The organism is Enterobacter sp. SA197, assembly GCF_054131575.1.
In genome coordinates, this window is record NZ_CP096393.1 from 4431686 (window position 1) to 4544597 (window position 112912).

At 52.5% G+C, this 112912-nt stretch carries 121 protein-coding genes, 3 tRNA genes and 4 rRNA genes (2 of these 128 cut by a window edge); 41 read left to right on the top strand and 87 right to left on the bottom strand.

Annotated elements, in window-relative coordinates:
* The 5 genes from rpoN to npr all read left to right on the top strand — a co-directional run.
* Positions 1–1152: the 3' portion of an RNA polymerase factor sigma-54 gene (gene rpoN, locus M1D91_RS20730; protein WP_437431707.1), read on the top strand. Its footprint begins 282 nt before the window's first position; only the last 1152 of its 1434 coding nucleotides appear in the window; the start codon falls outside the window, past its left edge; it ends in the stop codon at positions 1150–1152.
* Between the two features lie 22 nt (positions 1153–1174).
* Positions 1175–1462 (top strand): ribosome hibernation promoting factor, encoded by a 288-nt coding sequence (hpf, locus tag M1D91_RS20735; protein WP_437431706.1) that lies wholly within the window; start codon positions 1175–1177, stop codon positions 1460–1462.
* 81 nt (positions 1463–1543) lie between these two features.
* The gene (gene ptsN, locus M1D91_RS20740; protein ID WP_437431705.1) at positions 1544–2035 is read left to right on the top strand and encodes a PTS IIA-like nitrogen regulatory protein PtsN; all 492 of its coding nucleotides are present in this window, start codon (positions 1544–1546) and stop codon (positions 2033–2035) included.
* Positions 2036–2080: 45 nt separating this feature from the next.
* Complete coding sequence (rapZ, locus tag M1D91_RS20745; protein ID WP_437431704.1) at positions 2081–2935, top strand: RNase adapter RapZ; 855 nt, start codon at positions 2081–2083, stop codon at positions 2933–2935.
* Positions 2932–3204, top strand: coding sequence for a PTS phosphocarrier protein NPr (npr, locus tag M1D91_RS20750; protein WP_437431703.1), 273 nt, complete (start codon positions 2932–2934; stop codon positions 3202–3204). The genes rapZ and npr overlap by 4 nt, the downstream gene beginning before the upstream one ends.
* A gap of 25 nt (positions 3205–3229) precedes the next feature.
* Here npr and mtgA read toward each other — a convergent pair whose 3' ends face one another.
* The 4 genes from mtgA to M1D91_RS20770 all read right to left on the bottom strand — a co-directional run bounded on the left by mtgA (position 3230) and on the right by M1D91_RS20770 (position 8221).
* The gene (mtgA, locus tag M1D91_RS20755; RefSeq protein WP_437431702.1) at positions 3230–3958 is read right to left on the bottom strand and encodes a monofunctional biosynthetic peptidoglycan transglycosylase; all 729 of its coding nucleotides are present in this window, start codon (positions 3956–3958) and stop codon (positions 3230–3232) included.
* Positions 3955–4608, bottom strand: a complete 654-nt coding sequence (elbB, locus tag M1D91_RS20760) for an isoprenoid biosynthesis glyoxalase ElbB (RefSeq protein ID WP_437431701.1) — start codon at positions 4606–4608, stop codon at positions 3955–3957. Before elbB ends, mtgA begins: the two co-directional genes overlap by 4 nt.
* Before the next feature lie 229 nt (positions 4609–4837).
* A complete protein-coding gene (gene arcB, locus M1D91_RS20765; protein WP_437431700.1) occupies positions 4838–7171 on the bottom strand; it encodes an aerobic respiration two-component sensor histidine kinase ArcB in 2334 nt (777 codons plus the stop codon).
* A gap of 96 nt (positions 7172–7267) precedes the next feature.
* Positions 7268–8221 (bottom strand): TIGR01212 family radical SAM protein, encoded by a 954-nt coding sequence (locus tag M1D91_RS20770; RefSeq protein WP_437431699.1) that lies wholly within the window; start codon positions 8219–8221, stop codon positions 7268–7270.
* Positions 8222–8891: 670 nt separating this feature from the next.
* Here M1D91_RS20770 and gltB point away from each other — a divergent pair.
* Positions 8892–13352 (top strand): glutamate synthase large subunit, encoded by a 4461-nt coding sequence (gene gltB, locus M1D91_RS20775; protein WP_437431698.1) that lies wholly within the window; start codon positions 8892–8894, stop codon positions 13350–13352.
* Between the two features lie 9 nt (positions 13353–13361).
* The gene (locus tag M1D91_RS20780) at positions 13362–14780 is read left to right on the top strand and encodes a glutamate synthase small subunit (RefSeq protein ID WP_437431697.1); all 1419 of its coding nucleotides are present in this window, start codon (positions 13362–13364) and stop codon (positions 14778–14780) included.
* A gap of 98 nt (positions 14781–14878) precedes the next feature.
* Here M1D91_RS20780 and M1D91_RS20785 read toward each other — a convergent pair whose 3' ends face one another.
* From M1D91_RS20785 to M1D91_RS20805, 5 genes are read right to left on the bottom strand one after another with little or no spacing between them, the layout of a single operon-like run.
* Positions 14879–16945 (bottom strand): FAD-binding protein, encoded by a 2067-nt coding sequence (locus tag M1D91_RS20785; protein WP_437431696.1) that lies wholly within the window; start codon positions 16943–16945, stop codon positions 14879–14881.
* Positions 16946–16956: 11 nt separating this feature from the next.
* Positions 16957–18180: an MFS transporter gene (locus M1D91_RS20790; protein WP_437431695.1), complete on the bottom strand. Its 1224-nt coding sequence runs from the start codon at positions 18178–18180 to the stop codon at positions 16957–16959.
* A 57-nt stretch (positions 18181–18237) separates the two neighbouring features.
* Positions 18238–19071: a sugar phosphate isomerase/epimerase family protein gene (locus M1D91_RS20795; RefSeq protein WP_437431694.1), complete on the bottom strand. Its 834-nt coding sequence runs from the start codon at positions 19069–19071 to the stop codon at positions 18238–18240.
* A gap of 9 nt (positions 19072–19080) precedes the next feature.
* A complete protein-coding gene (locus tag M1D91_RS20800) occupies positions 19081–20232 on the bottom strand; it encodes a Gfo/Idh/MocA family protein (protein WP_437431693.1) in 1152 nt (383 codons plus the stop codon).
* Positions 20233–20247: 15 nt separating this feature from the next.
* Positions 20248–21036 (bottom strand): 3-ketoacyl-ACP reductase, encoded by a 789-nt coding sequence (locus M1D91_RS20805; RefSeq protein WP_437431692.1) that lies wholly within the window; start codon positions 21034–21036, stop codon positions 20248–20250.
* A gap of 165 nt (positions 21037–21201) precedes the next feature.
* Between M1D91_RS20805 and M1D91_RS20810 the strand changes: the two genes are divergently transcribed.
* A complete protein-coding gene (locus M1D91_RS20810; RefSeq protein WP_437431691.1) occupies positions 21202–21852 on the top strand; it encodes a TetR/AcrR family transcriptional regulator in 651 nt (216 codons plus the stop codon).
* Between the two features lie 32 nt (positions 21853–21884).
* On the opposite strand, the gene sspB is transcribed toward M1D91_RS20810, so the two are convergent.
* From sspB to zapE, 5 genes are all read right to left on the bottom strand, one after another.
* Positions 21885–22391 (bottom strand): ClpXP protease specificity-enhancing factor, encoded by a 507-nt coding sequence (gene sspB / locus M1D91_RS20815; protein WP_437431690.1) that lies wholly within the window; start codon positions 22389–22391, stop codon positions 21885–21887.
* A gap of 3 nt (positions 22392–22394) precedes the next feature.
* Positions 22395–23033 (bottom strand): stringent starvation protein SspA, encoded by a 639-nt coding sequence (gene sspA, locus M1D91_RS20820; protein WP_437431689.1) that lies wholly within the window; start codon positions 23031–23033, stop codon positions 22395–22397.
* Positions 23034–23345: 312 nt separating this feature from the next.
* Complete coding sequence (gene rpsI, locus M1D91_RS20825) at positions 23346–23738, bottom strand: 30S ribosomal protein S9 (RefSeq protein WP_003860436.1); 393 nt, start codon at positions 23736–23738, stop codon at positions 23346–23348.
* A 15-nt stretch (positions 23739–23753) separates the two neighbouring features.
* A complete protein-coding gene (rplM, locus tag M1D91_RS20830) occupies positions 23754–24182 on the bottom strand; it encodes a 50S ribosomal protein L13 (RefSeq protein ID WP_002437467.1) in 429 nt (142 codons plus the stop codon).
* A gap of 287 nt (positions 24183–24469) precedes the next feature.
* Complete coding sequence (zapE, locus tag M1D91_RS20835; RefSeq protein ID WP_437431688.1) at positions 24470–25594, bottom strand: cell division protein ZapE; 1125 nt, start codon at positions 25592–25594, stop codon at positions 24470–24472.
* 189 nt (positions 25595–25783) lie between these two features.
* On the opposite strand from zapE, the gene zapG reads away from it, so the two are divergent.
* The 3 genes from zapG (at position 25784) to degS (ending at position 28881) form a co-directional block, all read left to right on the top strand.
* Positions 25784–26182, top strand: a complete 399-nt coding sequence (gene zapG / locus M1D91_RS20840; RefSeq protein WP_437431687.1) for a Z-ring associated protein ZapG — start codon at positions 25784–25786, stop codon at positions 26180–26182.
* 172 nt (positions 26183–26354) lie between these two features.
* A complete protein-coding gene (degQ, locus tag M1D91_RS20845) occupies positions 26355–27722 on the top strand; it encodes a serine endoprotease DegQ (protein ID WP_437431686.1) in 1368 nt (455 codons plus the stop codon).
* A gap of 91 nt (positions 27723–27813) precedes the next feature.
* Entirely contained in the window at positions 27814–28881 is a 1068-nt protein-coding gene (gene degS, locus M1D91_RS20850) for an outer membrane-stress sensor serine endopeptidase DegS (protein WP_437431685.1), read from the top strand.
* A gap of 83 nt (positions 28882–28964) precedes the next feature.
* Here the strand turns inward: degS and mdh are convergent, their stop codons facing one another.
* The gene (gene mdh, locus M1D91_RS20855) at positions 28965–29903 is read right to left on the bottom strand and encodes a malate dehydrogenase (protein ID WP_437431798.1); all 939 of its coding nucleotides are present in this window, start codon (positions 29901–29903) and stop codon (positions 28965–28967) included.
* Positions 29904–30315: 412 nt separating this feature from the next.
* Between mdh and argR the strand changes: the two genes are divergently transcribed.
* The 3 genes from argR (at position 30316) to yhcN (M1D91_RS20870) (ending at position 31784) form a co-directional block, all read left to right on the top strand.
* Positions 30316–30786: a transcriptional regulator ArgR gene (gene argR / locus M1D91_RS20860; protein ID WP_437431684.1), complete on the top strand. Its 471-nt coding sequence runs from the start codon at positions 30316–30318 to the stop codon at positions 30784–30786.
* Positions 30787–31143: 357 nt separating this feature from the next.
* Complete coding sequence (gene yhcN, locus M1D91_RS20865) at positions 31144–31407, top strand: peroxide/acid stress response protein YhcN (RefSeq protein WP_437431683.1); 264 nt, start codon at positions 31144–31146, stop codon at positions 31405–31407.
* A gap of 113 nt (positions 31408–31520) precedes the next feature.
* Entirely contained in the window at positions 31521–31784 is a 264-nt protein-coding gene (yhcN, locus tag M1D91_RS20870; RefSeq protein WP_437431682.1) for a peroxide/acid stress response protein YhcN, read from the top strand.
* A 63-nt stretch (positions 31785–31847) separates the two neighbouring features.
* Here the strand turns inward: yhcN (M1D91_RS20870) and M1D91_RS20875 are convergent, their stop codons facing one another.
* From M1D91_RS20875 to aaeX, 5 genes are all read right to left on the bottom strand, one after another.
* The gene (locus tag M1D91_RS20875) at positions 31848–32114 is read right to left on the bottom strand and encodes a barstar family protein (RefSeq protein ID WP_437431681.1); all 267 of its coding nucleotides are present in this window, start codon (positions 32112–32114) and stop codon (positions 31848–31850) included.
* Between the two features lie 44 nt (positions 32115–32158).
* Entirely contained in the window at positions 32159–33613 is a 1455-nt protein-coding gene (locus tag M1D91_RS20880) for an NAD-dependent succinate-semialdehyde dehydrogenase (RefSeq protein ID WP_437431680.1), read from the bottom strand.
* An 83-nt stretch (positions 33614–33696) separates the two neighbouring features.
* On the bottom strand, positions 33697–35664 hold the full coding sequence (aaeB, locus tag M1D91_RS20885) for a p-hydroxybenzoic acid efflux pump subunit AaeB (protein WP_437431679.1): 1968 nt from the start codon (positions 35662–35664) through the stop codon (positions 33697–33699).
* A gap of 5 nt (positions 35665–35669) precedes the next feature.
* Positions 35670–36602 (bottom strand): p-hydroxybenzoic acid efflux pump subunit AaeA, encoded by a 933-nt coding sequence (aaeA, locus tag M1D91_RS20890; RefSeq protein WP_437431678.1) that lies wholly within the window; start codon positions 36600–36602, stop codon positions 35670–35672.
* 7 nt (positions 36603–36609) lie between these two features.
* Positions 36610–36813 carry a p-hydroxybenzoic acid efflux pump operon protein AaeX gene (aaeX, locus tag M1D91_RS20895; RefSeq protein WP_437431677.1) on the bottom strand — a complete coding sequence of 68 codons (204 nt, stop codon included), beginning with the start codon at positions 36811–36813 and terminating at the stop codon, positions 36610–36612.
* 177 nt (positions 36814–36990) lie between these two features.
* Between aaeX and aaeR the strand changes: the two genes are divergently transcribed.
* On the top strand, positions 36991–37914 hold the full coding sequence (gene aaeR, locus M1D91_RS20900; RefSeq protein WP_437431676.1) for an HTH-type transcriptional activator AaeR: 924 nt from the start codon (positions 36991–36993) through the stop codon (positions 37912–37914).
* Positions 37915–38383: 469 nt separating this feature from the next.
* On the opposite strand, the gene tldD is transcribed toward aaeR, so the two are convergent.
* The 8 genes from tldD to csrD form a co-directional block, all read right to left on the bottom strand.
* Complete coding sequence (gene tldD, locus M1D91_RS20905) at positions 38384–39829, bottom strand: metalloprotease TldD (RefSeq protein ID WP_437431675.1); 1446 nt, start codon at positions 39827–39829, stop codon at positions 38384–38386.
* Between the two features lie 82 nt (positions 39830–39911).
* Positions 39912–43721 (bottom strand): AsmA2 domain-containing protein YhdP, encoded by a 3810-nt coding sequence (gene yhdP / locus M1D91_RS20910; protein WP_437431674.1) that lies wholly within the window; start codon positions 43719–43721, stop codon positions 39912–39914.
* Between the two features lie 44 nt (positions 43722–43765).
* Complete coding sequence (gene rng / locus M1D91_RS20915; RefSeq protein WP_437431673.1) at positions 43766–45235, bottom strand: ribonuclease G; 1470 nt, start codon at positions 45233–45235, stop codon at positions 43766–43768.
* Positions 45225–45818, bottom strand: coding sequence for a Maf family protein (locus M1D91_RS20920; RefSeq protein ID WP_437431672.1), 594 nt, complete (start codon positions 45816–45818; stop codon positions 45225–45227). The genes rng and M1D91_RS20920 overlap by 11 nt, the downstream gene beginning before the upstream one ends.
* A gap of 8 nt (positions 45819–45826) precedes the next feature.
* On the bottom strand, positions 45827–46315 hold the full coding sequence (mreD, locus tag M1D91_RS20925; RefSeq protein WP_437431671.1) for a rod shape-determining protein MreD: 489 nt from the start codon (positions 46313–46315) through the stop codon (positions 45827–45829).
* The gene (gene mreC, locus M1D91_RS20930) at positions 46315–47313 is read right to left on the bottom strand and encodes a rod shape-determining protein MreC (protein ID WP_437431670.1); all 999 of its coding nucleotides are present in this window, start codon (positions 47311–47313) and stop codon (positions 46315–46317) included. The genes mreD and mreC overlap by 1 nt, the downstream gene beginning before the upstream one ends.
* A 63-nt stretch (positions 47314–47376) precedes the next feature.
* On the bottom strand, positions 47377–48420 hold the full coding sequence (gene mreB / locus M1D91_RS20935) for a rod shape-determining protein MreB (protein WP_000913396.1): 1044 nt from the start codon (positions 48418–48420) through the stop codon (positions 47377–47379).
* 306 nt (positions 48421–48726) lie between these two features.
* The gene (gene csrD / locus M1D91_RS20940; RefSeq protein ID WP_437431669.1) at positions 48727–50667 is read right to left on the bottom strand and encodes an RNase E specificity factor CsrD; all 1941 of its coding nucleotides are present in this window, start codon (positions 50665–50667) and stop codon (positions 48727–48729) included.
* Between the two features lie 290 nt (positions 50668–50957).
* On the opposite strand from csrD, the gene msrP reads away from it, so the two are divergent.
* From msrP to M1D91_RS21020, 16 genes are all read left to right on the top strand, one after another.
* Positions 50958–51959 carry a protein-methionine-sulfoxide reductase catalytic subunit MsrP gene (msrP, locus tag M1D91_RS20945; protein WP_437431797.1) on the top strand — a complete coding sequence of 334 codons (1002 nt, stop codon included), beginning with the start codon at positions 50958–50960 and terminating at the stop codon, positions 51957–51959.
* Positions 51960–52559 (top strand): protein-methionine-sulfoxide reductase heme-binding subunit MsrQ, encoded by a 600-nt coding sequence (gene msrQ, locus M1D91_RS20950; RefSeq protein WP_437431668.1) that lies wholly within the window; start codon positions 51960–51962, stop codon positions 52557–52559. It begins immediately after the preceding gene.
* Between the two features lie 550 nt (positions 52560–53109).
* The gene (gene accB, locus M1D91_RS20955; protein ID WP_437431667.1) at positions 53110–53583 is read left to right on the top strand and encodes an acetyl-CoA carboxylase biotin carboxyl carrier protein; all 474 of its coding nucleotides are present in this window, start codon (positions 53110–53112) and stop codon (positions 53581–53583) included.
* Positions 53584–53593: 10 nt separating this feature from the next.
* Positions 53594–54943 (top strand): acetyl-CoA carboxylase biotin carboxylase subunit, encoded by a 1350-nt coding sequence (accC, locus tag M1D91_RS20960; protein ID WP_457975827.1) that lies wholly within the window; start codon positions 53594–53596, stop codon positions 54941–54943.
* Between the two features lie 109 nt (positions 54944–55052).
* A complete protein-coding gene (locus M1D91_RS20965; RefSeq protein WP_437434438.1) occupies positions 55053–55295 on the top strand; it encodes a YhdT family protein in 243 nt (80 codons plus the stop codon).
* Positions 55285–56733, top strand: a complete 1449-nt coding sequence (gene panF, locus M1D91_RS20970) for a sodium/pantothenate symporter (RefSeq protein ID WP_437434439.1) — start codon at positions 55285–55287, stop codon at positions 56731–56733. Before M1D91_RS20965 ends, panF begins: the two co-directional genes overlap by 11 nt.
* A 13-nt stretch (positions 56734–56746) precedes the next feature.
* A complete protein-coding gene (gene prmA / locus M1D91_RS20975) occupies positions 56747–57628 on the top strand; it encodes a 50S ribosomal protein L11 methyltransferase (RefSeq protein WP_437434440.1) in 882 nt (293 codons plus the stop codon).
* A gap of 356 nt (positions 57629–57984) precedes the next feature.
* Positions 57985–58950: a tRNA dihydrouridine synthase DusB gene (gene dusB, locus M1D91_RS20980; RefSeq protein WP_437434441.1), complete on the top strand. Its 966-nt coding sequence runs from the start codon at positions 57985–57987 to the stop codon at positions 58948–58950.
* 25 nt (positions 58951–58975) lie between these two features.
* A complete protein-coding gene (gene fis, locus M1D91_RS20985; protein WP_000462905.1) occupies positions 58976–59272 on the top strand; it encodes a DNA-binding transcriptional regulator Fis in 297 nt (98 codons plus the stop codon).
* A gap of 159 nt (positions 59273–59431) precedes the next feature.
* Positions 59432–59596 (top strand): DUF2556 family protein, encoded by a 165-nt coding sequence (locus tag M1D91_RS20990; protein ID WP_437434442.1) that lies wholly within the window; start codon positions 59432–59434, stop codon positions 59594–59596.
* A gap of 143 nt (positions 59597–59739) precedes the next feature.
* On the top strand, positions 59740–61818 hold the full coding sequence (locus M1D91_RS20995; RefSeq protein WP_437434443.1) for a putative bifunctional diguanylate cyclase/phosphodiesterase: 2079 nt from the start codon (positions 59740–59742) through the stop codon (positions 61816–61818).
* A gap of 358 nt (positions 61819–62176) precedes the next feature.
* On the top strand, positions 62177–62398 hold the full coding sequence (locus M1D91_RS21000; RefSeq protein WP_437434448.1) for a lipoprotein: 222 nt from the start codon (positions 62177–62179) through the stop codon (positions 62396–62398).
* A gap of 480 nt (positions 62399–62878) precedes the next feature.
* Positions 62879–63904 (top strand): amino acid ABC transporter substrate-binding protein, encoded by a 1026-nt coding sequence (locus tag M1D91_RS21005; RefSeq protein WP_437434444.1) that lies wholly within the window; start codon positions 62879–62881, stop codon positions 63902–63904.
* 72 nt (positions 63905–63976) lie between these two features.
* Positions 63977–65158, top strand: a complete 1182-nt coding sequence (locus M1D91_RS21010) for an amino acid ABC transporter permease (RefSeq protein ID WP_437434445.1) — start codon at positions 63977–63979, stop codon at positions 65156–65158.
* A gap of 9 nt (positions 65159–65167) precedes the next feature.
* Positions 65168–66271, top strand: a complete 1104-nt coding sequence (locus M1D91_RS21015) for an amino acid ABC transporter permease (protein ID WP_437434446.1) — start codon at positions 65168–65170, stop codon at positions 66269–66271.
* Between the two features lie 7 nt (positions 66272–66278).
* Complete coding sequence (locus M1D91_RS21020; RefSeq protein WP_437434447.1) at positions 66279–67037, top strand: amino acid ABC transporter ATP-binding protein; 759 nt, start codon at positions 66279–66281, stop codon at positions 67035–67037.
* A gap of 172 nt (positions 67038–67209) precedes the next feature.
* On the opposite strand, the gene rrf (M1D91_RS21025) is transcribed toward M1D91_RS21020, so the two are convergent.
* From rrf (M1D91_RS21025) to M1D91_RS21055, 7 genes are all read right to left on the bottom strand, one after another.
* Positions 67210–67325: ribosomal RNA gene (rrf, locus tag M1D91_RS21025) — 5S ribosomal RNA — on the bottom strand.
* Between the two features lie 39 nt (positions 67326–67364).
* Positions 67365–67440: transfer RNA gene (locus M1D91_RS21030), tRNA-Thr, on the bottom strand.
* A 14-nt stretch (positions 67441–67454) separates the two neighbouring features.
* Positions 67455–67570: ribosomal RNA gene (gene rrf / locus M1D91_RS21035) — 5S ribosomal RNA — on the bottom strand.
* A 196-nt stretch (positions 67571–67766) separates the two neighbouring features.
* Positions 67767–70671 (bottom strand): 23S ribosomal RNA (locus tag M1D91_RS21040).
* A 207-nt stretch (positions 70672–70878) separates the two neighbouring features.
* A tRNA-Ala gene (locus M1D91_RS21045) sits at positions 70879–70954 on the bottom strand.
* 104 nt (positions 70955–71058) lie between these two features.
* Positions 71059–71135, bottom strand: a tRNA-Ile gene (locus M1D91_RS21050).
* 71 nt (positions 71136–71206) lie between these two features.
* Positions 71207–72746, bottom strand: a 16S ribosomal RNA gene (locus M1D91_RS21055).
* Together the 16S, 23S and 5S rRNA genes with 3 tRNA genes alongside form the textbook arrangement of a ribosomal RNA operon.
* Before the next feature lie 475 nt (positions 72747–73221).
* Between M1D91_RS21055 and M1D91_RS21060 the strand changes: the two genes are divergently transcribed.
* Positions 73222–73770 (top strand): gamma carbonic anhydrase family protein, encoded by a 549-nt coding sequence (locus M1D91_RS21060; RefSeq protein ID WP_437434280.1) that lies wholly within the window; start codon positions 73222–73224, stop codon positions 73768–73770.
* On the opposite strand, the gene M1D91_RS21065 is transcribed toward M1D91_RS21060, so the two are convergent.
* Genes M1D91_RS21065 through dprA form a run of 6 tightly spaced genes read right to left on the bottom strand, consistent with a single transcriptional unit; the run spans position 73752 to position 77540 of the window.
* Complete coding sequence (locus M1D91_RS21065; RefSeq protein ID WP_437434281.1) at positions 73752–74009, bottom strand: DUF1488 family protein; 258 nt, start codon at positions 74007–74009, stop codon at positions 73752–73754. The two genes, M1D91_RS21060 and M1D91_RS21065, sit on opposite strands and share 19 nt — an antisense overlap.
* Complete coding sequence (gene aroE / locus M1D91_RS21070) at positions 74006–74824, bottom strand: shikimate dehydrogenase (RefSeq protein WP_437434282.1); 819 nt, start codon at positions 74822–74824, stop codon at positions 74006–74008. Before aroE ends, M1D91_RS21065 begins: the two co-directional genes overlap by 4 nt.
* Positions 74825–74828: 4 nt before the next feature.
* Positions 74829–75401 (bottom strand): L-threonylcarbamoyladenylate synthase type 1 TsaC, encoded by a 573-nt coding sequence (gene tsaC / locus M1D91_RS21075; RefSeq protein WP_437434283.1) that lies wholly within the window; start codon positions 75399–75401, stop codon positions 74829–74831.
* Positions 75402–75404: 3 nt separating this feature from the next.
* A complete protein-coding gene (locus M1D91_RS21080; protein ID WP_437434284.1) occupies positions 75405–75947 on the bottom strand; it encodes a DNA topoisomerase family protein in 543 nt (180 codons plus the stop codon).
* Between the two features lie 23 nt (positions 75948–75970).
* Positions 75971–76444: a DUF494 family protein Smg gene (gene smg, locus M1D91_RS21085; protein WP_437434285.1), complete on the bottom strand. Its 474-nt coding sequence runs from the start codon at positions 76442–76444 to the stop codon at positions 75971–75973.
* Positions 76416–77540 carry a DNA-protecting protein DprA gene (gene dprA, locus M1D91_RS21090; RefSeq protein WP_437434286.1) on the bottom strand — a complete coding sequence of 375 codons (1125 nt, stop codon included), beginning with the start codon at positions 77538–77540 and terminating at the stop codon, positions 76416–76418. Before dprA ends, smg begins: the two co-directional genes overlap by 29 nt.
* A gap of 133 nt (positions 77541–77673) precedes the next feature.
* Between dprA and def the strand changes: the two genes are divergently transcribed.
* From def to mscL, 5 genes are all read left to right on the top strand, one after another.
* A complete protein-coding gene (gene def, locus M1D91_RS21095; RefSeq protein WP_437434287.1) occupies positions 77674–78183 on the top strand; it encodes a peptide deformylase in 510 nt (169 codons plus the stop codon).
* Positions 78184–78197: 14 nt separating this feature from the next.
* Complete coding sequence (gene fmt / locus M1D91_RS21100) at positions 78198–79145, top strand: methionyl-tRNA formyltransferase (RefSeq protein WP_437434288.1); 948 nt, start codon at positions 78198–78200, stop codon at positions 79143–79145.
* 47 nt (positions 79146–79192) lie between these two features.
* The gene (rsmB, locus tag M1D91_RS21105; RefSeq protein ID WP_437434289.1) at positions 79193–80482 is read left to right on the top strand and encodes a 16S rRNA (cytosine(967)-C(5))-methyltransferase RsmB; all 1290 of its coding nucleotides are present in this window, start codon (positions 79193–79195) and stop codon (positions 80480–80482) included.
* A gap of 22 nt (positions 80483–80504) precedes the next feature.
* Positions 80505–81881: a Trk system potassium transporter TrkA gene (gene trkA / locus M1D91_RS21110; protein WP_437434290.1), complete on the top strand. Its 1377-nt coding sequence runs from the start codon at positions 80505–80507 to the stop codon at positions 81879–81881.
* A 137-nt stretch (positions 81882–82018) separates the two neighbouring features.
* Complete coding sequence (gene mscL / locus M1D91_RS21115) at positions 82019–82432, top strand: large-conductance mechanosensitive channel protein MscL (protein ID WP_437434291.1); 414 nt, start codon at positions 82019–82021, stop codon at positions 82430–82432.
* On the opposite strand, the gene M1D91_RS21120 is transcribed toward mscL, so the two are convergent.
* The 31 genes from M1D91_RS21120 to rpsJ all read right to left on the bottom strand — a co-directional run bounded on the left by M1D91_RS21120 (position 82429) and on the right by rpsJ (position 97265).
* Complete coding sequence (locus tag M1D91_RS21120) at positions 82429–82650, bottom strand: alternative ribosome-rescue factor A (RefSeq protein WP_437434292.1); 222 nt, start codon at positions 82648–82650, stop codon at positions 82429–82431. The genes mscL and M1D91_RS21120 overlap by 4 nt on opposite strands.
* A gap of 57 nt (positions 82651–82707) precedes the next feature.
* Positions 82708–83130 carry a Zn(2+)-responsive transcriptional regulator gene (gene zntR, locus M1D91_RS21125; protein ID WP_437434303.1) on the bottom strand — a complete coding sequence of 141 codons (423 nt, stop codon included), beginning with the start codon at positions 83128–83130 and terminating at the stop codon, positions 82708–82710.
* The gene (locus M1D91_RS21130; protein ID WP_437434293.1) at positions 83130–83501 is read right to left on the bottom strand and encodes a DnaJ family domain-containing protein; all 372 of its coding nucleotides are present in this window, start codon (positions 83499–83501) and stop codon (positions 83130–83132) included. The genes zntR and M1D91_RS21130 overlap by 1 nt, the downstream gene beginning before the upstream one ends.
* A 106-nt stretch (positions 83502–83607) precedes the next feature.
* A complete protein-coding gene (gene rplQ, locus M1D91_RS21135) occupies positions 83608–83994 on the bottom strand; it encodes a 50S ribosomal protein L17 (protein WP_001216372.1) in 387 nt (128 codons plus the stop codon).
* Positions 83995–84034: 40 nt separating this feature from the next.
* Positions 84035–85024, bottom strand: a complete 990-nt coding sequence (locus M1D91_RS21140) for a DNA-directed RNA polymerase subunit alpha (RefSeq protein ID WP_034461761.1) — start codon at positions 85022–85024, stop codon at positions 84035–84037.
* A gap of 25 nt (positions 85025–85049) precedes the next feature.
* Positions 85050–85670, bottom strand: coding sequence for a 30S ribosomal protein S4 (gene rpsD, locus M1D91_RS21145; RefSeq protein WP_437434294.1), 621 nt, complete (start codon positions 85668–85670; stop codon positions 85050–85052).
* A 33-nt stretch (positions 85671–85703) separates the two neighbouring features.
* Positions 85704–86093 (bottom strand): 30S ribosomal protein S11, encoded by a 390-nt coding sequence (rpsK, locus tag M1D91_RS21150; protein WP_260861814.1) that lies wholly within the window; start codon positions 86091–86093, stop codon positions 85704–85706.
* A 16-nt stretch (positions 86094–86109) separates the two neighbouring features.
* Positions 86110–86466, bottom strand: coding sequence for a 30S ribosomal protein S13 (rpsM, locus tag M1D91_RS21155; protein WP_437434295.1), 357 nt, complete (start codon positions 86464–86466; stop codon positions 86110–86112).
* A gap of 146 nt (positions 86467–86612) precedes the next feature.
* On the bottom strand, positions 86613–86729 hold the full coding sequence (gene rpmJ, locus M1D91_RS21160) for a 50S ribosomal protein L36 (protein ID WP_000868187.1): 117 nt from the start codon (positions 86727–86729) through the stop codon (positions 86613–86615).
* Positions 86730–86759: 30 nt separating this feature from the next.
* Positions 86760–88091 carry a preprotein translocase subunit SecY gene (gene secY, locus M1D91_RS21165; RefSeq protein WP_437434296.1) on the bottom strand — a complete coding sequence of 444 codons (1332 nt, stop codon included), beginning with the start codon at positions 88089–88091 and terminating at the stop codon, positions 86760–86762.
* A 7-nt stretch (positions 88092–88098) separates the two neighbouring features.
* Positions 88099–88533, bottom strand: a complete 435-nt coding sequence (rplO, locus tag M1D91_RS21170) for a 50S ribosomal protein L15 (protein ID WP_437434297.1) — start codon at positions 88531–88533, stop codon at positions 88099–88101.
* A 3-nt stretch (positions 88534–88536) separates the two neighbouring features.
* Positions 88537–88716 carry a 50S ribosomal protein L30 gene (gene rpmD, locus M1D91_RS21175; RefSeq protein ID WP_004846568.1) on the bottom strand — a complete coding sequence of 60 codons (180 nt, stop codon included), beginning with the start codon at positions 88714–88716 and terminating at the stop codon, positions 88537–88539.
* A gap of 3 nt (positions 88717–88719) precedes the next feature.
* A complete protein-coding gene (gene rpsE / locus M1D91_RS21180) occupies positions 88720–89223 on the bottom strand; it encodes a 30S ribosomal protein S5 (RefSeq protein ID WP_004106339.1) in 504 nt (167 codons plus the stop codon).
* A gap of 14 nt (positions 89224–89237) precedes the next feature.
* The gene (rplR, locus tag M1D91_RS21185) at positions 89238–89591 is read right to left on the bottom strand and encodes a 50S ribosomal protein L18 (protein ID WP_000358960.1); all 354 of its coding nucleotides are present in this window, start codon (positions 89589–89591) and stop codon (positions 89238–89240) included.
* Positions 89592–89600: 9 nt separating this feature from the next.
* Entirely contained in the window at positions 89601–90134 is a 534-nt protein-coding gene (gene rplF, locus M1D91_RS21190; RefSeq protein WP_437434298.1) for a 50S ribosomal protein L6, read from the bottom strand.
* Positions 90135–90146: 12 nt separating this feature from the next.
* On the bottom strand, positions 90147–90539 hold the full coding sequence (rpsH, locus tag M1D91_RS21195; protein ID WP_437434299.1) for a 30S ribosomal protein S8: 393 nt from the start codon (positions 90537–90539) through the stop codon (positions 90147–90149).
* 30 nt (positions 90540–90569) lie between these two features.
* Complete coding sequence (gene rpsN, locus M1D91_RS21200; RefSeq protein ID WP_013099026.1) at positions 90570–90875, bottom strand: 30S ribosomal protein S14; 306 nt, start codon at positions 90873–90875, stop codon at positions 90570–90572.
* Positions 90876–90889: 14 nt separating this feature from the next.
* Positions 90890–91429, bottom strand: coding sequence for a 50S ribosomal protein L5 (gene rplE / locus M1D91_RS21205; protein ID WP_437434300.1), 540 nt, complete (start codon positions 91427–91429; stop codon positions 90890–90892).
* 14 nt (positions 91430–91443) lie between these two features.
* Complete coding sequence (gene rplX / locus M1D91_RS21210; protein WP_139538945.1) at positions 91444–91758, bottom strand: 50S ribosomal protein L24; 315 nt, start codon at positions 91756–91758, stop codon at positions 91444–91446.
* A 10-nt stretch (positions 91759–91768) separates the two neighbouring features.
* Positions 91769–92140 carry a 50S ribosomal protein L14 gene (rplN, locus tag M1D91_RS21215; RefSeq protein ID WP_035344535.1) on the bottom strand — a complete coding sequence of 124 codons (372 nt, stop codon included), beginning with the start codon at positions 92138–92140 and terminating at the stop codon, positions 91769–91771.
* Positions 92141–92308: 168 nt separating this feature from the next.
* Positions 92309–92563 carry a 30S ribosomal protein S17 gene (gene rpsQ / locus M1D91_RS21220; RefSeq protein ID WP_002438707.1) on the bottom strand — a complete coding sequence of 85 codons (255 nt, stop codon included), beginning with the start codon at positions 92561–92563 and terminating at the stop codon, positions 92309–92311.
* A complete protein-coding gene (rpmC, locus tag M1D91_RS21225) occupies positions 92563–92754 on the bottom strand; it encodes a 50S ribosomal protein L29 (RefSeq protein ID WP_097164997.1) in 192 nt (63 codons plus the stop codon). Before rpmC ends, rpsQ begins: the two co-directional genes overlap by 1 nt.
* Complete coding sequence (gene rplP / locus M1D91_RS21230; protein WP_007369814.1) at positions 92754–93164, bottom strand: 50S ribosomal protein L16; 411 nt, start codon at positions 93162–93164, stop codon at positions 92754–92756. Before rplP ends, rpmC begins: the two co-directional genes overlap by 1 nt.
* A gap of 12 nt (positions 93165–93176) precedes the next feature.
* Positions 93177–93878 carry a 30S ribosomal protein S3 gene (rpsC, locus tag M1D91_RS21235; protein WP_000529945.1) on the bottom strand — a complete coding sequence of 234 codons (702 nt, stop codon included), beginning with the start codon at positions 93876–93878 and terminating at the stop codon, positions 93177–93179.
* A 17-nt stretch (positions 93879–93895) separates the two neighbouring features.
* Positions 93896–94228, bottom strand: coding sequence for a 50S ribosomal protein L22 (gene rplV / locus M1D91_RS21240; protein WP_002919773.1), 333 nt, complete (start codon positions 94226–94228; stop codon positions 93896–93898).
* Positions 94229–94242: 14 nt separating this feature from the next.
* Positions 94243–94521, bottom strand: a complete 279-nt coding sequence (gene rpsS, locus M1D91_RS21245; protein WP_001138115.1) for a 30S ribosomal protein S19 — start codon at positions 94519–94521, stop codon at positions 94243–94245.
* Positions 94522–94537: 16 nt separating this feature from the next.
* Positions 94538–95359 (bottom strand): 50S ribosomal protein L2, encoded by an 822-nt coding sequence (gene rplB, locus M1D91_RS21250; RefSeq protein ID WP_039076813.1) that lies wholly within the window; start codon positions 95357–95359, stop codon positions 94538–94540.
* Between the two features lie 17 nt (positions 95360–95376).
* Complete coding sequence (gene rplW, locus M1D91_RS21255) at positions 95377–95679, bottom strand: 50S ribosomal protein L23 (protein WP_004868363.1); 303 nt, start codon at positions 95677–95679, stop codon at positions 95377–95379.
* Complete coding sequence (gene rplD / locus M1D91_RS21260) at positions 95676–96281, bottom strand: 50S ribosomal protein L4 (protein WP_003031119.1); 606 nt, start codon at positions 96279–96281, stop codon at positions 95676–95678. Before rplD ends, rplW begins: the two co-directional genes overlap by 4 nt.
* 10 nt (positions 96282–96291) lie before the next feature.
* Positions 96292–96921 carry a 50S ribosomal protein L3 gene (rplC, locus tag M1D91_RS21265; RefSeq protein ID WP_023479430.1) on the bottom strand — a complete coding sequence of 210 codons (630 nt, stop codon included), beginning with the start codon at positions 96919–96921 and terminating at the stop codon, positions 96292–96294.
* 32 nt (positions 96922–96953) lie between these two features.
* Positions 96954–97265, bottom strand: a complete 312-nt coding sequence (gene rpsJ, locus M1D91_RS21270; RefSeq protein ID WP_001181005.1) for a 30S ribosomal protein S10 — start codon at positions 97263–97265, stop codon at positions 96954–96956.
* Between the two features lie 369 nt (positions 97266–97634).
* Between rpsJ and M1D91_RS21275 the strand changes: the two genes are divergently transcribed.
* Entirely contained in the window at positions 97635–98120 is a 486-nt protein-coding gene (locus tag M1D91_RS21275) for a prepilin peptidase (protein WP_437434301.1), read from the top strand.
* Here the strand turns inward: M1D91_RS21275 and bfr are convergent.
* From bfr to fkpA, 11 genes are all read right to left on the bottom strand, one after another.
* Complete coding sequence (gene bfr / locus M1D91_RS21280) at positions 98104–98580, bottom strand: bacterioferritin (RefSeq protein ID WP_437434302.1); 477 nt, start codon at positions 98578–98580, stop codon at positions 98104–98106. The two genes, M1D91_RS21275 and bfr, sit on opposite strands and share 17 nt — an antisense overlap.
* A 72-nt stretch (positions 98581–98652) precedes the next feature.
* Positions 98653–98847: a bacterioferritin-associated ferredoxin gene (gene bfd / locus M1D91_RS21285; protein WP_039076808.1), complete on the bottom strand. Its 195-nt coding sequence runs from the start codon at positions 98845–98847 to the stop codon at positions 98653–98655.
* Positions 98848–99018: 171 nt separating this feature from the next.
* A complete protein-coding gene (tuf, locus tag M1D91_RS21290) occupies positions 99019–100203 on the bottom strand; it encodes an elongation factor Tu (protein ID WP_457975828.1) in 1185 nt (394 codons plus the stop codon).
* Between the two features lie 68 nt (positions 100204–100271).
* Positions 100272–102386 carry an elongation factor G gene (fusA, locus tag M1D91_RS21295; RefSeq protein ID WP_437432846.1) on the bottom strand — a complete coding sequence of 705 codons (2115 nt, stop codon included), beginning with the start codon at positions 102384–102386 and terminating at the stop codon, positions 100272–100274.
* Between the two features lie 96 nt (positions 102387–102482).
* Positions 102483–102953, bottom strand: coding sequence for a 30S ribosomal protein S7 (gene rpsG / locus M1D91_RS21300; RefSeq protein WP_004106370.1), 471 nt, complete (start codon positions 102951–102953; stop codon positions 102483–102485).
* A 95-nt stretch (positions 102954–103048) separates the two neighbouring features.
* Positions 103049–103423, bottom strand: a complete 375-nt coding sequence (rpsL, locus tag M1D91_RS21305; RefSeq protein ID WP_003023654.1) for a 30S ribosomal protein S12 — start codon at positions 103421–103423, stop codon at positions 103049–103051.
* Positions 103424–103547: 124 nt separating this feature from the next.
* Complete coding sequence (gene tusB, locus M1D91_RS21310) at positions 103548–103835, bottom strand: sulfurtransferase complex subunit TusB (RefSeq protein ID WP_437432845.1); 288 nt, start codon at positions 103833–103835, stop codon at positions 103548–103550.
* 7 nt (positions 103836–103842) lie between these two features.
* The gene (gene tusC / locus M1D91_RS21315; protein WP_437432844.1) at positions 103843–104202 is read right to left on the bottom strand and encodes a sulfurtransferase complex subunit TusC; all 360 of its coding nucleotides are present in this window, start codon (positions 104200–104202) and stop codon (positions 103843–103845) included.
* On the bottom strand, positions 104202–104588 hold the full coding sequence (gene tusD / locus M1D91_RS21320; RefSeq protein ID WP_437432843.1) for a sulfurtransferase complex subunit TusD: 387 nt from the start codon (positions 104586–104588) through the stop codon (positions 104202–104204). The genes tusC and tusD overlap by 1 nt, the downstream gene beginning before the upstream one ends.
* Complete coding sequence (locus tag M1D91_RS21325) at positions 104588–105310, bottom strand: helix-turn-helix transcriptional regulator (protein WP_437432842.1); 723 nt, start codon at positions 105308–105310, stop codon at positions 104588–104590. The genes tusD and M1D91_RS21325 overlap by 1 nt, the downstream gene beginning before the upstream one ends.
* 164 nt (positions 105311–105474) lie before the next feature.
* Positions 105475–106311, bottom strand: coding sequence for an FKBP-type peptidyl-prolyl cis-trans isomerase (gene fkpA, locus M1D91_RS21330; protein ID WP_437432841.1), 837 nt, complete (start codon positions 106309–106311; stop codon positions 105475–105477).
* A gap of 234 nt (positions 106312–106545) precedes the next feature.
* Between fkpA and M1D91_RS21335 the strand changes: the two genes are divergently transcribed.
* Positions 106546–106764 carry a protein SlyX gene (locus M1D91_RS21335; protein ID WP_437432840.1) on the top strand — a complete coding sequence of 73 codons (219 nt, stop codon included), beginning with the start codon at positions 106546–106548 and terminating at the stop codon, positions 106762–106764.
* A gap of 60 nt (positions 106765–106824) precedes the next feature.
* On the opposite strand, the gene slyD is transcribed toward M1D91_RS21335, so the two are convergent.
* The 4 genes from slyD to kefG all read right to left on the bottom strand — a co-directional run bounded on the left by slyD (position 106825) and on the right by kefG (position 110086).
* Entirely contained in the window at positions 106825–107424 is a 600-nt protein-coding gene (gene slyD, locus M1D91_RS21340; RefSeq protein ID WP_437432839.1) for a peptidylprolyl isomerase, read from the bottom strand.
* Between the two features lie 94 nt (positions 107425–107518).
* Positions 107519–107719 (bottom strand): YheV family putative zinc ribbon protein, encoded by a 201-nt coding sequence (locus tag M1D91_RS21345; RefSeq protein ID WP_437432838.1) that lies wholly within the window; start codon positions 107717–107719, stop codon positions 107519–107521.
* A gap of 10 nt (positions 107720–107729) precedes the next feature.
* Positions 107730–109535 carry a glutathione-regulated potassium-efflux system protein KefB gene (gene kefB / locus M1D91_RS21350; protein WP_437432837.1) on the bottom strand — a complete coding sequence of 602 codons (1806 nt, stop codon included), beginning with the start codon at positions 109533–109535 and terminating at the stop codon, positions 107730–107732.
* A complete protein-coding gene (gene kefG / locus M1D91_RS21355; protein WP_437432851.1) occupies positions 109535–110086 on the bottom strand; it encodes a glutathione-regulated potassium-efflux system ancillary protein KefG in 552 nt (183 codons plus the stop codon). Before kefG ends, kefB begins: the two co-directional genes overlap by 1 nt.
* Positions 110087–110259: 173 nt before the next feature.
* On the opposite strand from kefG, the gene M1D91_RS21360 reads away from it, so the two are divergent.
* Together M1D91_RS21360 and M1D91_RS21365 are read left to right on the top strand one after the other, a co-directional pair.
* Entirely contained in the window at positions 110260–112164 is a 1905-nt protein-coding gene (locus M1D91_RS21360) for an ABC transporter ATP-binding protein (protein ID WP_437432836.1), read from the top strand.
* 17 nt (positions 112165–112181) lie between these two features.
* Positions 112182–112912, top strand: the 5' portion of a protein-coding gene (locus M1D91_RS21365; protein WP_437432835.1) for a LysR family transcriptional regulator. It continues 202 nt past the right edge of the window; the window shows 731 of its 933 coding nt (coding positions 1–731); it begins with the start codon at positions 112182–112184; the stop codon falls past the right edge of the window.

Genomic DNA, 112912 nt, shown 5'->3' on the forward strand with positions numbered 1-112912 from the left:
GGCACACCTTCCGGCAGCAGTACCGATTACATTGACGATGAATTACCGGTTTATCAGGGTGAAACCACGCAGTCATTGCAGGATTACCTGATGTGGCAGGTGGAGCTCACCCCCTTTTCAGACACAGACCGGGCCATCGCAACATCGATTGTCGATGCCGTAGATGACACTGGCTACCTGACCGTGTCACTGGAAGATATCCTCGACAGTATGGGCGACGAGGACATAGGCCTTGATGAAGTCGAAGCGGTACTTAAGCGCATTCAGCGTTTCGACCCGGTAGGGGTAGCGGCAAAAGATCTGCGTGACTGCCTGCTTATCCAGCTTTCCCAGTTTGCAAAAGAGACACCGTGGCGCGAGGAAGCTCAGCTCATTATCAGCAATCACCTTGATCTGCTTGCGAACCATGACTTCCGCACCCTGATGCGTGTCACTCGCCTGAAAGAGGACGTACTGAAAGAAGCGGTGAATCTGATTCAGTCGCTCGATCCGCGTCCAGGTCAGTCGATCCAGACAGGGGAACCTGAGTATGTCATTCCGGATGTGCTGGTTCGCAAACATAATACGCGCTGGGTCGTCGAACTGAACGCCGACAGTATTCCGCGTCTGCAAATTAACCAGCACTATGCCGCCATGTGTGGTGGGGCACGAAACGATGCGGATACCCAGTTTATTCGCAGTAATTTGCAGGATGCCAAGTGGCTTATAAAGAGCCTGGAGAGCCGTAACGATACTCTGTTACGGGTCAGTCGCTGTATCGTCGAACAGCAGCAAGCCTTCTTCGAACAGGGAGAAGAGTTCATGAAACCCATGGTGCTGGCTGATATTGCCCAGGCGGTGGAGATGCATGAATCGACCATCTCCCGTGTCACAACTCAGAAATACCTTCATAGTCCACGGGGTATTTTTGAACTCAAGTATTTTTTCTCCAGTCACGTGAGTACCGAAGGCGGAGGGGAAGCCTCCTCAACGGCCATACGTGCACTGGTGAAGAAATTAATCGCCGCAGAGAATCCTGCGAAACCATTGAGCGACAGCAAATTAACCTCCATGCTGTCCGATCAAGGTATCATGGTAGCGCGGCGAACCGTTGCAAAATACCGAGAGTCTTTATCCATTCCGCCGTCAAATCAGCGTAAACAGCTGGTCTGACCCAACCGATAAGGAAGACACTATGCAGCTTAACATCACAGGACAAAACGTCGAGATCACCGAAGCCCTGCGTGACTTTGTTAACACCAAATTCGCGAAACTCGAACAATACTTCGAGAGGATTAATCAGGTCTATATTGTGTTGAAAGTGGAGAAAGTGACTCATACCTCGGATGCGACTTTGCATGTCAATGGTGGTGAAATTCACGCCAGTGCGGAAGGTCAGGATATGTACGCTGCCATCGACGGTTTAATTGATAAACTGGCGCGTCAGCTGACAAAACATAAAGATAAACTGAAACAACACTAATTGTCCGGGCGGTCGTCTGGCGCGTAGCCCCCTACCGCAACCCGGTCGGGGGCTTATCTCCGACGACGCTTAGGTGAAATTATGATGAATAACGATTCCGCTCTCCAACTGAGCAATGTCCTTAACCAGGAATGTACCCGAAGTGGCGTTCACTGCCAGAGCAAAAAACGTGCCCTGGAGATAATCAGTGAACTTGCCGCAAAACAGCTGAGTCTGCCGCCCCAGGTCGTTTTCGAAGCCATTCTCACACGCGAGAAAATGGGCAGTACCGGTATTGGCAACGGGATAGCTATCCCTCACGGCAAACTGGAAGAAGACACCCTTCGCGCGGTAGGCGTGTTCGTACAGCTTGAAACGCCGATTGCCTTTGATGCCATTGATAATCAACCGGTTGATTTACTGTTTGCCCTGCTTGTTCCTGCCGACCAGACCAAAACGCACCTGCACACGCTGTCGTTAGTGGCGAAAAGACTGGCGGATAAAACGATTTGTCGTCGCCTGCGTTCTGCACAAAGCGACGAAGAACTGTATAAGATCATCACGCTGACAGAAGGCGAACAGGACGATGCATAACATTGTATTCACTGTTGCGCCAGGCGCTGTGAGGAGAAACTTTCCATGGTCCTGATGATCGTGAGTGGTCGTTCGGGTTCCGGCAAATCAGTCGCCCTGCGTGCGCTGGAAGACATGGGATTTTACTGTGTCGACAACCTGCCGGTCGTGTTGCTTCCTGAGCTGGCGAGAACGCTTGCCGACAGACAGACTTCCGCAGCCGTCAGCATCGACGTGCGTAATATGCCAGAATCACCGGAAATCTTTGAACAGGCGATGAGTAACCTGCCCGAAGAGTTCTCTCCCCAGCTCCTCTTCCTCGACGCAGACCGAAACACGTTAATTCGTCGCTACAGCGACACCCGCCGTCTGCACCCCCTTTCCAGTAAAAATTTATCGCTGGAAAGCGCCATTGATGAAGAGAGTAATTTACTCGAACCTTTACGCTCACGCGCTGACCTCATTGTTGATACCTCTGAAATGTCAGTCCATGAGCTGGCTGAAATGCTGCGTACCCGACTGCTCGGCAAGCGTGAACGTGAGCTGACGATGGTCTTCGAGTCTTTCGGCTTTAAGCACGGTATTCCCATCGATGCCGACTACGTTTTCGATGTCCGCTTTTTGCCAAACCCGCACTGGGACCCCAAGCTGCGCCCGATGACCGGCCTCGACAAACCCGTAGCGGCTTTCCTGGACAGGCATACTGAAGTCCACAACTTCATTTACCAGACCCGCAGCTATCTTGAGCTCTGGCTCCCGATGCTTGAAACCAATAACCGCAGCTACCTGACCGTCGCGATTGGTTGTACCGGTGGTAAACATCGCTCCGTCTATGTTGCTGAACAACTGGCTGATTATTTCCGCTCACGCGGGAAAAATGTTCAGTCCCGTCATCGTACGCTGGAAAAACGTAAAACATGACCGTAAAACAGACCGTCGAAATCACCAATAAGCTGGGGATGCATGCGCGCCCGGCAATGAAGCTGTTCGAACTGGTTCAGGGGTTTGATGCAGAGGTGCTGTTACGCAATGATGAAGGAACCGAGGCTGAAGCCAGCAGCGTCATTGCGTTGCTGATGCTGGATTCAGCCAAAGGGCGTCAAATCGAAATCGAAGCCAATGGTCCGCAGGAAGAAGAGGCGCTGGCAGCAGTTATCGCGCTGTTTAACGCCGGATTTGACGAAGAGTAATCCTCTCCCGCCCAGGAGAGGAGTGTCAGTGCAGCCTGTTACTCTCCAGAAATGATTCCCCGCCTAACTGGTGCATCTGACGCAGGATCCACGCCTGCCGGCTACGAACATAGCCCGAGGGCGCGTCAACCCGAAACCGCAACGGGTTAGGCAAAACAGCCGCCAGCAGCGCCGCTTCCGACATGGTGAGTTTGCTGGCTGGCTTGTGAAAATAGCGCTGTGAAGCCTCCTCAACGCCAAACACCCCCTCCCCAAACTCCGCAATGTTCAGGTATACGGTGAGTATCCGGCGCTTCGTCCAGATGACCTCCGTCGTGAGCGTCAGCCCCGCTTCCAGCCCTTTACGCACCCAGCTTTTGCCATCCCACAGCAGCAGATTCTTTACCGTTTGCTGAGAAATTGTCGATGCGCCACGGACCCGGTTTTCATGCCGCTCATTGTGAGACAGGGCCTTTTCAATCGCGCCAAAATCAAGCCCCCAGTGCTCGGGAAATCGTTGATCTTCAGCGGCAATGACCGCCAGCCCAGCCCAGGGGGAAATATCATCCATGCCGACCCAGTCAGAATGCGCAACATAGCCAAAATCGCCGGTAAGCCAGGCACCCAACTGCCGCTCTACCATGACCGCAGAAAAGGGTACCGGCAGAAAGCTGAACAGGACAATGCCGCCACCCCAAAAAATGGCAAGTGCCAGCACCGCCCGTAAAATCAGTCGCTTAAGACGAACTTTTAGTGGACCACGCCGCACTTTCATTCCGTCAGCACCAGCACGCGTGCCACCAGCTTTTCGATACCGGTGGCCGCTTCGGCGATGTTTTGCGCCAGCATATAAGCAGGCGTGGTGACAACTTTGTTCTCCTCATCGACCACAATATCGTCTACCGGGCAGGAGACATGTTCAGCCCCCATATCCTCCAGGACTTCAGCGGTATCAATATCCGTACCTATGGTCAGACGCAGGGGGAAATCAAAAATTTTTGGCAACATTGCCGGCGCGATACAGATAAAACCAAGCGGTTTACCCGCCTGGTGCATCTCCTGCGCCAGATGCTTTAGCTGCGCATCAACGGCGCATGCGCTCCCCTCACTGGCAAAGTTACTGAGATTCTTTGCCGCACCAAATCCTCCGGGAACGATGAGGGCATCCAGATCCTTTACTGATGCATGCGCGAGCGACTGGATGGATCCACGGGCAATGCGTGCCGCTTCGATCAATACATTGCGGCTCTCATTGATCGGCTCCCCGGTCAGATGATTAATCACATCGGTCTGGATCTTATCCGGTGCAAAGCAGACGGCCTCGGCCCCTTCGCGGGCGATCGCAAGCAGCGTAAGCACCGCTTCATGGATTTCAGAACCGTCATACACCCCTGCTCCGCTGAGAACGACACCGACTTTTTTCATTCTGCTCATCCTTTATGCAATGTCATGTAGATAATTAAAAATTTTGATAAGGGCGCTATGCTTCACACATTTCATTGATTGACGTAACAAATCATTTAAGATTTGCTATCTTATGTGCGTGCAGTTCAAATTTTCAGACTGCGCCCTTGTAAAAAAACTATAACTTCACGGCGCAGCCACGTTTTCCCTGGTGTTGGCGCAGTATTCGCGCACCCCGGTTTATCCGGGGTCATTTTTTTCCAGCGTCCGCTACCCAGGCTTTCAGCACCGCCACATCATGCTGCCACTCCTGTTTCATCTCTTCGATCCATTCACCGACATTATCCCACCATGCAGGAAGATCGGGAGACTGGATCTGCTGACCTAGCTGTTGAAGATGACGCAGTCCGATCGATCCTGCCGCCCCTTTGATCTTATGCCCCTCTTCCACGATCCCTTTCTGATCCCGCGCCGTCAGGTTCGACTCCAGCACGCTAAGATAGCCCGGCATCATCTTCTCAAAGACCGCCAGTCCATCGGTAATGAGTTTTGGCCCCACCAGCTCGAGGTACTGTTCGAGCATCGCTACGTCCAGCAGGTTTTGTGATTTGTTATCCGTTGCAGTCATCGTTTCATCCTCATCGTCGCGGGTATCCCAGAATTTCTTAATCATGGCGGTCAGGGCGGGCACCGCCAGGGGTTTGCTCAGCACATCGTCCATTCCGGCTTCCAGATACTCGTTTTTATCTTTCAGCATGTTAGCCGTCAACGCCACCAGCGGAGGCAGTTCCTCACGGGCAAACTGACTGGTGAGTAAGCGGGAGATATCAAGCCCTGTCATGTCAGGCAACTGAATATCCAGTAACACCAGGTCATATTCACCGGGCCTGAACATCTCCAGCGCCTCTTTACCCGTCATCGCCACATCCACGCTGCTGCCCAGTTTTTCCAGCACGGAACGGGCGACAATGACGTTAAGTTCAATGTCTTCCACCAGCAGCACATGAAGGGCTGGTAACGGCATATCATCATCTTCAAAGGCATCTTCCACCTCTTCTGCAACCGCAGGCGCATGTACGGTAAGGGTGAACAGAGAGCCTCTGCCCGCCTCACTTGTGACCACAATGTCACCTCCCATGCTTTTTGCGAGGCGTCGGGAGACCGCAAGGCCAATCCCGGTTCCGGTCGCCGGTTTCCCGCCCTGGCTGTCTTTTACCTGATAATACATGGCGAAGATTTTATCGAGTTCTTCACGCGGAATACCGATACCAGAATCTTCGACCTCAAAGCGCAGCATATCTCCCGCCTCATAGCGCACACGCACCGTCACCTGGCCTTCGCGGGTAAACTTGACGGCGTTGCTAATCAGATTCCAGAGGATCTGCCGCAGCCGCGTACCATCGGTGACCACTTTATGCGGTAACGGTAGCGTCGGTTCCATCACAAACCGCAGTCCCTTCTGGTGAGCCTGCAATCCGGAGAGGTTCTCAAGGTCGGCCAGGAAGCTGGTGAAGTCGACAGGCTGGTTATCAAGCTGAACCTTACGGCGCTCCATTTTATCCATATCAATGATGTCATTGAAGATATTGCCCAACGTCACGGCCGAGACATGGATAGTTTTGAGGTATTTTTCCTGTTCACTGGTCAAATCGGTGTCCAGCAGGATCCGGCTTAAGCCAACGATGCCATTCAGGGGCGTGCGTAGCTCGTGGCTGATGGTGGAGATAAAGGTCGTCTTATCGCGACTGGCACGCTCAAGGGCGTCCTGATAGCGCTTACGCTCGGTAATATCGCGCCCGAAGCCCATCAGCCCGTGGCGCTTGCCTACGCGGTCATAATAGGGAACCTTACGAATTTCAAAACAGGCCTTGCGCCCGTCCGGGTAATCCAGCCACTGTTCGTAGGTAAGCGAGACGTTATGGCGAAATACTTTCTCATCAGTTTCGTTCACCTTCTCAGCCGCTTCAGTTGAATAGACATCCTGCGGCTTGAGGTTGATGAGTTGTTTCTCACTTTTCCCGGTCAGCAGTTCCATCGCCCGATTGCAGCCTGAGAACTCTTTATCTTCATTACGATAGAACACCAGATCGGGCGAGGCATCGAGAAAAGAGCGCAAAAAGGTCGACTGCTGTTCGAGCTGTATTTGCGTCTGTTCACGCTCCTGCATCTCAATCTTGAGCCGTTCAAAGGTAGCCTGCCGCTCAGCTTCGGCTTTCTCACGGTCGGCCATCTCCTGGTTGAGTCGGGTGATGTTCTCTTTAAGCTGTATATTGAGTTTAAGGTCGCGGTTACGCATCTCTTCAAGCTTATCAACCAGTCGGGACAGCCGCTGACGAGACTCTTCAAGTTGCTCTACCACCACCGACAGGAAGTAGACCGCCCAGGGGGTTATCAGTAAGCCAAAGAAAATTGAGCGGATAACGTCGATATTTTCCACCTGGCCTTGCAACACCATCGTTACCGCCATCTGTACCACAATGGCCAGCACCACCAGCGCCAGTGCTAACAGCATGGAGAAACGTACCAGGCCGAGCTTCATCATCAGGTCGACGTAATATTGCGCCAGTAAACGGATTTGCTTCATAACGATTTCCTCAAACGATTCCGCTCAATAATACTCAATTCTGAGCAAGGCGTTGAAGGTTGTGCGAAAAATGCGGCAATCATTGAGATTTGGCATTCATTCAGCGAATGATTTGGAGGCGGCGGTGCATTCAGGCGTCCAGCACTGTCCCAGCGCCGATCCCTGCACCCCGTGCGCCTTCAGATAGCGGTCAAGTTCCACCATCCCCGTCCAGCGGTTTTCACACCACAGCGGCGCCAGCAACGTAGGGCGGCGGGCGCTGGCGGAAATACGGTGATAAATCACCTCCGGCGGCGTATGGCGAATCATCTCCCCGGCGGTCAGCGTGTAATCCTCAAGCGCAATGCCGCTTAGCCTGCCCGCTTCCCAGGCCTTCGCCATAATGCTGCCCTTAACAATATGCAAAGGATGCAGCTTAATGCCGTCCACACCGGTATCTACGACGCGCTGGAGCGTTTGCAGGCATTCAGCCTGACCTTCTCCCGGCAGGCCGACAATCAGATGGCTACAGACCTTCAGGCCACGCTCGCGGGCAAGCCGGGTGGTACGCTGGTAGCAGACGAAATCGTGGCCACGGTTAATGCGATGCAGCGTTTTATCATGTGCCGTCTGTAACCCCAGTTCGAGCCAGACTTCAAAACCCTGCTCATGGTATTCACTTAACAGGTCAAGCACCGCTTCCGGCACGCAGTCTGGCCGCGTGCCCACGCATAAACCCACGATACTGGCCTGGCTTACCGCCTGCTGGTACATAGACCGCAACACCTGAACTTCCGCCCAGGTACTGGTATAGGCCTGAAAATAGGCAAGATAACGCTTTGCGCGATTAACCAGATGGGCCTGATGGGTAAGTTGTTCGGCAATGGAACGGTGCTGCTGCGCTTCGTCAGCAAAAGAGGCTACGTTACAAAAGGTACACCCCCCGCGCCCGATGGTGCCGTCGCGGTTTGGGCAGCTAAAACCGCCATGTAAGGTCAGCTTATGGACTTTTTCACCATAACGGCGGGCAAGATCCCCACCAAACATATTGACTAATTTCTGTAACTGCATAATCTGAGAGGCCGTGCTCTGAAAGGGGCCAAGCCTGCCATTTTTAGCTTTCGACGGCGATGATGTGGATCAATCGCCCGGCAACGCTTTTATTTACTGCATAAAAAATCATTATTACCGCACTTTCATTCACGCTGATGCCAATTACTTTTCCTTATGTTCGGCCTCTATTTTGCAAAAATAGTAGCGGCTGTGAAAAACAGTGAGTTTATGCGACCGCAACCCCTTCAGTAGCATAAAAATCTGCTATGACCCCTTTAGTTAGTACGGTAACGCATTAAGCGGGCTTTTCAATAGTGAGTCAGATCACAGAAAGAAATGGGCTATCGCTGCGCTCTGGCAATGTAAAAAAGGTTAAATATATTTATATTTCAAATAATTAACTAACTCATAGCACATTTTTGTATAAATAAGCCTGGCATTTGACCTGAATAAGGATTCCCGATAAGTTGGAAATCCGCTGGAAGCTTTCTGGATGAGCGGTCTGCTCATCATATTTATGCAGTTATTGTGATTCCCTCTTAAGCAAGTCCTCAACACTTGTGTACCGATGCGAAAAGGAAATTAAAGAGGGCGACATTCGAGGCATATGCCCCGTCGCCATGCTCTTTTTGCGCCTGTGCGCGTCGGTCAGGAGGGGGTCCCGTAGAGCCTGGGGAGGTTCACTGATATGTTGTACGATAAATCCCTTGAGAGGGATAACTGTGGTTTCGGCCTGATCGCCCACATAGAAGGCGAACCTAGCCACAAGGTAGTGCGCACCGCTATACACGCACTGGCCCGTATGCAGCACCGTGGTGCTATCCTCGCCGATGGTAAAACCGGTGACGGCTGTGGTTTGCTGCTGCAAAAACCCGATCGTTTCTTTCGTATCGTTGCGCAGGAACGCGGCTGGCGTTTAGCCAAGAACTATGCTGTCGGTATGCTGTTCCTGAATCAGGATCCTGAAAAAGCGGCCGCCTCACGCCGTATCGTTGAAGAAGAACTTCAGCGCGAAACCCTGTCGATTGTTGGCTGGCGTGATGTGCCAACGAACGAAGGGGTGCTCGGTGAAATCGCCCTCTCCTCGCTGCCTCGTATAGAACAGATTTTTGTTAACGCGCCTGCGGGCTGGCGTCCGCGTGATATGGAACGCCGTCTGTTCATCGCCCGCCGCCGCATTGAAAAACGCCTCCAGGAGGATAAAGAGTTCTACGTCTGTAGCCTCTCGAACCTGGTCAATATTTATAAAGGTCTATGTATGCCGGCTGACCTGCCGCGCTTCTACCTGGACCTGGCGGATCTGCGTCTGGAATCGGCCATTTGCCTTTTCCACCAGCGCTTCTCCACCAACACCGTGCCGCGCTGGCCGCTGGCACAGCCGTTCCGCTACCTGGCGCACAATGGCGAGATTAACACCATTACCGGTAACCGCCAGTGGGCGCGTGCCCGTACCTATAAGTTCCAGACGCCGCTGATCCCGGACCTGCACGATGCTGCACCCTTCGTGAACGAAACGGGTTCAGACTCAAGCTCAATGGACAACATGCTTGAGCTCCTGCTGGCAGGTGGTATGGACATCGTCCGTGCCATGCGTCTGCTGGTTCCGCCTGCATGGCAGAACAACCCGGATATGGACCCCGACCTGCGCTCCTTCTTCGACTTTAACTCCATGCATATGGAGCCGTGGGATGGCCCGGCCGGTATCGTGATGTCCGATGGACGTTTCGCCGCCTGTAACCTGGACCGTAACGGTCTGCGCCCGGCGCGTTATGTCATCACTAAAGACAAACTGATCACCTGCGCCTCCGAAGTCGGGATCTGGGATTATCAGCCTGACGAAGTGGTCGAGAAAGGCCGCGTTGGGCCGGGCGAGCTGATGGTGATTGATACCCGTGGTGGTCGAATTCTGCACTCCGCTGAAACCGACAACGATCTGAAAAGCCGCCATCCTTATAAAGAGTGGATGGAGAAAAACGTTCGTCGGCTGGTGCCATTCGAAGAGCTGGCAGACGATCAGGTTGGCACCCGTGAAATGGATGACGACCTGCTCGCCAGCTACCAGAAGCAGTTTAACTACAGTTTTGAAGAGCTGGACTCCGTTATCCGTGTGCTCGGCGAAAATGGCCAGGAAGCGGTGGGTTCAATGGGTGACGATACCCCGTTTGCCGTGCTCTCCAGCCAGCCACGTATCATTTACGATTACTTCCGTCAGCAGTTCGCGCAGGTGACCAACCCGCCTATCGATCCGTTGCGTGAAGCCCACGTGATGTCGCTGGCGACCAGCATTGGCCGTGAGATGAACGTCTTCTGCGAAGCGGAAGGTCAGGCACACCGCCTGAGCTTCAAATCGCCCATCCTGCTGTACTCCGACTTCACTCAGCTCACCACGATGAAAGAGGAGCATTATCGTGCGGATGTGCTGGATATTACTTTCGACGTGACCCAAACCACGCTGGAAGAGACCGTCAAAGCGCTGTGCGATAAAGCCGAGCAGATGGTCCGCGACGGCACCGTGTTGCTGGTGCTGTCTGACCGTGCAATTGCTAAAAACCGCCTGCCGGTGCCGGCGCCAATGGCCGTGGGCGCGATTCAGACCCGTCTGGTGGATAAGAGCCTGCGCTGCGATGCCAATATCATCGTAGAAACAGCGAGTGCCCGCGACCCGCACCACTTTGCCGTGCTGCTGGGCTTCGGTGCCACCGCCATCTATCCGTACCTGGCTTATGAAACCCTGGCAAAACTGGTCGACACCCGGGCTATCGAGAAAGACTACCGTACCGTGATGCTGAACTACCGTAACGGCATCAATAAGGGTCTGTATAAGATCATGTCCAAAATGGGCATCTCGACCATTGCCTCCTACCGCTGTTCAAAACTGTTTGAAGCGGTCGGCCTGCATGAAGATGTGTCGGGTCTGTGCTTCCAGGGCGTGGTCAGCCGTATCAGCGGTGCAAGCTTCTCTGATTTCCAGCAGGACCTGCTGAACCTGTCAAAACGCGCCTGGCTGGCACGTAAGCCGCTGGATCAGGGTGGACAGCTCAAGTACGTCCACGGCGGCGAATACCATGCCTATAACCCGGACGTGGTGCGCACCCTGCAACAGGCGGTGCAGAGTGGCGAATACAGCGATTATCAGCAGTACGCCAAACTGGTGAATGAGCGTCCGGCTGCAACGCTGCGGGACCTGCTGGCCATCACGCCGAACGGCGAAACCGTCAGCATCAACGACGTTGAACCGGCAAGTGAGCTGTTCAAACGCTTTGATACCGCGGCGATGTCCATCGGCGCACTGAGCCCGGAAGCCCACGAAGCGCTGGCAGAAGCCATGAACAGCCTCGGTGGTTTCTCAAACTCCGGCGAAGGCGGTGAAGATCCGGCGCGCTATGGCACCAATAAAGTGTCACGCATTAAGCAGGTTGCGTCCGGTCGCTTCGGTGTAACCCCGGCGTACCTGGTCAACGCTGACGTTATCCAGATTAAAGTGGCTCAGGGCGCAAAACCGGGTGAAGGCGGTCAGTTACCGGGTGACAAAGTGACCCCGTACATTGCCAAACTGCGTTATTCGGTGCCGGGCGTGACCCTGATTTCTCCTCCGCCACACCACGATATTTACTCTATCGAGGATCTGGCGCAGCTGATTTTCGACCTTAAACAGGTCAACCCGAAAGCGATGATCTCCGTGAAGCTGGTGTCTGAACCGGGCGTCGGCACCATCGCGACCGGTGTGGCAAAAGCCTACGCCGATCTGATAACCATTGCCGGTTATGACGGTGGTACGGGTGCAAGCCCGCTCTCCTCCGTGAAATATGCCGGTTGCCCGTGGGAACTGGGGCTGGTGGAAACCCAACAGGCGCTGGTCGCCAACGGCCTGCGTCACAAGATCCGTCTGCAAACCGATGGCGGGCTGAAAACCGGCCAGGACATCATTAAAGCGGCTATTTTAGGTGCCGAGAGCTTCGGCTTCGGTACCGGTCCAATGGTGGCGCTGGGCTGTAAATACCTGCGTATTTGTCACCTCAACAACTGCGCAACCGGTGTGGCAACTCAGGACGAGAAACTGCGTAAAAACCACTATCACGGCCTGCCGTTCAAAGTGACCAACTACTTTGAATTTATCGCCCGTGAAGTGCGTGAGTTAATGGCGCAGCTGGGTGTCAAACGTCTGGTCGATCTGATTGGTCGTACCGATCTGCTCAAAGAGCTGGACGGTTTCACCGCCAAACAGCAGAAACTGGATCTGTCGAAACTGCTGGAAACCGCCGAACCGCATCCGGGCAAAGCGCTGTTCTGCACCGAGAACAATCCGCCGTTTGATAATGGCGTGCTCAATGCGCAACTGCTGCAACAGGCAAAACCGTTTGTGGACGAACGCCAGAGCAAAACCTTCTGGTTTGACATTCGCAACACGGACCGCTCCGTCGGTGCATCGCTGTCCGGCTATATCGCGCAGCATCATGGCGATCAGGGTCTGGCGTCTGACCCGATTACCGCGCACTTCAGCGGCACCGCAGGCCAGAGCTTCGGCGTGTGGAACGCGGGCGGCGTAGAACTGTATCTGACCGGCGATGCCAACGACTATGTGGGTAAAGGCATGGCAGGTGGTTTAGTGGCGGTTCGTCCGCCAGTGGGCTCGGCTTATCGTAGCCATGAAGCGAGCATTATCGGTAACACCTGTCTCTATGGCGCAACCGGCGGTCGACTCTACGCCGCAGGCCGCGCAGGTGAGCGATTTGGCGTGCGTAACTCCGGCGCGATTACCGTGGTTGAAGGTATTGGTGATAACGGCTGCGAATACATGACCGGTGGTATCGTCTGTATCCTCGGCAAAACGGGCGTCAACTTTGGCGCAGGCATGACGGGCGGCTTCGCCTACGTACTGGATGAAGACGGTGAATTCCGCAAACGCGTGAACCCGGAACTGGTGGAAGTCCTGAGCGTTGATGACCTTGCTATCCATGAAGAACATCTGCGCGGTCTTATCACCGAGCACGTACAACATACCGGTTCTTCACGTGGTGAAGAGATTCTGGCGAACTGGCCGACCTTCTCAACGAAGTTCGCGCTGGTGAAGCCAAAATCCAGCGATGTGAAAGCTCTGTTAGGTCACCGTAGTCGTTCCGCAGCTGAGCTGCGGGTGCAGGCGCAGTAAGGGGTAGCAATGAGTCAGAACGTATACCAGTTTATAGACTTACAGCGTGTCGATCCGCCGAAGAAACCGCTGAAGATCCGTAAAATTGAATTTGTAGAAATCTATGAGCCGTTTTCAGAAGGCCAGGCCAAGGCGCAGGCAGATCGCTGCCTCTCCTGTGGTAACCCGTACTGCGAGTGGAAATGTCCGGTACACAACTACATCCCGAACTGGCTGAAGCTGGCCAACGAGGGGCGTATTTTTGAGGCGGCAGAGCTGTCGCATCAGACCAACACCCTGCCGGAAGTCTGTGGGCGCGTCTGCCCTCAGGACCGACTGTGTGAAGGCTCCTGTACCCTGAACGACGAGTTTGGCGCAGTGACCATTGGTAACATCGAACGCTATATCAACGATAAAGCGTTTGAAATGGGGTGGCGTCCTGACCTGACCGGCGTGAAGCAAACCGGCAAACGTGTTGCCATCATCGGTGCGGGCCCGGCAGGCCTTGCCTGCGCGGACGTATTGACCCGTAACGGCGTAAAAGCCGTGGTGTTTGACCGTCACCCGGAGATCGGCGGCCTGCTGACCTTTGGTATCCCGGCCTTCAAGCTGGAGAAAGAGGTGATGACCCGTCGTCGCGAAATCTTCACCGGTATGGGGATCGAGTTCAACCTGAACACTGAAGTGGGCCGTGATGTGCAGCTCGACGACCTGCTGAACGATTACGACGCCGTCTTCCTGGGGGTGGGTACTTATCAGTCCATGCGCGGCGGTCTGGAAAATGAAGACGCCGATGGCGTATTTGATGCGCTGCCGTTCCTGATTGCCAACACCCGCCAGATCATGGGCTTTGGCGACTCCGCAGAAGCGCCATACACCAGCATGGAAGGCAAACGCGTCGTGGTGCTGGGCGGTGGGGATACCGCGATGGACTGCGTGCGTACTTCCATCCGTCAGAACGCGAAGCACGTTATCTGTGCTTACCGTCGCGACGAAGAAAACATGCCGGGTTCCCGTCGTGAAGTGAAAAACGCGCGTGAAGAAGGCGTCGAGTTTCAGTTCAACGTGCAGCCGCTCGGTGTGGAAATCAACGCCAACGGTAAAGTATGCGGCGTAAAAATGGCGCGTACCGAAATGGGTCAGCCGGATGCGAAAGGCCGTCGTCGCGCAGAAATCGTGCCTGGCTCCGAGCATGTGGTACCGGCAGACGCGGTCGTGATGGCGTTTGGTTTCCGTCCGCACAGCATGGAATGGCTGGCGAAACATAGCGTGGAGCTGGATTCTCAGGGCCGCATCATTGCGCCGGAAGGTAGCGACAATGCGTTCCAGACCAGCAACCCGAAGATCTTTGCCGGTGGCGATATTGTGCGCGGTTCCGATCTGGTGGTGACTGCGATTGCTGAAGGTCGTAAAGCGGCCGATGGCATTATGAACTGGCTGGAAGTGTAAAACAGCGTGCCGGATGAGGGGCTATCCCGTCATCCGGCTAACGCTGGTACAGCCCTCTTTTCTCTCCCGTCGCTTCCTGAAGCATCCCGCTTCCACGCTTAGCTCCGATAGATCTCATCCGTGAGAAACGCCGGCCAGTTTTTCTCAAAGAAAATGGCTGAAAGATCGTCGAGCGTGCGTAGCGGCTTGGTCTCTACCTGGAATTCGCCATGCCGCCAGACGACCTGCAATTGTTCCTGCCGGTGTTCAGGCTTCTCCGACAGAAAACGAAAGGCAGACAGCTCGCCCTCACGGGTTTGCGGTACCACATCCCCCTGCGACGAACACAGCATGCGCGCTCCCCGGCTGCCGCCGCCGTTGGCAATATAAACCTCCAGCGCCACGAGCAGTGCCTCTGATGCCAGCGCCATGTGACGCCATTGCAAACTGAACGCTGCCTGATGGGGGTGCGTGATGGCGATGCCACTTTGGGCAATACGCTGATTCAGACGATGGGCGGCCTGACGCGCCCCCGGCACACGTGCTGCATCACAGATAAACCCGGCCCGCTCACTCATGCGCTGCTGAATTTCAGCGCGCACATCGTTGATGGATAACGCCTGAGGATGGCTACTGTCCTGCTGGATCTGGCGCAGCAGTGCTGCCGTTTGTGTTTCGAATAAAGCCGTTGATGGGCTGCGCGGCGTCGCTGCAATATGCTTTGCACAGCGCAAACCAAACACCTGCCCGGCATTCAGTGCGGCCCCGCCGGGGCGCGTCACGCCATGCGTTCCCGCCGCTTCCCCCACCGCGTAGCAGCCGTTGAGCGATGATTGCCCCCAGACATCCACCGCGATACCGCCATTCATATGCTGATGGTTGACGTTAAAAGGCAGCGGCTGGGTGGTGAGATCGTGCCCGTGATGCTTATAAAGCTCGATAGCCAGCGGATTCATGCGCTGCAGACGTGCGATGGGCAATTCAAGGCAGGCATCGTTGTTGCGCAGGTAGTGATAAACATCTTCATCCAGATTGCCAATGGCAAAAGGCTCATCGCCCGGCACCGGCAACGGGTTGCGGTTGAAATCCATCAGAATGGTTCGCCCGGCCTGAGATTCGTTATAAATCGCCAGATCCACCAGGCTTGAGCCAAAGTCCAGCATACGCGTGGCGTGAATGGGCCACTGATATCCTTTACGGAAAATGTTTGAGGCCAGCTCGCGGGTGGTGCGGTAGTACCGTGCAAGGAAATTGTGCTCCTGTCCGTGCGCATCCATAGAGTAGATGTAGGGCATGCTCTGCACGTAAGTGCCGGAGAGATTCCAGGGAAACTCGTCGCGACGGGTACCAATGCCAAACTGATGCTCCGTCAGATTGACGGTGGCAATCCCGGCCTCCAGCGCCAGTCCGAGTGAACCAAAGCAGCGTTTCGGGTAGACGCTGTCCCTGAAGAGCTCCCCGGGGCCACCTGCCGCGAGCACCACGGTCGGACTACGCATCAGGCACAGCCCCCACGGGTTATCCTCCGCTCTTGCCCCTTTGACAATGGCGAGGATCCCCGCCACCCGTCGCTGCTCACCCTCTCCTTCTGTCAGTAGCCTGACCGCCGTAGCATGGTCAACAAAGGGCACGCCCAGCAGTACCGCCTCTTCTGCCAGAACTTTAACCATTAGTCTTGAGGTGCGTGGGCCACAGCTGGTGGCTCGTCCCACCTCATCGTGATCCGTCTGATAACGCAATACCGCGCCATATTTGTCCTCCGGCAACGGCAGTCCGATGCTCTTCAGGCCGATAAAGGCCTCCACCGACCCCACCGATTCGACATAGGCCGTGTCCGCATCCATCGCCCCGCCCGCGCCAATGGCAGTAGCAAGCGCCGTGAAATTGTCACCTCTGAAACTGGTTGAGGCGGTGTGCAGCGTCTGTTTATCCGATCCGGAACAGGCTGAGGTGCCCCAGAATAAGGTCTGTGTCGCCACCAGCACATCCATTTTTCTGCGTTTCAGTTCTACAGCGGCACGTAGCCCGGCCGCACCGCTACCGACCACCAGCGCATCGCTCTCATAAACCGGAATGCGAAATCCATCAATCTCAATGCGCTGCTGCGGCTCCGCCTGTAAAACATGGCGCGGCATGGTCACGTTGGTCAGATTTTCCAGGATTGACTGCGGGATCGTTATTGCCATGTTTTCCTTCCTTAAATACGTGATGACAGCCCGGACATGCCCATCTCTTTGACAGGCTTAGGTGCTTTACGTACGCCCAGCAGTAACACCGAGCTCACCACCATGACGCAGGCCGCCACAAACCACACCGCTGACATGGAGTATTTGTCGGCAAAATATCCGGCCAGTACCGGCGAGATCCCCCCTGCGGTCATGCCGACATTCATCACAAAGCCAATGGCTGAACCGCGCAGCTGCGGTGGCACCAGTTCTGCGGTAAATGAGAGCACCAGCGGCGTGACGGGATAACCCAGCAGGCCAAGCAGCAGAACCAGGATAACCACCGCAAAAACGGGCAGCTGTAACACCATTGCCGCCATCAACAGGCTACTGGCCACCGTGATGCCTATCAGGATGCTGCGTTTACGGGAAAAATCGCCGCCATCGCAAATGCGGCCCAGCAAAAAGCCGCCCAATGCCCCTGTTAACCCCAGCAGACTGGCAATCGTTCCTGCGGTGCCGATAGTGAGCTGTTTAACATTCATCAGGAATGTCGGTGCCCAGAGCAGTACAATCCACCAGCCGCTCAGCAGCAGGAAGTAGTAAAACGCCATCAGCATGACGGATTGGTTTTTAAACAATTGCTTCAACGGCACTTTCTCGTGTTTCGCAACGGCGACTGCTTTTTTCGGTTCAGACTTCACCAGCATCGCGTAGGCAATAGCGACCAGGATACCCAGCCCCCCGGCAACATAAAACACCACGCGCCAGCCATATTCCGGGCCGAGAACCGCTCCGAGCCAGGTGCCAAAAAAGCCGCCGATGGGGTAGCCCATCCAGTAGAGGGACATTACGGTGGTGCGTTGTTTTTCAGTGGTGACGTTCGCCACCTCCAGCGAGGCGGCAGGCCAGAACACCCCTTCCCCGATGCCGGTCATCACACGATAAAAAATCAGCGACGTCAGGCTTCCGGCAATCCCGGTAAGCATGGTGGCCACGGAGAACATGACCAGGCCTAAAATCAGCACCGGTTTACCGCTGAGCTTGTCGGCGATAATGCCTGACAGGAAAAGAAAACCGATAAAACCGTAGAAGAACGAACTCATCAGAATGCCGGACTGGCCTTTACCCAGCCCGAAATCTGTTGCGATGAGGCCGATTGCAGAGGAGACGGTCATGCGATCCACGGAGTACATCATGTAGCCCAGCCCGCAGAGAACCGACACCAGTATCATCTTTTTTGTATCTGTATTCATATTTCCCTCGACTAACCTGGTAAGACTGACGAGACATCAGATACAGCCAAAATCTGATTAACAATGCGTCATATGACGCGCTTTGCAGGTAGCCAGCACCGTATCCGGGTCGCGCTGCCACCAGTTATGTTCAGAGAAAATTTCCACCTCATGCGCCCCGTCGTAGCCGAGCGCTTCGACGGCCTGACGGGCGGCACGTATATCAATCACACCATCGCCCATCATGCCGCGATCGAGCAGCAGATGATTGGTTGGCACCAGCCAGTCGCAAATATGAAATCCGAGGATCCGTTTGCGACCGGCGCGGCTAATTTGCTGGAAAAATTTGGGATCCCACCAGGTGTGGTAGAGATCGACCGCCATGCCGAGCCCGTTCTCTCCCAGCTCATCGCAAAGATCGTTTGCCTGTTCCAGCGTGTTTATACAGGCACGATCGGCAGCATACATCGGGTGCAACGGCTCAATGGCCAGCGGCATTCCCGCGCTGCGCGAATATTCCAGTAAGCGTCCCAACCCGTCGCGCACCTGACTGCGTGCGCCGGCGAGATCTTTTGACCCGCCCGGCAGCCCTCCAACCACCAGTACCAGACAGGCAGCGTTAACGGCCAGCGCTTCATCAACGGCCCGTCGGTTGTCGTCGTCGGCCGCACGCCTTGCCGCCTCGTCGATACCGGGGAACATCCCGCCACGGCAGTAGCCGCTGACGGTGAGTTCATTTGTGCGGATAAGCTCAGCGGTACGCTTAAGCCCGAGCGCCTGCACCTGATCGCGCCAGGGCGAGATGCCACGAATTTCATGGCGGGCGCAACCCTCGATAATCTTATCCAGCGTCCATTGCTGGCGGACGGTAGCCGTGTTCAGCGATAAACGCCGTGGATCCGGTTGTTGCATAACGCCTCCTCAACGCACCAGCGATGGAACATCAACCCAGCGACGCTCTTTCCAGCTCTGCAGGGCAAGCTCAACCAGTTGCACGCCTTTCGCCCCTTCAAGCAGGTTCCAGCGGAAATCACCCTCTCCATGCACGTGGCGCAGGAAAAGCTCCCACTGCACTTTGAAAGCATTGTCGTAAGTCGTGGTATCCGGCACCGGCGACCAGTCTTCATAGAAGTTATGCGTCTGGCGAACATCGGGGTTCCAGACCGGTTTCGGGGTATTGACGCGGGATTGCGTCAGGCAGTCGGTGAGGCCCGCCACCGCAGAACCGTTTACGCCATCCACCTGGAAGGTCACCAGATCGTCACGGCGCACGCGTACGCACCAAGAGCTGTTAATCTGCACAATGGTGCCGTTTTTCAGTTCAAAGGTGGCGTAGGCTGCGTCATCGGCGGTGGCTTTATAAGCGTTGCCCTGCTCGTCAAAACGTTCAGGAATGTGGGTTGCGCCCAGGCAACTGATACTCTTGATTTCACCAAACAGGTTATCGACGACGTAGCGCCAGTGGCAAATCATGTCGAGGATGATGCCGCCGCCATCTTCCTGGCGGTAATTCCAGGACGGACGCTGGGTGGGCTGCAAATCCCCTTCAAATACCCAGTAGCCAAACTCACCGCGCACCGACAGCACCTGCCCAAAAAAGCCCGCCTGATTGAGCATCTGCAGTTTGCGCAGCCCCGGCAACCAGAGTTTGTCCTGCACCACGCCGTGGCATACCCCCTGCTGTTCCGCATAGTGGTAAAGCTCCATCGCTTCGGACAGGCTGACCGCCACCGGCTTTTCGCAATAGATATGTTTCCCGGCGGCAATCGCCTTTTTCAGCAATGTGGGGCGCGCCTGGGTGGTCGCCGCGTCGAAGAAAATAGTGTCGTTGGGATTGGCAAGCGCTGCATCAAGGTCGGTGCCCCAGCGGGTAATGCCGGTCTGTTGTGCCAGCGCGGCAATTTTTTCCTCATTACGACCAATCAGGATGGGATCCGGCAGCAAACGATCGCCGTTTGCCAGCAGCACGCCCCCCTGCTCGCGAATCGCGACGATCGAACGGATCAGGTGCTGATTTTTACCCATCCGGCCAGTTACACCATGCATGATAATGCCAACGGAAATGGTAGCCATTGCTGTGCCTCGTGATTAAAAGTGGGATTTGTTCAGGCCGCCGTCCACATCAATAATCTGGCCGACCGTGAAGGGGAGTTTGCCGCCTGCCAGTGCATCAACGACAGTCGCGATATCTTCCGGCTGACCCCAGCGCTTCATGGGTACCAGGCCGTCATTAATAAGCTGGTCATATTTAGGTTTTACGCCGCTGGTCATGTCGGTGGCGATAATGCCGGGGCGCAGTTCGTATACGCCCACCCCCTCTTCAGCCAGACGTAGCGCGAACAGTTGCGTCACCATGCTTGCCGCCGCTTTTGATACGCAATATTCCCCACGCGATATCGACAGGCTATGGGCGCTACAGGAAGTGATGTTAATAATAGAGCGGTGCTGCCCGTTCAGTTCCCCCTGTTGCAGCATGGCACGCGCTGCCTTCTGGCAGAAAAAGAACATGGACGTGGTGTTAACATCCTGACAATACTGATAATTCTCTGGCGTCACCTCCAGCAGGTCGCCGCGCTGCTTCGCCGCAGTTCCGGCGTTATTAACAACGCAATCCAGCCGTCCCCAGCGGGCTAACACCTTGTCAAACATAGGCTGCTGAAGGGGTAAGTCGGCCACATCGCCTGGCAGTGCCAGTGCTTCAATGCCAAATCCCTCTAATTCCGCTACCATGGCTTGTTGCCGGGCACGGCCTTCTTCGGTATCACGTCCGTTGATGGCGACATGAAACCCGGCTCTGGCCAGCGCGAGCGCACAGGCTTTACCAATTCCCCGTGTCGAGCCTGTTACCAGTGCTACCGGACGCTGCGAATGGATCATGTGGATACTCCCTGCTGAGAACGATGGATTTCAACTAATCAGTTGAAACTGCCAAATCAGTATAGGAAGAGTCAAAAATTAAAATCATGATCGACTTCGCAAAATCAACCAGATGGTTGATTTATTTAAAACTACAATTAAAACAAGAAATTGAATGGAGATTCTATGAAAGGGGAATCAAGAACAAAGCGCAGACATGATCCTGATCTCACAAAATGCCTGATCCTGAACGCGGCGAAGAAGGAGTTTGCCGAAAAGGGTTTCGATGGCGCGAGGATTGATCAGATTGCTGCCACGGCAAAAGTGAACAAGCAGCTGATCTATTACTATTTCGACAACAAAGACACCCTCTTTACCCATGTTTTACAGGCGGCATATCAGGATATTCGTACCAAAGAGGCGGCACTGGAGCTGGATCATTTGCCGGCCCGCGATGCGGTACTCGAATTGATGGATTTTACCTGGCATTACTACCTCGAAAATCCGGAATTTATTCAGCTGCTTAACAGCGAGAACCAGCTGAAAGCTCGCCACCTCAAAGAGGTGGATACCATCGTGCCGATTAACAGCACCTGGCTTGCGATCACCCAACGTATTCTCGATCGCGGGCAGGAAGATGGCACGATCAGGCCCGGAATTGACGCGATGCAGCTTAATATCACTATGTCGGCACTGGGATTTTTCTATCTTATTAACCAGTCAACGCTATCGATTATTTATCAGCAGGATTTGAAACGACCGGAAGCACTGGCGGTCCGAAGGAAGGTGATGCGGGAGACCATTGCCTGCTGGCTGATGCCAGGCGCGCAGGCATAAAAAAAGCAGGGCCTGCTGGCCCTGCCTGGATTTTACTTCACGACGCGTAACGAAGGGCGTCCACCACGGGGTGGGGGATCATCATCAGGATCGTTGTTGTCTTCGTGATCGGGTTTATCACCATCAATCACTGACATTACCGATGTTACCGCCTCGTCTTCAGAGAGCGTGGCATCGTTTTCATCGTTAAGGCTGACCACGTCTTCGTCGTAGGCAACTTCCGGCTCAAACATCGTACCGGCACCGTTTTCTCGCGCATAAATCGCCAGTACCGCAGCAAGCGGGACGGAAACCTGACGCGGAACGCCGCCAAAGCGCGCGTTAAAGCGCACTTCGTCGTTGGCCAGCTCAAGATTACCGACTGCGCGTGGCGCAATGTTGAGAACGATTTGCCCGTCACGCGCATACTCCATCGGCACGCGCACCTCAGGTAAGGTGACGTCCACGACCAGATGCGGCGTGAGCTGGTTGTCCAGCAGCCACTCGTAAAATGCGCGTAGCAGATAAGGACGACGCGGTGTCAGTTGCGACAAGTCCATCAGTTAACCCCGGCCAAGGCGCATCTCGCGCTCTGGTTCAGTTAAAGAGGCGAGGAAGGAGTCACGCTCAAATACGCGTGTCATATACCCTTTCAGCTCTTTAGAACCTGCACCGCTCAATTCGATACCCAGAACCGGTAAACGCCACAGCAACGGTGCCAGATAGCAATCCACGAGGCTGAATTCATCACTCAGGAAATAAGGCTTCTGACCAAACACCGGGGCAATCTGCATCAGTTCTTCACGCAGCTGGCGACGGGCGTTATCAGCCTGCGCACCGCTGGTATTCTTGATGACTTCCATCAAGGAGTACCAGTCTTTCTCGATACGGTGCATGTAGAGACGGCTTTCGCCACGGGCTACCGGGTAAACCGGCATTAAAGGTGGATGCGGGAAACGCTCATCCAGGTATTCCATGATAATGCGTGATTCCCACAGAGTGAGTTCACGATCGACTAAAGTCGGTACGCTTTGATTCGGGTTGAGGTCAATCAGATCCTGCGGAGGATTATCCTTTTCCACGTGTTCAATTTCGAAGCTGACACCTTTTTCGGCCAGCACGATACGGACCTGATGGCTATAGATATCAACAGGACCAGAAAACAGCGTCATTACCGAACGTTTGTTGGCAGCGACAGCCATGAAAACCTCCAGGTATATTCAGAATTTTACTGCTACCAGCCCTACTGCGACTGGCCAGATGTTAGTTACCTACCCACGCGCACCGTCACTCTCGTTCAAAAATCAAACAAAAAATGAACAATCCCAGGCATTTGGGCAGAAAATTGGATGATAGTTTACCAGATTTTGAAGGCTTTGTGGTGAGGGGATTCCGGAAATGCTGAAAAAGAAGAGGGAATCAACTCGTTACTGTGGATAACGTGATTTTTATCCATAAAAAAACCCGGCATAAACCGGGTTTTTGCGCCAATCGCTCTGCCTGCGCAGAACAAATTAACGTTTGGAGAACTGCGGACGACGACGTGCTTTACGCAGGCCGACTTTCTTACGTTCAACCTGACGAGCGTCACGAGTGACGAAGCCAGCTTTACGCAGTTCAGAACGCAGAGACTCGTCGTACTCCATCAGAGCGCGGGTGATACCGTGACGGATCGCACCAGCCTGACCAGAGATACCACCACCTTTAACAGTGATGTACAGATCCAGTTTCTCAACCATGTCGACCAGTTCCAGCGGCTGACGAACTACCATGCGGGCAGTTTCACGACCGAAGTACTGTTCCAGAGAACGTTGGTTGATAACGATTTTGCCACTGCCCGGTTTGATGAAAACGCGAGCTGCGGAACTTTTGCGGCGACCAGTGCCGTAGTATTGATTTTCAGCCATTGCCTATAATCCCGATTAAATGTCCAGAACTTGCGGTTGCTGTGCCGCGTGGTTGTGCTCGTTACCCGCGTAAACTTTCAGTTTACGGTACATAGCACGACCCAGCGGGCCTTTTGGCAGCATGCCTTTAACCGCGATTTCAATCACACGCTCAGGACGGCGGGCAATCATCTCTTCAAAGGTCGCTTCTTTGATACCACCGATGTGGCCGGTGTGGTGGTAGTACATTTTGTCAGAACGCTTGTTACCGGTTACAGCAACTTTTTCTGCGTTCAGAACGATAATGTAATCACCAGTATCAACGTGCGGAGTGTATTCCGCTTTGTGCTTACCGCGCAGGCGACGAGCCAGTTCGGTAGCCAGACGGCCCAGAGTTTTACCGGTCGCGTCAACAACATACCAGTCGCGTTTTACGGTTTCTGGTTTAGCTGTAAAAGTTTTCATTAAAAGCTTACCCAAATAAATAAGTTACACGTTGGTGAACACCCAAACGTTTAGTCAGTTGAGGTTCACACGACAAAGTCCGGCAAACCTACCCCTTCGAATAGCCAATGCCGACACTAGAAAGTTTCGGGAAAAAAACCTTCTCGTAACGTGGGGTCGCAAGATTATAGAGAAGTCGGGGTCAAAGATCGACCCCTAATTGTGATTCGAAGCGGGTTTTTACGCCAGGCAAGGAGGGCGGCCTGGTGCCTCAGCCGCTGCGGCTCTCCCCAAAGAGAGCGTGGCAGTTATGGCATATGCTGAAGCTTGAGGTACTCCTCACTTTGCATCTCCTGCAAACGCGATAAGCAGCGCTGAAACTCAAATTTAAGCTGCTCGCCCTGGTAAATCTCATGTAATGACACTTGTGCGCTGACGACCAGTTTCACGTGGCGCTCATAAAATTCATCAACCAGAGCGATAAATCGGCGCGCTTCATTTTCCATTCGCGCCGTTATCACAGGGACATCAAACAGCATCACCGTATGGAACAGGCGAGAGAGGGCAATATAGTCATGCTGACTGCGAGCCTCTACGCACAGGGTGGTAAAAGAGACGGCCAGCGTCTGATTTTCGACACCCAATGTCGCCAGAGGTCGATGGTTAATATCCAGCGTGGGAGCCTCCCCGCGCGGCGTTCCCGCCAGGGCCTGCCAGAGCGTATCCATATGTTGGGTGGTGTCGTCATTGAGCGGTGAAAGCCACAGATGCGCCTGCGTCAGAGTGCGCAGACGATAATCAACGCCGGCATCCACATTCATGATGTCGCAATGCTGTTTAATTGCGTCAATGGCCGGCAAAAAACGCGCCCGTTGCAAACCGTTACGATAAAGTTCGTCAGGAGGAATGTTTGACGTCGCCACCAGAGTGATACCACGGGCAAACAGCGCTTTCATCAGGCCGCCCAGCAGCATGGCATCCGTGATATCTGATACAAAAAACTCATCAAAACAGAGCACATCCGTTTCGGCTTTAAAGCGATCGGCAATACTCTCCAGCGGATCGCTATGCCCTTGTAATTCTGAAAGTTCTTCATGCACACGCAGCATAAAACGGTGAAAATGAAGCCGCTGTTTACGCGTTCCTGGCAGGCTGTGGTAAAAGAGATCCATCAGCCAGGTTTTACCACGCCCGACCCCACCCCACATATATAACCCGCGCACCGGCGCGTGCATAACAGGTTCACGTTTACCCAGTAGCTTGCCAAATTTTGCCAATAAACCACCAGGTTCCGGCGCGACCGCTGTTTTAGTCACAATCTGTTGATAAATTTCATCCAGCCGGGTGACAGCCTCTTTTTGCACATCATCCGGTTGATGGCTACCCTCGTTCAGGGCATTGATATAACGCGATGTTGGGGAAAGACTCTGCATATCGTTAAAGTTGTTCCTTGAAAATCGATCCTGCCCACAGGGTTGACCAAAAAAAGGTCGCTCTACCCTACGCGATGCCGCGCCGGGATTCCACTTCTGCGCGATTAGCGGTTATAGTGGCATAATCAGGCGTGGGCAAGGCGCTTGCAGCCACCACCCTACGGAATCATAAGACAATGGGAGAAGTACATGACCTGGGAATACGCGCTAATTGGGTTAGTTGTCGGTATCATAATTGGTGCCGTGGCCATGCGTTTTGGAAACCGGAAATTACGTCAGCAGCAGGCTTTGCAATACGAGCTGGAAAAGAACAAAGCTGAGCTTGAAGAGTACCGTGAAGAGCTCGTGAGCCACTTCGCGCGCAGCGCAGAGCTACTGGATAACATGGCGGATGATTATCGTCAGCTCTATCAGCACATGGCGAAAAGCTCCAGCAGCCTGTTGCCAGAGATGTCCGCTGAAGAAAACCCGTTCCGTAACCGTCTGGCAGAGTCTGAAGCCGGTAACGATCAGGCCCCGGTGCAAATCCCGCGTGATTACTCCGAAGGGGCTTCGGGTTTACTGCGTGGTGGCGCGACCCGTAAATAATCCTCTTTTATCCTGCATTTTTAACGGGCGCACATGTTGCGCCCGTCCTGTCTTAATAAACCCAGCTATTATTTAGGCATATCCGCATTGTTACCAGGTTGAAATTTCAATAACATCAACCTGTTTAACGTCGTTTTCCCCCTTTCACTTTAGGTTACGAGAGCCAGCATCAATGAAGAAACAAACCCTGCTGTTGAGTGCGTTAGCGTTAAGTGTCGGGTTATCTCTCTCGGCACCCTTCCCGGCCGTGGCGGCAATGCCGTCAGAGGTTCCAGGCCAGGGGGCGCTGCCAAGCCTTGCGCCTGTGCTGGAGAAAGTACTGCCTGCGGTGGTCAGCGTGCAGGTGGAAGGTACGGCGGTTCAGGGGCAAAAAGTCCCTGAGGAGTTAAAGAAATTTTTCGGTGAAGCGTTGCCCGATCAACAGGCTCAACCTTTTGAAGGTCTGGGGTCAGGGGTCATCATCGACGCGGCGAAAGGTTACGTACTGACGAACAATCACGTTATCAATGAAGCACAAAAAATTAATGTGCAGCTTAATGACGGGCGTGAATTTGAAGCAAAGCTTATTGGTGGTGATGATCAGAGTGACATAGCCCTGCTGCAGTTACAGAATCCAACTAACCTTACGCAGATTGCTATCGCCGACTCAGACAAACTGCGCGTGGGCGATTTTGTTGTCGCCGTGGGTAACCCCTTTGGCCTTGGGCAGACCGCCACATCCGGCATCGTCTCGGCGCTGGGACGAAGCGGGTTAAACCTTGAGGGGCTGGAAAACTTCATCCAGACCGATGCTTCCATCAACCGGGGAAACTCCGGCGGTGCACTTCTGAATCTTAATGGTGAACTGATTGGTATTAATACTGCCATTCTTGCCCCGGGCGGCGGTAGCGTAGGTATAGGATTTGCTATCCCCAGCAATATGGCACAGACCCTCTCTCAGCAATTAATCCAGTTTGGTGAGATCAAACGTGGGTTGTTGGGTATTAAAGGCACCGAGATGAGTGCGGACATCGCCAAAGCCTTTAATCTCAATGTCCAGCGCGGTGCCTTTGTGAGCGAAGTGCTGCCCAATTCGGGTTCAGCGAAGGCGGGCATCAAATCCGGTGACGTCATTGTGAGCCTTAACGGCAAGCCTCTGAATAGCTTTGCAGAACTGCGTTCCCGAATCGCGACAACTGAGCCGGGGACCAAAGTCAAACTGGGCCTGTTGCGGGAAGGTAAGCCACTGGATGTGGAAGTTACGCTGGACAAAAGCACCTCTTCGTCGGCCAGCGCAGAGCTGATTTCACCCGCACTTGAGGGCGCCTCCCTTAGTGATGGTCAGCTCAAAGATGGCACTAAAGGCATCACGATTGAAAACGTTGAGAAGAGCAGCGCCGCAGCCCAGTCCGGTTTACATAAAGATGATGTGATAATCGGCATTAACCGTATCCGGGTGCAATCTATCGCAGAAATGCGAAAAGTACTGGAAACCAAACCCGGCATCATCGCGTTACAAATCATTCGCGGCAACGAAACGCTTTATTTATTGCTACGTTAAGCAAATGCGATCCCGGACATCACCGCTGCATGTGATGTCCGGATAACTCATGCTATGCTGCTGCCGATCCCTTAACAACGACGCCCGCATCATGTTTTTGAAGTTCTTACGCTCGGTAGTAATCGGTTTGATTGTCGGTGGCCTGATCCTCGCCGCCGTCCCCTCGTTACGTCAAAAAATCATGTTATCGACACCGCAGTTTGATAGCTCAGGTGAGACACCCGCCAGCTACAATGCGGCAGTGCGTCGCGCCGCACCTGCGGTAGTCTACGTTTACAACCGGGGTCTGAATAACGCTTCGCACAATCGTCTTGAGATACGTACCCTGGGTTCAGGGGTCATCATGGATCAGCGCGGGTACATTGTTACCAACAAGCATGTCATCAATGATGCTGACCAGATTATTGTCGCCTTGCAGGATGGCCGGGTGTTTGAAGCCCTGCTGGTCGGGTCGGACACCCTTACCGATATTGCCGTTTTAAAAATCAATGCTCCCAGCGGCCTGCCGGTGATACCGATTAATACGCAACGCATCCCGCACATTGGTGATGTCGTACTGGCTATTGGCAACCCCTACAACCTTGGGCAGACCATCACGCAAGGCATTATCAGTGCGACAGGCCGAATCGGGTTGAATCCCTCTGGCCGCCAGAATTTTCTGCAGACCGATGCCTCGATCAACCATGGCAACTCAGGGGGGGCGCTGGTCAACTCGTTGGGTGAGTTGATGGGAATCAATACGCTCTCTTTTGATAAGAGTAACGACGGTGAAACGCCGGAAGGGATTGGTTTTGCCATCCCCTTCCAGCTTGCCACGAAGATTATGGATAAGCTTATCCGCGATGGGCGCGTGATCCGTGGCTACATTGGGATTGGCGGAAGAGAGATAGCCCCAATGCATGCTCAGGGTGGCGCTATCGATCAGATCCAGGGCATCGTGGTTAATGAGGTGGCACCGGATGGCCCCGCCGCGCAGGCAGGGATTCAGGTGAATGACGTTATTGTCTCGGTAAATGGTAAACCGGCGATTTCCGCGCTGGAAACCATGGATCAGGTTGCAGAGATACGTCCGGGTTCAGAAATTCCGGTTGAAGTCATGCGGGAAGATAAAAAGCTCAAATTGCAGGTCACCATTCAGGAATATCCGGCGACCAGCTAATGCATAAAAAAACCGGAGCGCATGCGGCTCCGGTTTTTGTGCTTACCCCTGATGGCAAGCGGCACACCAGGTGGCTGCAGTCATTATTTGTTAACGAAGTCTTCACCCAACTGGATATCTTTTTTCAGCGTATCCAGCATCCCTTCCAGTGCCTGCTGTTCGAACTCGCTCAATGAGCCTATTGCCTTGCGTTCTTCAATACCATTTTTGCCCAACAGCAGCGGTTGAGAGAAGAAACGCGCATGCTGCCCGTCACCTTCAACGTAAGCACACTCCACCACGCCTTGCTCACCCTGCAACGCCCTTACCAGCGACAGACCAAAACGTGCTGCCGCCTGCCCCATAGACAGCGTTGCCGAGCCGCCACCCGCTTTCGCTTCCACCACTTCGGTGCCGGCATTCTGAATACGTTTTGTCAGATCGGCAATTTCCTGCGCAGAGAAGCTCACGCCCGGGATTTGCGACAGTAAAGGCAGGATAGTCACACCTGAATGCCCCCCCACAACGGGGACCTCGATATCCGTCGGCTGCTTACCTTTAAGCTCAGCAACAAACGTATTGGAACGGATGATGTCCAGGGTAGTGACCCCAAACAGCTTATTCTTGTCATACACACCCGCTTTTTTCAGCACTTCTGCTGCGATGGCAACGGTGGTATTGACCGGGTTAGTAATGATCCCAATACAGGCTTTCGGACAGGTTGTCGCGACCTGGGCTATCAGATTTTTCACGATGCCGGCATTGACGTTAAAAAGATCGGACCGGTCCATACCGGGCTTGCGGGCCACGCCAGCTGAGATAAGGACAACGTCTGCACCCTGGAGGGCTGGCGTTGCATCTTCACCGGAAAAACCTTCAATCTTCACCGCGGTAGGAATATGGCTGAGGTCAACAGCGACTCCAGGGGTGACAGGAGCGATATCATACAGAGTGAGTTCTGAACCTGAAGGCAGTTGAGTTTTCAGTAGTAGAGCTAACGCCTGGCCAATGCCACCAGCTGCGCCGAGGACTGCAACTTTCATCATAAACTCCTTATTATGGTTAGCTAAATATTTCGTTACTCCGTTGCGGCGACCTTAATTCACCCTGATAATTATGGCATCATGCAAACCAAAATTCTGCGGCACGGCACGCTTTTAAAATATTATAATGGGCTTTTCCGATCGACTGACAAACAAACTCAGCGATTACCACTGAGTGTTTACAATATAGACTCGCCAACCATCAAAATAACACCAAATGCATAACATTTATTTTACTTTTGCTTAAATTTGCGACATATGACACAAGCAAATCCCATCCCTTGCAGTGCAGAGAAATTAATAATTGTCTCTTAAATAACAGTATTTTAGATCTTTCCACGGTAGATTATTTGCATAAAAATTCATCCATATGCATAATAATGTAGTTTTCACGACCTGATACGGGTGACTTATGCGAAGCTCGGCAAAACAAGAAGAATTAGTTAAAGCCTTTAAGGCCCTACTTAAAGAAGAGAAATTCAGCTCTCAGGGAGAAATTGTTTCAGCGTTGCAGGAGCAAGGTTTTGACAATATCAATCAATCCAAAGTCTCCCGGATGCTCACCAAATTTGGTGCAGTACGGACACGCAACGCCAAAATGGAGATGGTGTACTGCCTGCCGGCAGAACTCGGCGTCCCTACCACCTCCAGCCCGCTGAAAAACCTGGTGCTGGACATTGATTACAACTCTGCCGTTGTGGTCATTCATACCAGCCCTGGCGCGGCGCAGCTTATTGCGCGTCTGCTGGATTCTCTGGGCAAAGCAGAGGGAATTCTGGGCACCATTGCAGGGGACGACACCATTTTCACCACCCCAGCCAATGGTTTTACGGTAAAAGAGCTTTACGAAGCTATCCTCGTTTTATTCGAACAAGAGCTCTGACACGGCACTTCTCTCCCCTCGTCCCCTGCGAGGGGCTCCTCTTGTTCATCGCTGTTTTGTCATCACCCTGCCATTTTTTTGACACATTGTGCGATTTTACGCTACATCACATTCACCAAATCTATCATTCCGCACAAAAAATCAAATCCTAATATCCTAATGATTTTATTGGTTTTTAACGGCGTAAAAAGTCATTTTTATACATTATTTGATATAAAAAACCGTTTCCTTACCACTTACTTACATTGGAAATAATTAGTCTGGTATTAATTTTTCGGGTGATTAGTGTATACTTGATTTTGTGATGAGGGTCACGAAATAAGACTCTCCAAAAGAAAATGTGACGAGGCAAATATCATGAATATCAAATCTACTGTAGCAGCACTCAGCGTTCTTTCCGTTCTCTCTTTTGGCGCCTTTGCCGCTGACTCCATTGGTGCCGGGCAAGCGCAGAATCGCGAGTCTATGGGAACCATTTCCGTCGGTGGGATTAGCTCTTCACCCATGGATATGCGTGCCGAGCTGAACAAAAAAGCGGAACAACAGGGTGCCTCAGCTTACCGCATCATTGAAGCCCGCACCGGTGACAACTGGCATGCCACGGCTGAACTCTATAAATAAGCTGTACCGACGCACCGCTATACCAACGTACCTTTAAGAAAGATCGCTCAACGGCACAGGCATAAAAATAGCAGTTTAACCCTTCTCGCCGTTGGGATTTAAGGAGAAAGAATATGAAACGTAACACTATCATCGCTACCCTTGGTCTGGCTTCTCTGCTCTCATTCGGTGCCAGCGCCGCAACGCAGATCTCCGCCGACCAGGCACAAAATCTTCAGCCGATGGGCAGTGTCTCCATCTCCCAGACGGCCAGTTCACCCATGAGCATCCGTGAGCAACTGTCAGCTAAAGCCGATCGGGCAGGCGCTTCCAGCTATCGCGTAACCGAATTGCAGGAAGGCGACACCTGGCACGCCACAGCTGAACTGTATAAATAAACCCTCGTCGTAAATGTCCTACGACTTGCCCCTGCATGACAGGGGCTTTTTTATGCCTGTCGGTCAACGAATATTGAAACGCAACTGTCCTTCCAGCTCCTCTTCTGCCTCATCAAACAACAGAATCAACGCCCCAAAACGTCGGCGTAATTTCTCGGGCAGATGGATAAACTCGATTTCCACCGGCAAGGGTAACCCGTTTGTCACAGTGTTCCAGAGTGAATCCAAATCACTGACCTCGTTACCCTCAAGAGATAGCTGGCGGGAAAAGTCACGAAAAAACGCCGTCTGGTCATCTATTTCGTCAAAATCAAAGGTGTAGATATTCATTATCCGCCATCCTGCCAAAGGGGCGGTGATACCGCCCCGTACGCTTATAATCCCCCGATATGCAGGGTTTTGACTTCCATGAACTCTTCCAGTCCCAGTACCGACCCTTCGCGCCCCAGACCCGACTCTTTTACCCCGCCAAACGGGGCAAGTTCCGTCGAGACAGCGCACTCATTGATGCCAATCATACCGCTCTCTAATGCCTGAGATACCCGGAAGACCCGCGACAGATTCTGAGTATAGAAATAGGCAGCCAGCCCAAAGGGCGTAGCATTAGCGCGCTGGATGACCTCATCTTCAGAGGTAAAACGGAAACAGGCGGCGACCGGACCAAAGGTCTCTTCTTTCGCAAGTTTCATTCCTTCGCTGCAATTACCCAGCACCGTAGGCTGCCAGAAGTTGCCTCCCCGCTCATGCGCTTTCCCCCCCGCCAGCACTTTAGCGCCATGCGCGACGGCGTCTTCAACATGTTCCCGAACCTTATCCACCGCAGAAGCTTCAATAAGCGGGCCGACCACCACACCGTCATCAAGGCCATTGCCGACGTTGAGCGCGTTTACCTCGCTGGCCAGTTTCTGCGTGAAGGTCTCATACACCGACTCATGAATGTAGAAGCGGTTAACGCTCACGCACACCTGCCCGGCATTGCGGAATTTATTGGCAATGGCACCTTTGACCGCTGCATCAATATCCGCATCCTCAAACACGATATAAGGGGCATTTCCCCCCAGCTCCATTGACACCTTTTTCATGGTGTCGGCGGCGTTACGAACCAGCGTTTTACCTACCGCAGTGGAACCGGTGAAGGAGATTTTACGCACCTCCTGACTGGCCATAATGGCATCGCTGATTTCAGACGTTGTCCCGGCAACCGCATTCAGCACGCCATCCGGCACGCCAGCTTTCTTCGCGAGGGCCAGTAGGGCAAATGCGCTAAGAGGGGTATTATTGGCTGGCTTGATGACGCCCGTGCAACCCGCCGCCAGCGCGGGCCCCAGTTTGCGGGTAAGCATCGCCATCGGGAAGTTCCAGGGCGTTATCGCCGCCACGACGCCGATCGGTTCCCGTGTCGCATAAATACGCGAGCCGGGTTTGGCGGGAGGAATGATTTCACCGTTGGCACGTTTTGCCTGCTCAGCAAACCACTGAATAAAGCTGGCGGCATACTCCACTTCGCCCTCCGCCTCTTTCAACGGCTTGCCCTGCTCGGTGGTCATCAGCCGGCCCAGCCAGCTCTTGTTTTCGATAAGCAGTTCGTACCAGCGATAAAGAATAGTAGAGCGTTCTTTGGCGGTTTTAGCACGCCAGCCGGGGAAGGCTTTGCTGGCCGCCGCGATAGCGTCTTCCGTCTCTTTTTTCCCCGCTTTCGCCACTTTTGCTATCACTTCACCCGTCGCCGGATTGTAGACGTCAAATGTCGTATCCAGTGTTTTCCAGACGCCATCCACCAGATAGCCCGTCTGAAACAGTTCACTGTCCTGCAATGCCTGCGTAGTCATTTGTCCTCCTGAACGGTGTTTTACAAAAGCTCCCATAAAGTATAGCCATAAAAAAACCGACGCTTTTCGCGTCGGTTTCAGGTTTAACGGGTGGTCAGCGCGTGCTGATATTTATGCAGCATCCCGGTGAGCCGCTGGACGGGGTCCGTCACCTGCGGTGGGGCATCCCAGTAATGCAGTTTTTCCTGATAAACGTCTAACTCTGCAAGGAGCTGAGAAAAATAGCGCCGCCGCTTACTGTCGCTGCCGGCATAAATAATTTGATCTGCCGTGCGTCGTAGCTGCCGATGAAAAGCAGAAAGATCGTCATTAACAGGTATCGGCGCATCCCGCAGACGTTGATGGGCAATAATCAGCGTCAGCGCCAGCCGGAACTTCGCCAGATCGCCCGGGAATTTATTCAGCAACAGAAACAGTTGCTGGTATAGGGCGGGAAGATGGTTTTCTTTGCGCCGGGCAGTATTGGTGGTCATGGCTGACACAGCCGCAAGCACAAACTGGTTGAGCAGCATGCGCCCGGTGCGAGCCTGCGAATTATCGCGCACCAGCAGGATAACCAGCAGCGCCAGGCCACATCCCACAATTTGCCCAAGCGCGCTGTCAAGAAACTGGCTGAAGTGGAAGGTCATCGGGTTATCCAGCACGATAATATTAATGGTGCTCGCCAGCGCGCCGAGCGAGCCCAGCCGCCGTTTTTGCACTTCGATACCAATAAAGAATGCCAGCACCGCCAGGCTGATACATAACAACAGCATGCTCTGTTGCGTAGAGGGGATGATAACCAGGAAGTAAAGCGCACCAAGCGGCAACGCCACCAGCGTCCCTAAGAGAAAATCAATCGCGACCATTTTAGGATTGGGCAGACGCATTGCCAGCGAGGTCACCACGGCAATCATTACCATGGTTCCACTACCGGATGTCCAGCCGCTCCACAGCCAGAACAAAGTGCCCAGCACACAGGAGAGCGTAGTACGCCAGAAGTTAATCATGGCGTGGTGGCGCTCCGCCGACGCGGGTTTTATCACCACTTCACGGCGCAGCACCTCATCTTCTGTGGCGCTGATTTTGGTGTTACTGGTGACGCCGCGCTTGAGCAGCAGATAGCGCGTCGCCGTTCCTACCCAGCTGTAAATGGTTACCGGCGTATCACGCTCACCTGTCCAGACAATGACGCGACGCATCCGTTTTAGCTGTTTATGAATGTCCTGAATAGTGTCGACAGGCGTATCAAACAGCTCCCGAAACGTGCCGGTAATCAGCTCCGGGCGGGTGTTCTGAATAAGATAGGTTTCACACGCCTGCGTTATCAGCGTCAGTGAGAGAGTGTTAATCGCCTCCAGACGGCGGTTGGCCTTGCCCCAGCGTGAAGATTCAATCTTCAGGTTGCTGCGCATGCCCTCCAGCGCTGCCGTCCGACGAACCAGCGCGCCCCATGCTTTATCGACATCCTCGGGCTCACCGTGCCGGATGCAAAGCTGCATCAGTTGATATTGCGCCACCAGCAGGCTGTCCAGCTCGCGGTCTATCTCTTTCTTAATGGAGCGCGGTGAAAAAAGAAGATCGGCCACGATGGCACAAACAATCCCGATAACAATTTCGCTGCACCGCTCAACGGCAAACTGTGGCGTCAGCAGCGGCTCGGTTTGAATAGTGATCACGATGATAAGAGCGGTATAACCGGCCAGCCCCCAGGCGTAGGAGTTTTCCACACGCACCAGCGAGGAGAGCCAGGTACAGAATCCCGCCCAGATACAGCAGACCACCAGCATCAGTAACGGCGCCCGAATCATTGCCATGATAATGACGAGTCCGGCAATACAACCGATAAAGGTACCGATAATTCGCAACATCCCGCGATAACGGATAGCCCCCGACCAGGGCTCACCCCCTGCGGCAAAGGCCGGACCTGCCGCCACAATAGCCGCCGTGAGCACTGCCCAGCGCGGTGTTTCCAGCTGGAAATGAAATCCTACAAATAGTGCCAGTACGATGGCGCAGGCCAGCTTTAAAGCGAAACGAATATGCTGGGTGGCAATGGAAAACAGGCCCATCGTAATTAACCCATTTCCCGCAGACGATGCGCCAGCTTGCGGAAGAACGAATCATGGCTTTCATCACGATCATTCGGGCCGGTGACGACTACCGTGGCGGTTGTGCCCGCAGGCCACAGATTCCCCTGCTGCTCATCAAGATGAATACGCACCGGCACGCGTTGGGCCAGACGAACCCACTCCAGGTTGGAGTCAATGGTCGCCATGCCTTTACTGTCGCTACTGCTACTGGCATTGGTCACCCCGGCCGCTACGCTATCGACGGTGCCTTTCAGCACATGATTGCTGCCAAGCGGTGTTATCTCAGCCCGGTAGCCTGGACGCACGCCTTCCAGTTTGGTCTCTTCCAGGTAGGCCAGCACGTAGAATGAATTCTGTTTGACCAGCGCCACCGCCGTCGAACCACGGGTGATGAACTCTCCGGCATACACGTTCAGGTTAGTCACCCAGCCATCTGCCGGAGCGCGTATTACGGTACGCTCAAGATCAAGCTTCGCCAGGTCGCGGGTCGCCTGCGCTTTCGCCAGTTGATGCAACACGGTCTGCAGTACGTTGTTGGCCTGGTCAATCTCTTCGCGGGACATAGCCTGAACGCCCAGTTGATTACGGCGCCCTGCTTCCCGACGCTTTTCACTTGCCAGCGCCTGGTAGTAAGAGACGTCTGCTTCGGCCTCTTCCAGCGCTTTCTGATAACGAGGCTGATCGATAGTAAAGAGTACCTGGTTTGCTTTAACCAGTTGGTTATCATGAACATTGACCGCGGTGATCAATCCCGCCACGTCAGGCGCGATCGCCACCACATCGGCGCTAAAGCGGGCATCACGGGTCCAGGGAGATTCGGTGTAGTAAACCCAGGCGCGGAAAATAGCGATGAACGCCAGGATGACCAGCACAACGGTAATCGCAGTACGAGAGAGATTTCTTGTTAGTGTTTTCACTTCTACCTCAAGCAAACAGACGCGACAGCAGATAAAACAAGCAGCAGTAAAGCGCGGTATTAAACAGCGCCGGATGCCAGACAAAATCATAAATCCCGGTCGGGATTAGCATGCGGCGCACCAGCCAGAAGATCGCCAGTGACAAAAGCAATTCGAAAAAAATCGGTGGGAACGACAGACCGAACACCACGATAACGGGAAACAGACTCATGTTGACCTTGATTAGAGAGAATGCAGGCGACAATATTTCTTATCCGTACCGCTACGGAGCAGTGAGCAGGCCAGGCGAGAGCGATACGTTAATTATTCAGCGAATAGTATATTAACGTAACTGTTATGCTGTTATCTATATAATGTGATCTAAATCACTTTTAAGCCAGAGTGAATAATGGAACGATTAAAACGCATGTCGGTGTTTGCCAAAGTGGTGGAGCAAGGCTCCTTTACGGCCGCTGCACGCCAGCTCCAGATGAGCGTCTCCTCCATCAGCCAGACGGTTGCTAAGCTGGAAGATGAGCTGCAGGTTAAGCTGCTAAACCGCAGCACACGTAGCCTGGGTCTGACCGAAGCCGGAAAAATTTACTATCAGGGCTGTCGGCGGATGCTCTTTGAAGTGCAGGATGTCCACGAACAACTGTACGCGTTTAATAACACCCCTATCGGGACGTTACGTATCGGTTGTTCTTCAACCATGGCACAAAATGTTCTCGCCAACATGACCGCCGAGATGCTGAAAGAGTACCCCGGCCTTTCCATAAACCTGGTGACAGGCATTCCGGCGCCGGATCTCATTGCCGATGGCCTGGACGTGGTCATTCGCGTGGGCGCATTGCAGGACTCCAGCCTCTTTTCCCGTCGGCTGGGGGCGATGCCGATGGTCGTCTGCGCGGCCAAAAGCTATCTGGCGCACTATGGCGTGCCTGAAAAACCGGCCGATCTGGTGAATCATTCATGGCTGGAATACAGCGTGCGCCCGGATAATGAATTTGAGCTGATTGCGCCGGAAGGCATCTCAACGCGATTGATCCCGCAGGGGAGATTTGTCACCAACGATCCCATGACGCTTTCACGCTGGCTGATTGCCGGTGCAGGGATCGCCTACGTGCCGCTGATGTGGGTGATCGAAGAGATCAATAAAAGCAATCTTGAGATCCTTTTCACCCGCTACCAGTCCGATCCACGTCCGGTATGGGCGCTTTATACTGAAAAGGACAAGCTGCCGCTGAAGGTACAGGTCTGTATAAACTATCTGACGGAGTATTTTGTGGAGGTGGCGAAGCTGTATCAGGGAATGCAGGGGCGTGGGCTGTAATGCCCTCACCTACAGGCTGAGGAATCCCCAGTAATATTACGTATTACAGCGATAACACTGCGCAATGAGAACACAACAGTTAAAGCGATGACAGGGTCCGGCTGAAAATCGACGAAGCGTATCCGTAAGGCCGGGGCGACGCGCAGGGATGCGCGGCGAGGGCGACTTTACAGGGACGTTTCCTTCGCCCGTCCCCGATAAGCCTGAAGGAGAAGCTGCGTGGACCGCGTCAGCGGCGATTTTCCTGGCCGGGAGCCCGGGTCGCCAGGGCGGTGGCGGCGAACCGCCCTGGCACGTTCACGGGTTCTGGCACTACAGAAAAGCAAGGAACATAAGGTGAACGGAATACCCCTCAGCGCCGCATGTTCCCCCTCACCCTCACCCTCTCTCCAAAGAGGGGACTTTCCGTGCTCATATTAATTTGTGGGGGCTCCCTCAGCCTACAGGGTGAGGGCATGTAAAACGAAAATCAGGCAGTACCACCGACGGTCAGGTTATCGACTTTCAGCGTCGGCTGACCGACGCCCACCGGCAGGCTCTGGCCCTCTTTACCGCAGACGCCTACACCTTTATCCAGCTTCAGATCGTTACCTACCATCGATACCTGTTGCATCGCTTCAATACCGGAACCGATCAGGGTTGCCCCTTTCACCGGTTTGGTGACTTTGCCGTTCTCGATGAGGTAAGCCTCGGAGGTAGAGAAGACGAATTTGCCGGAAGTGATATCCACCTGGCCTCCGCCAAAGTTGGGAGCAAAAATACCAAACTCAACGGATTCGATAATCTCTTGCGGCGTCGATTTACCCGCCAGCATATAAGTGTTGGTCATACGCGGCATCGGCAGATGAGCATAAGATTCACGACGCCCGTTACCGGTCGGCGCAACGCCCATCAGACGCGCGTTTAACTTATCCTGCATATAGCCTTTGAGAATGCCATTTTCAATCAAGGTGTTGTACTGGCCCGGCGTGCCTTCATCATCAATAGACACGGAACCACGGCGATCGGCCATGGTGCCATCGTCCACGATGGTACAAAGTTCTGAGGCGACCAACTGGCCCATTTGACCACTGAAAACAGAGGTGCCGCGGCGGTTAAAATCCCCTTCCAACCCGTGTCCAACCGCTTCATGCAGCAGCACGCCAGGCCAACCGGCACCCAGTACCACCGGCATAGTACCGGCAGGCGCGGCCACCGCAGAAAGATTCACCAGCGCCATACGCACGGCTTCTCTCGCCCAGACATCGGCGCGCACATCACCCTCTTCGTCCTTCAGGAACCAGTCGTAGCCGAAACGTCCGCCGCCACCGCTTGAGCCGCGTTCGCGTTTGCCCTCTTCTTCCACCTGGACACTGACTGAAAGCCGAACCAGCGGGCGAACATCGGCAGCCAGCGTACCGTCAGTTGCCGCAACCAGAATCAGTTCATAAACGCCGGTCAGACTGGCGGTCACTTCCTGAACACGTTTATCCGCCGCACGAGCGACCTTGTCTACCCGGCGCAGAATATCCAGCTTCTCTTCACGGCTCATGCTCTGTAACGGATCAATACTGGCGTAGAGGCCGCTATGTTCAACCGCCCCCAGTGTCTGCACACGCCCGTCACCGGCATCACGCACGATGGTGCGTGCGGCCTGAGCGCTCTGCTCCAGCGCCAGCAAGCTGATTTGATCGGCGTAGGCAAAGCCTGTTTTTTCTCCGCTCACGGCGCGCACGCCAACACCCTGATCGATGTTATACGAGCCATCTTTAATGATGCTGTCTTCTAACACCCAGGACTCGTGATAGCTCGACTGAAAATAGAGATCGCCATAGTCGAGTCGACGTTCAGTCAGCTGGCCGAGAATGGAAAACAGATCCTGATGGCTCAGGCCATTTGCTGCCAGTAATTGTTCACTTACCAGGTTCAGACTCATCGTTAGCTACTCGTTGTTGCCGCCCCGTGGGGCAGTAAAATGTCATATAAGAAGATTGAGGCAATTCTTAGATGCCGTCAAATCATTGCTTTTTCTCAGTGCGGGTCTGACGAAGCACTTCATTGATCTGCGGTCGGTCTACCGGGCCCGTTATCTGATAGCGCAGAATGGAAACTTTGTTCCAGAGTGGCCCCAGCACCTTACTGGCGGCAAACACGGCGGCCCCGACAATAGGGTTAACCGCAAAGGCCGCCGCGACGCCGACGGTTGCAGAGATCTCAGGCGCAACGACAGCTTCTATATTGAGCTGACGCTGCACCAAATCAACGGAGCCTTTCATTGCGATATCCGCTTCAAGCCCGTCGACCAGCGTGTCATCCGTGTGCAGCACGCCATCTTTAATCCAGGCCGCGCTTCGGATCGAATCAAAATAGAACCCTTCATTACTGAAGGTATCGCTGAAGTCAAAACGCAGTTTACGCAGCAATGCATCGACACTGAACAGGCGCAGCAATTGACCTGCATGCCCGGTACTGACATCTGTAATCTCCCCTTTACCCAAACGGGTACGAAGGATCCCGTTCAGAGACTCCTCTTTCGGCTGCCAGGGGGTGCTGCGCCAGTGTAAATCGTAATCCACATCAAATGAGGCGTTTCGCATCGGGGTGGTGATACCAAAGAAGTTCATCGCCGCATCGATTTTCTCTCCCTTCAGTGTCCCTTTAACAGAAGTGCGCTCTGCCCCCGTGCGGTTCACCCATTCTCCATTTGCCGTCAGGCGAGCAAAACCGCTGTCCACCAGACCATTGGTCAGGCTCAGGGTGTCTCCTTTGATATTGACATCGCCATCGATACGGCCATATTTCTGCCCCCACAGCCAGCACTCCGCGCAGCGAAGTTGCACATCAGGCCAGCTGGTGAAATCTATCTGCGAATTATCGCGTAACAGGGTAGTGGGTGACGAAATGTCATTCTCGCCCGCAGCCGTTGCTGATGGGTTGTAATAGAGATAGCGGATCGCCGCCTGCCAGGGCGCGTTATCGCGCATGGTCAGCGTACCATTGATTTCGCGCCCTTGCGCTTCAATGACCGAGCCGTCAGGCTGAGGTGTCGAGACCAGACTAAGGTTGTTCCACTGCTGGCCGCCCAGCAGGAGCAGCGGCGTGCGTAAGGCGATTCTTGACGGGAATGAGGTCGCGTTACTGACGTTGCTGGCGACCCCCTGACGAAACAGCGCCAGCCATTGTGCGCCGTCCAGGGCGGGAAGGTTAAGCTCCACGCCTTCTTTATCAGGCAGAGGCGGAACCGTATGACTGTCCGACGTCCAGATAGCGCGATCGAGCGTCAGCTTGTTACCCAGCAGCCATCGACTGTTGAAGTGATTGTTGCTTCCCGCGTTACCGGTCAGGTCAAACCGGTGCAAATTTCCATCAACCTTAAGCTTCACCGGTAAGGCTTTGCCCGACTGCTTATCCATCGGTGAGGGTAATGTGCTGGTTAAATTGGTTAAATCACCGTCCAGCGCAACGGCATAGTGCGCCCCGGAGCGGTAAGGCAGTTCAATATCCACCTTCCCCTTCCAGCCCACGCTGCCGCGGAGCGCATCATTCAGCTGCTGCGGTAATACGCCGGTCCGCGCTGGCTGCCAGTTTCCATTTAAATTGACCGCCACCTGATAGGCCTTTTCGCCCTCAGTGGTCGTAAAGTCGATATTTAACGGCTGGTTAAACCAGGTAGCCTGCAGCGGCTCGCTTTTCAGGTTGCCATTCACAAAGCTAAATTTACCGCGCAGATCGTTAACCGTACTGTTAATGGGTTTAATAAACAGATTATTGTGATTAAGCGTGACGTCACCTTTCGCGGTGGTTATTTCACCATCAAGCGGAATATCGAGATGTAAGCGAGCATTCACCTCTCCATCGAGTTGGAGTTCATCGAGCGCCGCTGACAGCGAGTCTTTCAACGGCGTCTCTTTAAAATAAGGTCCTACGGCTTTACCCGGCCCCTTGATATCGGCATCAATCAACAATTTTTCTTTCAGATAGTCCGGGATAACCGCGCGCAGGTTGCTGGCCTTTACGCCTCCTAACGCCACATCGTCCGTCTTCATCCACAGCCCATCATTGATGAAATCAAGCTCGATATCGAACTGCTTCAGTGCAGGCCAGTCGGGCTGAAAAGCAAAGGTCGCATTACGCAGCGGCACGTGCACTTCGAACTGCCCTTCATTGTGCTTATACGGGAACAGCTTCGGGTTACCGCTATATACCAGGGTCGCGTTTTCCGCCTGCCCGCCCTGGATCGCGCCGCTCAGGTAATCTACCAGCGCCTTGCCCATCAGATTTTCCGGGAAATAGCGCCACGCCTGTCCCCCGTCGCTGACATTAATGCCGGCAAGAATACCCAGCCAGGGTTCATCACCCGCCGGTTGCAGATAGCGGAAGTCACCACGAGCGCGAAGGGCATTGGCCTGAACATCTATGTTGCGCCCGTCCAGTTGCAGCCCGCGCGCATCTCGCTGCCAGTTGAGCGTGGCAACACCTTTTTCTATCTCCAGAGGGGCACGAAAAACCGTGGCATAAGGCATTTTTGCCTGGGCTATCTCTACCGTTACGCGACCATTTTCCATACTACCGGAAAGCGTACCGGCGAGGTTTTCAACGCCAGGCAGGAGTTGCCACTGCTTCCAGGCGATGTTTTTCCAGCTCGCCTGAAAACGTGTTTTATCCGTAGCCTGAAGCGGAATGTCGAGTGCCAGTTTTTCCAGCATCCCAGATGGCGTCATGGTGCGCCAGATGTTGCCCAGCTCCGGTGAAATCTTTTCGGCAATCGGCAGTAAGCCTTCCAGGCTGTCGAGCTCAAGGCGGCTGGCGCGTACCCGTAGTTCATCACTACGGCTCCCGGCAGACTCACCGGCTTCTCGCGCCGGGACCCAGGCAAACGCCAGCGCCCCTTCAGGCCAGGGGCGATCGTCCAGGGTAATACGGGTTTGTGGAATATCGAACTGCCATCCCTGCTGCTGACGCGAGATATGGGCAGTGAGATTATCCACCGTCATCTGGTGCACCTTTTTATCGCCCTGCCAGCTGGCGCCGCCTTTTTTCAGCCAGACATCGCCACTCTCAACATCTCCTTTGCTGAGGGTCAGCCACCCCTCCAGGCTGAAACGGGCGGAGTCCAGCGCCACGTTGTCCTGCATCCATTTCCCCAGCCAGGGTTTAACATCAATGTCATCGGCCTGCAGCCACAACCTGCCATTATTTAAAATGCCATTATCGTCACGCAGATCCATACGAACCTGCATCAGACCATGCTGGCCGGTCAAACTGGAGAGACTTAACTGACCCTCTGCACGATGTCTGTCGTTACTGTTAAGCCACGTCAGTTGAGGAATTGAGAGCTCGGCCCGTTGGCCTGAAAGGGTGAGAAAGCTGAGGCTACTGTCGCGCAGATCAAAGTGATCGAACTGACGAAGAAAGAGATCGCTGATGCGATTGGTTTCAATGCTGTCGCCGTCGTTGTTACGTTGCAGAGGGGTGTTGGTGCGCACCGCCAGTTGATAAAAGGTGAGATCGCGAAACTGCCAGCGCATATGCAGCAGGCTTTGCCAGACATCCAGCGCCAGGGTGACGCGTTTAACCGACAGACTGCCCCCATCTTTCAGCGCGGCGCTGACGTCACGCACCTCCAGATTAGGGCCATAATTCTCCCAGCTGGCATGCAGATAATTCGCCTTTACGGCAACGCCGGCCTGCGCCTCGATTCTGGCAAGGATTTCAGGGCGCCATTTGTCCAGATGAGGCAGCACAAGACGCAGGCCGCTGACTAACAGCGCCACGAAAACGATAAGCGTTGCCCCTGTAAGCAGCAAAATCCCCGGCAATCGCCTCACGCACCTCTCCTTGTCAGCAAAACGTCTGAAACCCGTCTTGGGTTTTACATCATTACCACGTCAAACTGCTCCTGATTATAGAGCGGTTCAATTTGTACTTTGACCTGCTTGCCAACAAAGATCTCAACTTCAGCCAGCGCATGGGATTCTTCACCTTTTAAGGTTTCAGCCACCGCAGGAGAAGCATAGACCAGGAATCGATCGGAATCGTAAGCGTGGTGTACACGGACAATCTCCCGCATGATTTCATAGCAGACGGTTTCGACCGTTTTCACCGTGCCGCGCCCGTGGCAGGTTGGACACTCATTGCAGAGCACGTGCTCAACGCTTTCGCGCGTGCGTTTACGTGTCATCTCAACCAGGCCCAGTTGTGAGAAACCGTTGATGCTGGTTTTTACTCTGTCCTTGCTGAGCGCCTGCTCAAGAGAGTGCAGCACGCGGCGACGATGATCTTCATTATTCATATCAATGAAATCGATAATGATGATCCCGCCCAGATTACGTAAACGTAGCTGACGGGCGATGGCCTGCGTCGCTTCGATGTTGGTATTGAAAATGGTGTCGTCAAGATTACGATGCCCCACAAAGGCACCGGTATTGATATCCACCGTGGTCATGGCTTCCGTTTGATCAATGACCAGATAACCGCCCGACTTCAGCTCAACCTTTCTTTCCAGCGCGCGCTGAATTTCATTTTCAACGTCAAAGAGATCAAAGATGGGCTGACGGCCGCTGTAATGCTCAATCTTATTGGTCATTTCCGGCATATATTCGGCGGTAAATTCCAGCAGCATGTCATAGGTCAGGCGGGAGTCGACACGAATACGGTCAAGCTGGGCGTCCGCAAAATCACGCAAAACACGCTGCGCCAGCGCCAGTTCACCGTAGAGTTTGTAGCGTGTCTGGTTGCGTTTTTTACGCTCCATCACCTTCGTCCAGACGCGCTTGAGGTAGGCGGCATCCGAAGAGAGATCGTCTTCACACACGCCTTCGGCGGCGGTACGGATGATAAATCCCCCCTGCTCGTCGCAATATTCCGCCACGACCCTCTTGAGCCTCTCACGCTCGGCTTCACTTTCAATACGCTGAGAGACACCCACGTGTGATGCGCCGGGCATAAACACCAGATAGCGGGAAGGAAGCGTGATGTCGGTAGTGAGGCGCGCGCCTTTGGTCCCCAGCGGATCTTTGACAACCTGAACCATGAGATCCTGGCCCTGACGCACCAGCTCAGAGATATCACGCACCGTGAAGTTCTTCTGCTCTTCGCCTGCCACGCATTCGGTATGGGGCATAATGTCCGAGGCATGAAGAAACGCCGCCTTATCCAGGCCAATATCTACAAATGCCGCCTGCATTCCAGGAAGTACCCGACTTACCCGACCCTTGTAGATATTGCCTACGATCCCGCGACGCGCTTCACGTTCAATGTGGATCTCCTGAAGGATCCCCCCATCGATATAAGCCACGCGTGTTTCTGATGGCGTTACGTTGACTAACAATTCAGCCGTCATGATTCTTTTTTCCCTCGCGAAGTGCGTTAAAGTTGCTCAACAGTTCCCACGTTTCCACCAGCGGCAAACCGACGACGGCATGGTAACTGCCATTAATTTTTCGGACAAAACAGCCACCAGCCCCCTGGATTCCATATGCCCCGGCTTTATCCAGCGGCTCGCCACTCGCCACATAGTTTGCGATGTCATCGTCAGATAACGCACGGAAAGTCACTTCCGTTTCCACGAGGCAATCCAGCAGATGCTGGCGATCCGCCAGCGCTACCGCGGTCAGCACATGATGGGTTTGACCGGAGAGTTGTCGTAACATTTTAGCAGCATGCGAGGAGTCATTCGGTTTTTCAAGCACTTCACCATTAAATATCACAATGGTATCGGCCCCCAGAACCGGCAGGTCGCGCGTGGCCATCGCAACACCTGCCTGCGCTTTTTCACGGGCCAGTCGAAGCACGTAATGGTGGGCGCTCTCCTGCGCCCGACGCTGCTCTTCAATACCGGGGATGATACGTTCGAAACTCACCCCCAATTGGGTGAGCAGTTCCTGACGACGTGGGGAACCGGAGGCAAGCCAGAGAGTTGTCATATAAAACCTTATTGCACGGCAAACTGCTGACGAATCTTACGCATCAACAGGAATATCCACGGCCAGAGCACGCCATTAACAAGACTGCTCCAGAAAATATCGGGCTTAAAAGAGACGTTAATGACTAAAAACTCAGCCCAGAAGATCACCACTTCAGTAGCTAAGGACAGCAGCATGACGACCAACGCCTGCTGCCAGAGTGCCAGATTACGAAACAGCTGATATTTTAGTGCGACCAGATAGGCGACGATGCTAAGAGACAATGCACGCACGCCAAGCGTGGAACCGCTGATGAGATCCAGTATGGCACCCATGGCAAAACCTGTACCCACATTTACGCGGTGCGGCAGTGCCAGAATCCAGTAAAGTAAGATCAGCAGGACCCAGTTAGGCCGGTAGACAAGAATGTCGTCCGGCCAGGGCATAATCTGAAGCAACAGTGCGATAAGAAACGAGAGCCAGATAACCCAGCGCCCCTGGCTACGGTAACTTGCCACTATTGCCCTCCCCCGGAACCAGAAGCAGGCGGTGCAGCAATACCCGTTGCCGGTGCTGGCATCGGCGCCGGTGGCCCCATTGCATCAGGAGACGGAAGCACCTGCGGCATCATCTGCATTAAGCGTTCGTTAGCCACACGATGTACATCTTCAGGTGTCATTGGATTGGTACCATTGCGGTCGGCTCCCCAGAGCAACAGCAAATAGCGCAGGCGTTGCAAGCCCGCCGTTGGACGCGCCTGTATAACGGTATACGCACGCTGCGTATCCAGTTTGACGGATGACACAACGCCCACCGGGTAGCCTTCCGGGAAACGCCCGCCAAGCCCTGAGGTAACCAGCACATCGCCGACGCGGATATCCGTATTGGCAGGCAGGTGTTCCAGTTGCAGGTCATCAGTACAGCCATTACCCGCCGCAATGACGCGAATATCATTACGCAGCACCTGAATAGGCAGCGCATGGGTGGCATCGCAAATCAGTAAAACGCGACTGGTGAGCTTAGCCACCGCAACAACCTGGCCGACTACGCCTTTATCACTGATGACGGGCTGGCCTTCATACACCCCGTTGACGCTGCCCTTGTCAATCACCACCTGGTCGCTGTAAGGATCGTTAACCGTGGAGATAACCTGGGTCACCATTTTTTGTTCGTCCTGACGCAGGGGCGAACCCAGCAGCTCGCGCAGTCGCGCGTTCTCCTGTTTGTATTGACCTAACATCAACAGCTCACTGTTTTTCAGCAGTAGCTCCTGACGTAATGCCCGATTTTCCAGTTCGAGTTGATCGCGCGAGGACAGCGTTTGCGACATGCTGTCTAATAATTCGCGGGGACCATTAGATATAAAATAGAAAGGGCTGACGGCAGTATCCATATACGTTCGAATCTGACTGAACGTACCGAGGCGGCTGTCTGCAATGATAACGCCCAGCGCCACAATCACCGCCAGAAAAAGGCGAATCTGTAGCGACGGGCCACGGCTAAAAATTGGCTTCATAGGCTTTGCGTATTCTCAGGCCAGGGAAACCCGGGACGTGATACGCCCCGAGTCTGACGCAGATTATTCTTCGCTGAACAAATCGCCGCCGTGCATATCGATCATTTCCAGTGCCTTGCCGCCGCCACGCGCTACGCAAGTCAGTGGATCTTCTGCAACTACGACAGGAATCCCTGTCTCTTCCATTAACAGGCGGTCGAGGTTACGCAACAGCGCACCACCACCGGTCAGAACCATGCCGCGCTCGGAGATGTCAGAAGCCAGTTCTGGCGGACACTGTTCCAGGGCCACCATCACGGCACTCACGATACCCGTCAATGGCTCTTGCAGCGCTTCCAGAATTTCATTGGAGTTCAGGGTGAAACCGCGAGGAACACCTTCTGCCAGGTTACGCCCACGCACTTCGATTTCACGCACTTCATCGCCCGGATAGGCAGAACCAATTTCGTGCTTGATACGCTCTGCGGTCGCTTCACCAATCAGAGAGCCGTAGTTACGACGGACATAATTAATGATGGCTTCATCAAAACGGTCACCGCCGATACGCACGGAGGAGGAGTAAACCACGCCATTCAGGGAGATAACGGCAACTTCAGTCGTACCGCCACCAATATCGACCACCATAGAACCGGTTGCTTCAGAAACCGGCAGGCCTGCACCAATGGCGGCCGCCATCGGCTCTTCAATCAGGAAGACTTCACGGGCACCTGCGCCCTGAGCAGATTCACGAATCGCACGACGTTCAACCTGGGTTGCACCAACCGGCACACAGACCAGCACGCGCGGGCTCGGGCGCATAAAGCTGTTGCTGTGGACTTGTTTAATAAAGTGCTGCAGCATTTTTTCCGTCACGAAGAAGTCGGCGATGACACCATCTTTCATCGGGCGAATAGCAGCGATATTGCCCGGAGTACGCCCAAGCATTTGCTTCGCGTCATGACCTACAGCGGCGACACTTTTCGGTGAGCCGGCACGATCCTGACGAATGGCCACTACTGAAGGCTCATTCAATACGATGCCTTGTCCTTTTACATAAATCAGGGTATTCGCAGTACCCAGGTCAATGGACAGGTCATTGGAAAACATGCCACGAAATTTTTTCAACATACTAAGGGATAATCCTGAAAGCTGGGGCGGAAAAATAAAATCCGCTTACTTTACCAACCACACGTAGCAGCGACAAGGCGCAAAAATCATCTGCTACGGTGAAAATTAGTGCAGTTTGTTTCCTTTGTTACAAACAACCTGACTCCTTCAGGGTTTGCCAGTAGCGGGAGCACTCCATGCCCGATGATTGCAACCTGTCAAAGGTTAAAACTCGCGTTTGTGCTGTAACATTCTGGCGGGCAGGCAAGCACACCCCCATTGGACACAGCGCGCATTATTCTACGTGAAAACGACTTAAACGGCAGTTCAAACCGAGTAACTTTGAGAATATTTTTTCACACTGGTATCAAGGGGCTGAGAAGCGGCAATAAAATCGCCCTGACCGCCTGAAACCCCACGTTCAATCAATGTCTGCCACTCGCTACGTGAACGAACGCCGGTGGCGAATACGCGTGTACGCGTTCCTTTGCAGGCCTCCACCAGGCTTTGTACCAGCAATTGATTTTCCGTGCGTTTTTCAATATTTCTTACCAGCCCTGGATGAAGCTTCAATAACTCCACGTCCAGGGCTTTAATCCAACTGGTGCTCACCAGAGTTAAACCCGCTTGCGTAACAGCAATTCGCGCCCCCAGGGCGTTAACTAACCGTACAACGGGCTGTAAGCGACCGATATGTTGACAGACATCTGCCTCTGCAAGTTCAAAAATAATCCGTTTTCGTTGTGATTTTTCACATTGCATCAGGGTGTCACGCAGCCAGCGTTGAAAACGCGGGCGAATAAGGGACTCAACGGTAATCTGCATGGCGAGGTTTTCTTCAGGCCAGTAACCCAGATAGGGAATGAGTCGGCCGATCTGTAAGCGGTCATACTCTTCTGATAATCCGAACTGTAAAACCATGGGCATATATTCCGCAGAAATGACCTCTTGATCCTCATCGTAAATCCGGCACATCAGCTCACGATGGTGTACCTGACCATCGCGATTGACCGCCGGTTTCTGATACACCCGCGGCCCGCCACGGCTAAGCATATTTTCAATGAGGGTCCGCCAGCGTACATTGCCTCGCCCCTGTTCCGGCAGCGAGTCATCATATACTGACCAGCTGTTACCACCCTGCAGACCGGCATTGCGAGTAGCCACTTCCGCATGTTCCATGACCTGTTCCGCTGATTGTCCGCTGCGCCAGGCACAGACGCCGATGTGCATCATGTCCTCCTGGTCGAGCATTTTGCTTCGCGGCAGTCCGTCAAGGGCTCTTAAAATCTGCCCCGCAATGCTCTCCGCTTCTTTTAACGTGCGATGAGGAAGCAGAACCGCAAAATCGCTACGGTGATAGCGCGCAAGCAGGGAGCCCGGGTAGCGCATAATAAAGGTAGAGAGCAGGTTGATGAGCATAAACAGATGCTCTTCCACAACGGCCCTGCCCCAGTTATCCCGGAGTAAATCAAAATCAGGCAGACGTATTAACATCACTACGCCGTGGGCGCCCACTTTTTCCTGATCCTCCAGCAAGGTGGCCAGTTGATTATCAAAAAAGAGACGATTATTGAGTCCGGTTTTCGTGTCCTGGGCGGCGTACGAACGGATCATGGTATCAATATGGCTACGCTGATCGCTGGCGAACTGGATCTCAGCCAGCAGAATATCTAGTGCGCTGCTGGCGCGTGACGGCCATTCATAAACGGACCCCCGCGCTTTTGCTCCCCGTTCGCCGTTCAGAATCCGCGCCGAGCGCATGTCAAGCAGCTCCTGCCCGGCGAGCTGACGACGTAGCCAACGCACGGAGAGGAAAATGATGACCACCATAAAGCCTATCGCCGCCGTGAGCGGAACCGTGGTCAGTAGCGAGCGGAAGTAGTTCGCCATCGGATCCTGATAAACCATAGTAATGGTCATACCGGGATTTTTTAGCGAGCCAATCTTCAGCTCACGGTATTGATAATTGCTGCCCGCCGGGCGATAGCTGCTTTTGCGGGTATGCTCAAGTACCGTTTTTTTGCCCTGACGAATCTCAATGCCCACGATGTCAATAGGCACCATTAATTCATCAAGCTGAGGTTTTAGCGCAGGGAGAGAGGTAAAGATAAGACGAGAGTCAACAACGGCGGCGACGGATTCCACACGATTAGCGACCTTTGACTGAATCGCGTTATAAAAGCTGAGCGAGCTCCCAAGCAGGGTGACAAATATCGCCAGGCCTGTCAGTAGGGTTACAAACGCTGAAAATTTCGTCGTTAATCGCATCCTTGTGTTAACTCCGTAGTGTGAAAGAACGAGGCGCGACTTATTCGGGTGAAAACTGAGTAAGCGCTCACGAGCAAAACGAGCCCGGCATACTAGCAGGGTTAGCGTTTCTGGCAATGGCTATTCCCACCGCCTATGCGAGTATAGCCTTCAGAAAATTTTTGCCAATCATCGGTACGAGTGATGAAAGAGCGAAGGTGACCAGCATCAGGAGTTCAATTTTTCGTGATATTCCTCCGCATGTCTCCACCCCGTGCTACAAGTAATAAAAACAGGGGGACACCATGCACATGCCAAAGAAAAAACTCACTGAAGCTGACGTAACGGCGGAATCCGTATTTATGCTCCGGCGCCGCCAGATCTTAAAGACGCTGGGGATCGGAGCGGCGGCACTCAGCCTCTCTCCCCGTGCGCATGCCGATCTGCTGGACTGGTTTAAGGGCAATGACCGACCCAAAGCGCCTGCCGGCCAACCTCTGACGTTCTCCAGACCTCCGGTGTGGCAAAATGCCTTGACCTTAACGCCGGAAGATAAGGTCACGGGCTATAACAACTTTTATGAGTTTGGTCTGGATAAAGCCGATCCTGCCGCCAATGCGGGCAGCCTGAAAACATCCCCCTGGACCCTAAAGATTGAGGGTGAGGTGGCTAAACCCTTAACGCTTGATCAAGATGATTTAACCAAGCGCTTTGCGCTTGAGGAACGTATCTACCGGATGCGCTGTGTGGAGGCCTGGTCGATGGTCGTTCCCTGGATAGGTTTTCCGCTTCACAAACTGCTGGCACTGGTTGAACCCACCAGCAATGCTAAATATGTGGCTTTTCAGACGTTGTACTCCCCGGAGGTGATGCCCGGTCAGAAAGATCGTTTCATCGGCGGCGGTCTTGAATACCCGTATGTGGAAGGATTACGTATAGATGAAGCGATGCATCCTCTGACGCTACTATCGGTCGGAGTTTATGGCAAAGCACTACCGCCTCAAAACGGCGCACCTGTTCGTCTGACGGTCCCCTGGAAGTATGGCTTTAAAGGTATTAAATCTGTCGTGAGCATTAAACTGACCAGTAAACGGCCCCCGACGACATGGAATCTTGCGGCACCTGACGAATATGGCTTCTTCGCTAACGTAAACCCGCATGTTGATCACCCTCGCTGGTCGCAGGCGACAGAGCGTTTCATTGGTTCAGGCGGCGTGCTGGATGTGAAACGTCAGCCCACCCTGTTGTTTAACGGCTATGCCGATGAAGTGGCCTCACTTTACCGGGGTCTGGATCTGCGGGAGAATTTCTGAGTGCGATTAACAGCGAAGCACATCACCTGCCTTAAAGTGGCGCTGCATCTTGCGGGATTTCTGCCGGTTGTCTGGCTGTTCTGGGCAGCCTCCCAGGGCTATTTCAGTGCCGATCCTGCCAAAGATATTCAGCATTTTACCGGGCGAATGGCGCTGAAGTTTCTTCTTGCGGGGCTTCTGGTTACGCCACTGGCGCGCTATGGTCGTCAACCGCTCCTGATTCGCACGCGCCGTTTACTCGGTTTATGGTGTTTTGCCTGGGCCACGCTGCACCTGACCAGTTATGCTCTGCTTGAGCTTGGCCTCAGTAACCTGACACTGTTAGCCCAGGAATTGACCACACGACCCTATCTGATGCTGGGGATTGTCAGTTGGCTTATACTGCTTGCTTTAGCCGCCACCTCAACCCAATGGGCGCAGCGAAAATTAGGCAAACGCTGGCAACAATTGCATAACTTCGTTTATCTGGTGGCGATCCTGGCCCCCATCCATTACCTGTGGTCCGTGAAGATAATATCCCCGCAGCCCCTTCTGTACGCTGCCTTCGCCGTTGTACTTTTAGCGTGGCGATACAAGAAGTTCCGCCAGTGGTGGCGATAATCCTGCCGGGGCATGACGGCCCCTCAATGCGTACTCTTCAACCGGCAGAGTAATGCTGGCGGTTGATAATCTTCCCTGATAAGACCAGTATTTAGCTGCCAAATGCTACGAAATCGTTATAATGTGCGACTTTGGTTTTCCCGTCAGGGTTTTTAAGACCCTGAATGAGTGACAACCATGCAACTTAGGTATATTTTGTATTTTACCGGAAGTTTGCAGGAGATAGCAGCACGTTGTCGGCTAAATTGCTGATTGCACGTCCCTGCCTTCTGACGTTATTGTGTCAGGGACGGGCAAGCATGGGTAAGGCGACACCGGGTAAGTATTCATCGACCGAATTCATCAGGCTAAAGATGGTATCGACTCTACCCTGATCAATACGGCCGCGTTGACGCCAACCGGTATTGTCACCCGCTCTGCCACCATGCTTCTCTCCGGTATCGCTGTAAGTGCCACCTGTATATCCGGCGCTTGCGGCTATTCAAACGCGTTACAGACGGCGGTAAAACGCCTGTCACAATCAAACTAAACAAGAGTACGGAACCCACTCATGGATATTCGTAAGATTAAAAAACTGATCGAACTGGTTGAAGAATCAGGCATCGCTGAACTGGAAATTTCTGAAGGCGAAGAGTCTGTACGTATCAGCCGCGCACCGGTAGCACCCGCTTATCCGATGATGCAGCAGGCTTATGCGGCACCGGTTATGCAGCAGCCAGCGCCTGCGCTTGCTGGCGCAGTAGCGTCTGCCGCTCCGGCAGTAGTGGAATCTGCACCTGCACAAATCAGTGGTCACATCGTACGTTCCCCGATGGTCGGGACTTTCTACCGCACCCCGAGCCCGGATGCGAAAGCATTCTGCGAAGTGGGCCAGAAAGTCAACGTGGGCGACACGCTCTGCATCGTTGAAGCGATGAAAATGATGAACCAGATCGAAGCTGATAAAGCGGGCGTGGTGAAAGCCATCCTGATCGAGAGCGGTCAACCTGTCGAATTCGACGAGCCGCTGGTCATCATCGAATAACGAGGCGAAGATGCTGGAAAAAATTGTCATCGCAAACCGTGGCGAGATTGCCCTGCGAATTCTGCGTGCCTGTAAAGAGCTGGGCATCCGGACTGTCGCCGTGCACTCCACCGCGGACCGCGATTTAAAACACGTACTGCTGGCGGATGAGACGGTCTGCATTGGCCCGGCCCAGTCCGTTAAAAGCTACCTGAACATCCCGGCTATTATTGCTGCGGCTGAAATCACCGGCGCTGAAGCTATCCATCCCGGCTATGGTTTTCTCTCCGAGAACGCCAACTTTGCCGAGCAGGTTGAACGGTCCGGCTTTATTTTCATCGGCCCGAAAGCAGACACCATTCGTCTGATGGGCGACAAGGTCTCCGCCATCACCGCCATGAAACAGGCTGGCGTACCGACCGTACCGGGCTCCGACGGCCCGCTGACCGACGATATGGATCTTAACCGTGCCCATGCGAAACGCATCGGCTACCCGGTTATCATCAAGGCGTCCGGCGGCGGCGGCGGTCGCGGTATGCGCGTGGTGCGCAGCGACGCCGAGCTGGCACAGTCCATCTCCATGACCAAAGCGGAAGCCAAAGCGGCCTTCAACAACGACATGGTCTACATGGAGAAGTACCTGGAAAACCCGCGCCACATTGAGATTCAGGTGCTGGCAGACGGTCAGGGCAACGCGATTTATCTGGCCGAGCGCGACTGCTCCATGCAGCGTCGCCACCAGAAAGTGGTTGAAGAGGCGCCGGCACCGGGGATCACTCCGGAACTGCGCAGCTTCATCGGTGACCGCTGCGCGAAAGCGTGCGTGGACATCGGCTACCGTGGCGCGGGTACTTTTGAGTTCCTGTTTGAGAACGGTGAGTTCTACTTCATCGAAATGAACACCCGTATTCAGGTGGAGCATCCGGTTACCGAGATGATCACCGGCGTGGACCTCATCAAAGAGCAGCTGCGTATTGCTGCCGGTCAGCCGCTCTCCATCAGACAGGAAGATGTGGTGGTGAAAGGCCATGCGGTGGAGTGCCGTATCAACGCCGAAGACCCGAACACCTTCCTGCCGAGCCCGGGTAAAATCACCCGTTTCCACGCGCCAGGCGGTTTTGGCGTGCGCTGGGAGTCCCATATTTACGCCGGTTACACCGTACCGCCGTACTATGACTCCATGATCGGCAAGCTTATCTGCTTTGGCGAAACCCGTGACGTGGCGATTGCCCGCATGAAGAACGCCCTGCAGGAGCTCATCATCGACGGCATCAAAACCAACGTGGATCTGCAGACCCGTATCATGAACGACGAGAAGTTCCAGCAGGGTGGCACCAACATCCACTATCTGGAGAAGAAACTCGGTCTGAACGAGAAGTAAGCCCGTTTTTAGCGCTAAAAGGCCGGATATTCCGGCCTTTTTTTATTTCTGGGGATTAGAAAGCCCCATAAGGTACAATCCCCGCTTTCTTCATCCACAAGGGACAAATATGGACACGCGTTTTGTTCAGGCCCACAAAGAGGCGCGCTGGGCGCTGTGGCTGACCCTTCTTTATCTTGCTGCATGGTTAGTAACTGCTTACTTACCTGATTCCACCCTGGGCATAACCGGTTTGCCCCACTGGTTTGAAATGGCCTGTCTCCTGATGCCATTAGTGTTTATCCTGCTCTGCTGGGCGATGGTGCGTATTGTCTTCCGCGATATTTCTCTGGAGGATACAGATGCATCCTGAAGTCATCATTCCACTGATTGCCTACATGCTTATTGTCTTCGGCCTGTCGGTTTATGCCATGCGCCAGCGTAAGGCAGGCACGTTCCTGACGGAATATTTTTTGGGCAGCCGTTCGATGGGCGGCATGGTGCTGGCCATGACCCTGACAACCTCGTACATCAGTGCCAGCTCCTTTATTGGCGGACCGGGGGCGGCCTATAAATATGGCCTCGGCTGGGTATTGCTGGCGATGATACAGGTACCGACCATCTGGCTATCGCTGGGCGTGCTGGGTAAAAAATTTGCCATACTTGCCCGCCGCTACAATGCCATCACCCTCAACGATATGCTGCTGGCACGTTACCAGAGCCGTCTGCTGGTATGGGTGGCGAGTATCAGCTTACTGGTCGCCTTTGTCGGCGCTATTGCCGTGCAGTTTATTGGCGGTGCACGTCTGCTGGAGACGGCTGCCGGCATTAAGTACGAATCAGGCCTGCTTATCTTTGGCATCAGTATTGCCCTCTATACGGCCTTTGGCGGCTTTCGCGCCAGCGTACTCAACGACACCATGCAGGGTATGGTGATGTTGATTGGCACCCTCGTACTGCTGGTTGGCGTCGTCTATGCGGCAGGCGGCCTGCACAGTGCAGTGGATAAATTGCAGCACATTGACCCGCAGCTGGTCTCCCCTCAGGGTGGTGATGGTATTCTTACGCCTGCCTTTATGACCTCATTCTGGGTGCTGGTCTGTTTCGGTGTGATCGGCCTTCCTCATACCGCCGTGCGCTGCATCTCCTATAAGGACAGCAAAGCCGTTCACCGGGGCATTATCATCGGCACGATAGTAGTGACCCTGCTGATGCTGGGAATGCATCTCGCTGGGGCGCTGGGCCGTGCGGTGATACCGGATTTAAAAGTGCCTGACCTGGTCATCCCTACATTAATGGTAAAGGTGCTGCCGCCTCTTGCCGCAGGGATCTTTCTGGCCGCGCCTATGGCCGCTATTATGTCTAATGTGAATGCGCACCTTTTGCAGGCATCCGCGACGATCATTAAAGATCTCTGGCTCAATTCCCGACCAGAACAGATCCACAATGAGCTGCGCCTGAAGCGTATTTCTATGGCCATCACCCTTATTCTGGGGATCTTTATGATGCTGGCCGCATGGCATCCGCCTGAAATGATCATCTGGCTAAACCTGCTGGCTTTTGGCGGACTGGAAGCCGTCTTCCTGTGGCCGCTGGTGCTGGGCCTCTACTGGGAACGTGCAAATGCAACCGGGGCGCTGAGCAGCATGTTTACCGGCGGTATCCTGTATGCCGTCCTGGCCACCTGGAATATACATTTTCTTGGACTGCACCCTATCGTGCCGTCACTGGTTTTAAGTTTGTTGGCCTTTTTCGTCGGAAACCGTTTTGGTCGGCCCGCCGCACAAACCAACGCCCTTTCTCTGAACTAACAAAGAGTTTCTTATGCCGTGGATCCAACTGAAGTTAAATACGACTGGCGCAAATGCCGAAGAACTGAGCGACGCGTTAATGGAAGCGGGTTCTGTCTCCATTACCTTCCAGGACACGCACGATACGCCGGTGTTTGAGCCGCTGCCGGGTGAAACGCGTCTGTGGGGCGATACTGATGTTATCGGCCTGTTTGATGCAGAGACCGACATGAGCGACGTCGTCGCGATGCTGGAACAGCATCCGTTGCTGGGCACGGGTTTCGTGCATAAGATCGAACAGATCGAAGATAAGGACTGGGAGCGCGAGTGGATGGAAAACTTCCATCCAATGCAGTTTGGTAAGCGCCTTTGGATATGCCCAAGCTGGCGCGACGTTCCGGATGAAAACGCCGTCAATGTGATGCTCGATCCAGGTCTGGCCTTCGGTACAGGTACACACCCAACGACCTCGCTGTGTCTGCAATGGCTGGATGGACTCGATTTAACCGGCAAGACCGTTATTGATTTCGGCTGCGGCTCCGGCATCCTGGCTATTGCAGCGCTGAAGCTGGGCGCGGCGAAAGCGATAGGTATTGATATCGATCCCCAGGCAATCCAGGCAAGCCGTGACAACGCCGAGCGTAATGGCGTGTCCGACCGTCTGGCACTTTATCTGCCTCAGGATCAACCCGAGGCAATGCAAGCGGATGTGGTCGTAGCAAATATTCTGGCAGGGCCGTTGCGCGAGCTGGCACCCCTGATTAGCGTGCTGCCCGTTTCAGGCGGTCTGTTGGGCCTCTCCGGTATCCTTGCCAGCCAGGCGGAAGACGTCTGCCAGGCCTACCGCGATAACTTCACCCTCGATGCCGTCGTGGAAAAAGAAGAGTGGTGCCGGATTACCGGTCAGAAACGCTGAATGCTCCCGCCCTGAGAGGCACGTGATTCATTGACCGTAATAATCTTTCTGAAGGCGAAATTGAGAGTAAGATCTCATTTTCGCCTTCTTTTTTGTCTATTAAAACAGCAAATTATCCCGATTATCACCGCCTGAACGAAGAAAAAATGAGAAGTTTAAGGAAATTATATTTGTTCATAATTTCGCCCATCAAAACTAACAGAATGATTTATAAGAAAATATAATTCATCGCTCCGGCTTTAGCGTGCATTCATTGATCTGCGACAGTGGATTGCTCAAAGTTTGGCCTTTCATCTCGTGCAAAAAATGCGTAAGATACGCCGCCTTGCAGTCACAGTATGGTCATTTCTTAACTCATGCGCATCGGACACCACCAGCTTAGAAATCGCCTGATCGCAGCGCCCATGGCTGGCATTACTGACAGACCATTTCGGACGTTGTGCTACGAGATGGGGGCAGGTTTAACCGTATCCGAGATGATGTCGTCTAACCCTCAGGTGTGGGAAAGCGACAAGTCCCGACTGCGGATGGTGCATGTAGATGAGCCAGGTATTCGCACCGTGCAAATTGCAGGGAGCGATCCGGATGAGATGGCGGATGCCGCCCGCATTAATGTGGAAAGCGGTGCCCAGATTATTGATATCAATATGGGCTGTCCGGCTAAGAAAGTGAATCGCAAGCTTGCGGGCTCCGCCCTGCTGCAACACCCGGATTTGGTGAAGTCTATCCTGACCGGCGTGGTAAAAGCGGTGGACGTGCCCGTCACGCTCAAGATTCGCACTGGCTGGGCTCCGGAACATCGTAACTGCGTAGAGATTGCCCAACTGGCTGAAGACTGTGGCATTCAGGCTCTGACCATTCATGGACGCACCCGCGCCTGTTTGTTCAATGGAGACGCTGAGTACGACAGCATTCGGGCAGTTAAGCAGAAAGTTTCCATTCCGATTATCGCGAATGGTGACATCACTGACCCGCTTAAAGCCAGAGCTGTACTCGACTATACGGGGGCTGATGCCCTGATGATAGGCCGTGCAGCTCAGGGAAGACCCTGGATCTTTCGGGAAATCCAGCATTATCTGGACACTGGGGAGCTGCTTGCTCCGCTGCCTTTGGCAGAAGTAAAGCGCTTGCTTTGTGCGCACGTTCGGGAGTTGCATGACTTTTACGGTCAGGCAAAAGGTTACCGAATTGCGCGCAAACACGTCTCCTGGTATCTCCAGGAGCATGCTCCAAATGACCAGTTTCGGCGCACATTCAACGCCCTTGAGGACGCCAGCGAACAGCTGGAGGCGTTGGAGGCATACTTCGAAAATTTTGCGTAAACAGAAATAAAGAGCTGACAGAACTATGTTCGAACAACGCGTAAATTCTGACGTACTGACCGTTTCTACCGTTAACTCTCAGGATCAGGTAACCCAAAAACCTCTGCGTGACTCGGTAAAGCAGGCACTGAAGAACTATTTTGCTCAACTGAATGGTCAGGATGTTAATGACCTGTATGAGCTGGTACTGGCTGAGGTAGAACAGCCTCTGTTGGACATGGTGATGCAATACACCCGTGGTAACCAGACCCGCGCTGCCCTGATGATGGGCATCAACCGTGGTACGCTGCGTAAGAAACTGAAAAAATACGGCATGAACTGATACCTGTCAGAGACTGCTTCTAAAAAGGCGCGAACCGGCATGGGGACGCGCCTTTTTTATTGCCATTGCAGCCATAAAAAACTTCTCTTGCCTCATCTTTCCCCGCAGGTGATTTCGTGTATATTCGCAACGGTTAAATGCGAGATAAGGATATGCGGAATGATTCGAAAGTACTTCTGGCTGGTTATTTTTGCCCTGTCCGTTTTGTTGCTGGATTCGGTACTCATGCAGTGGATCGAGTTTCTGACGACAGAAGTCGATAAGTGCCGAAACATGAATTCCGTCAATCCACTTAAACTGGTGAACTGTACCGAGCTCGACTGACAGCTGCTCAGGTGCACTGTCTCCTGCGTGCTCAGGGATATCTACCTGGTTGTGCCATCCCCTCCGGATAGCCGTGTCTCAGCCTTTTCGCCCAAACAAATGTAGTTAGCGTAACGCTTTTTTGTGAATGAGTTGATGACATCATGCTGGTTAGCCAATACGACCAAATCCTTGTTGTTGTATCTTTTATTGTTGCCATTCTGGCATCTTATACCGCTCTGAATATGGCAGGCCGGGTCTCCACCAGCACCGGTTGTACCGCATGGGTCTGGTTGAGTGGCGGTGGGGTGGCGATGGGCATCGGCATTTGGGCCATGCATTTTATCGGCATGCTGGCTATGGATATGTCCATGCACCTGCGCTATGACCCGCTCCTTACCGCCCTCTCGATGGTCATTGCCATCAGCGCCTCTCTCTTTGCGCTATGGCTGGTCAGCGGTGTGGACTTAACGCTGCATCGCCTGCTACCTGGCGCTTTCATCATGGGCTCGGGTATTGCTGCCATGCACTACACGGGCATGGCGGCATTACAGGTCACGCCCGCCATCGAATGGGACATGACCTGGGTTGCCATCTCTGTCATTATTGCCCTGCTCTCCTCCTTCGCCGCCTTGTGGTTGACCTTCCGCTTGCGCCACGAGGCCGCCCAGGTTGCCCTGATGCGTTTCGGTGCCGCGATTTTAATGGGTTTAGCCATCGCCGGGATGCACTACAGCGGAATGATGGCCGCACGTTTTCCGAATGATGATCCTATGGGGCATCATGGGGTTAATGGTAACTGGCTGGCGGTACTGGTCAGCGTCGTCGCTTTTTCGATTTTGGGTATTACGTTACTCGTCTCTATGCTGGATGCGCGCCTTCAGGCCCGCACCTCACTTCTGGCCTCTTCTCTTGCTGAAGCCAACCGTGAACTTGCGCAGCTTGCCCTTCACGACACCCTGACGCGTCTTCCCAACCGTGTGTTATTAGAAGACCGCCTGGATCAGGCCATCAATAAAGCGCGCCGGGAAGGTAATTTTTTTGCGCTGATGTTTATGGATCTGGATGGCTTTAAAACGGTTAATGACGCTTACGGTCACGATGTCGGAGATAAACTGCTCATTGCGGTGGCCGAGCGGCTTAAGCAGCAACTTAACGGGCAGTACACGCTGGCGCGCATGGGCGGAGACGAGTTCGTCCTGCTCACGGAGGTCACTGCGCCTGATGAAGCTGCAACCCTTGCAGCTTCGCTGGTACGAATCATTGATAAGCCCTTTAATATTGACCCCTACGATATGATGGTCACCCTGAGCGTCGGCATCGCCCTCTACCCGCATGATGGTAAAAACGAACGTGAACTCATGTTTAACGCTGATGCGGCGATGTATCACACCAAGCACATGGGGCGTAACGGCTATCACTTCTTCCAGCCGTCGATGAATACTCTTGCGCAAACACAGCTTCAGTTGATGAATGATTTATGGCTTGCAACCGAGCGTAAAGAGTTCCGCCTTGTTTATCAGCCAAAGTTTCAGGCTCCCGCAGGACCCATTATCGGTTTTGAAGCTCTTTTGCGCTGGCAGCATCCGAAACTCGGCCTGCTCGCCCCTGACACCTTCCTGCCCCTGGCGGAAAAAACAGGGTTGATTGTGCCTTTGGGAAACTGGGTCATTGACGAAGCCTGCCGGCAACTGAGTGAATGGCGCCAGCAGGGCAATACTGACTGGTCCGTGGCGGTGAATCTCTCAACACTCCAGTTTGAGCAGCCTTCACTGGTTCAAACCATCATGGACAGCCTGAATAAGCACAATGTTCCGCCGGATACCTTAATTCTGGAAGTCACCGAAACCACGGCGATGACCAATCCCGATGAGAGCGTACGCGTGCTGACATTATTAACAGAAGCTGGCGTACAGGCCTCTATAGATGACTTTGGTACAGGCTATTCCAGCCTGCTCTACCTTAAGCGCCTGCCGGCATGCGAACTTAAAATTGACAGAGCTTTCGTGCGTGAGCTGAGTAGTGAAGGGGATGATGCAACCATTGTTTCTGCCATTGTTGCGCTGGCCAAAACCTTGAATTTAAAAATAGTGGCTGAAGGGGTTGAGACAACGGAGCAACAGGCCTTTCTTACCGAACTGGGTTGTAACACCCTGCAAGGTTATCTTCTGGGCAGGCCGGTATCAGCAGAGGTCATCAGCGCAAAGGGTAATGCATTATATTCGTCACGACCTTCCGCATAAATAATACGGCATAATTAAATGGCGAATTAATACCTCTTTTTAATGTCCCGCATGTTTCCTGTAAACATGCGGCACCATTTAAAGCGGTAATTTTAGTAAAATCAACGAATCGGAAATAAACGCATCCTCTAATACTCAGATTAATCTATATAAGGCGGCATTTAATTTTTATAAACTTCATTATTTCTACATGATGTAGCCTGTTTCCGTTTTTTCTCTCCATGATTTTTACATTGTTCATACTTTGAGATTATTGATCTAAGGTATTTCCATCCTGCTGAATGGTAAAATCAGGCTTCGATTCTGGACTGGTATCGCATGAGTAGATATCAGGATCGTGATTATCAGAGGTAAGATGATGAAAAAATTCATTTCAGTTGCACTGCTCACTGCATTACTGGCAGGTTGTGCACATGATTCGCCCTGCGTACCGACTTATGATGATCAAGGTCGTCTGGTGCATACCAATACCTGTATGAAGGGCACAACCCAGGATAACTGGGAGACCGCAGGTGCTATCGCCGGTGGCGCAGCAGCTCTTGCGGGGCTGACGCTCGGTATCGTCGCCCTGACCAAATAGGGCTCGTCATTCATAAAAGCGCGGGCTTACCGCGCTTTGCGTTATTACGGTGCAAAAAACGGTTCCCGCCTCTATTTTTAGCCTCACAAAAGAGCACTGGCAAAAAAGTTATCTTAATTAATGTTATTCCTGCGCACCAGTTTTTAACTTCTCTCTTTAATACGTGATGTGATTCACAAAGTAATTCGATTCTCTCTTTGCTTATATTAACCCAGGAAACTTGTTTACTGGCGCATCCGCCTTAATGAAAATATTTTGCTCTGTTTTGTGGCACAGGTTGAAGTTTTGCACCACGCCAGGGCGTTTGGTTTATTTTTTCCTGTCTACACTCTCACTATTACGCCTGCGAACTCAGATATTTCCGCATTCGTAAAACTGGCACTGCCTTTGCTTTAAGGAGTATGGCCAAAGCCACAGACAGGTCTCAGGCGTTTCCCTAACGCCTTATATAACGATAATTTTAGCCACACAGGATGCATTATGAAAAAGATGATGATTGCCAGCCTGGCCGCTGCCGGTGCGCTGTTTGCTGTTGTTAATCAGGCGCATGCGGGAGCAACTCTGGATGCTGTAAAAAAGAAAGGTTTCGTACAATGCGGTATCAGTGATGGCCTGCCTGGCTTCTCTTATGCAGACGCTAACGGCAAGTTCACCGGTATTGATGTGGACGTTTGCCGCGGCGTGGCCGCAGCCCTGTTCGGCGATGATACGAAAGTTAAATACACGCCGCTGACGGCAAAAGAGCGCTTCACCGCGCTGCAATCGGGTGAAGTAGATATGCTCTCCCGTAATACCACCTGGACCTCTTCACGCGATGCTGGCATGGGCATGTCCTTCACCGGTGTAACCTATTATGACGGTATCGGCTTCCTGACCCATAACAAGGCAGGCCTTAAGAGCGCGAAAGAGCTGGATGGCGCAACCGTTTGTATCCAGGCCGGTACCGATACCGAGCTGAACGTGGCGGATTATTTTAAATCCAACAACATGAAATACACGCCAGTGACCTTTGACCGTTCTGATGAATCCGCTAAGGCTCTGGAATCAGGCCGCTGCGACACGCTGGCTTCCGATCAGTCTCAACTTTATGCGCTGCGTATCAAGTTGAGCAACCAGGATGAGTGGATTGTCCTGCCAGAAGTTATCTCTAAGGAGCCGTTGGGACCAGTAGTGCGTCGCGGCGATGATGAGTGGTTCTCTGTCGTCCGCTGGACCCTCTTCGCCATGCTGAACGCCGAAGAAATGGGGGTTAACTCGAAAAACGTTGATGAGAAAGCGGCCAATCCTGCGACACCAGACATGGCCCATCTGCTGGGCAAAGAGGGTGACTTTGGTAAGGATCTGAAACTTGATAACAAGTGGGCCTACAACATCATCAAGAAAGTGGGCAACTATGCAGAAATCTTCGAGCGCAATGTAGGCTCTGAGAGTGCACTGAAAATTAAACGTGGCCAGAACAATCTCTGGAACAACGGCGGGATTCAGTACGCTCCGCCAGTACGTTAATACGTCAGCGTTGTTACGGGTGCCATAACAGTATGGCACCCTGCTCAGAGTCATGGCTACCGAGGTTTTCTTATGTCCCAACGCCGCCCAACCGTTAAAGGATCGCTCTCCTTTTCTAACCCTGCGGTTCGTGCCTGGCTGTTTCAAGTCATCGCGATTGTGGCTGTCATCAGCATCGCGATCTATTTGATACATAACACCGTTACTAACCTGAATAATCGTGGTATCACCTCCGGGTTTGGTTTTCTTGACCGAGCCGCCGGCTTTGGCATTGTTCAGCATCTGATTGATTACGAACAGGGTGATACCTATGGTCGGGTATTCTTCGTAGGTCTGCTTAATACACTGCTGGTTTCGGCGCTGTGTATTGTTTTTGCCTCCTTTATAGGCTTTTTCCTGGGCCTGGCTCGCCTGTCTGAAAACTGGCTGCTGCGTAAGCTATCAACAATTTATATCGAGACGTTTCGTAACATTCCGCCGTTACTGCAAATTTTCTTCTGGTACTTTGCCGTTTTGCGAAACCTTCCCGGCCCGCGACAAGCCCTGAGCGCAATGGATCTGGTCTTCGTCAGTAACCGGGGACTGTATATTCCTTCACCGCAGGTGGGAGAAGGTCTGCTGGCCTTTATTGGCGCCCTCGCTATCGCAGTGGTCATTACCATCGGGCTCTTTCGTTTCAACAAAACGCATCAGATGAAAACTGGCCAGCTACGCCGCACATGGCCAACCGCTCTGGCACTGATTATTATTATGCCGTTACTGGCGCAATGGGGATTTGGTGCGGCATTGCACTGGGAAATACCGCATTTACGCGGTTTTAACTTCCAGGGCGGCATGGTGCTGATTCCTGAGCTGGCCGCGCTAACCATTGCGCTGTCCGTATATACCTCTGCATTTATTGCCGAGATTATTCGCGCGGGGATCCAGTCGGTGCCGCACGGTCAGCATGAAGCGGCACGCTCGCTCGGAATTCCTAATCCAGTAACGTTACGCCAGGTCATTATTCCACAAGCGCTACGGGTCATTATTCCGCCACTGACCAGTCAGTATCTGAACATTGCGAAAAACTCCTCCCTGGCGGCCGCTATCGGTTACCCGGACATGGTTTCCCTGTTTGCAGGCACGGTGCTTAACCAGACCGGGCAAGCTATCGAGACTATCGCAATAACCATGTCTGTTTACTTGATCATCAGCCTGGCGATTTCCCTCCTTATGAACATCTATAACCGCCGTATCGCGTTAATTGAGCGCTAAGGAATCCTGATGACAAAAGCCATTCTGTCTCACTCGACGCGCCAGAAAAGGACGACCCGGAGTGGTGCCCTTTTGTGGGCAAAGAAAAATCTTTTTTCCAGCTGGACCAATACGCTCCTGACCTTGTTCTCACTCTGGCTGATGTGGGAGCTGATTCCGCCGCTGCTGAATTGGGCATTTTTTCAGGCCAACTGGGTGGGTTCTACCCGGGCAGAATGTATCAAAGCAGGGGCATGCTGGGTGTTTGTACACGAGCGCTTTGGTCAGTTCATGTATGGTCTGTACCCTCATGATCAACGCTGGCGTATCAACCTTGCGTTGATTATCGGTCTACTTTCTATTGCCCCGATGTTCTGGAAATCACTGCCTGCACGCGGTCGTTACATCGCCGGTTGGGCAGTCATTTACCCTCTCATCGTCTGGTGGTTGATGTACGGCGGTTTTCTCGGCCTTGAACGTGTTGAAACCCGTCAGTGGGGCGGGTTAACACTGACACTAATCATTGCCTCCGTTGGCATTGCCGGTGCCCTGCCGCTGGGGATTTTGCTGGCACTGGGGCGTCGTTCTACCATGCCTGTCGTGCGCCTGCTTTCCATCATCTTCATTGAATTCTGGCGTGGCGTACCTTTGATTACCGTTCTGTTCATGTCATCAGTCATGCTGCCGCTATTTATGTCTGAAGGCACCAGTATTGATAAGCTCATACGCGCGTTGGTGGGGGTGATTCTGTTCCAGTCCGCGTATGTTGCAGAGGTGGTGCGGGGCGGTTTACAGGCACTACCAAAAGGTCAGTATGAGGCGGCCGAATCCCTGGCGCTGGGCTACTGGAAAACCCAGGGGCTGGTGATTTTACCGCAGGCGCTGAAGCTGGTAATTCCAGGCCTGGTTAATACCATTATTGCCCTGTTCAAAGATACCAGCCTTGTGATCATCATTGGTCTGTTTGATCTGTTCAGTAGTGTGCAGCAGGCCACGGTAGATCCCGCCTGGCTTGGTATGTCTACCGAAGGCTATGTCTTTGCCGCATTAGTGTACTGGATTTTCTGTTTTAGCATGTCGCGCTACAGCCAGCATCTGGAGAAGCGCTTTAACACCGGGCGTTCAGCGCATTGAGGAACCTATGAGTCAAATTACTATGCAACCTGCAGACGCGATGATTACGCTCGAAGATGTGAACAAGTGGTATGGTCAGTTCCACGTTCTCAAAGATATCAATTTAAAAGTGAAGCAAGGCGAACGCATCGTGTTATGCGGGCCGTCAGGATCGGGTAAATCGACCACAATCCGCTGCATTAACCATCTCGAAGAGCATCAACAGGGCCGTATCGTGGTGGATGGCATTGAGCTGAATGAGGATATCCGGAACATTGAGAAAGTGCGCCAGGAAGTCGGCATGGTATTTCAGCACTTCAATCTTTTCCCACATTTGACCGTGCTGCAAAACTGTACTCTGGCACCAGTCTGGGTGCGAAAAATGCCGAAGAAAGAAGCCGAAGCGCTGGCGATGCATTATCTGGAACGGGTCCGTATCGCCGAGCATGCGCATAAATTTCCGGGGCAGATTTCTGGCGGGCAACAGCAGCGCGTCGCTATTGCACGCTCACTCTGTATGAAGCCGAAAATCATGTTGTTTGATGAACCAACATCCGCGCTTGATCCGGAAATGGTAAAAGAGGTTCTCGACACCATGATTGGCCTGGCTGAGTCAGGCATGACAATGCTCTGTGTAACGCATGAAATGGGCTTTGCCCGCACGGTAGCCGATCGGGTGATCTTTATGGATCGCGGAGAAATCGTAGAGCAAGCGCCTCCGCAAGAGTTCTTCGCACACCCCAAATCAGAGCGTACTCGCGCTTTCCTCTCGCAGGTTATTCATTAACCCTTTCTCTCACCCGGCGGCAATGTGTCGCCGGGTCGTTTCATGCTACTCACTCAGTACCGCGTTCGTTATGGCGTTTATTGCCTCATCGGCAGCGTGAGTACGACCTGTTATCAGCAAAAGAGAAATGCAAAAAGGCCATCCTTTCGGATGACCTTTTCACGTAATTGATGTCTGGCAGTTCCCTACTCTCGCATGGGGAGACCCCACACTACCATCGGCGCTACGGCGTTTCACTTCTGAGTTCGGCATGGGGTCAGGTGGGACCACCGCGCTACTGCCGCCAGACAAATTCTTTTCTAAGCGCCGAACTTTAACCTTTAAAACTGGTGCTGATACCCAGAGTCGAACTGGGGACCTCACCCTTACCAAGGGTGCGCTCTACCAACTGAGCCATATCAGCACACTTAATTTGATGCCTGGCAGTTCCCTACTCTCGCATGGGGAGACCCCACACTACCATCGGCGCTACGGCGTTTCACTTCTGAGTTCGGCATGGGGTCAGGTGGGACCACCGCGCTACTGCCGCCAGGCAAATTCTTTGTGCTCTGTACGCAATCTTTTATCGCATCAGCCGCGTTGCCTGCGCTCGAAAAGTCAGTCACATACCTCAGTATGCTCCTTCCTTTCCTTCGCTGGCCGCCTTGCTGCTGCGCAAATTATTGCGCACTTAATTCTGGAATCAGCTGAAAATCGTCTCTCTTCACGCCAAAACAGCTTCGGCGTTGTAAGGTTAAGCCTCACGGTTCATTAGTATCGGTTAGCTCAACGCATCGCTGCGCTTACACACCCGACCTATCAACGTCGTCGTCTTCAACGTTCCTTCAGGAGACTTAAAGTCTCAGGGAGAACTCATCTCGGGGCAAGTTTCGTGCTTAGATGCTTTCAGCACTTATCTTTTCCGCATTTAGCTACCGGGCAGTGCCATTGGCATGACAACCCGAACACCAGTGATGCGTCCACTCCGGTCCTCTCGTACTAGGAGCAGCCCCCCTCAATTCTCCAGCGCCCACGGCAGATAGGGACCGAACTGTCTCACGACGTTCTAAACCCAGCTCGCGTACCACTTTAAACGGCGAACAGCCGTACCCTTGGGACCTACTTCAGCCCCAGGATGTGATGAGCCGACATCGAGGTGCCAAACACCGCCGTCGATATGAACTCTTGGGCGGTATCAGCCTGTTATCCCCGGAGTACCTTTTATCCGTTGAGCGATGGCCCTTCCATTCAGAACCACCGGATCACTATGACCTGCTTTCGCACCTGCTCGAGCCGTCACTCTCGCAGTCAAGCTAGCTTATGCCATTGCACTAACCTCCTGATGTCCGACCAGGATTAGCTAACCTTCGTGCTCCTCCGTTACACTTTAGGAGGAGACCGCCCCAGTCAAACTACCCACCAGACACTGTCCGCAACCCGGATCACGGGTCCACGTTAGAACATCAAACATTAAAGGGTGGTATTTCAAGGTTGGCTCCACGCAGACTGGCGTCCACGCTTCAAAGCCTCCCACCTATCCTACACATCAAGGCTCAATGTTCAGTGTCAAGCTATAGTAAAGGTTCACGGGGTCTTTCCGTCTTGCCGCGGGTACACTGCATCTTCACAGCGAGTTCAATTTCACTGAGTCTCGGGTGGAGACAGCCTGGCCATCATTACGCCATTCGTGCAGGTCGGAACTTACCCGACAAGGAATTTCGCTACCTTAGGACCGTTATAGTTACGGCCGCCGTTTACCGGGGCTTCGATCAAGAGCTTCTCCTTACGGATAACCCCATCAATTAACCTTCCGGCACCGGGCAGGCGTCACACCGTATACGTCCACTTTCGTGTTTGCACAGTGCTGTGTTTTTAATAAACAGTTGCAGCCAGCTGGTATCTTCGACTGGTTTCAGCTCCGTGAGCAAGTCACTTCACCTACGCACCAGCGTGCCTTCTCCCGAAGTTACGGCACCATTTTGCCTAGTTCCTTCACCCGAGTTCTCTCAAGCGCCTTGGTATTCTCTACCTGACCACCTGTGTCGGTTTGGGGTACGATTTCGTGTTACCTGATGCTTAGAGGCTTTTCCTGGAAGCAGGGCATTTGTCACTTCAGCACCGTAGTGCCTCGTCATCACACCTCAGCGTTAAAAGGTACCGGATTTACCTGGAACCTCCGCCTACATGCTTAAACCGGGACAACCGTCGCCCGGCCGACATAGCCTTCTCCGTCCCCCCTTCGCAGTAACACCAAGTACAGGAATATTAACCTGTTTCCCATCGACTACGCCTTTCGGCCTCGCCTTAGGGGTCGACTCACCCTGCCCCGATTAACGTTGGACAGGAACCCTTGGTCTTCCGGCGAGCGGGCTTTTCACCCGCTTTATCGTTACTTATGTCAGCATTCGCACTTCTGATACCTCCAGCAGCCCTCACAGGCCACCTTCAACGGCTTACAGAACGCTCCCCTACCCAACAACACATAGTGTCGCTGCCGCAGCTTCGGTGCATGGTTTAGCCCCGTTACATCTTCCGCGCAGGCCGACTCGACCAGTGAGCTATTACGCTTTCTTTAAATGATGGCTGCTTCTAAGCCAACATCCTGGCTGTCTGTGCCTTCCCACATCGTTTCCCACTTAACCATGACTTTGGGACCTTAGCTGGCGGTCTGGGTTGTTTCCCTCTTCACGACGGACGTTAGCACCCGCCGTGTGTCTCCCGTGATAACATTCTCCGGTATTCGTAGTTTGCATCGGGTTGGTAAGCCGGGATGGCCCCCTAGCCGAAACAGTGCTCTACCCCCGGAGATGAATTCACGAGGCGCTACCTAAATAGCTTTCGGGGAGAACCAGCTATCTCCCGGTTTGATTGGCCTTTCACCCCCAGCCACAGGTCATCCGCTAATTTTTCAACATTAGTCGGTTCGGTCCTCCAGTTAGTGTTACCCAACCTTCAACCTGCCCATGGCTAGATCACCGGGTTTCGGGTCTATACCCTGCAACTTAACGCCCAGTTAAGACTCGGTTTCCCTGCGGCTCCCCTATACGGTTAACCTTGCTACAGAATATAAGTCGCTGACCCATTATACAAAAGGTACGCAGTCACACCACGAAGGTGCTCCCACTGCTTGTACGTACACGGTTTCAGGTTCTTTTTCACTCCCCTCGCCGGGGTTCTTTTCGCCTTTCCCTCACGGTACTGGTTCACTATCGGTCAGTCAGGAGTATTTAGCCTTGGAGGATGGTCCCCCCATATTCAGACAGGATACCACGTGTCCCGCCCTACTCTTCGAGTTCACAACAGATGCGTTTTCGTGTACGGGACTTTCACCCTGTACCGTGCGACTTTCCAGACGCTTCCACTAACACATTTGCTGATTCAGACTCTGGGCTCCTCCCCGTTCGCTCGCCGCTACTGGGGGAATCTCGGTTGATTTCTTTTCCTCGGGGTACTTAGATGTTTCAGTTCCCCCGGTTCGCCTCATGCCACTATGTATTCATGACATGATAGTGTGACGAATCACACTGGGTTTCCCCATTCGGGTATCGCCGGGTCAAGGGTTCATATCACCTCGCCGGCGCTTATCGCAGATTAGCACGCCCTTCATCGCCTCTGACTGCCAGGGCATCCACCGTGTACGCTTGGTCGCTTAACCTCACAACCCGAAGCTGTTTCGTAAAACGCTTCAGTGTCGTGAAAATTTGAGAGACTCAAACACGCCTGTTTTTCTTTTCTTATTACGGAGAAAAGAAACAGGGTGTTGTTTCAATTTTCAGCTTGATCCAGATTTTTAAAGAGCAAAACTTCGCAGTGAACCTTTTCAGGTACACTCTGAAGTTTTCTTGTGGTGTGCAGTAAAGGATGGTGGAGCTATGCGGGATCGAACCGCAGACCTCCTGCGTGCAAGGCAGGCGCTCTCCCAGCTGAGCTATAGCCCCATCGGTAAACCTCATCAACCTTAATTTCTGTTGAGGCAAGGCGTGGTGACACGAAGCATACTGAAGTATGTGAGTGTCGCCGCAACGCAGCATCAGCAGAAATTTGGTAGGCCTGAGTGGACTTGAACCACCGACCTCACCCTTATCAGGGGTGCGCTCTAACCACCTGAGCTACAAGCCTGCAGAGATTTCTTTACTGCTTCATTTCATCAGACAATCTGTGTGAGCACTGCAAAGGCAGGTTCTTTAAGGTAAGGAGGTGATCCAACCGCAGGTTCCCCTACGGTTACCTTGTTACGACTTCACCCCAGTCATGAATCACAAAGTGGTAAGCGCCCTCCCGGAGGTTAAGCTACCTACTTCTTTTGCAACCCACTCCCATGGTGTGACGGGCGGTGTGTACAAGGCCCGGGAACGTATTCACCGTGGCATTCTGATCCACGATTACTAGCGATTCCGACTTCATGGAGTCGAGTTGCAGACTCCAATCCGGACTACGACGTACTTTATGAGGTCCGCTTGCTCTCGCGAGGTCGCTTCTCTTTGTATACGCCATTGTAGCACGTGTGTAGCCCTACTCGTAAGGGCCATGATGACTTGACGTCATCCCCACCTTCCTCCAGTTTATCACTGGCAGTCTCCTTTGAGTTCCCGACCGAATCGCTGGCAACAAAGGATAAGGGTTGCGCTCGTTGCGGGACTTAACCCAACATTTCACAACACGAGCTGACGACAGCCATGCAGCACCTGTCTCAGAGTTCCCGAAGGCACCAATCCATCTCTGGAAAGTTCTCTGGATGTCAAGAGTAGGTAAGGTTCTTCGCGTTGCATCGAATTAAACCACATGCTCCACCGCTTGTGCGGGCCCCCGTCAATTCATTTGAGTTTTAACCTTGCGGCCGTACTCCCCAGGCGGTCGACTTAACGCGTTAGCTCCGGAAGCCACGCCTCAAGGGCACAACCTCCAAGTCGACATCGTTTACAGCGTGGACTACCAGGGTATCTAATCCTGTTTGCTCCCCACGCTTTCGCACCTGAGCGTCAGTCTTTGTCCAGGGGGCCGCCTTCGCCACCGGTATTCCTCCAGATCTCTACGCATTTCACCGCTACACCTGGAATTCTACCCCCCTCTACAAGACTCAAGCCTGCCAGTTTCGAATGCAGTTCCCAGGTTGAGCCCGGGGATTTCACATCCGACTTGACAGACCGCCTGCGTGCGCTTTACGCCCAGTAATTCCGATTAACGCTTGCACCCTCCGTATTACCGCGGCTGCTGGCACGGAGTTAGCCGGTGCTTCTTCTGCGGGTAACGTCAATCGACACGGTTATTAACCGTATCGCCTTCCTCCCCGCTGAAAGTACTTTACAACCCGAAGGCCTTCTTCATACACGCGGCATGGCTGCATCAGGCTTGCGCCCATTGTGCAATATTCCCCACTGCTGCCTCCCGTAGGAGTCTGGACCGTGTCTCAGTTCCAGTGTGGCTGGTCATCCTCTCAGACCAGCTAGGGATCGTCGCCTAGGTGAGCCATTACCCCACCTACTAGCTAATCCCATCTGGGCACATCTGATGGCAAGAGGCCCGAAGGTCCCCCTCTTTGGTCTTGCGACGTTATGCGGTATTAGCTACCGTTTCCAGTAGTTATCCCCCTCCATCAGGCAGTTTCCCAGACATTACTCACCCGTCCGCCACTCGTCACCCGAGAGCAAGCTCTCTGTGCTACCGTTCGACTTGCATGTGTTAGGCCTGCCGCCAGCGTTCAATCTGAGCCATGATCAAACTCTTCAATTTAAGTTTGATGCTCGTAGAATTAAACTTCGTAATGAATTACGTGTTCACTCTTTGAGACTTGGTATTCATTTTTTGTCCGAGGACATCAAGAATCCATGTCACTTTGAGTGCCCACACAGATTGTCTGATAAATTGTTAAAGAGCAGTGCAACGCGGCTTTCGCTCACCGTTGCGAGGTGGCGTATATTACGCTTTCCTCTTTCAGAGTCAACCCTGATTTTCAGGATTTTTCTCTTCAACCGAACCGGCTGTTTAGTGTGAAGTGATTCACATCTGCCGTGTCGATGGAGGCGCATTATAGGGATCCAAACTTTTAGCACAAGCCTTTTTTAGATCTTTTTTTCTGATTGCTGCTTTTCCATTCTTTTCGCCCAGATCCCATACGATCTGCTCAAATTCTGATAAGCAAAAGGGTTGCACAACGCCGGTATTGCTACCAAAGTCATCATCACAACCTGTTTTCGATGAGGTAGCTATGTCTACAGTATTACGTCCTTATAAGGATCTTTTTCCAAAAGTGGGTATGAAGGTGATGGTTGATGACACCAGCGTTGTCATTGGCGATGTCAGAATCGGTGACGATGTGGGTATCTGGCCTCTTGTCGTCATACGAGGTGACGTCAATTACGTAATGATAGGGGCGCGCAGTAATATTCAGGATGGAAGCGTATTGCATGTCACTCACAAATCGTCGTACAACCCCGCTGGTAATCCTCTCCTTATTGGAGATGACGTCACGATAGGGCACAAGGTAATGCTCCACGGCTGCACTATTGGTAATCGGGTACTGGTGGGCATGGGCTCGATTGTGCTCGACGGTGCAGTTATCGAAGAAGATGTAATGATTGGAGCAGGGAGTCTGGTCCCACAGAATAAGAGGCTGGAGAGCGGCTATTTATACCTTGGCAGCCCCGTTAAGCAAATCCGCCCACTCACTGAGGCTGAAATAGAAGGGCTGAAATATTCAGCCAATAATTATGTGAAATGGAAAGATGAATACCTTGCTCAGGATAACCAGATCTGACCCTGATCGTCCTCTTCCTGCGCCAGGATAAGCTGTTCAGCTTCATCCTCAAGGTCCCACCGATGTTGCCTGAATAACGCCAGCCACTGCGCTGGCGTATCGCCCCCAAAACGGGAGGTCAGCACCTCGCCGCGAATAATGCAGGTAAGTAGCATGCCATTGACTATCGCCGGGAAGCGAAGCATGGACTCTGCCTCACTCCACTCTTCACGATCGGGGAACTGTATCGCCTGATTCACCCTTCAAGCTCCTGTTTTAGCACTGCAAGGACAGGCTGGATCTCAGGCAATACGCCGTGCCATAACAATACCGCATGTGCTGCTTGCCCCACCAGCATGCCCAGGCCATCGGAACAGTACGTGGCACCCCGTGATTTGCACCAGGCCAGAAAAGGCGTATCACCTTTTTGATAAAACATGTCATAGCAATACGACTGCGAGTGAATAATGGATTCTGGTAATAACGGGATCTCACCGCTGATGCCGCTTGAGGTTGCGTTAATGACCAAATCAAATTCATGCCCGGGTAAATCGCTCTGGGTTACAGCGCTTACGCTTCCCGTATGAGTAAAAAGTGAGGCGAGCTCGTGCGCCCGTGAATAGGTACGATTAACGATTGTCACAGCACAATCCAGCGAGAGTAACGGCAGCAGCGCACCACGCGCCGCGCCTCCTGCTCCAATGAGCAGGATACGGAAACCCGGTTTAATAAAAGACAAACGCTGCAGGTCACTCAGCAGCCCAATACCATCAGTGTTATCCCCCACCAGCCGACCATCTTCCAGACGCTTAAGCGTGTTGACCGCGCCAGCAAGCGCCGCCCGTTCTGTTAGTTCATCCGCACGACTGAAAGCTTCTTCTTTAAATGGCATGGTGACATTCGCCCCTTTGCCGCCTTCAGCGAAAAAGGCATTCAGGGTATTCGTAAAATCATCTAATGGCGCAAGAATGCGCCCATAGGGATGTTCTATCTTCAGTTGTTGAGCAAAGTGCGCATGGATAGCTGGCGACTTGCTATGCGCAATCGGGTTACCAAAAACAACATAAGGTTCCATAAAGTCACCCCTGACGGAAAAGTTCGCCGGTAAGGGCATCACGTATCTCTGAGGGGTTGAGTCTTCCCCCCGTCATACCTTCAACAACAGGGAAATCGGCCCCGAATTGCTGCCTGACTTCGTCATCTGTTCTACAAGGTGGTAATCCCGTAAGGTTTGCACTAGTCGAGACCAGAGGTTTACCAAAAGCTTCGCATAGCGAAATGACGAGAGGATGGTCTGTTACGCGCACCGCCAGAGAATCAAAACGGCCGGTCAACCAGCGTGGTGTTGTGGCTCTCGCCGGGAAAACAAAGGTCACCGGCCCGGGCCAGCAGGCAAAAATGGCCTGACGCTGCTCTTCATTAAGCATGCTGTCATCTATATATGGTTTGAGTTGCTCAAAATTTGCCGCAATCAGGATCAAGCCCTTTTCGACCGGACGGTGTTTCAACTCAAGTAAGCGATGTACAGCACTTTCGCTGTCTGGATCGCATCCAACACCAAAAACAGCCTCGGTTGGATAAGCAATGACGTTTTTATTTTTAAGGACCGCCACCGCTGCAGCGATAGGATCTATTTGCAGGTTATTTATCACGATTTATTCCGCCGTTACCGGCTGTCCACATTGTTTGCTGGCGCAAAAGAGCTTTATACCCTGCGCCGTTTTCTTCTCTATTAACAGGGGATAATGGCAGGTGGGACACTCACCTGCCACAGGTTTGAAATTGATGACAAACTGGCAGTCAGGGTAGCGATCACAGGAATGGAAAGTTTTGCCAAACCTGGAGCGACGCTGAATGAGATGCCCGGTCTGGCATTGAGGGCAGGTAATAGCCGTGTCATCAGGCTTATCGATTTGTTCTGTATGCGCGCATTCCGGATAGTGGCTACAGCCAATAAACATGCCAAAGCGGCCCTGCCGCAATACTAGAACAGAACCACATTCAGGGCATAATTGCCCATCCAGAATTTTTACAACATGCCCATCTGCCTGACTTTTCAGGGGGCGCACATAATCACACTCAGGATAATGAGAGCACCCAAGAAACGGACCGTGTTTACCGGAGCGAATCACAAGTTCAGCCCCGCACTGCGGGCAGGGCTCATTGTTGCGCACCGGAAAAAGTGCTGATTTAGCCATAATGACTCGGAAAGCTGCGAAGTTTAATGCAGCATACCTTCATTCACTTCAAAGAGTAATTCTTCCATTTGCTGGTAGGCATTCTCACACCCAGGAATATTGAAGAGCACCATAAGAATGACCCATTTCAGGTCTTCTAAATCGAACTCGACCGTATCCAGCGCAAGCACGCGTTCAATAACCATTTCTCGCGTATCGAGGTTCAGCACCTGAATTTGCTCCAGGAATAATAAAAATCCCCGGCAACTGGCATCCAGCCTGTCACACTCTTCTGCCGTATAAATGCGTACGGACAAAGGATCGGAAGCTAACTGCATCGGTTCGGCAAGGCCTTCCTGATAATCAGCCAGCTTTTCCAGCCAGAGAAGCGCGTTGTAAATGTCCTCACGGTCAAAGCCGGCGTCAGTCAGATCCCGTTCCAGTTTGTCCTGATCTACACGCATTTCAGCTTCGTTATGGATGTAAGTCTCAAACAAATACATTAGTACGTCGAACATGGCTTGCCCTCCTCAATCGGACATAGCCGCCGGGTACAGCTGCGATCCACCCTGCTAACTCCAGCTCAAGTAATTGAGTAACCGTTACTGGCACAGGTTGGCCGGCACGTTCAGCGACGACGTCAACAGGTGTTACCTCATCTCCTACGTTAGCCAGGAGCTCAGGAAATGGCAATGCCACCTCTTCTTGATTTGGTGAATAAATTGTCTTTTCGGTTTGGATTTGCGGTGCTGACAACCTGCCCGGGAAGTTTTCCAGAATGTCTTCTGGCGAGGTGACGAGGTAAGCCCCTTGCTGGATAAGCCAGTGTGGACCTTCACTCCCTGGAGCACCGTTCGGCCCAGGCAGAGCGAATACATCGCGTCCCTGTTCCAAGGCACACCGCGTGGTCACTAACGAGCCACTTCGCAACGCAGCTTCAACCACGAATACTGCACGGCTGAGGCCACTAATGATGCGGTTTCTTCGCGGGAAATTGCCTGGAAAAGGAGGGGTATTCAAGGCGAACTCTGATACTAACGCTCCACCCTCACTGATTATTTGTTCAGCGAGTGACGCATGTCGCTTTGGATGCAATGTAAAAAGGCCGTTTCCGAGCACGGCGATGGTTCTTCCTCCGACCGCCAGTGCGCCACGATGCGCGACACTATCAATCCCAAGAGCCAGTCCGCTGGTGATCACCAGACCACACTGTGCGAGTGCTTCGCACAATGACCGTCCCCACCGCTCCCCGTACCATGAGTGCGTGCGACTTCCTACAACGGCAAGCTGGTGCGCCGCCAGAACTGCCGGATCACCTTTTATAAATATCGCGCCAGGATAATCAGCGATCGCTCGTAGCTGAGCGGGATAACACGCATCCGTGGCCAGAATAAGATGATGCCGGGGCTCTGCCAGCCAGCACAAACTCTCTTCTATTTCTCGCGGCGTCATAGACAGAAAGCGGCGCGCCTGCTTTGCACGCAATCCAGTATCAATTAATGCGTTAAAATCGATGCTGGCGGCTTTAGCCAAACGCTGTGCAATCCGTACCATCTCATCTCCATAGAGATCGTTTACATAGATCAAACGCAACCATATTTCTGTGGATGTCATCCTCTTACCCGCCCTTGCCATAAGTGGCTCGCTCAATCCTTGCGATTGGTCACCGATGCTGTCAATCGGAGGGGGATTTGTCTAGAATAGGGCTAATAATCTTTCCAACTCCTGAACACGACTCTGGATATCTATGGCAGTTTTGCAAGTGTTACATATTCCCGACGAGCGTCTTCGCAAAGTCGCAACGCCGGTAAAAGAAGTGAATGAAGAAATTCAGCGTATCGTTGATGATATGTTTGAAACGATGTATGCCGAAGAAGGTATTGGTCTGGCTGCCACGCAGGTAGATATTCACCAGCGCATTATCGTTATTGATGTTTCAGAAAACCGCGATCAGCAATTGACGTTGATTAACCCGGAACTTCTGGAGAAAAGCGGTGAGACGGGCATCGAAGAAGGCTGTCTGTCAATTCCTGAACAGCGTGCGTTGGTTCCACGCGCTGAGAAAGTAAAAATCCGCGCGCTTGATCGCAACGGGGAACCGTTTGAACTTGAAGCTGATGATCTGCTGGCTATCTGTATTCAACATGAAATGGATCATTTGGTCGGTAAATTATTTATTGATTATCTCTCACCACTCAAGCAGCAGCGCATTCGTCAGAAAGTTGAAAAACTGGATCGTTTGAAAGCCAGAGCGTAAGGACAAACACGACCGTGTCAGATTCTCTACGGATTATTTTTGCAGGTACTCCTGATTTTGCAGCGCGTCATTTAGACGCGCTGTTATCTTCTCAGCATCAGGTCGTCGGGGTCTTTACTCAACCAGACCGACCTGCTGGCCGAGGCAAAAAGCTCATGCCGAGCCCGGTAAAGGTCCTCGCGCAAGAAAAAGAGATCCCGGTGTATCAGCCCGCATCTCTTCGTCCGCCAGAAAACCAGCAGCTCATCGCCGACTTAGATGCTGATGTGATGGTCGTGGTTGCCTATGGTTTAATTTTGCCAAAAGCAGTACTGGATATGCCGCGCCTGGGGTGCCTCAATGTCCACGGCTCGCTTCTTCCTCGTTGGCGTGGTGCCGCACCTATCCAGCGCTCTCTTTGGGCTGGCGATAAAGAAACTGGCGTAACCATCATGCAGATGGATGTCGGTCTAGATACGGGCGACATGCTTTACAAGCTCTCCTGCCCCATTTCGGACGACGATACCAGTGCCTCACTGTATGACAAGCTTGCGCAACTTGGCCCACAAGGTCTGCTTGAAACACTGAAGCAAATTGCTTCGGGCTCGTCATTGCCTGAAGTGCAGGATGATGCGTTAGTCACCTATGCTGAAAAGCTAAATAAAGAAGAAGCGTTAATGGACTGGAATATTCCTGCCGTTCAGCTTGAACGTTGCATCCGCGCCTTTAACCCCTGGCCTGTGAGTTATTTCATTGTTGATGACCAGCCCGTTAAAGTCTGGAAAGCATCAGTTATCAGCGCCCCTTCAGCGGCAGAGCCCGGGACGATAATTGATGCCAATAAACTTGGTATTCAGGTCGCCACTGCTGATGGAATTTTAAATCTTGAATCCCTTCAACCGGCAGGAAAAAAAGCGATGACTGCATGGGATTTACTCAATTCCCGCCGCGAGTGGTTCACGCCAGGAAAACGCCTCAGTTGATTCCCCTTTTCTCAGCCCGGTAAACCGGGCATTTTTATTTTGCGGTTATGAAAAAAAATCTTAATTTACGCAGCCTTGCAGCGCAGGCAATAGAGCAAGTCATCGAAAAAGGTCAGTCGCTAAGTAGCGTCTTACCTGTATTCCAGCAAAAGGTATCCGATAAAGACAAAGCATTACTGCAGGAGCTCTGCTTTGGCGTATTGCGTACCCTTTCTCAGTTAGACTGGCTAATCAATAAATTGATGGCCCGCCCGATGGCGGGAAAACAGCGTTCGGTACATTATCTGATCATGGTAGGGCTGTATCAGTTATTGCATACGCGTATACCGCCTCATGCAGCATTAGCTGAAACGGTTGAAGGTGCAGTGGCAATTAAGCGTCCCCAGCTTAAGGGACTGATAAACGGTGTATTGCGACAGTTTCAGCGCCAGCAGGAAGCCCTGATGGCTGAGTTTGATAAAACACAGAACCGGTACCTCCACCCGGAGTGGCTTCTGCAACGAATCAAGCGCGCTTACCCTCAGGAATGGCAAAATATTGTTGAAGCTAACAACCAGCGCCCACCTATGTGGCTTCGGGTAAACCGTACGCATCACACCCGTGATGCATGGCTGGAATTGCTTGAAGCAGAGGGCATGCAGGGGGCCACAAACGATACCTATCCAGATGCCGTCAGATTAGGTTCGCCAGCTCCGGTGCACCTCCTTCCCGGTTTCGATCAAGGCTGGGTAACCGTACAGGATGCAGCAGCTCAGCGAAGCGTCACTTTTCTTGCCCCTCAGGATGGTGAGCGCATACTTGATTTGTGTGCGGCGCCAGGTGGGAAAACGACGCATATTCTGGAAGCTGCACCTCAGGCCCGCGTTCTTGCCGTGGATATCGACGAGCAGCGCTTGTCCCGGGTTTATGACAATCTGAAAAGATTGGGGATGAAAGCAGAAGTTAAACAAGGTGACGGCCGCCTCCCGGAACTCTGGTGCGGAGAGGAAAAATTCGACCGTATTCTGTTGGATGCGCCGTGCTCTGCGACGGGAGTCATTCGCCGCCATCCGGACATAAAATGGCTGCGTCGTGATCGGGACATTCAGCAGCTTGCTCAACTGCAATCGGAAATACTTGATGCTATCTGGCCCCATCTGAAATCTGGCGGCACGCTGGTTTATGCCACGTGCTCTATTTTGCCGGAAGAGAATACGTTGCAAATAAGGGAATTTTTGAAACGTACCCCGGATGCAGAATTAGTTACGACCGGCACACCAGATAAGCCAGGTCTGCAACATCTCCCCGCGGCGGAAGAGGGTGATGGTTTCTTTTACGCTAAGCTTTTAAAACAGTAATGGTAAGAGCGGATTACAGCAGATGAAAATAATAATCTTGGGTGCCGGACAGGTTGGCGGCACCCTGGCAGAAAACCTCGTTGGCGAGAATAACGATATTACCGTTGTCGATACTAATGGGGATCGTCTGCGTATCCTCCAGGATAAATTTGATTTGCGCGTTGTTCAGGGGCATGGTTCTCACCCCAGGGTATTACGCGAGGCCGGGGCAGATGATGCAGATATGCTCGTCGCCGTTACCAGTTCCGATGAAACCAATATGGTAGCTTGTCAGGTCGCTTATTCTCTCTTCAATACTCCCAACCGCATCGCGCGCATTCGCTCGCCGGACTATGTTCGTGATGCAGATAAACTGTTTCATTCAGAAGCGGTCCCCATTGACCACCTCATCGCGCCAGAACAGCTTGTTATCGATAGCCTTTATCGGCTCATTGAGTACCCGGGAGCATTGCAGGTTGTTAACTTCGCCGAAGGGAAAGTCAGCCTTGCGGTCGTGAAGGCTTATTATGGTGGCCCGCTGGTAGGTAATGCCTTATCAACGATGCGTGAGCATATGCCGCATATTGATACACGCGTTGCCGCTATTTTCCGCCACGATCGTCCAATTCGCCCTCAGGGCTCAACCATTGTTGAAGCCGGTGATGAAGTGTTCTTTATTGCTGCATCACAGCATATCCGGGCAGTCATGAGTGAGTTGCAACGACTCGAAAAACCTTACAAACGCATCATGCTGGTCGGGGGCGGGAATATTGGTGCCGGGCTCGCGAGGCGCCTTGAGAAGGAATACAGCGTTAAGCTGATCGAACGCGACCAACAGCGGGCTGCAGAGCTGGCGGAGAAGCTGCAGAATACAATCGTCTTTTATGGTGATGCTTCGGATCAGGAATTGTTAGCAGAAGAACATATTGATCAGATGGATCTGTTCATTGCTGTCACCAATGATGATGAAGCTAATATTATGTCCGCCATGCTAGCCAAGCGCATGGGCGCAAAGAAAGTTATGGTTCTGATCCAGCGTAAGGCCTATGTCGATTTAGTACAGGGGAGCGTCATTGATATCGCCATCTCCCCCCAGCAGGCAACCATCTCAGCGCTTCTGAGCCATGTGCGAAAAGCCGATATTGTTGGTGTCTCTTCCCTCCGGCGCGGCGTAGCGGAAGCTATTGAAGCGGTCGCTCATGGCGATGAGAGTACCTCCCGTGTTGTTGGCCGTGTGATCGACGAGATTAAACTCCCCCCGGGAACCATAATAGGCGCCGTCGTTCGTGGTAATGATGTCATGATTGCGAATGATAACCTGCGCATAGAGCAAGGTGACCATGTGATCATGTTTCTTACGGATAAAAAATATATTACCGATGTTGAGCGCCTCTTCCAGCCAAGCCCCTTCTTTTTATAATTTGCAAGGCGCCGTTACTGGCGCCCTTTCCGTACGCTCTGTATGTTTTCTTAAAATAAAGACGAATTAGTGATGCGAATGGCAATTGTTAGGACATTTGTTAGACTTACGTTACCAGATAGCATAAGGGGAAAAGCATGAGCTTATTGAAAGACTTCCGTGAATTTGCGATGCGCGGAAACGTTGTAGATTTAGCAGTGGGTGTCATTATCGGTGCGGCATTCGGCAAAATTGTATCATCCCTTGTCGCTGATATTATTATGCCGCCGCTTGGTCTTTTAATTGGTGGAATCGACTTTAAACAATTTGCTTTGACCCTTCGCCCTGCTCAGGGAGATGTACCTGCTGTGGTAATGCATTACGGTGTGTTCATCCAGAACGTTTTTGACTTCATCATTGTTGCCTTCGCAATCTTCATGGCAATCAAAGTCATTAATAAGCTCAAGCGTAAACAGGCTGAAGAACCTAAAGCACCGCCAGCGCCCAGCAAAGAAGCGGTATTGTTAACGGAAATTCGTGATTTACTGAAAGCGCAAAACAGCCGTCCTTAATTCAGACCGTACACAGGCAGAAGGCCAGTGGTAAAAAAGCGTTCTGCTTGTTTGCCACTGGCCTCCCAGTTACCACGATTTGCATGTTTTCCTTTACGTAGATAGCTTCCCTTTCCTTTCTTATTCTTTTCAACACGTTGTCTGAAAAGGGGATCATGCAGTAATGCTTCTATGGCATTGTCCTTGATTTGACCTTTAGTATGCTGATAACGGCTCATAACAACTCCAGGGTTGGTTAAAAAACGACGCAAGTGTAGTCCGGGCCAGTACTAAAATCAACTGACCTCCCGACCTGTCGAACCTTGCTCAAGTGTTTCAAGAATTGAACAGTAAACGCTACTGTGTGCACTGCCGCAGCAGGTATCATTCAGCTTCTGTAAGGACTGACGTATAAGCTGCAACTCCTCAATGCGAGCTTCAACTTCACGAAGCCGCTCCTGAACAATACTTTTTGATTCCTGACAGGTATGGTGTTCTGGATCGATCCTAATCGAAAGCAGTTCACGAATAGATTCCAGGGTAAAACCCAACTGTCTTGCATGACGGATAAATTTTAGCCGTTGTAAATCAGTATCAGAGTAGAGACGAAAGCCGCCTTCGGTCCGGATTTCGTGTTCCATCATCTGCTGCTTTTCGTAATAACGTATGGTATCAGGGGTTACATTTGCCAGTCTGGCCAGTTCTCCGATGCGAAACATCATTTTTGCTCCTCTATTTTCTGCAGGATCTTTGCAGCGTAGTCGGTATGCAAAAAATCGACATTTAATCCCGCCTGACGAAGTTTGAGTTCGAGTAGCGAAAGTCGGCGCCTTAATGGAGCATAGTCCGGGTGCCCGGTAGGGAGTTGCTGCAAGAGATCGTTAAGCTTAAGCGCTTCTTTACGGTATTCAAGTTCAGGAGGCAAAAACCCCGAATTCTTCAAAAGCGTAAAGCCAGCGCGTAATTCTGGTGGAACCTGCGAATTATCCTCAAGGATTAGTGGCTTGCCACTACCAGGAAGATCATCTAACTCACCTTTCACTTGTGCATCCCGAATATGGCGTTCAGCCCACTGGTCTATTAACCACATGGCCTCCTCCCGGAAAGAACATAAAAGATACAGGTATTGTAGAAAAATGACGTTTATAAGCCTATAAAAAAACCCGCCGGAGCGGGTTTTTTTACTTCACTACAGATTACTCTGCAGCTGCTTCTGCTTTCGACTCAGAGCGATCAACCAGCTCGATGTATGCCATCGGCGCGTTGTCACCTGCACGGAAGCCACACTTCAGAATACGAGTGTAACCACCGGCACGGCTCGCGAAACGCGGGCCCAGTTCGTTAAACAGTTTTGCCACGATCTCGTTATCACGAGTACGGGCGAATGCCAGACGACGATTAGCAACGCTGTCAGTCTTGGCAAGAGTAATCAGCGGCTCAACTACGCGACGCAGCTCTTTCGCTTTAGGCAGGGTCGTCTTGATGATTTCATGACGAACCAGTGAACCTGCCATGTTGCGGAACATAGCCTGGCGATGGCTGCTGTTGCGGTTCAGTTGACGACCACTCTTACGATGGCGCATGACCTTATCCTTCTCAGTAAAACCTTAACCTGTGATCCGGTTACTCGTCAGCAATGCTTGCCGGTGGCCAGTTTTCCAGGCGCATGCCCAGAGACAGTCCACGGGAGGCCAGCACGTCTTTAATCTCAGTAAGAGATTTTTTACCCAGGTTCGGCGTTTTCAGCAACTCAACCTCGGTACGCTGTACCAGATCACCGATATAGTGGATAGCTTCTGCCTTGAGGCAGTTAGCAGAGCGGACAGTCAATTCCAGATCGTCAACAGGGCGCAGCAGGATCGGATCGAATTCTGGTTTCTCTTCTTTCACTTCCGGCTGACGTACATCACGTAAGTCAACGAAAGCTTCCAGTTGTTCTGCCAGGATGGTTGCCGCACGACGAATCGCCTCTTCAGGATCGATTGTGCCATTGGTTTCCATTTCGATGACCAGCTTGTCCAGGTCGGTACGCTGTTCTACACGCGCTGCTTCAACATTGTAGGCAATACGCTCTACAGGGCTGTAGCATGCGTCGACCAGCAGACGGCCGATTGGGCGCTCATCTTCTTCCGAATGAATTCGGGCAGAAGCCGGCACATAACCACGACCGCGCTGAACTTTGATACGCATGCTAATAGATGCGTTCTCATCGGTCAGGTGGCAGATCACGTGCTGCGGCTTGACGATTTCGACATCACCGTCGTGGGTGATATCGGCTGCAGTCACAGGGCCAATGCCAGATTTATTCAGAGTAAGAATAACATCATCTTTACCCTGAACTCTCACCGCCAGCCCTTTCAGGTTGAGCAGGATTTCCAGGATATCTTCCTGAACGCCTTCTTTGGTGCTGTACTCGTGCAGTACACCATCAATCTCAACCTCGGTCACCGCGCAACCCGGCATCGATGAGAGCAGAATACGGCGCAGTGCGTTACCTAAAGTATGGCCAAAGCCACGCTCTAAAGGCTCAAGGGTCACCTTGGCGTGCGTCGAACTCACTTGCTCGATATCTACCAGGCGCGGTTTTAGAAACTCTGTCACAGAACCCTGCATTGTGTCCTCTCTTTGGTACTAAGCTTTACTTGGAGTAAAGCTCGACGATCAGGTGTTCGTTAATGTCCGCAGACAGATCAGAACGCTCTGGCTTACGCTTGAACGTGCCTTCCATCTTGCCAGCATCAACTTCCAGCCAGGTTGGCTTTTCACGCTGCTCAGCCAGCTCCAGAGCGGCTTTCACGCGAGACTGCTTTTTCGCTTTCTCACGAATGCTAACAACGTCATTCGGACTAACCTGATAAGAAGCGATGTTAACAACACGACCGTTTACCATAATCGCTTTGTGGCTAACCAGCTGACGTGATTCAGCACGAGTTGCGCCGAAGCCCATACGGTATACAACGTTGTCCAGACGACCTTCCAGCAGAGCCAACAGGTTTTCACCGGTGTTGCCTTTCAGACGTGCTGCTTCTTTGTAGTAGTTACGGAACTGACGCTCCAGCACACCGTAGATACGGCGAACTTTTTGCTTTTCACGCAACTGCACACCATAGTCAGACAGACGCGGTTTACGCGCACCGTGCTGGCCAGGAGCTTGTTCAATTTTACACTTGGTATCGATCGCGCGAACGCCAGACTTAAGGAATAAGTCGGTGCCCTCACGACGGCTCAGCTTGAGCTTAGGACCCAAATATCTTGCCATTTTCTTTCTCCAACAAACCTGGAAAACGAAGCGTTATACGCGACGTTTCTTCGGCGGACGACAACCGTTATGAGGGATCGGAGTCACATCAGTAATATTAGTGATGCGGAAACCAGCGGCGTTCAGTGCGCGAACAGTAGATTCACGACCCGGACCCGGACCTTTAACCATAACTTCCAAGTTCTTGATGCCGTATTCTTTCACGGCGTCAGCGCAACGCTCTGCTGCAACCTGAGCTGCGAACGGAGTAGATTTACGCGAACCACGGAAACCGGAACCACCGGCTGTTGCCCAACCCAGCGCGTTACCCTGACGATCGGTAATGGTAACGATGGTGTTGTTAAAAGAAGCATGGATATGAGCCACGCCATCAGAGACTTGTTTTCTTACACGTTTACGTGCACGAATTGGTGCCTTTGCCATTATTCAATCACCCCGATTATTTCTTGATCGGTTTGCGCGGACCCTTACGGGTACGTGCGTTGGTCTTGGTACGCTGACCGCGAACCGGGAGACCACGACGATGACGCAAACCGCGATAGCAACCAAGATCCATCAGGCGCTTGATGCTCATGCTGATTTCACGGCGCAGATCACCTTCAACGACAAATTTGGCAACTTCGTCACGCAGCGTGTCGATTTGTTCTTCAGACAGCTCACTGATCTTAACATTCTCAGCGATACCCGCAGAAGCCAGGATGGCTTTAGAACGGGTCTTGCCGACGCCATAGATCGAAGTTAATGCGATCACAGCATGTTTCTGATCAGGAATGTTAATGCCTGCTATACGGGCCACTATGCACTCCTATAATTTCACTTGCACGCACCATGCTGAAAAGCCCGTTTTCAGGATACTCAAATGGATACGTACAGACATACAAAAGATTGGCTGGCTAATCTAGCCAGCTCAACCCAACTTTGCAAGAAAAATATGCGAAATAATCAGCCTTGGCGCTGTTTATGCTTCGGCTCGGCACTGCAAATCACACGGATGACACCATCACGCTTAACGATTTTGCAGTTACGGCATAATTTCTTGACGGAAGCACGAACTTTCATTTTTACTCTCCGTAACTTCTCAGGCGACCATTAACGGCCGTAGCCTTTCAGGTTCGCCTTCTTCAATGCAGACTCGTACTGACTAGACATCATTAGAGTTTGCACTTGAGCCATAAAGTCCATAATCACGACTACAACGATAAGCAGGGAAGTCCCACCGAAGTAGAACGGTACTTTCATTGCATCACGCATGAACTCCGGGATCAGGCAGATAAAAGTAATATAAAGCGCACCGACCAATGTCAGACGAGTCATTACCTTATCGATATACTTCGCCGTTTGCTCTCCCGGACGAATTCCTGGTACAAATGCACCGGACTTCTTCAGGTTATCTGCTGTTTCACGCGGGTTGAAAACCAACGCCGTGTAGAAGAAACAGAAGAATATGATTGCAGACGCATAGAGTAACACATAAAGCGGTTGTCCAGGCTGCAAATACAGCGAAATTGTTGTCAGCCAGTTCCAACCGGTACCGCCCCCGAACCATGACGCGATGGTCGCAGGGAACAGAATAATACTGGAAGCAAAAATAGCCGGGATAACCCCCGCCATATTCACTTTCAGCGGTAAATGTGTGCTCTGTGCAGCATAGACACGACGACCTTGCTGACGTTTGGCGTAGTTCACCACAATGCGGCGTTGACCACGTTCAACAAAGACAACAAAGAACGTCACTGCAAATACTAATACTGCAACCAACAGCAACAGGAGGAAGTGCAGGTCGCCTTGACGCGCTTGCTCGATAGTGTGGGCAATGGCTGGCGGGAGTCCCGCAACAATACCAGCGAAGATAATAATCGAGATACCGTTACCGATACCACGTTCAGTGATCTGTTCGCCGAGCCACATCAGGAACATGGTTCCTGTAACCAGACTAACAACAGCGGTGAAATAGAATGCAAAGCCTGGGTTCATAACCAGACCTTGCATACCAGGCATATTCGGTAAACCGGTAGCAATACCGATTGACTGGAATATCGCCAGCACCAGAGTACCGTAGCGGGTGTACTGACTAATCTTACGACGTCCGGACTCCCCTTCTTTCTTTAACTCTGCCAACGCCGGATGAACGACGGTCAGCAGCTGGATAATAATCGATGCCGAAATATACGGCATGATACCCAGTGCAAAGATAGAAGCACGGCTGAGTGCACCACCAGAGAACATGTTAAACATTTCAATGATGGTGCCTCGCTGTTGCTCAAGCAGTTTGGCAAGTACAGCGGCATCAATACCAGGGATCGGAATAAAAGAGCCAATACGGAACACAATAAGCGCACCGATTACAAACAACAGTCTGCGTTTCAGCTCGCCTAAGCCACCTTTGGCACTTTGAAAATCTAATCCCGGTTGTTTAGCCATCTGCTACTTATTCCTCGATTTTACCGCCAGCAGCTTCGATAGCAGCACGAGCGCCTTTAGTCACACGCAGGCCACGAACAGTTACCGGAGTAGAAACTTCACCAGACAGAATCACTTTCGCGAACTCAATCTGAATACCGATAATGTTTGCTGCTTTCAGCGTGTTCAGGTCAACTACGCCGCCTTCTACGCGAGCCAGATCAGACAGACGAACTTCAGCTGTGATCATTGCTTTGCGCGAAGTAAAACCGAATTTCGGCAGACGACGGTACAGAGGCATCTGACCACCCTCGAAACCGCGACGTACGCCACCGCCAGAACGAGAGTTCTGACCTTTGTGACCACGACCACCGGTTTTACCGAGACCGGAACCGATACCACGACCCAGGCGTTTGCCCGCTTTTTTAGAGCCTTCGGCCGGAGACAGAGTATTTAAACGCATCTCTTACTCCTCAACTTTAACCATGTAGGAAACCGCGTTGACCATACCACGAACAGCGGGAGTATCCTCACGCTCTACGGTGTGACCAATACGACGCAGACCCAGGCCAAGCAGCGTTGCCTTGTGTTTAGGCAGACGACCGATTGCACTGCGGGTTTGAGTAATTTTAATAGTCTTTGCCATGGTTTATTTCCCCAGAATTTCTTCAACGGATTTACCACGCTTGGCAGCGACCATTTCTGGAGAATTCATATTTTCCAGGCCATCAATAGTTGCACGAACCACGTTAATCGGGTTGGTGGAACCATATGCTTTAGCCAGAACGTTATGAACCCCAGCGACTTCCAGGACGGCGCGCATTGCACCACCGGCAATAATACCGGTACCTTCGGAAGCCGGCTGCATGAATACACGAGAACCCGTGTGAACACCTTTAACCGGGTGTTGCAGGGTGCCGTGGTTCAGCGCGACGTTAATCATATTGCGACGGGCTTTTTCCATCGCTTTCTGGATCGCTGCTGGAACTTCACGCGCTTTACCGTAACCAAAACCAACGCGACCGTTACCATCGCCAACTACAGTCAGAGCTGTGAAGGAGAAAATACGACCACCTTTTACGGTTTTAGATACGCGGTTAACCGCGATCAGCTTTTCCTGCAGTTCGCCAGCCTGTTTTTCGATGTGAGCCATCTTACACCTCTACCTTAGAACTGAAGGCCAGCTTCACGGGCAGCATCTGCCAGTGCCTGGACACGACCATGATATTGGAACCCGGAACGGTCAAAGGACACATCTTTGATGCCTTTTTCCAGAGCGCGTTCAGCAACAGCTTTACCGACAGCTGCTGCGGCGTCCTTGTTACCGGTGTACTTCAATTGTTCAGCGATAGCTTTTTCTACAGTAGAAGCAGCTACCAGAACTTCAGAACCGTTCGGTGCAATTACCTGTGCGTAAATATGACGCGGGGTACGATGTACCACCAGGCGAGTTGCACCCAGCTCCTGGAGCTTGCGGCGTGCGCGGGTCGCACGACGGATACGAGCAGATTTCTTATCCATAGTGTTACCTTACTTCTTCTTAGCCTCTTTGGTACGCACGACTTCGTCGGCGTAACGAACACCCTTGCCTTTATAAGGCTCAGGACGACGGTAGGCGCGCAGATCTGCTGCAACCTGACCGATCAGCTGTTTATCAGCGCCTTTCAGCACGATTTCAGTCTGAGTCGGGCATTCTGCAGTGATACCGGCTGGCAGCTGATGCTCAACAGGGTGAGAGAAGCCCAGAGACAGGCCTACTGCATTCCCTTTGATCGCCGCACGATAACCTACACCAACCAGCTGCAGCTTCTTAGTGAAGCCTTCGGTAACACCGATAACCATTGAGTTCAGCAGGGCACGCGCGGTACCAGCCTGAGCCCATCCATCCACGTAACCATCACGCGGACCGAAGGTCAGAGCATTATCTGCATGTTTAACTTCAACAGCATCGTTGAGAGTACGAGTCAGCTCGCCGTTTTTACCTTTGATCGTAATAACCTGACCGTTGAGTTTTACATCAACGCCGGCAGGAACAACGACCGGTGCTTTAGCAACACGAGACATTTTTTCCTCCGATTAGGCTACGTAGCAGATAATTTCGCCACCAAGACCAGCCTGGCGCGCTGCACGATCAGTCATAACACCTTTAGAGGTAGAAACAACCGCGATACCCAGACCAGCCATAACTTTAGGCAGCTCATCTTTTTTCTTATAGATGCGCAGGCCTGGGCGGCTGACACGCTGAATGCTTTCTACAACAGCTTTGCCCTGGAAGTACTTAAGTGTCACTTCCAGTTCAGGCTTGGTGTCGCCTTCAACTTTAAAATCTTCGATAAAACCTTCATCCTTCAGCACGTTGGCAATAGCCAATTTCAGCTTGGAGGAAGGCATAGTGACCGCAGCTTTGTTCGCGGCCTGACCGTTACGGATACGGGTCAGCATATCCGCGATCGGATCTTGCATGCTCATCTGTCTTTACTCCCGTGATTCAATTGGTAATTACCAGCTAGCCTTTTTCAAGCCTGGTACTTCACCGCGCATGGCGGCTTCACGCAGCTTAATACGGCTCAACCCGAACTTGCCCACATAACCATGTGGACGACCTGTTTGACGGCAGCGGTTACGCTGACGAGACGGGCTGGAATCACGCGGCAGAGTTTGCAGCTTGAGAACTGCGTTCCAACGATCTTCGTCGGAAGCGTTCACATCAGAGATGATCGCTTTCAGTTCAGCGCGTTTAGCGAAGAATTTATCAGCTAAAGCTACGCGCTTTACTTCGCGTGCTTTCATTGATTGCTTAGCCATTCAGTAACCCTACCTTACTTGCGGAACGGGAAGTCAAAGGCAGCCAGCAGAGCACGGCCTTCTTCGTCAGATTTCGCAGTAGTGGTAATGGTAATATCCAAACCACGCACGCGGTCGACTTTATCGTAGTCGATTTCTGGGAAGATGATCTGCTCACGGACACCCATGCTGTAGTTACCACGACCGTCGAAAGACTTAGCGGACAAGCCACGGAAGTCACGGATACGCGGTACAGCAATAGTGATCAGGCGCTCAAAGAACTCCCACATGCGTTCGCCACGCAGAGTTACTTTACAGCCGATCGGATAGCCCTGACGGATTTTGAAGCCTGCAACAGATTTGCGTGCTTTGGTGATCAGCGGTTTTTGACCGGAGATTGCTGTCAGATCAGCTGCTGCGTTATCCAGCAGTTTCTTGTCAGCGATCGCTTCACCAACACCCATGTTCAGGGTGATCTTCTCGACCCGAGGGACTTGCATGACAGAATTGTAGCTAAACTCAGTCATGAGTTTCTTAACTACTTCGTCTTTGTAGTAATCATGCAGTTTCGCCATCGTACTACTCCAAATTACTTGATAGTTTCGCTGTTAGACTTGAAGAAACGGACTTTTTTGCCGTCTTCGAATCTAAAGCCTACACGGTCAGCCTTGCCGGTTGCCGTATTGAAGATTGCAACGTTAGAAACCTGAATAGCAGCTTCTTTTTCAACGATGCCACCCGGTTGGTTCAGAGCCGGTACAGGCTTCTGATGTTTTTTAACCAGGTTGATACCTTCAACAATGAGCTTGCCGGAAGACAAGACATTCTTAACTTTACCGCGCTTACCTTTATCTTTACCGGTAAGAACGATAACTTCGTCATCACGACGGATCTTCGCTGCCATGATTCGCTCCTTAAAGTACTTCTGGTGCCAGAGAGATGATTTTCATAAACTTCTCAGAACGAAGTTCACGAGTTACCGGCCCAAAAATACGCGTACCGATAGGTTGCTCGCTGTTATTGTTCAAAAGAACACAAGCATTACCATCGAAGCGAACGACAGAACCGTCAGGGCGACGAACACCCTTCCTGGTGCGCACCACTACCGCCTTCAGCACATCACCTTTTTTGACCTTACCACGCGGAATTGCTTCTTTGATGGTGATCTTGATGATGTCGCCTACGCCTGCGTAGCGACGGTGCGAGCCACCCAGAACCTTGATACACATTACGCGACGTGCACCGGAGTTGTCGGCGACGTTCAGCATAGTCTGTTCTTGGATCATTTCAGTGCTCCGCTAATGTCAACTACTACTGAAGACCCTCTAAATCAGGGTCGTTAAAAAGCCCCATATCGGGGGCGCGGCATTATAACACCGCTTCTCAGATATGGGTAGAAAAAATAAACGGCTCACTGCTGAGCCGTTTATTTATTTTGAGAAGGGGGTGCTGTATTACAGAACCGCTTTCTCTACAACGCGAACCAGGGTCCAGGACTTAGTCTTGGACAGTGGACGGCATTCACGGATTTCAACCTTGTCGCCGATACCACATTCATTGTTCTCGTCATGTACGTGCAGTTTGGTCGTACGCTTGATGAATTTACCGTAGATCGGGTGTTTCACAAAACGTTCGATAGCTACAACAATGGATTTCTCCATTTTGTCGCTAACAACACGACCTTGCAGAGTACGGATTTTATCGGTCATTACGCACCCGCCTTCTGAGTCAGTAAAGTCTTAACACGTGCGACATTACGACGCACTTGCTTCAACAGATGAGTCTGTTGCAGCTGGCCACTTGCAGCCTGCATACGCAGGTTGAACTGCTCACGCAGCAGGTTAAGCAGCTCGGTGTTCAGCTCTTCAACGCTCTTTTCACGCAGCTCGTTTGCTTTCATTACATCACCGTCTTAGTTACAAAGGTGGTTTTAATCGGCAGTTTTGCTGCTGCCAGCTCGAAGGCTTCACGGGCCAGCTCTTCCGGAACGCCGTCCATTTCATACAGGACTTTACCCGGTTGAATCAAGGCAACCCAATACTCCACGTTACCTTTACCTTTACCCATACGAACTTCCAGCGGCTTCTCGGTAATCGGCTTGTCCGGGAATACACGGATCCAGATTTTACCTTGACGCTTAACAGCACGAGTCATTGCACGACGTGCTGCTTCGATCTGACGAGCGGTCAGACGACCACGGCCAACAGCTTTCAGACCGTAAGTGCCGAAGCTCACATCCGTGCCCTGCGCCAGACCACGGTTGCGGCCTTTGTGCACCTTACGGAATTTTGTACGCTTTGGTTGTAACATCAGCGACGCTCCTTATTTACGGCCTTTACGCTGCTGCTTTTTCGGTTGCGCAGCCGGTTTTTCCGGTTGTTCAACAGCAGCCATACCACCCAGGATCTCGCCTTTGAAGATCCATACCTTAACGCCGATTACACCGTAAGTGGTGTGCGCTTCAGAGGTGTTGTAGTCGATGTCAGCACGCAGAGTGTGCAACGGTACGCGACCTTCACGGTACCATTCGGTACGTGCGATTTCCGCGCCGCCCAGACGGCCGCTAACTTCAACTTTGATACCTTTAGCGCCAAGACGCATTGCGTTCTGTACAGCACGCTTCATCGCACGACGGAACATAACGCGACGTTCCAGCTGAGAAGTGATGCTGTCAGCAACCAATTTAGCGTCAAGTTCTGGTTTACGAACTTCGGCGATATTGATCTGTGCAGGAACGCCAGCGATATCCGCTACGACCTTGCGCAGTTTTTCTACGTCTTCGCCTTTCTTACCGATAACGATACCCGGGCGAGCAGTGTGAATGGTCACACGGATGCTCTTAGCCGGACGCTCGATAACGATACGAGATACGGACGCTTTAGCCAGTTCCTTTGTCAGGTACTGACGTACTTTAAAATCGCTGTCCAGGTTGTCAGCGAATTCTTTGGTGTTCGCGAACCAGGTAGAGTTCCATGGTTTGACAATACCCAGGCGAATACCATTAGGATGTACTTTCTGACCCATTGCTAGTCTCCAGAGTCTCAGCGATCGGACACAACCACAGTAATGTGGCTGGTGCGCTTCAGGATGCGATCTGCACGACCTTTTGCACGCGGCATAATGCGCTTCATGCTCGGGCCTTCGTCTACGAAAATTTTCGCAACTTTCAGATCGTCAATGTCAGCGCCATCGTTGTGTTCAGCGTTAGCAATGGCAGATTCCAGTACTTTCTTGACCAATACCGCAGCTTTCTTGTTGGTATAGGTCAGGATGTCCAGGGCCTGCGACACTTTCTTACCGCGAATCAGGTCAGCAACAAGGCGAACCTTCTGAGCAGAAGAACGAGCATGGCGATGTTGAGCTAAAGTTTCCATCTCTTCCTCCTACCTTATTTCTTCTTCGCTTTTTTATCAGCAGCGTGGCCGCGATAAGTACGAGTCGGTGCGAATTCACCCAGTTTGTGACCGACCATTTCATCGGAAACAAAGACTGGAACGTGCTGACGACCATTATGGACAGCGATGGTCAAACCGATCATGTTAGGAAAGATCGTTGAACGACGGGACCAAGTGCGCAGGGGCTTCTTGTCTCCGCTTTCCACCGCTTTCTCTACCTTCTTCAGCAAGTGCAGGTCAATAAATGGACCTTTCTTGAGAGAACGTGGCATGGCTTATCCTCTAATATTATTTGCTACGGCGACGTACGATAAATTTATCAGTACGCTTGTTGCTGCGGGTCTTCTTACCTTTGGTCTGAACGCCCCACGGAGTTACCGGGTGCTTACCAAAGTTACGACCTTCACCACCACCATGTGGGTGATCGACTGGGTTCATCGCAGTACCGCGAACGGTAGGACGAACACCACGCCAGCGTGCAGCACCAGCTTTACCCAGAACGCGCAGCATATGCTCAGCATTGCCAACTTCGCCCAAAGTAGCGCGGCAGTCTGCTTCGACTTTACGCATTTCACCAGAACGCAGACGCAGGGTGACATAAGCACCATCACGCGCAACGATCTGAACGTAAGTACCAGCGGAACGTGCCAGCTGACCGCCTTTACCTGGTTTCATTTCTACGTTATGAACGGTAGAACCAACCGGGATATTGCGCATCGGCAGGGTGTTGCCTGCTTTGATTGCAGCATCAACGCCAGACTGAATCTGGTCGCCAGCTTTCAGGCCTTTAGGGGCCAGGATGTAACGGCGTTCGCCATCTTTGTACAGAACCAGCGCGATGTTCGCGGAACGGTTCGGATCGTACTCAAGGCGCTCAACAACTGCCGGGATACCATCTTTGTTGCGTTTGAAGTCAACAAGACGGTAAGCCTGCTTGTGGCCACCACCGATATGACGAGTGGTGATACGGCCATTGTTGTTACGACCACCGGATTTGCTGTTTTTTTCCAGCAACGGAGCAAACGGTTTGCCCTTGTGCAGCTCAGGGTTAACCACTTTAACAACGTGGCGACGACCCGGAGATGTCGGTTTACATTTAACAACTGCCATTGTATTACTCCTCCGACTTACTCAGCGCCGCCAACGAAGTCCAGATTCTGGCCTTCTTTAAGGGTGACGTAAGCTTTTTTCCAGTCGCTACGACGACCGATACGCTGTCCGTGACGTTTAACTTTCCCTTTAACTACCAGGGTGTTAACGACTTCGACTTCGACTTCAAACAGTTTCTGCACAGCAGCTTTGATTTCTGCTTTGGTCGCGTCTTTAGCAACTTTGAGAACGATGGTATTTGTTTTTTCCATCGCAGCAGACGCTTTTTCAGAAACGTGCGGTGCGCGAAGCACCTTCAGCAGACGTTCTTCACGAATCATGCCAGCATCTCCTCAACTTGCTTAACAGCATCAGCAGTCATTACGACTTTGTCGAAGGCGATCAGGCTAACCGGGTCGATACCAGTTGCATCGCGTACGTCAACCTTGTGCAGGTTGCGCGCAGCCAGGAACAGGTTTTCGTCCAGCTCACCGGTGATGATCAGCACATCTTCCAGAGCCATGTCTTTCAGTTTCTGTGCCAGCAGCTTAGTTTTAGGCGCTTCTACAGAGAAAGATTCGACAACGATCAGACGATCCTGACGTACCAGCTCGGACAGAATGCTTTTCAGCGCGCCGCGGTACATCTTTTTGTTAACTTTTTGACTGTGGTCCTGCGGACGCGCAGCGAAGGTCACGCCGCCTGAACGCCAGATCGGGCTCTTGATAGAACCTGAACGCGCACGGCCGGTGCCTTTCTGGCGCCACGGCTTTTTGCCGGAACCAGTTACTTCAGCACGAGTCTTCTGAGCACGAGTACCCTGACGAGCACCAGCTGCATAAGCAACAACAACCTGGTGAACCAGCGCTTCGTTGAAATCACGACCGAAGGTAGTTTCGGAAACAGTCAGCGCGCTCTGCGCGTCTTTCAATACTAATTCCATTGCTATCCCCTTACGCCTTCACAGCTGGTTTAACGATCAGGTCGCTACCGGTTGCACCCGGGACCGCACCTTTAACCAGCAGCAGGTTGCGCTCAGCGTCAACACGTACTACGTCCAGGCTCTGAACAGTTACACGTTCGTTGCCCAGCTGACCTGCCATTTTCTTGCCTTTGAACACTTTGCCCGGAGTCTGGTTCTGACCGATAGAACCCGGAACGCGGTGAGACAAGGAGTTACCGTGAGTAGCGTCCTGGGTACGGAAGTTCCAGCGCTTAACGGTACCGGCGAAACCTTTACCTTTAGAGGTGCCAGTTACGTCAACTTTTTTAACTTCAGCAAACAGCTCAACGCTAATGTCCTGACCTACGGAGAACTCTTCACCGTCAGCAAGACGGAATTCCCACAGACCACGACCAGCTTCAACGCCAGCTTTAGCGAAGTGACCCGCTTCCGGTTTGGTCACGCGGTTAGCTTTTTTAGCACCGGTGGTCACCTGGATGGCACGGTAGCCATCGTTAGCCAGATCTTTAACCTGAGTAACGCGGTTTGCTTCAACTTCGATTACGGTTACTGGGATAGAAACGCCATCTTCAGTGAAGATGCGGGTCATACCCACTTTTTTACCGACTAAACCAATCATTGTATCAACCTCTCAATCGCTCGATGACCTGATTAACCCAGGCTGATCTGCACGTCTACACCGGCAGCCAGATCCAGACGCATCAGAGCATCAACGGTTTTCTCAGTTGGCTCAACGATGTCAACCAGACGCTTATGAGTGCGAATTTCGTACTGATCACGCGCGTCTTTGTTGACGTGCGGGGAGATCAGAACGGTAAAGCGCTCTTTGCGAGTTGGCAGCGGGATCGGACCACGGACTTGCGCACCAGTGCGCTTAGCAGTCTCGACGATTTCCGCAGTTGATTGATCGATCAGACGATGATCAAACGCTTTAAGGCGGATACGGATTCTTTGGTTCTGCATGAGACCAGAGCTCCAATTATTTTATAGACGAAAATAATTACTACCCACACCCATTACGATTGATGGGGGAGTGTAATCGTTCTTACGTAGCCCCCCAATTGGGAGCATTGTAGATAGCCAAAAGCGCTACCAGGGTTCTTATCGAACCAGCCGTCAATTACGACAAGCCCGCGCATTATACGTAAATCTGGACTTAACGCAAGAGCAGTGCACAAATTAAACACGACTTCGGCAGGGTGCACAAAATTAATGTCATCCCGCTCCGTGTCCGGCTTTTCCTCTGAAGCAGATGCGTAATCTGTGAAAGAGTGATTTTACTCCCCCTTTTCTTTCGTTGAACCTTAGTGATGTAACAGATAAGGGGGACTCATGGCTACGGCAGCACTATTTTTAACGCTCTATGCTCTCTTGAACGGGTTGTTGGTATGGCAGGATCTCCGCTATGGGTTGCTGCCGGACAGATTTACTTGCCCGCTTCTTTGGTGTGGGCTTGCCTGCGCCAGTACGTTACACGTTGAGGTACTGCCGGAGAAAATCTGGGGAGCAATCGCAGGTTACCTGGGCTTCGCCGCAATTTACTGGGGCCACCGACTGATGCGCGGATTCGAAGGTCTCGGTTATGGTGACGTAAAATTTTTGGCAGCGCTCGGTGCGTGGCACGGATGGCAGCCATTAGGTCTGCTGGTATTTATCGCCGCCTCGCTTGCCTGTGCACTAACGTGCCTCGCCTGTCTGACTTCTCTCCGAGAGCAGGTATTAAAAAACCCGCTACCATTTGGGCCATTTCTGGCTGGCGCGGGTTTAATTACGGGTTATCAGGAACTGTTTCGCGACCTGCTTAGCTCTCAACTTTAATTTGTGATTGCAGGTAGTTCTGCAGACCAATTTTGCTAATCAGTTCCAGCTCGGTTTCCAGCCAGTCGATATGCCCTTCTTCGTCAGCAAGGATTTCAATCATCATATCGCGGCTGACATAGTCATGGACGCTGTCGGAATATGCAATGGCCTCACGCAAGTCTCTGGCACCTTCAAGTTCAAGGCGAAGATCGGATTGCAGCATTTCCTCAACATCTTCACCAATGCCCAGCTTGCCAAGGTCCTGCAGATTCGGGATACCCTCAAGAAATAGAATACGCTCAATGTATTTATCGGCGTGTTTCATTTCATCAATGGATTCATGGTACTCAACATCGTTGAGGCGCATCAGGCCCCAGTTCTTGAACATTCTCGCATGGAGAAAGTATTGATTGATTGCAACAAGCTCATTTCCCAATAACTTATTGAGATAATTTATTACTTTGACATCACCTTTCATTATGTAGTCCCTCCGCTTCCACTCATTGAAGCGTAGAACGGGCTACAGGGATGTCAAAAAAAAGCGGCCGACTCAGGCAGTTTCTTTATATTCCGGGATCTGTAGCAATTCATCCTGCATTATTTCTCGTGCAGCTCTGACGCATTTACCACATTGATTTCCCACGGGAATGAACTTACGCAGTTGCTGAAAAGATTGAGGATGAAACTGGCGTACTGCCTGGCGAATTTTTTTATCGCTCACACCATTACACAAACAAACGTACATGATTACTCCCGCTCAATTAATACACAAAGTGTAAATGAGAATAATTATGATTTCAATAGGGAGCAAACATAAAGCGCCACGAGAATCGTAAGCGCTGATGTAAGAATGGCTTTTTACTGCGCTGCACAAATAAAAAAGGGCGCCAAAGCGCCCTTTTTTCATTAACGCCGATTAAGCGATAACTTTTGCTACCACGCCCGCACCTACAGTACGGCCGCCTTCACGGATTGCGAAACGCAGACCATCGTCCATCGCGATCGGGTGGATCAGGGTTACAACCATTTTGATGTTGTCGCCCGGCATTACCATCTCAACGCCTTCCGGCAGTTCGATGGTGCCAGTCACGTCAGTTGTACGGAAGTAGAACTGCGGACGGTAGCCTTTGAAGAACGGAGTATGACGGCCGCCTTCGTCTTTGGACAGAATGTACACTTCAGATTCGAACTGGGTGTGCGGCTTGATGGTGCCCGGCTTAGCCAGTACCTGACCACGTTCGATCTCTTCACGTTTGATACCACGCAGCAGAACACCTACGTTCTCACCCGCACGGCCTTCGTCCAGCAGTTTGCGGAACATTTCAACGCCAGTACAGGTAGACTTGGCAGTGTCTTTGATACCAACGATTTCTACTTCTTCGCCTACTTTGATGATACCGCGCTCTACACGACCAGTAACAACGGTACCACGACCGGAGATGGAGAATACGTCTTCGATCGGCAGCAGGAACGGCTTGTCAATCGCACGCTCTGGTTCCGGGATGTAAGAATCCAGGTAGCCAGCCAGTTCGATGATTTTCGCTTCCCACTCTGCTTCGCCTTCCAGCGCTTTCAGTGCAGAACCACGAACGATAGGCGTGTCGTCGCCCGGGAAATCGTACTGAGACAGAAGTTCACGAACTTCCATTTCTACCAGTTCCAGCAGCTCTTCGTCATCAACCATGTCGCATTTGTTCAGGAACACGATGATGTAAGGAACGCCTACCTGACGACCCAGCAGGATGTGCTCACGGGTCTGCGGCATCGGGCCGTCAGTCGCAGCAACAACCAGGATCGCGCCGTCCATCTGCGCAGCACCGGTGATCATGTTTTTAACATAGTCGGCGTGGCCCGGGCAGTCTACGTGAGCGTAGTGACGGATTTCGGTATCGTATTCAACGTGAGAGGTGTTGATGGTGATACCACGTGCTTTTTCTTCCGGCGCGTTATCGATCTGATCGAATGCACGAGCCTGGCCACCGTAGGTTTTGGACAGAACGGTAGTGATTGCAGCAGTCAGGGTAGTTTTACCATGGTCAACGTGGCCGATAGTACCGACGTTGACGTGCGGTTTTGTACGTTCAAATTTTTCTTTAGACACGGCTATATTCCTTACTATAGTGCCCCCTCTCTGAGGGGACACGGGACTTTTGGTTTTAACCCTGCGGCTTATTTACCACGGGCTTCGATTACGGCCTGAGCAACGTTGTTCGGCGCATCATCATACTTCAGGAATTCCATAGTATAGGATGCACGACCTTTGGTCAGAGAACGCAGCTGAGTTGCATATCCGAACATTTCAGACAGCGGAACTTCAGCGTGGATCTTAACGCCAGTTACTTCGGATTCCTGACCGCGCAGCATACCGCGACGACGGCTCAAGTCACCAATCACGTCACCGGTGTTCTCTTCCGGAGTCTCTACTTCAACCTTCATGATCGGCTCAAGCAGAACTGGTTTCGCTTTCTTAAAGCCTTCTTTAAAGGCGATAGAAGCGGCCAGTTTAAACGCCAGTTCAGAGGAGTCAACGTCATGGTAAGAACCGAAGTGCAGACGAATACCCATGTCTACAACCGGATAACCAGCCAGCGGACCAGACTTCAGCTGCTCCTGGATACCTTTATCAACGGCAGGGATGTATTCGCCAGGAATTACACCACCTTTGATGTCGTTGACGAACTCGTAACCTTTCGGATTTGAGCCCGGCTCCAGCGGGTACATGTCGATCACAACGTGACCATACTGACCACGACCACCAGACTGCTTAGCGTGTTTACCTTCAACATCGGTAACTTTCTGACGAATCGCTTCACGGTAAGCAACCTGCGGTTTACCTACGTTAGCTTCGACGTTGAATTCACGTTTCATACGGTCAACGATGATATCCAGGTGAAGTTCACCCATACCAGCGATGATAGTCTGGTTAGATTCTTCATCAGTCCATACGCGGAATGACGGGTCTTCTTTCGCCAGACGGCCCAGAGCCAGACCCATTTTTTCCTGGTCAGCTTTGGTTTTCGGTTCTACTGCGATGGAGATTACCGGCTCAGGGAATTCCATACGCTCCAGAATGATCGGGTGATCCGGGTTACACAGGGTGTCACCAGTAGTCACGTCTTTCAGACCGATTGCAGCAGCGATGTCGCCCGCACGAACTTCTTTGATCTCTTCACGTTTGTTAGCGTGCATCTGAACGATACGACCGAAACGCTCACGTGCAGCTTTCACGGAGTTCAGTACGGTATCACCAGAGTTAACCACACCGGAGTAAACGCGGAAGAAGGTCAGGTTACCCACGAACGGGTCAGTTGCGATTTTGAACGCCAGTGCAGAGAAAGGTTCATCATCGCTGGCATGACGCTCAGCCGGAGTATCTTTACCATCATCCAGCATACCGTTGATTGCCGGTACGTCGGTCGGTGCTGGCAGGTAATCAATTACCGCATCCAGCATTGCCTGTACGCCTTTGTTTTTAAACGCAGAACCACAGGTAACCAGAATGATTTCGTTGTTCAGAACGCGCTGACGCAGCGCTTTCTTGATTTCTTCCTCGGTCAGCTCTTCGCCGCCCAGGTATTTTTCCATCAGCTCTTCAGAGGCTTCAGCAGCGGACTCGATCAGGTTCTGGTGCCATTCGTCAGCCAGGTCCTGCATGTCAGCCGGGATATCTTCGTATTCGAAGGTAACGCCCTGATCGGCTTCGTTCCAGTTGATGGCTTTCATTTTCACCAGGTCGATAACACCGGTGAAACCTTCTTCAGCACCAATTGCCAGCTGCAGCGGAACAGGGTTCGCGCCCAGACGGGATTTGATCTGACCAACAACTTTCAGGAAGTTCGCACCCATACGGTCCATTTTGTTAACGAACGCGATACGTGGAACTTTATATTTGTTTGCCTGACGCCATACGGTCTCAGACTGCGGCTGAACACCACCAACTGCGCAGTAAACCATTACCGCGCCGTCAAGAACACGCATGGAACGTTCAACTTCGATGGTGAAGTCAACGTGCCCTGGGGTGTCGATGATGTTTACGCGATGCGGTTCATACTGTTTGGCCATACCAGACCAGAAGGCAGTAGTCGCAGCGGAAGTGATGGTAATACCACGTTCCTGCTCCTGTTCCATCCAGTCCATGGTAGCGGCGCCGTCGTGAACTTCACCGATTTTGTGGTTAACACCGGTGTAGAACAGAATACGTTCGGTAGTCGTGGTTTTACCGGCGTCGATGTGCGCACTGATACCGATGTTACGGTAGCGTGCGATAGGTGTTGTACGAGCCATTTTATTCCTCGTTTATTGCATTAGGCGTTCAGTTAAGTTACCCAGAACGGGCGCCTCATCTGAAGCGCCCGCCTGGTGACTATGACTCCGAAGGGATTACCAACGGTAGTGTGCGAACGCCTTGTTGGCTTCTGCCATACGGTGAACGTCTTCACGTTTCTTAACTGCAGTACCTTTGTTATCTGCAGCGTCAGAAAGTTCGTTCGCCAGGCGCAGAGCCATGGATTTATCACCGCGTTTACGAGCAGCTTCAACGATCCAACGCATTGCCAGGGCATTACGACGAACCGGACGAACTTCAACTGGAACCTGATAAGTAGAACCACCTACACGGCGGGATTTAACTTCTACAGTCGGGCGAACGTTGTCGAGAGCAACTTCGAACGCTTCCAGTTCATTTTTTCCAGAACGCTGAGCCAGGGTCTCCAGCGCGCTGTATACGATTGCTTCTGCAGTAGATTTTTTACCATCTACCATCAGGATATTTACAAATTTAGCCAGCAGTTCTGATCCGAACTTAGGATCCGGCAGAATTTTACGCTGACCAATGACGCGACGACGTGGCATGGAAATACTCCGTTGTTAATTCAGGATTGTCCAAAACTCAAAGAGTTTAGTTTGACATTAATATAAAACGTTTGGCCTTACTTAACGGAGAACCATTAAGCCTTAGGACGTTTCACGCCATACTTGGAGCGTGATTGCTTACGGTCTTTAACACCGGAGCAGTCAAGCGCACCACGAACGGTGTGGTAACGAACACCCGGGAGGTCTTTTACACGACCGCCACGGATCAGGATCACGGAGTGCTCCTGCAGGTTGTGACCTTCACCACCGATGTAGGAAGTCACTTCAAAACCGTTGGTCAAACGAACACGACATACTTTACGCAGTGCGGAGTTCGGTTTTTTAGGAGTGGTAGTATATACACGAGTACATACGCCACGTTTTTGCGGGCATGCTTCCAGCGCAGGCACGTTGCTTTTCGCAACTTTGCGTGCACGTGGTTTGCGTACCAGCTGGTTAACTGTTGCCATTAAATAGCTCCTGGTTTTAGCTTTTGCTTCGTAAACACGTAATAAAACGACCTCATATAATATGAGGACGCAGAATTTTATGGCTGTGCTCAAAAGGTGTCAAGAAATATACAGCGATCCCGGGTCACCAACGCATCTGGGTCTCATGTTTTAGCGTCAAACCAACGAAGTCAGTATAGCTAACCCTGACGGCGCTGCTCGAAATTTGACCAGACAGGCCGCGCGCGTCAACATCTTCACCAAGTACATGCACCGTTATGGGGGCATTACGCAGTAACTCAAGGTAGCGCCCTCCTTCCAGTGCTGCGATCACGCCGTCAGAGAGCAATAAGAGATCATCCCCTTCTCGCAGGGTGCGCAGCAATGTCGTCATATCACATTGCCAGGGCGAATGAGCCAGAGTGTGCAACATAAACGCCTCAAAACGTCATCACGACATCGTAATCGTTCAGTTTGTTACGCAGTGCGTCAGGTTCCAGGCGCTGCACTGGTAACACAAACGGCGTCGCCTCATTCAGGCCGCGCTCACGCATGGATGCCTGACAAACCCAGCACGCTTCGATGTCATACAGAGGAAGAACTTTAAAGGTAGCGATGTAATCGCGCGCCAGAATGGCGCCGGGTTGCTGACCCGCAACCACCTGAAAAACACCATCACCCATGAAAAATACGCCGATATCCTCGGTGAAGGCAGACGTTGCCATTAAGGCATCCAGGCCCTCTCGTCCGGCAGTCGTTCCGTGCGGCGCAGAAGTAAAGATAAACGCAATACGTTTCATTAGAATTGCACCATGCGATCGCAGGTTAACGCAGCCTCAGCCAATGCCCCCAGCCCGGAGAGCAAAAACCCCGCCTGCAGGTTAGCTGCCGGAAGGCCCTGTTGCTTCGCCTCATTCTCGTCGGTCACACCTCTGCGCAGCGCAGCGGCCACGCAGATATGCAAGGCAACCTGGTGGTCGTGGTTCAGGCGTTGCCAGGCGCGAACCAAATCAAACTCATCGCTGGCAGGGGAGGTCAGCGCATTAGCATTGCTGACGCCCTCCTGATAGAAAAAGATACTCTCCAGCTCATGGCCGCTATCCAGCACCGCGCGGGCAAACTGATAAGCGCTACTGGCCTGCTGGCTGCCATAAGCCGGACCGGTGACCATAAGAGCAAAACGCATTAACGCTCCTGCCCGGAAAAATCACCGCTTTTGAACTGACGGATATAGAGATACACCGTGTGTTTAGAAATGTTCAACCGATCCGCAACCTGGTTTATTGCATCTTTAATGTCGAAAATCCCTTTCTCATACAGGTTCAGAACGATTTGACGATTTTTCGCATTGTTAGATACGTTGCGGTCGGCATTGACTTCTTCAATGGTAAATTCCAGCGTCTGCGTCACCAGATCCTCAACTGAGGAGGCAAAGTTAACGGCTGAGCCGGGGTCCGGAGTTTCTGGCGGAATAAACGTATTCATGATTTGTGAGAATGGCACGTCAAGGTTCATGTTGATACACAACAGCCCAATGACACGATGATCACGATTGCGGATAGCAATAGTCACGGATTTCATTAAGACGCCGCTTTTCGCGCGCGTGAAGTAACATTTTGAGACGCTACTGTCCGCACCGGTCATATCATGCAGCATACGCAATGCAAGGTCGGTAATCGGCGAGCCGATTTTACGCCCGGTGTGTTCGCCGTTGGCAATACGAATGGCGGAACATTTCAGATCCTGCAGGGAGTGCAAAACGATTTCACAGTGAGAACCAATGAGCATCGCTAACCCGTCCACCACTGCTTCGTAAGATTTCAAAATATCGAAGTCAGTCTGATCGAAAGGACGTTGATCCAGTAAATCAAGTTCACTGGTTTCGTTGGTTAAAAGCGACCTGGACATGAAAAAAAACACTCCTTTTCAGGAGCCTGTCGTTAAGTTTTCAGGGCAGGCTCGACATAAACACGAAGAACTAAATTAATACAGCGTAGGTGACGCTTTCCAGAATTATATCCTTACTGCAATAAAAAAAACCGCCGCCCTTAAGGCGGCGGTTTTCATCACTGTTATTTTTTGGCCGCATCGGCAGCTTTATCACCCGCCGGGGCGGCTGGCGCGGCTGGCGCCGCATCGGCTTTTGGTGCCGGCTTAATATCCAGCAGTTCTACGTCAAAGACCAGCGTAGAGTTGGCCGGAATGCCCGGAACGCCGTTTTTACCGTAAGCCAGGTCTGGCGGGATAGCCAGCTTGATTTTTCCGCCTTTCTTGATGTTTTTCAGGCCTTCAGTCCAGCCCGGGATAACACCATCAAGACGGAAGGAGAGCGGCTCACCACGGGTGTAAGAGTTATCAAACTCTTTACCGTCGATCAGCGTACCTTTGTAGTTAACTACCACGGTATCGCTATCTTTCGGTGCTTCACCCGTTCCCTCTTTCTCTACCTGATAGACCAGGCCAGTAGAAGAGGTTTTCGCGCCTTTTTCTTTGGCAAAGGCTTCACGGTAGGCTTTCCCTTTGGTTTCGTTCTCAACTGCATCTTTTTCCATTTTTTCCTGCGCAGAGGTCTTCACGCGGGTTTCAAAAGCTTGCAGTGTCTGCTCAATTTCCTGGTCAGTGAGTTTGCTCTTATCAGCAAAGGCATCCTGAACACCTGCGATCAGCTGAGCTTTATCCAGTTTGATACCGAGCTTTTCTTGTTCTTTAAGAGAGTTTTCCATGTAACGGCCCAAAGACGCACCCAGTGCATATGCTGATTTCTGGTCGTCATTTTTAAAGGTCGATTTGGCGTCAGCGGCGGCTGCTGGAGCCTCTTTAGTTGCCGTTTCAGCAGCAAAGGCAAGCGGCGCATTCAGTGCAACGGCCATTGTGGTCGCCAACAGCGTGACTTTAAACAGTGATTTCATCCATTTCTCCAGGGCCGGGGCCTCTCGCCCCAGGTTTTAAACGTAAATGAGGAACGTACTATAAAACGTTGCGGGACAAATCAACATAAGGACGCCCCCTGAATTCGACAGTTTTCAGACTATTTTTGTTTAAATTAGTTTCGCCCACCCCGCTTAATGCTGCAGATGATGAGAAAGTTCAGTAAAATCCGCCGCTCCAGCGGTAATCGCGCCAGAAATTGAATGAGGTGAAGTATGCAAGATTTAACACTGGAAGCGCGTCTGGCAGAACTGGAAAGTCGACTGGCCTTTCAGGAAATGACCATTGAAGAGCTTAATCAGACGGTTATCGCCCACGAGCTTGAGATGGCGAAACTGCGCGATCTCATGCGCCTGGTGACAGAAAAATTGCAAGCCAGTCAGCCGTCACATCTTGCCTCGCCGTCTGAAGAGACCCCACCGCCCCATTATTGAGACGTAAAAAAAGCGGGATATCCCGCTTTTTTATTATCAACCGTCAGACAGACCGGAAGATTAGTGGCAACCGCAGCCGCCGTTGCCGCCGCAACCACCTTTACCGTGGCTATGGCCGTGGTCGTGATCGTGGTCATGACCGTGTCCACCGCAGCAACCATCGTGACCGTGGTCATGATCGTGATCGTGGCCATGAGCGCCATGCACGTGACCGTGAGCCAGCTCTTCTTCCGTTGCTTCGCGGATTGCCACGACTTCAACGTTGAATTTCAGGTTCTGGCCCGCCAGCATGTGGTTACCATCAACCACAACGTGATCATCTTCAACTTCGGTGATTTCTACCGGTACCGGGCCCTGGTCGGTTTCTGCCAGGAAGCGCATGCCAACCTGCAGTTCGTCAACGCCCATGAACACGTCTTTAGGAACGCGCTGCACCAGGTTCTCGTCATATTGACCGTAAGCGTCGTTTGCACCTACAGCAACGTCAAATTTGTCGCCAACTTCATGACCATCCAGCGCGTTTTCCAGGCCGGAAATCAGGGAACCGTGACCGTGCAGATAGTCCAGCGGCGCACTCACCGGAGACTCATCAACCAATACACCGTCTTCTGTACGTACCTGATAGGCCAGGCTGACCACCAGGTCTTTTGCTACTTTCATGATATCTCCTGAGCGTGGGAAAATTGCTGGCGCAGATTGTATCGGAAATCCGCACCCGTGTACCCTTTAGCTTAAAAAAACTCTGGGTATATCGCTAGTCGGGATGAAAGATCCCGATAACTTGTTCCTCTTTGCGAACATGATCGCGTGCATTTTTATCCGCTTCACGCATCTGATGACCACACTTAACACACTCAACAATATCAACATTATTTTCGCGCCACATCGCCATTGTGTCTTGCGCGTTGCAGGACGGACAGACCGCCCCGGCAATAAAACGTTTACGAATTGCCATACATTTCCCCTTACTCGAACTCGTCCCACCCATCCAGCTGACGACGTTCCTGTTGCATTTCACGCTGGAAAATCTCTTCCAGCTCGCGTCGTGCTTCCCTGACGCGGGAAATCTGCGACGTATCGGTATGTACCGGCATCAACTCACGCAGCATACGCATATCCAGACGGCGGAAATGCAACTGCGCACGATGCGCCTGATGGGGATGGACTCCCAGCGAAATCAGCGTCTTGCGTCCAAGTTCCAGCGCACTCGAGAAGGTTTCGCGCGAGAACTGAGTGACGCCCCGTTGTAATAGCTCGTGAGCTTCTACACGCCCCCGGGCACGCGCCATGATGTTAAGATGAGGAAAATGCTGCTGACAGAGCTCCACCACCCTCATCGTATCCTCAGGCTCATTACAGGTGATGACAATGGACTGAGCCGCCTGCGCACCGGCTGAACGCAGAAGCTCCAGCTGCGTGGCATCCCCGTAATAGACCTTATAACCATACTTACGCATCAGATTAACGGCACTGATGTCGCGCTCCAGTACAGTGATGCGCATCTTATTGGCCATCAGTAAGCGACTGATGACCTGCCCGAATCGACCAAACCCCACCACAATCACCTGCGGTTGATCGTCCTCCACCCACGGCGCTTCATCTTCATCTTCGGCGGTGTTGAACTGGCGTGAAAGCAGCCGGTCAATCAGCTTCATCAGGAGGGGAGTGGTCATCATCGACAAGGTGACCGTCACCAGCAGCAGTGCCATCTGATCGTCATGAAACAGGCGCTGTGAAGAGGCCGAAGAGAAAAGCACGAAAGCAAACTCTCCCCCCTGGCTCAACACCCCGGCAAACTGCATTCGCTCAGCGCTACGAAGGCCGTACAGGCGAGCCAGTACATACAGCACCCCTGTTTTCACCACCACCAGCACCGCCACGCTCATCAGCACCCACAATAAATGGGTATAGAGCACGCCCAGGTTAAGCGCCATGCCTACCGAGATGAAAAAGAGGCCGAGCAGCAGCCCTTTAAAAGGATCGATGGCGGTTTCAAGCTCGTGCCGATACTCACTTTCCGCCAGCAGAATACCGGCGATGAAAGTGCCCAGCGCCATCGACAGCCCCAGCGCATCCATAAACAACGCAGAGCCCAGCACCAGCAGCAGCGTTGCAGCGGTAAAGACTTCCCGCACGCCGGATCCTGCAATATAGCGAAACACCGGGCGCAGCAGATAACGGCCGCCCACGAGCATCACGGCAAAGGCCAGCACCTTCATACCGATTTTGATCCAGTCAGGATGCTCGTCGCCATTACCGGCAAGCAATGGCACCAGCGCCAGTGCCGGGATCACCGCCAGATCCTGGAACAGGAGCACCGAGAAGCCCAATTGCCCGGACTCATTGCGGTTCATGCCTTTATCCCGCATCAGTTGCAACGCCATCGCCGTAGAGGACATCGCCAGCCCAATACCGCCAATCACCGCCGCTTGCCAGGAGAACTGCGTCAGCATCAACAGCCCCGCCAGAATAGCGGCACTGAGTAAAACCTGTGCTGCCCCGACGCCAAAGATAGAACGTCTTAACGACCAGAGTTTGGAAGGATTCAGCTCCAGCCCGATGATAAACATCAGAAAGACGACACCCAGTTCAGAGAAGTGCAGGATCTCATCTACATCACTGATAAAACCTAAGCCCCAGGGACCAATAGCAATCCCTGCCAGCAGGTAGCCAAGCACCGCACCAATACCGAGCCGGGCCGCAAGCGGGACTGCCACCACGGCGGCGAAGAGAAACAGGACGCCGGCCAGCAGTAAATCTGAACCTTCCATTAAAGGCCTCCCGTCATTACGGGTGAGGCCAGCCAGTCGGCGTAAGCCCTGGCATGATTGGCCAGCTCCGGTGGTGACTGTCTGCGTGCCCAGTAGACCACAATCGGACTCATCCAGTGCATACGGCACATGGCGGCGGTGAGCTCAAAGGGACGCAGTATGTCACTCAGCGGATAGCGGTTAAGCCCGTCATAGCGGTACGCTGTTTCAGGCTCGCCGGTCGTAATAACACTTCGCCAGTACTTTCCCGCGAGTTGACTCCCTCCGGGGCCACTGGCGAATTCACGGGTAAGCACGCGATCGAGCCACTCTTTCAGCAGTGCCGGGCAACTGTAAGTATAAAGCGGATGCTGAAACACGATGACCTCGTGCTCCCGCAGTAAGGCTTGCTCCCGTGGGATGTCAATAAAAAAGTCTGGATACTGTGCATAGAGGTCATGCACGGTGACATTGTGCAGTTGCGTTGCCGGCTTAAGCAAAACCCGGTTAGCCACCGAGTCCTGTGATTCCGGATGGGCATACAGCAGCAGTACCTTCGCTGTCTGGGACATCATCCCCCTCCCGGGTATAAAACAGATCATTTTCGTGGCGTGGGTAATGCCGCCAGAATGATTTTGTGTAAATTCTTTGTTTTGGGCTACCATTGCGGGCCCGGTGGGGCAATTCGCCCATACCTTACATTATCATAATGACAAATTAACATAGTCTGAACATACGGCGCCTTATGATTGTTTTCTCCTCGTTACAAATTCGTCGCGGTGTACGTGTCCTGCTGGATAACGCCACAGCCACCATTAACCCAGGGCAAAAAGTCGGCCTGGTCGGCAAAAACGGCTGCGGCAAATCCACGCTGCTGGCGCTTTTGAAGAACGAGCTGAGCGCCGACGGCGGCAGTTTCACTTTCCCTAATAACTGGCAACTGGCCTGGGTGAATCAGGAAACGCCTGCCCTGCCCCTGCCTGCGCTGGATTACGTCATAGACGGCGACCGTGAGTATCGCCGCCTTGAGGCCGAACTGAACGCCGCCAACGAACGTAACGATGGTCACGCCATTGCCACCGTCCACGGCAAACTCGACGCTATTGATGCCTGGACGATACGCTCCCGCGCCTCCAGCCTGCTGCACGGACTGGGGTTCTCCAATGAACAACTGGAGCGTCCGGTCAGCGACTTTTCCGGTGGCTGGCGCATGCGCCTTAACCTGGCGCAGGCGCTCGTCTGCCGCTCAGACTTACTGCTGCTCGATGAACCCACGAACCACCTCGACCTTGACGCGGTTATCTGGCTGGAAAAATGGCTGAAAAGCTATCAGGGAACGCTGATTCTTATCTCCCATGACCGCGACTTCCTTGACCCGGTAGTGGACAAAATCATTCACATCGAACAGGAAACGATGTTCGAGTACACCGGCAATTACAGCTCCTTTGAGCGTCAACGCTCGACGCGGCTGGCCCAACAGCAGGCAATGTTTGAAAGTCAGCAGGAGCGCGTGGCGCATCTGCAAAGCTTTATTGACCGCTTCAAAGCCAAAGCCAGCAAAGCGAAGCAGGCCCAGAGCCGTATCAAGATGCTGGAACGTATGGAGATGATTGCCCCCGCGCACGTGGATAATCCGTTCCATTTTAGCTTCCGTGCGCCGGAAAGCCTGCCGAACCCACTGCTGAAGATGGAAAAAATCAGCGCGGGCTATGGCGATCGCGTCATTCTGGATTCCATCAAACTCAACCTGGTCCCCGGTTCACGTATCGGCCTGCTGGGACGTAACGGCGCGGGTAAATCGACGCTGATTAAACTGTTGGCGGGTGAACTGGCGCCGTTTAGCGGCGATATCGGGTTAGCCAAAGGGATCAAACTGGGCTATTTCGCCCAGCATCAGCTTGAATTTTTACGTGCCGATGAGTCTCCACTGCAACATTTAGCACGCATGGCCCCGCAGGAGCTCGAGCAGAAGCTGCGCGATTATCTCGGTGGTTTTGGCTTCAGGGGCGATAAAGTCACGGAAGAGACCCGTCGCTTCTCCGGTGGCGAAAAAGCGCGTCTGGTGCTGGCGCTCATCGTCTGGCAGCGTCCGAACCTGCTGCTGCTGGATGAACCTACCAACCACCTCGATCTTGATATGCGTCAGGCATTGACCGAAGCATTGATTGAATTTGAAGGCGCGCTGGTTGTGGTGTCGCACGATCGTCATCTGCTGCGCTCCACCACTGACGATCTCTACCTCGTGCATGACGGCAAAGTTGAAGCCTTTGATGGCGACCTGGAAGACTACCAGCAGTGGCTGAGCGACCTGCAAAAGCACGAAAACCAGCCTACCGATGCCGTAAAAGATAACGCCAACAGCGCCCAGTCACGTAAAGATCAGAAGCGGCGTGAAGCAGAGCTTCGCACCCAAACGCAGCCATTGCGTAAAGAGATAACCCGTCTTGAAAAAGAGATGGAGAAACTTAACGCACAGCTCGCGCAGGCCGAAGAGAAACTGGGCGACAGCGGCCTGTACGATCAAAGCCGCAAAGCTGAACTCACCGAGTGTCTGCAACAGCAGGCGAAAGCCAAAGCCGGTCTGGAAGAGTGCGAAATGGCCTGGCTGGAAGCACAGGAACAGCTTGAGGCGATGCTGCAAGCCGACTAACCTTAAGGCAGGCTGAGATGAACCCCGACATCACCAGTGACATTACCTTTCGCAAGCTCGCGATTTTCATGGCCTTTATGGAGAAAGGTAATATTGCGCGAGCCGCGGAAGCGCTCAACCTGAGCGGCGTAAGCGTACACCGTGCATTGCACACCCTGGAAGAGAATGTCCGCTGTCCATTATTTACCCATAAAGGACGGAATTTGTTGCCTCTGCCTGCCGCCTGGACGCTGCTGGAATATTGCCAGGAAGCCACGCAAATCATGGAGCGGGGCCTGACGGAAGCGCGGAAAATGGCGGGTATCGGGCAGGGGCGATTACGGGTTGGCACCCTCTACTCCCTGACGCTGGAAACCGTCCCGCAGCTCATTATGGGTATGAAGCTGCGCCGTCCGGACCTGGAGATGGATTTGACGATGGGGTCCAACGACACCCTGCTGCACAAGCTTGATGAAGGATCGCTGGACGCGATTTTGATCTCTGTTTCTGAAACCGAGATCGACAGGTCAAATCTTGAAGTGCTGCCGCTGTTCCATGATGAAATTTATTTAGCCGCCCCCGCGTCTGCCTCGCTGGACACCGCAAAGCCCGCCGACCTGCGCGATTATCGCCACGAGAAGTTCGTCTCGCTTGCGGAAGGTTTTGCCACGTACGCCGGTTTTCAGGACGCTTTTCATATTGCCGGTTTTGAACCGGAAATCGTCACCCGGGTTAACGATATCTTCTCGATGCTGAGTCTGGTACAGGC

Excerpts from the sequence above, each read along its gene's own strand:
- hpf (WP_437431706.1), top strand. The coding sequence starts at position 1,175 with ATGCAGCTTAACATCACAGGACAAAACGTCGAGATCACCGAAGCCCTG.
- ptsN (WP_437431705.1), top strand. The coding sequence starts at position 1,544 with ATGATGAATAACGATTCCGCTCTCCAACTGAGCAATGTCCTTAACCAG.
- rapZ (WP_437431704.1), top strand. The coding sequence starts at position 2,081 with ATGGTCCTGATGATCGTGAGTGGTCGTTCGGGTTCCGGCAAATCAGTC.
- npr (WP_437431703.1), top strand. The coding sequence starts at position 2,932 with ATGACCGTAAAACAGACCGTCGAAATCACCAATAAGCTGGGGATGCAT.
- mtgA (WP_437431702.1), bottom strand. The coding sequence starts at position 3,958 with ATGAAAGTGCGGCGTGGTCCACTAAAAGTTCGTCTTAAGCGACTGATT.
- elbB (WP_437431701.1), bottom strand. The coding sequence starts at position 4,608 with ATGAAAAAAGTCGGTGTCGTTCTCAGCGGAGCAGGGGTGTATGACGGT.
- arcB (WP_437431700.1), bottom strand. The coding sequence starts at position 7,171 with ATGAAGCAAATCCGTTTACTGGCGCAATATTACGTCGACCTGATGATG.
- M1D91_RS20770 (WP_437431699.1), bottom strand. The coding sequence starts at position 8,221 with ATGCAGTTACAGAAATTAGTCAATATGTTTGGTGGGGATCTTGCCCGC.
- gltB (WP_437431698.1), top strand. The coding sequence starts at position 8,892 with ATGTTGTACGATAAATCCCTTGAGAGGGATAACTGTGGTTTCGGCCTG.
- M1D91_RS20780 (WP_437431697.1), top strand. The coding sequence starts at position 13,362 with ATGAGTCAGAACGTATACCAGTTTATAGACTTACAGCGTGTCGATCCG.
- M1D91_RS20785 (WP_437431696.1), bottom strand. The coding sequence starts at position 16,945 with ATGGCAATAACGATCCCGCAGTCAATCCTGGAAAATCTGACCAACGTG.
- M1D91_RS20790 (WP_437431695.1), bottom strand. The coding sequence starts at position 18,180 with ATGAATACAGATACAAAAAAGATGATACTGGTGTCGGTTCTCTGCGGG.
- M1D91_RS20795 (WP_437431694.1), bottom strand. The coding sequence starts at position 19,071 with ATGCAACAACCGGATCCACGGCGTTTATCGCTGAACACGGCTACCGTC.
- M1D91_RS20800 (WP_437431693.1), bottom strand. The coding sequence starts at position 20,232 with ATGGCTACCATTTCCGTTGGCATTATCATGCATGGTGTAACTGGCCGG.
- M1D91_RS20805 (WP_437431692.1), bottom strand. The coding sequence starts at position 21,036 with ATGATCCATTCGCAGCGTCCGGTAGCACTGGTAACAGGCTCGACACGG.
- M1D91_RS20810 (WP_437431691.1), top strand. The coding sequence starts at position 21,202 with ATGAAAGGGGAATCAAGAACAAAGCGCAGACATGATCCTGATCTCACA.
- sspB (WP_437431690.1), bottom strand. The coding sequence starts at position 22,391 with ATGGACTTGTCGCAACTGACACCGCGTCGTCCTTATCTGCTACGCGCA.
- sspA (WP_437431689.1), bottom strand. The coding sequence starts at position 23,033 with ATGGCTGTCGCTGCCAACAAACGTTCGGTAATGACGCTGTTTTCTGGT.
- rpsI (WP_003860436.1), bottom strand. The coding sequence starts at position 23,738 with ATGGCTGAAAATCAATACTACGGCACTGGTCGCCGCAAAAGTTCCGCA.
- rplM (WP_002437467.1), bottom strand. The coding sequence starts at position 24,182 with ATGAAAACTTTTACAGCTAAACCAGAAACCGTAAAACGCGACTGGTAT.
- zapE (WP_437431688.1), bottom strand. The coding sequence starts at position 25,594 with ATGCAGAGTCTTTCCCCAACATCGCGTTATATCAATGCCCTGAACGAG.
- zapG (WP_437431687.1), top strand. The coding sequence starts at position 25,784 with ATGACCTGGGAATACGCGCTAATTGGGTTAGTTGTCGGTATCATAATT.
- degQ (WP_437431686.1), top strand. The coding sequence starts at position 26,355 with ATGAAGAAACAAACCCTGCTGTTGAGTGCGTTAGCGTTAAGTGTCGGG.
- degS (WP_437431685.1), top strand. The coding sequence starts at position 27,814 with ATGTTTTTGAAGTTCTTACGCTCGGTAGTAATCGGTTTGATTGTCGGT.
- mdh (WP_437431798.1), bottom strand. The coding sequence starts at position 29,903 with ATGAAAGTTGCAGTCCTCGGCGCAGCTGGTGGCATTGGCCAGGCGTTA.
- argR (WP_437431684.1), top strand. The coding sequence starts at position 30,316 with ATGCGAAGCTCGGCAAAACAAGAAGAATTAGTTAAAGCCTTTAAGGCC.
- yhcN (WP_437431683.1), top strand. The coding sequence starts at position 31,144 with ATGAATATCAAATCTACTGTAGCAGCACTCAGCGTTCTTTCCGTTCTC.
- yhcN (WP_437431682.1), top strand. The coding sequence starts at position 31,521 with ATGAAACGTAACACTATCATCGCTACCCTTGGTCTGGCTTCTCTGCTC.
- M1D91_RS20875 (WP_437431681.1), bottom strand. The coding sequence starts at position 32,114 with ATGAATATCTACACCTTTGATTTTGACGAAATAGATGACCAGACGGCG.
- M1D91_RS20880 (WP_437431680.1), bottom strand. The coding sequence starts at position 33,613 with ATGACTACGCAGGCATTGCAGGACAGTGAACTGTTTCAGACGGGCTAT.
- aaeB (WP_437431679.1), bottom strand. The coding sequence starts at position 35,664 with ATGGGCCTGTTTTCCATTGCCACCCAGCATATTCGTTTCGCTTTAAAG.
- aaeX (WP_437431677.1), bottom strand. The coding sequence starts at position 36,813 with ATGAGTCTGTTTCCCGTTATCGTGGTGTTCGGTCTGTCGTTCCCACCG.
- aaeR (WP_437431676.1), top strand. The coding sequence starts at position 36,991 with ATGGAACGATTAAAACGCATGTCGGTGTTTGCCAAAGTGGTGGAGCAA.
- tldD (WP_437431675.1), bottom strand. The coding sequence starts at position 39,829 with ATGAGTCTGAACCTGGTAAGTGAACAATTACTGGCAGCAAATGGCCTG.
- rng (WP_437431673.1), bottom strand. The coding sequence starts at position 45,235 with ATGACGGCTGAATTGTTAGTCAACGTAACGCCATCAGAAACACGCGTG.
- M1D91_RS20920 (WP_437431672.1), bottom strand. The coding sequence starts at position 45,818 with ATGACAACTCTCTGGCTTGCCTCCGGTTCCCCACGTCGTCAGGAACTG.
- mreC (WP_437431670.1), bottom strand. The coding sequence starts at position 47,313 with ATGAAGCCAATTTTTAGCCGTGGCCCGTCGCTACAGATTCGCCTTTTT.
- mreB (WP_000913396.1), bottom strand. The coding sequence starts at position 48,420 with ATGTTGAAAAAATTTCGTGGCATGTTTTCCAATGACCTGTCCATTGAC.
- csrD (WP_437431669.1), bottom strand. The coding sequence starts at position 50,667 with ATGCGATTAACGACGAAATTTTCAGCGTTTGTAACCCTACTGACAGGC.
- msrP (WP_437431797.1), top strand. The coding sequence starts at position 50,958 with ATGCCAAAGAAAAAACTCACTGAAGCTGACGTAACGGCGGAATCCGTA.
- accB (WP_437431667.1), top strand. The coding sequence starts at position 53,110 with ATGGATATTCGTAAGATTAAAAAACTGATCGAACTGGTTGAAGAATCA.
- accC (WP_457975827.1), top strand. The coding sequence starts at position 53,594 with ATGCTGGAAAAAATTGTCATCGCAAACCGTGGCGAGATTGCCCTGCGA.
- M1D91_RS20965 (WP_437434438.1), top strand. The coding sequence starts at position 55,053 with ATGGACACGCGTTTTGTTCAGGCCCACAAAGAGGCGCGCTGGGCGCTG.
- panF (WP_437434439.1), top strand. The coding sequence starts at position 55,285 with ATGCATCCTGAAGTCATCATTCCACTGATTGCCTACATGCTTATTGTC.
- prmA (WP_437434440.1), top strand. The coding sequence starts at position 56,747 with ATGCCGTGGATCCAACTGAAGTTAAATACGACTGGCGCAAATGCCGAA.
- dusB (WP_437434441.1), top strand. The coding sequence starts at position 57,985 with ATGCGCATCGGACACCACCAGCTTAGAAATCGCCTGATCGCAGCGCCC.
- fis (WP_000462905.1), top strand. The coding sequence starts at position 58,976 with ATGTTCGAACAACGCGTAAATTCTGACGTACTGACCGTTTCTACCGTT.
- M1D91_RS20990 (WP_437434442.1), top strand. The coding sequence starts at position 59,432 with ATGATTCGAAAGTACTTCTGGCTGGTTATTTTTGCCCTGTCCGTTTTG.
- M1D91_RS20995 (WP_437434443.1), top strand. The coding sequence starts at position 59,740 with ATGCTGGTTAGCCAATACGACCAAATCCTTGTTGTTGTATCTTTTATT.
- M1D91_RS21000 (WP_437434448.1), top strand. The coding sequence starts at position 62,177 with ATGAAAAAATTCATTTCAGTTGCACTGCTCACTGCATTACTGGCAGGT.
- M1D91_RS21005 (WP_437434444.1), top strand. The coding sequence starts at position 62,879 with ATGAAAAAGATGATGATTGCCAGCCTGGCCGCTGCCGGTGCGCTGTTT.
- M1D91_RS21010 (WP_437434445.1), top strand. The coding sequence starts at position 63,977 with ATGTCCCAACGCCGCCCAACCGTTAAAGGATCGCTCTCCTTTTCTAAC.
- M1D91_RS21015 (WP_437434446.1), top strand. The coding sequence starts at position 65,168 with ATGACAAAAGCCATTCTGTCTCACTCGACGCGCCAGAAAAGGACGACC.
- M1D91_RS21020 (WP_437434447.1), top strand. The coding sequence starts at position 66,279 with ATGAGTCAAATTACTATGCAACCTGCAGACGCGATGATTACGCTCGAA.
- M1D91_RS21060 (WP_437434280.1), top strand. The coding sequence starts at position 73,222 with ATGTCTACAGTATTACGTCCTTATAAGGATCTTTTTCCAAAAGTGGGT.
- aroE (WP_437434282.1), bottom strand. The coding sequence starts at position 74,824 with ATGGAACCTTATGTTGTTTTTGGTAACCCGATTGCGCATAGCAAGTCG.
- M1D91_RS21080 (WP_437434284.1), bottom strand. The coding sequence starts at position 75,947 with ATGGCTAAATCAGCACTTTTTCCGGTGCGCAACAATGAGCCCTGCCCG.
- smg (WP_437434285.1), bottom strand. The coding sequence starts at position 76,444 with ATGTTCGACGTACTAATGTATTTGTTTGAGACTTACATCCATAACGAA.
- dprA (WP_437434286.1), bottom strand. The coding sequence starts at position 77,540 with ATGACATCCACAGAAATATGGTTGCGTTTGATCTATGTAAACGATCTC.
- def (WP_437434287.1), top strand. The coding sequence starts at position 77,674 with ATGGCAGTTTTGCAAGTGTTACATATTCCCGACGAGCGTCTTCGCAAA.
- rsmB (WP_437434289.1), top strand. The coding sequence starts at position 79,193 with ATGAAAAAAAATCTTAATTTACGCAGCCTTGCAGCGCAGGCAATAGAG.
- trkA (WP_437434290.1), top strand. The coding sequence starts at position 80,505 with ATGAAAATAATAATCTTGGGTGCCGGACAGGTTGGCGGCACCCTGGCA.
- mscL (WP_437434291.1), top strand. The coding sequence starts at position 82,019 with ATGAGCTTATTGAAAGACTTCCGTGAATTTGCGATGCGCGGAAACGTT.
- M1D91_RS21120 (WP_437434292.1), bottom strand. The coding sequence starts at position 82,650 with ATGAGCCGTTATCAGCATACTAAAGGTCAAATCAAGGACAATGCCATA.
- zntR (WP_437434303.1), bottom strand. The coding sequence starts at position 83,130 with ATGTTTCGCATCGGAGAACTGGCCAGACTGGCAAATGTAACCCCTGAT.
- M1D91_RS21130 (WP_437434293.1), bottom strand. The coding sequence starts at position 83,501 with ATGTGGTTAATAGACCAGTGGGCTGAACGCCATATTCGGGATGCACAA.
- rplQ (WP_001216372.1), bottom strand. The coding sequence starts at position 83,994 with ATGCGCCATCGTAAGAGTGGTCGTCAACTGAACCGCAACAGCAGCCAT.
- M1D91_RS21140 (WP_034461761.1), bottom strand. The coding sequence starts at position 85,024 with ATGCAGGGTTCTGTGACAGAGTTTCTAAAACCGCGCCTGGTAGATATC.
- rpsD (WP_437434294.1), bottom strand. The coding sequence starts at position 85,670 with ATGGCAAGATATTTGGGTCCTAAGCTCAAGCTGAGCCGTCGTGAGGGC.
- rpsK (WP_260861814.1), bottom strand. The coding sequence starts at position 86,093 with ATGGCAAAGGCACCAATTCGTGCACGTAAACGTGTAAGAAAACAAGTC.
- rpmJ (WP_000868187.1), bottom strand. The coding sequence starts at position 86,729 with ATGAAAGTTCGTGCTTCCGTCAAGAAATTATGCCGTAACTGCAAAATC.
- secY (WP_437434296.1), bottom strand. The coding sequence starts at position 88,091 with ATGGCTAAACAACCGGGATTAGATTTTCAAAGTGCCAAAGGTGGCTTA.
- rplO (WP_437434297.1), bottom strand. The coding sequence starts at position 88,533 with ATGCGTTTAAATACTCTGTCTCCGGCCGAAGGCTCTAAAAAAGCGGGC.
- rpmD (WP_004846568.1), bottom strand. The coding sequence starts at position 88,716 with ATGGCAAAGACTATTAAAATTACTCAAACCCGCAGTGCAATCGGTCGT.
- rpsE (WP_004106339.1), bottom strand. The coding sequence starts at position 89,223 with ATGGCTCACATCGAAAAACAGGCTGGCGAACTGCAGGAAAAGCTGATC.
- rplR (WP_000358960.1), bottom strand. The coding sequence starts at position 89,591 with ATGGATAAGAAATCTGCTCGTATCCGTCGTGCGACCCGCGCACGCCGC.
- rplF (WP_437434298.1), bottom strand. The coding sequence starts at position 90,134 with ATGTCTCGTGTTGCTAAAGCACCGGTCGTTGTTCCTGCCGGCGTTGAT.
- rpsH (WP_437434299.1), bottom strand. The coding sequence starts at position 90,539 with ATGAGCATGCAAGATCCGATCGCGGATATGCTGACCCGTATCCGTAAC.
- rpsN (WP_013099026.1), bottom strand. The coding sequence starts at position 90,875 with ATGGCTAAGCAATCAATGAAAGCACGCGAAGTAAAGCGCGTAGCTTTA.
- rplE (WP_437434300.1), bottom strand. The coding sequence starts at position 91,429 with ATGGCGAAACTGCATGATTACTACAAAGACGAAGTAGTTAAGAAACTC.
- rplX (WP_139538945.1), bottom strand. The coding sequence starts at position 91,758 with ATGGCAGCGAAGATCCGTCGTGATGACGAAGTTATCGTTCTTACCGGT.
- rplN (WP_035344535.1), bottom strand. The coding sequence starts at position 92,140 with ATGATCCAAGAACAGACTATGCTGAACGTCGCCGACAACTCCGGTGCA.
- rpsQ (WP_002438707.1), bottom strand. The coding sequence starts at position 92,563 with ATGACCGATAAAATCCGTACTCTGCAAGGTCGTGTTGTTAGCGACAAA.
- rpmC (WP_097164997.1), bottom strand. The coding sequence starts at position 92,754 with ATGAAAGCAAACGAGCTGCGTGAAAAGAGCGTTGAAGAGCTGAACACC.
- rplP (WP_007369814.1), bottom strand. The coding sequence starts at position 93,164 with ATGTTACAACCAAAGCGTACAAAATTCCGTAAGGTGCACAAAGGCCGC.
- rpsC (WP_000529945.1), bottom strand. The coding sequence starts at position 93,878 with ATGGGTCAGAAAGTACATCCTAATGGTATTCGCCTGGGTATTGTCAAA.
- rplV (WP_002919773.1), bottom strand. The coding sequence starts at position 94,228 with ATGGAAACTTTAGCTCAACATCGCCATGCTCGTTCTTCTGCTCAGAAG.
- rpsS (WP_001138115.1), bottom strand. The coding sequence starts at position 94,521 with ATGCCACGTTCTCTCAAGAAAGGTCCATTTATTGACCTGCACTTGCTG.
- rplB (WP_039076813.1), bottom strand. The coding sequence starts at position 95,359 with ATGGCAGTTGTTAAATGTAAACCGACATCTCCGGGTCGTCGCCACGTT.
- rplW (WP_004868363.1), bottom strand. The coding sequence starts at position 95,679 with ATGATTCGTGAAGAACGTCTGCTGAAGGTGCTTCGCGCACCGCACGTT.
- rplD (WP_003031119.1), bottom strand. The coding sequence starts at position 96,281 with ATGGAATTAGTATTGAAAGACGCGCAGAGCGCGCTGACTGTTTCCGAA.
- rplC (WP_023479430.1), bottom strand. The coding sequence starts at position 96,921 with ATGATTGGTTTAGTCGGTAAAAAAGTGGGTATGACCCGCATCTTCACT.
- rpsJ (WP_001181005.1), bottom strand. The coding sequence starts at position 97,265 with ATGCAGAACCAAAGAATCCGTATCCGCCTTAAAGCGTTTGATCATCGT.
- M1D91_RS21275 (WP_437434301.1), top strand. The coding sequence starts at position 97,635 with ATGGCTACGGCAGCACTATTTTTAACGCTCTATGCTCTCTTGAACGGG.
- bfr (WP_437434302.1), bottom strand. The coding sequence starts at position 98,580 with ATGAAAGGTGATGTCAAAGTAATAAATTATCTCAATAAGTTATTGGGA.
- bfd (WP_039076808.1), bottom strand. The coding sequence starts at position 98,847 with ATGTACGTTTGTTTGTGTAATGGTGTGAGCGATAAAAAAATTCGCCAG.
- fusA (WP_437432846.1), bottom strand. The coding sequence starts at position 102,386 with ATGGCTCGTACAACACCTATCGCACGCTACCGTAACATCGGTATCAGT.
- rpsG (WP_004106370.1), bottom strand. The coding sequence starts at position 102,953 with ATGCCACGTCGTCGCGTCATTGGTCAGCGTAAAATTCTGCCGGATCCT.
- rpsL (WP_003023654.1), bottom strand. The coding sequence starts at position 103,423 with ATGGCAACAGTTAACCAGCTGGTACGCAAACCACGTGCACGCAAAGTT.
- tusB (WP_437432845.1), bottom strand. The coding sequence starts at position 103,835 with ATGTTGCACACTCTGGCTCATTCGCCCTGGCAATGTGATATGACGACA.
- tusC (WP_437432844.1), bottom strand. The coding sequence starts at position 104,202 with ATGAAACGTATTGCGTTTATCTTTACTTCTGCGCCGCACGGAACGACT.
- tusD (WP_437432843.1), bottom strand. The coding sequence starts at position 104,588 with ATGCGTTTTGCTCTTATGGTCACCGGTCCGGCTTATGGCAGCCAGCAG.
- M1D91_RS21325 (WP_437432842.1), bottom strand. The coding sequence starts at position 105,310 with ATGTCCAGGTCGCTTTTAACCAACGAAACCAGTGAACTTGATTTACTG.
- fkpA (WP_437432841.1), bottom strand. The coding sequence starts at position 106,311 with ATGAAATCACTGTTTAAAGTCACGCTGTTGGCGACCACAATGGCCGTT.
- M1D91_RS21335 (WP_437432840.1), top strand. The coding sequence starts at position 106,546 with ATGCAAGATTTAACACTGGAAGCGCGTCTGGCAGAACTGGAAAGTCGA.
- slyD (WP_437432839.1), bottom strand. The coding sequence starts at position 107,424 with ATGAAAGTAGCAAAAGACCTGGTGGTCAGCCTGGCCTATCAGGTACGT.
- M1D91_RS21345 (WP_437432838.1), bottom strand. The coding sequence starts at position 107,719 with ATGGCAATTCGTAAACGTTTTATTGCCGGGGCGGTCTGTCCGTCCTGC.
- kefB (WP_437432837.1), bottom strand. The coding sequence starts at position 109,535 with ATGGAAGGTTCAGATTTACTGCTGGCCGGCGTCCTGTTTCTCTTCGCC.
- kefG (WP_437432851.1), bottom strand. The coding sequence starts at position 110,086 with ATGTCCCAGACAGCGAAGGTACTGCTGCTGTATGCCCATCCGGAATCA.
- M1D91_RS21360 (WP_437432836.1), top strand. The coding sequence starts at position 110,260 with ATGATTGTTTTCTCCTCGTTACAAATTCGTCGCGGTGTACGTGTCCTG.